The sequence below is a fragment of the Streptococcus suis YS161 genome (assembly GCF_002760245.1).
Classification (GTDB): Bacteria; Bacillota; Bacilli; order Lactobacillales; family Streptococcaceae; genus Streptococcus; species Streptococcus suis_I.
Genome location: NZ_ASCA01000043.1, coordinates 1 through 115,343 on the forward strand (window position 1 = coordinate 1; position 115,343 = coordinate 115,343).

Here is a 115,343-nt window from a genome sequence, read left to right on the forward strand (position 1 = left end):
ACTTTAACATAAAGAAAAAGTAGTGACTACTCTCTCCCGTCGGAGATTTCCTCACTACTAATCTTAGTATGTTTATCTTGGTCGAGTTCTTTCCCACTCCCCTTTTGGGGGTAAGTAAAAAATGCTAAGGGTGTACAGTTGTCGTATCTTCTATTCTAGCCCCTGCTTGACCGTACTTGGTATAACATATTACAATATATATAAGAACCTGTGTTCACAGTTCATCGCTTCCATTGGAGTGTTTGAAGGTGGAGATAAGGAAAGGAGATTCCTGACAAATTAGGTGGTAGGCGAAAACTGCCACAGGAGCTTTTTACTCGTCGAAGCAATAAAGTGAAACTAAATGATGATAGAGTCAAGTATTCCTTCAAAAAATTGCCTTGATGAGCAAAAACGATTTCTTGCATAAGAACACTTTGTTTATGAATATAGGTTCTAAGATTTGTCCAAGAGAGGTTATTATATGTTGAAATATATCCGTGCCCTTCCCCTTGTTATAGTAGCGGGAGCGGTTGTCTACTTTGCTATTTTTATCTGTATTGATAATGGTGATTGGACCTACGTTGTGACTAGAGCGCTAGGGCTTAAGGAAGAACATGCCAATAATGTTTCTTTGATTGTAATTGGTGCCCAATCACTTTTTCTAACTTCGGATTGGTTTTACAAGCGGATTCGTGCCTTTCTCAATCGTCGTTTGGAAAAGGCCAAAGGGCTTAATCGGCAGATTTATCTGGGCTATAAGGCAGGGATTGAGTTTTTGATGGCGTTACCCAAACGAACTATTTTATTCACATTCTATCTACTTTTAGTAGTTGCTGAAAGTGTTGGTCTGATTGAAAAAGCCAAGGACTATGCTGCGGTAATCATCTTCATAATTGCTGTTGACCGCGTAACCAAAATCTGGCCGGAGGAAAAGCGGAGGATGATTGAGTTTAGCCAGAAGATTAAGAAAGGGATTAAGAGTGTGGAGTAGGGAGATTTGTTTGGGTATATTTATTCTTTGAAAATCTAATGCAGGTCTTCTTCTATTGAGAGAATGAACGGAACAGTGTGCTGTCTGTGTCTTACGGAAGGAATTCTAAGCAGTGGTATCGCCCTTGAGACAAGCTACACTGAAAATAAAGTATGGTGGAATAACACTTAAGTTTAATAATAAGCGAAGATGGACATATTTTGTCCATCTATTTTTATATACTTCTTATTGAGAATATCAGAATAGAGGGGTAATGATGAACTATTATCACATAAAACTAATGGGAGATGTACAGCAACTAGAGCGACCGAGTGAATCTTTCGCACAAGAAAATAATTGGATGTATTTTTTGAAGGAAAAAGAAGATTTATTTATTGTAACGGGAGCTGCAAATACAAAACGAGAAATAGCAAAAAAGGTTCAGTCACTTTGGGAAGTGGATGTCTATTTAGATGGCTATTCTTCAATAACTGAGGATGATTTTATTGACAAAGTTGGCCGTGAACAGTTGGGAGAATTTGGTTATTTCTTATTGAAGCAATCAAAGGAAAATAAGCAAGGTCTTACTCCGAATGCAGATGTGTTGTCAGAAAATATGAGTGGACTCAGCGACTTTAAAAATAGCATTCAGCATCTTATAAACTATTTAGACTATCAATCAAACTATTTAGAATCGCATACGAAAGAGCCGTTTTTCTTAATTTTCAATGGTCAAAAAGGTAGTGGGCGAAAATATGCTCTCCAATATTTAGAACGCTTGTTCGACTTGCAAGCAGTTGATACTCATTGCAGTGAATACATTCTTCCCAAGACTGATGAAAAGCAATTTCCAGTGATTTATGACTATTTTAAAGCAAGAGCTCGTCCTAAATTAGAACTTTTCGCTAATATCAATACAAAGAAGGAGAATAATATTTGTATTCTAATTGCTCAATCGACTGAAGAAGCTAAAAAAATAGAAATGGAATTACAGGAGGAATACTATAATGTAAATAGAATCGAGTTTCCTCCTTATACAAATGACGAACTGGTTGAAATTGCTATTCAACTATTAGCAAAAAGACGAATTAGTATAGACAAGAAAATTGTTAGGGAGTATGTAGAAAAGACTTCAAATCTCAACAACGCAAAAGATATTCGACGAATGGTTCAGAGAATCCATGAATATGCGGTGGCAACTAATTATTGTCAAGAAAATGGATTGATTGATCTTGGCCACTTTAGTTTGCAAAAGGAACAATCTAAAAGCAAATGTGGCCAAGCTGAGAAGAGGCTGAATCAAATGATTGGTCTTCAATCTGTCAAAAAATTAATCAGACAACAAGTTGCTTTTGAACAACTATCGAAACTGAGGAAAGAAAGAGGCTATCATGTTGAAGAAAGTAACGGGCACTTGTTATTCACAGGAAATCCAGGGACGGGTAAGACAGAGATAGCTCGTCTTTATACAGAAATCCTGTATGAACATGGATTGATCGCAGAAAACAAGATAGTAGAGGTTGGAAGAGCAGATCTTATTGGGGAATTTGTTGGTCAAACAGCGCCAAAAATAAAAACGGTGTTTGATAGCGCAAGTGGCGGTGTATTGTTTATCGATGAAGCTTACAGTCTGATTCCACAGAGTGAAAGAGATTTTGCCAATGAAGCTATACCCACCATTATTCAAGAAATGGAAAATCGTCGCAATGAGGTAGTTGTTATTTTTGCCGGTTATAAAGATTTGATGCACAATTTTATAGATACGAATCCGGGATTACAATCTAGAATTTCAAAAATCATTCATTTTGAAGATTATTCCGTGGATGAACTCTATGAAATTTTTAGAATAATGTTGAGTAATAAGGGCTATTCCATTGAATCGAGCTGTGAGAGTGCATTGCGCTCGCACTTTTCGAGTCGTGTTAGAAATGAACATTTTGGTAATGGACGCTATGTTCGTAAATTAATAGAAGCTATCTTGTATCAACAGGCGACTCGGGTAATGGAAAGGCTAGGTAATAGGGATTTGGATGAAACAGAGATGAATGTCGTAATAGAAGCTGATATTAAAAACGCCATTCAAGAATTATCAGAGTTGGAATCAACTCAACGGTTAATAGGTTTTGGATTACAGGGATAGAAAAAAGGAAATGTATATGAATAACAATGGTTTGAACGAAAACGCTGTATTTAATGATATGGAAATTTTAGAAATATTTATCGATTTGCTATACAGAAATTTGGACTCAGATACTAAGGTGAGAAGTTCTTTTGACAGCATCAATCGGGAAGTGAGTGATTTTTTTGGAATCCCGCAAAAGAGCTATATCGGACAACTTTTATACATTATTTCAGATGTTGATCATATCAGAAGGAGCTTTGTTGACCACATAGAATTTTACTATCAAGAGATGAATAGGAAAGTGAAAAGAGTAGTCGGAGTCAGTCTGGCTATAGAAATAGTACAAAATGTTCATTTTCTAGAAGAATTTGATGTTGTGATGATTGAAAATATTGAAGAATTTTATAATAGTACCGATGCGATTCAGAAGAAGTTGGCAAGAATTTTGGAAAGTTATCTAGAAACAGGCGGAAAATTACTGGTAACTGGTTGCGAGTTTGATAATTCAAACGACTCATTAAGCAAGATTCTCTACCAAGGAAATTTATTGAATTTGACTTGTTAAGAGTGGTATAATCTTGTTAGAATTGAGGCTTATATGAACGACCAGGAAAGATTACTTACTATATTTTTACGTTTACAATCAGGAGCACATCTGAAAAAGTCACAGTTGGCAGATGAATTTGGAGTTAGTGAGAAGACTATTCAAAGAGATTTTGCTCTACTAGGAGGATTTATCGAAAGTCAGCCGATGATTGCAGCGGAGTTAGCCTATGATTCCAAGTACCATACTCGCTTCTTAAAAGGGAAGTCTCTTTTTAACAAAAAGGAAATTCTGACCATTTCTAAGATTTTACTAGAAAATCGTGCTTTGAATAAGGAAGAAAACAAGGCCGTTTTAGATAGCTTATTTGCTCTAGTATCGAAAGATGAGCAGAAAGAAATTTCTGCCATCATCGCTAGTGAACTATTAAACTATGCCCCGCTTTCAGATACTCAAAACAGAATCGATAAGATTTGGGAATGGTCAGAGGCCATTCGTAAGGAGTTGGTATTAGATATTCGCTACCAATCTCCCTACAATGTAGAAAAGAAACACACAGTTTTTCCTGTGTCACTCTACTACGATAGTCATTACTTTTACCTTGTAGCTTATAATCTAAAACATTCATCCTATATGACTTTAAAGTTAGATAGGATTTTAGACTGGAAACTTTCGACTGAGAAGAAGCCAGCTATTTCTTATGGCAAAAAGTTTCGAGATGGTGAGGTACGGAATAAGCGCGTGGATTCTTTTATGGGACGGGAATTAACCATAAGAGTCAGATTTTGCTACGATCCAACCATTGTCTTGGATCAATTTCCGACAGCAAAGATTATCGAAATCAACTCCGAAGGCAACATCATTGAATTTGTAAGTCAAGATACACCAGGCTTAAAACGTTGGTTGCTGAGTCAGGCAGATGCCCTAACTGTACTTTCTCCGAGTTCGCTTGTAGAAGATATGAAACATTTTCTCAAAAATATGCAAGAAAACTATAAAAATTAGATATAGGGGACACTATTTGTCCACCCTGTGTATTAGAATGGATGTATCAGTACTATAACTCTTGATTGAAAGGAGGGGAAGTATATGCAAGAATGGATTGTGGTAGATCAATTTGGAAATACGATTGCAGGACCGTTTTACGATAAAACAGCTGCGGAAATGCATGCGAAAATGATTCCGAATGCAACAGTTGTGTTGAAGAACAAATAGATTGTAAGGACAGGAATGGAGCTAGTAAGAATTTGGAATACGTAGCAAGAATTAATTTGAAAACAGGTACAGAATTTCGTAATGAGTTGATTGACTTTTGTCTAAAATCAGACGAGCAATTTCTTGCGATTGGCTGGAGTCGTATTTATGGAGAAAATAAATCGCTAACCTTTTATGAATACTATGATCGTATTCGTCAAGAGTCGAGTAAAGTGAATACTGTCCTGAATATTTTTAAGGACGCTGTCCTTGATGATTTATTCTGGACACGTGACTTAGATGGCAATTACTGGATTTGTCGGGTAACAGGTCCTGTGGTGATGAAGCGAGACCACCGTTTAGATTATGGGGCGTTGTTACCCGTCAAAGCCTTTAAAATTGGGACACAAGTTCCTGGACAGATAAAAGCTGCGTTCAACAGAGCTAACGCAGGAACGGCACAAAGAATTCGAGAATCAGTCATTCTCGAGTATTCTAAAGCCGTCTATAATGAATTCTCTAATGAAAACTATTATGAGATTTCACACTTAGAAGGAAATCTACTGGACAACTTACCTGATTTTGACTTGGAAGAATTAGTGATAGCTTTTATCCAAATCAAGTATAATTACTATGTTTTATCCAATTCAATCGCTCGAAAATCTACAACTATTAAGGTCGAGTGTGAATTCCTTTCTCGAAATACAGATCAACCTAAAAAAGCAATTGTTCAGGTAAAGGGGAAAAAAGCAACACCACTGGATGCCCTGCAATTTACTGACTTTTTACAGGATGGGTACGAGGTGTTTCTACATGCTCCGATAATTGTAAATTCAGAGAATTTGAACAATCTCATTGTTATTACACCAGGTGAGCTATTGGAGTTTTATCATCAGTATAAGGCAGTCTTGCCTGCTTCTATAACACAGTGGGAAAAATTGTATTAATGGATTTAACGGTATATGAGTACTGGAAATCAATCAGCTCATAAAAAGTACAGATAAGGGAGAGGGTATGAGGCTACTTTATAAAACAGAACGAAGAAAAAGTACCAAGTATGAAAGTTTCCAAAATGAATATTACCAAAACGGAAATATAGTTGAAAGATATACAACTACTTGGACAAAAATTCCTGGTCGTCTTGAAAGAGACGAAACAAGAACGAAGGAAATACGAAGTTTAAGTGGTTCATGGGAGATTGATGACCCACGTTTGCCACAATGGCTCAAAAAGTATATCGTTGTTGATTCGGATTCAGAATTGTCAACTGAAGAATATATTGTGGAACTTAAAGAAAAAGGATTTCGAGTTTATTTGTGGGGAGATGGTCATCTAATCGTTTTTAAAAATCGAATGGTCAAAATTTTACTTGAAACTATTTGGATGGATATGGTTCCGCTTATTAAGCTATACTATGGTAAGAAAAATACTACTGAAAGACTATTGACTACTTTTGAGAATGATTGGCTAAGTCAAAAAGTTACCTATCAGCAACTCATAGATAGAAAAGAGGAAATAAATCAGGAAAAGAAACAGAATGTATATGATAGAGCTTACCAAAGATTCTATGATATGGACTATGATTGTGAGACGTCAATAAGTCAACTCATCAAACTGTTGAAGAAGCTTGTTTCAATATCAAAAAAGAGCCATAAAGAATTCTATAGCAATCTACTCGAACAAGTTCAACAAACTGAACCGAGTCGCGAAAGTTATGCGAGATTCATGGCTACTATTTTCAAGTATAAATCACAATAAGTTCTTACAGAATAACATTGTATAAGACTACGCCCACTTTGACATCTACCGCCTCAAAGACGGAAAAATTGTCGAGCACTGGGACAACAAGGAAGTCATGCCAGACAAAAAAGACTTGACGAATTTAGGGAAGTTTTAAGAGAAAAAAGAGGAGCAGGCAGAAATTTTCTGTCTGTTTTCTTATTTTGAGAAACAAATTAAATAGATGGACATATTCTGTCCATCTATTTTTATATACTTCTTATTGAGAATATCAGAATAGAGGGGTAAAGATGAACTATTATCACATAAAACTAATTGGAGACGTACAGCAACTAGAGCGACCGAGTGAATCTTTCGCACAAGAAAATAATTGGATGTATTTTTTGAAGGAAAAAGAAGATTTATTTATTGTAACGGGAGCTGCAAATACAAAACGAGAAATAGCAAAAAAGGTTCAGTCACTTTGGGAAGTGGATGTCTATTTAGATGGCTATTCTTCAATAACTGAAGATGATTTTATTGACAAAGTTGGACGTGAACAGTTGGGAGAATTTGGTTATTTCTTATTGAAGCAATCAAACTCTTTTTGATGATTTTTAGTTCATATATATAAAAAATAAAAGCAATATATGAACTAAGGTTCATATATTGCTTGACAAGAAATTATAAATGAACTATAATTCATTTATATATAAGATTTAAAATTATTTTGAGGTAATAACTATGGCAAAAGATGATAATAAACAAAAATTAATAAAAGCTACAGATGCTCTCTTAAAAGATAGAAGCATAACTTCTATTACAACAAAAGAGATTACAAAGACAGCAGGAGTCTCTGTGGGAGTCTTTTATAATTATTTTAGTAGTAAAGAAGATGTTTTTAAAGAATTAATCAAGATATTTTTTAACTATTCTTTAAAGCAAATGGAAGTTTTGCGAAAAGAAGTTACAGGAAAAAATATTCGTTCAGAGATAAAATTCAAAGAATTTCTAATTAATGGAATTGATAATAATTGGGAAAATCATTTTTTAAATAGTGATATTCTATTACTTTCCAGAAAAGATGAAGAGTTTCAAAAATTAATGTTTTATTTCAATCAAGAGATGGTTGCCCTTGTTGTAGAGATACTTACAGTTATTAATCCAGAACTACAAGAAAATCCACCTTTACTAGAAGCGAAAATGATTATGAATTTGATTCAAAATTCTTACCCTAGCTTTTCAAAATTTGATAGTGAGGATGAAAAAGAGAGGTATATTGAAAAATTTGTAAATATTATTTTTGGTATTAGTTTTAATAAATAGGGGAGGTAAAATGTAATATTATAACTTAACAAATGCACAAAAACGAGGGTATGTTTAATATTAAATGGGAATTTGTGAAAATTGATGGATGCTTACAAGCCGTAATCGAATTTCGAAATGAATTGTTCACTGAATCAGAAATAACACATTTAAAGAAATATTCCCTTGAAACAATCAAAGGAATTATTAAAGAAAGAGGGAAGAAATAATGGAAAATCTTTTAGAAGTCAAAAAACTATCAAAAACGTATAAAAACGGAAGAAAAGCATTAGATAATTTAAATTTTAATGTTACAAAAGGTGAGATTCTTGGTTTCCTAGGACCAAATGGTGCGGGAAAAAGTACGACAATAAATATTTTATCTACCTTATTGCAATCTGATGAAGGCGAAATAATATATTTTAATAATGAAAATTTGTCCATCAAGGATGTAAAGAAACAACTCGGAATTGTTCCCCAAGAATTAGCGATTTATGAAGATATCTCAGCCTCACAGAATGTCAAATTCTTTGCTTCTTTATATGGAGTTAAAAAAAGTGAAATCAATGAAAAAGTTGAAAATGCATTAAAAAAAGTAGGACTTGAAGATAGAAAAGATGATAAACCGTCAACTTTTTCTGGTGGTATGAAAAGACGTTTGAATATTGCATGTGCAATAGCACATAGCCCTAAATTGATTATTTTTGATGAACCAACAGTGGGTATTGATCCACAATCTAGGAATCATATTCTAGATTCAATTAAGAATTTAAGGGATGAGGGAGCTACTATCATTTACACAACTCATTATATGGAAGAAGTACAACAAATTTGTGACCGTGTCATTATCATGGATGGAGGGGTAGTACTTTTGAATGATTCACTTGATGATATTTTAGAACACTATAGTAATTCTAATTATCAAGTTAGAGTAGATCAGCAGTTCTCTCCAGCAGTGTTAGATGAAATTCGTGAATTAACAAGTGTTGAAGAGGTGAACCAAAAAGATGAATTTGAAATAATCTTTAGTATGGGTGAGGAGTCCATGCCGATTAATGTTGTACTGGAGGTTTTAATCAAGTTCAATCTAAATATTACTAGTATTACAATGGTCAAGAAAAATTTAGAAGATGTTTTCTTGCTACTAACTGGGAAAAAATTAAGAGATTAATAGTGGGGTCTGTAATGTTAACAATAATGAAACAAGATACGATGAATCTTTTAAAGAATAAACCAATCATGATGTATCTACTAATTTATCCGGTTGTCCTGATTTTAGTAACAGGGTTTGTATTTGGTTCGATTTTTAGTGACGATATTTTAACATCATATGATTATTATGGTGTTACGATGATGATTTATTTATCAATGGCAACTGTAATTATATTACCCGAATTATTATTTGGAAGTAATGTGAAGTATGCAAATTACAGGATCGTATATTCGCCGATTCCACGTTACAAGATTTATTTATCCAAATTAATCGTTTCTATTTCTATTTCGTATTTTATCCTAGCAATTTATATGCTTATTTTTAATGGTATAGGGTTAGTAAACTATGGTAAAACTAATATTGCTTATAGTTTATTACTTGATTTAGCTTTAGTAACCTTTTCTATCACATTTGGAGGTGCTTTCTGTGTGTTACTAAAAAGCGAAGATATTGCAACAAAAATTTTAAATTTGGCTATTAATGTTTTAGCAATTTTATCTGGTTTATTTTTCCCGATGTATATATTTGGGAAAAAAGTTGCTAATTTGTCTACCTTATCTCCAATTTCAAAAGTGATGTCAACATTTTTTAGTACAATTTACGATACAAATTATAGTACTTATTTTAATACGTTAGGAATTTTGTTACTATGTTCAGTACTATTTTTAATTATCATTCACTTTAAATATCGGCCTGAAAATTTTGGAGAGTAAAATGAAATTTATAATCTTAAAAAATAACTTGAAACGTTTTTTGAAAGAAAAATCATATCTTCTTATATCTTTTTTACTAATTTTTGTAACTATTGCAGCAACATCATTTGTTGTAACAATGAAAAGTCAAAAAGAAAAAATCGGTGTAACAAAAAATGCAATTGAACTATTGGAGATGAGCAATAATAACATTTCTGTCAAAGAAGTAGAAAGGGATGAGGATTATTATGTTAATTTAATAACAGGTAAGTACGATGCATATATTAATAAAGAGGATGGAAAATATAAAGTAACTACAGTAAGAAATTCAACTTTAGGTAAGGAATTAAGTCAGTATTTAAATAAAGGAAAATCTTTAACTGCTCCTACTTCTAGCGGTCATAATCATTATAAAATTATTGTTACTGTTATGGCTATGAGCTCTATGATACTATCATTAATACTGTATAGATTCTATTTTGATGATAGAAATGGCCTAGATAAACGAATCTATCTAAGCGGAGTATCAAACTTTTCTTATGTTCTACAGCAGGTAATGTTTAATTTTTTAATTTTATCTGTTACGAATTTATTAAGCAGCTTAATTTTACTCCCATTGTTTAATCTTGATATATCGTGGAACTTAGTCCTATATATCCTCTTAATTGAGGTATTTTCAGCGAACTTTGGAATGGTTTTATCCACCTTGACTAAAAAAAATCAAGGGGCGCTGTTAATAGGAACAATGGTATCTGTTCTGACTATGCTTCTTTCGGGTGCATTATTCTCTGTAAAAAACGGTTCTATACAAGATAAGATACATTATATTTTTCCTCAGTATTATATTTCAAATTTAGGAAAAAATATTGATGGCAACTCAACTAATTTGACTCAATCGATTACAGTCATTGTAGGATATACACTTTTATTTTTTCTAATTGCAAATTATATGCAAAAACAAAAAGTAGATGAATGATATATTTATCTATGCTTTCAATTTTATTGATTATGTCTTATGGAAAAATCAAAATAATCTACAGGAGTACTTTTTTGATTCAAGGAATTTTAGATTTACTTATCGTCGTTCCGTTGAACATTGGTATCCTCAGAATCCAAATTTTGAAGATAGTGGGATGTTAAGAATGTCTGATAGTCTGCTTCATTCTTTCGGCAACCTTTGTATTATCACGGACAGTCAAAATTCGAAGTTTGGGAACTCTAGACCTCAGGCCAAGTATAGCCAATGGGAAAAGATATTTGGAAACCAAAGTCTAAAACTGCAATGGATGGCTAAACTTACTGGAAATTCGGATGACAATTGGAATAGTGAGGTAATCAGGGTGATTAATCTAAAAGATGAAGTGTTGCATGATCGTATGATGTCAATTATTTAAGTCGTAAAGCAAATAAGAATGGATGATAAGACTAAAACATCTTGTCGGTTCTACAGAGCATTTAATGGGCTTTAGTGAGGGTCAGTTTGCGGAGGTGGCTCTGGATTTACTTGGCATCATTAAGTATATCGGAGACGATGATAATGTTAAATAATTAATAAGGTACAGGTTTGGAGGACTAGCTTAATTTTTATCGGACAAATAAACTGGGAGTAACATGCTGTAGTCAGCTCCCCGCTCAGCCATTTTCCTAAAAAATAAAAATTTACAAAATTCCTTGCCAAAAGTAAGGGCTTATGTTACAATACCAAAAGCGTAGGTTTTTAAACTCATCCCGTGAGGTGAGAAAGACAACAGGATAATTCACTAAGGGCCTATGACTATGTATATTTAGAAAGTCTGGGTCTTTTTGTGTACCCAGAATGGGAGATTTATGAGTACAAAAGCCAATCTTTTGTTTGATGTCCATGAGAAACCAGCCCCGCTTCAAGGGATTTTGTTGAGTTTCCAGCACGTGTTCGCTATGTTTGGTGCGACGATTTTGGTGCCGCTGATTCTCGGTATGCCCGTGTCCGTCGCCCTCTTCGCATCAGGTGTCGGGACCTTGATTTACCAATTAGCGACACAGTTTAAGGTGCCGGTTTATCTAGGTTCTTCCTTTGCCTATATCTCAGCTATGGCCCTTGCTATCAAGGAAATGGGTGGTGATGTGTCGGCAGCTCAGACTGGTATTCTCTTCGTCGGCTTGATTTATGTACTGATCGCTGCACTTGTCAAAGTTATCGGTACTAAGTGGATTGACAGCCTCTTGCCACCGATTGTCATCGGACCGATGATTATCGTGATTGGACTTGGTCTTGCTAACTCTGCCGTGACTTCGGCAGGCTTTGTCGCAGACGGTGACTGGAAAAATGTTGTCGTAGCAATTGCAACCTTCTTGATTGCGGCTTTTGTCAATACCAAAGGGAAAGGCTTCGCCAAGATTGTTCCTTTCTTGATTGCCATTATCGGTGGTTATGTGATTGCCATCTTCCTCGGACTAGTTGACTTTACACCCGTTTTGGAAGCAGCTTGGTTTGAATTACCAGGTTTCTACCTACCATTTGAAACAGGTGTCTTCAAGGCCTACAATTTCTACTTCGGTCCAGAAATGATTGCTATCTTACCAATTGCTGTTGTAACAGTAGCTGAGCATATCGGTGACCACACCGTTCTCAGCCAAATCTGTGGCCGCCAGTTCTTGAAAGATCCAGGCCTCAGCCGTACCTTGATTGGAGATGGTGTAGCGACTGCTGTATCTGCCTTTATTGGTGGTCCTGCCAATACGACTTATGGTGAAAATACAGGGGTTATCGGTATGACTCGCATCGCATCAGTATCCGTTATCCGCAACGCAGCCCTGATTGCCATTGCCTTCTCATTCTTAGGTAAATTTACAGCACTTATCTCTACCATTCCAAGTGCCGTACTTGGTGGGATGTCGATCTTACTTTACGGAGTTATCGCCTCAAACGGTTTGAAAGTTTTGATTGAAAGCCGTGTTGACTTTGGTCAAGTCCGTAACCTGATTATTGCAAGCTCAATGCTGGTATTGGGTCTTGGTGGAGCAGTTCTCAACATCGGTGCCATCACCCTTTCAGGTACAGCCCTCTCAGCTATTGTCGGCATCGTCCTCAACCTCATCTTACCAAAAGCAGAAAAGACAGAATAAGATAAAGTGAAAGTCAGCCACGGCTGGCTTTTTTTATGTCGAAAAGAGGATTGTGATATAATAACAATGGCACCACGACACCGCATGTGAAAGGAGGTGGTTATCCGATGTGGAATGGATCATTCCTGAATACAGTATTCCGAAAAGAAGGTCTTATGAATACAAATTTTAAACATGTTGTGAATATGTCGAAGTTGTTTGATAGCATTAAATTATCTTGGTAAGATTATATAACTTTTAGAGGGAATTAAGATGAAAATAACAAGATTTACAATTAAAGCGTTACATGGTTTTTTTGATTATAATGTGGAATTAAATGAGGATATAACATTCCTTTTTGGTGAGAATGGGAGTGGAAAAACAACTGTTTTGAGCATGTTAGATCATGTTGTTTCAGGTGAAATATATAAACTATTTAATTATGAATTTAAAAATATAACTGTTTATTTCAAAGAGAAAGCCATATCTTACTCAGAAGACTCTGAAAATAGAGTGGAGGTTCGTTTAAAGAAAGCTAGAAGAAAATCGGGTAAACAACTGATTGTAGATTTTAAAGAAAAAAAGGAAACTATTTCATACGATAGGGATTATACAAGTGAAATTGATTTTTTAGAGAGTTCATTTGAAATAAAACGGAGATTTTTCGATTCCTATAAGTTGGTAGAAGAAATAAAAAATTGCTTTAACTATTTATTTTTGCCACTTAACAGGCTTAATTATCAAATGAAAGATTTTGATAATAGGGAATTCAGGTTGCTTAGAAATAAATTGGCGCACAATTCAGATCTCTCTTTTAATAATAGTGAGAGTATGCATTCTGTCGAGCAGTTGTTAGGGAGATCGGTTTCTCAAATTAATAGTGGAATAAATAAATTGAACGAAAATATGAGGCAAGATATCTTAAAATCAGCTTTGGAAATGAGTAAAGACGATCTTGACTTGAGTGAATTTTTTAAATATTTCGCAAAAGATGATTTAGTTTCCGAACTAGAAGATACTAAGAAGAGATATATTAAGCTTCTTGAGGATTTAAAGGCAATAACAACAATAAATCAAAAGGAAGAGTATAATCAATACTTCAGCAACTTGATTTCTCAAGTGGAAAAGAGTGTAGCTACAAATGAGACGGATACGAAGAGAACCCTACCAGCTCAATTGATTGGTACTTATGTTGAATTAATCAGAATTAAAAAGCTTATTAAAATTTATGAGGATATTGAAGAGAAAATTTTAGAATTAAAGACTCCAATCAATGATTTTTTGAAATATACGAATAAATTTTTAAAAGATGGAAAAGATGAGAAAGAGATTATAGTTAATTCTTTAGGTGAGGTATTTTTTGTAACAAATTATACTTCTGAGCCAGTGAGGCTAAAATATCTTTCATCTGGGGAGAAACAGATTGTTACTTTGATTTCAAACTTAATTTTTAAGGTTGATAAATCTAAATTTACAATTTTTATTGTTGATGAACCGGAGCTATCACTTCATCTAAGTTGGCAAAAAAAGATAGTAGCTAATATTCATGAAATTAATCGTAATATGCAACTTATCTTTGCCACACATTCTCCGGAAATTATAGGGAAATACGATTCAAAGGCGATAGAGTTAGAAAAACATTATAAGCCAGTGGAAAAATTCAAAGATAGTATTGATGAGGAAGAAATTGAAGAATTGGCTGACTTTATCTTTGGTATAGATAATAAATTGTGATTTAAGGAGAAGGGGATGAGCGCTGAATTATCATATAGTCAAGAAGGATTAAGAAATAGAAGTATTTTCTACAAGCAGGATATCAATATATTTGTTGAAGATACTGATAAAGAGTATTTATACGAAGAAATATTAAATAGACTATTAAATGACAAATATAAAATTGAAACAGTTTTTCCACTAGGAGGGAAAAATAAAGTGTTAAGCGAGTATATCAAGCAAGGTGAAGTAAGTAAAAGCGGGATTCCTAATTTATTCTTAGTGGACGGTGATTTTGATAGATATTTAGATTATAGTTCAGTAACCAGAAATGATTATCAGGGTTCCAGGGAATTTGCTCAGCAAGTATCCTTGTTTGTAAATGATAAAATTATTGAATCTGATTCAGTGCTATATTTGGAAGCTTATAATATAGAAAACTATTTTATAGATGAAAATGCTATTATTAAGTTTATCAAGGGAATAATGCAAAAGAAAGATTCTGAGTTGAAGTCTATTCTTGATTTTGGCTCTTGGCGTGATCGAATTGTAAGTGAATCTAAAGATTTATTTATTATTTATTGTTTCATAGCGAAATATCTCCATTTGTATGGAGGTGAAGTAGATGAACATATCTCTAAGTTATCAATTCCAACGGTTAGTAGATCTCCTTTTGAATTTTTAGATCCAAAAACTGGATTTAAGAGAAATACAAATGTGTATGAGGAATTTAAAGAAAAAATAAAACAAGATTTAGCTATGGAGAATCCAGATATAGACCTTGATGTGGAATTATCTAAAATAATAGAACAGTATCAAAACATTAATGGAGAGGACTACTACAATTTAATTTGTGGAAAATTTTTATTTAGTAGTATCGGAAAATATATAGAAACTATTTGTGAAAAGAGTATTGATTTTAAGCAATTTCAATGGCATATGATATTGAACTTTGATATAACTAAGCTAAGTTATGTAAAGGAACGTATTGATAGGTTATGTAGAGCAGATAGAGTTTGAGATATGGAATCTGATTAAGATATCCATGCATATCCGCTCTTTTTTCACAGAATAAGCAACACCCTCCACATCTGGTACCAGACAGATGTCACCACCGCACATGAATATGGAGAGATTTTCGACACCAGCTCAAGCAGTCTGGACAAGATTGCGACCAGAATGCAGGAAGATGTGGTCGCAAACCCAGACGTAGAGGCGGTCTATTGGTACATGGGTCAATGGCTGGATCAGCTGACTCTCATGGTCCGCTACCAGCAAGGCAGCTTGCAGGTCTACGTCAACCTCAAGGATTTTGATTTTGCTCTGCATCTCGATGCGGTGGAGGCTTGGAAAAACAATTTGATTTCAAAGGTTCAAGCTAGTCTTTTTGAAAATAGCAGAGCTACTCAGCTAGTTTTCAAATCAGTTGACAAAAAAGACAATCCTTGATAGAATAAATGAGGTCCAAAAGGACAAATCTAGCTTTTTCTTGGTTACAGGTCGCCAACCTGTCACTCGGATTAGGCTCAAAAACAAAGGAGAACATATCATGGCAATCTCAAAAGAGAAAAAAAATGAAATCATGGCACAATATGCTCGTCATGAAGGCGACACAGGTTCAGTTGAAGTACAAGTAGCAGTACTTACTTGGGAAATCAACCACCTTAACGACCACATCAAACAACACAAAAAAGACCACGCAACTTACCGTGGTTTGATGAAAAAAATCGGTCGCCGTCGTAACTTGTTGGCATACCTACGCCGCACAGACGTAAACCGTTACCGTGAATTGATTCACTCACTCGGACTCCGTCGTTAAGATAGGATACAAAAGCCGTCAAAAACGGCTGAAAAATAGGAAAGGCTTCTCATATGGAGGAGTCTTTTTATGTGCGAATGTCTTAATCAATTGTGACGAGGGAATCTCGAAATCATTCTATTCTTACTTTCCTACGGAACTATTATCACCCCAAATACAAGAAGTTCTTCGCGTTTGCGGAGAGTTTTTGTTTATCTCTTTTATTCATCCAAAGCTCAAGTGCTTCGATTAAGCAACTTTGCCCCCAAAAAGGAGAAGTTTTCCCGTTCCAAGGCGGTCTGTTCTATGTGAGATTGATTTTGTTGTGATAATCTCAAGTTTAACTGCACCTTGCTGTATTGTTTGGAAACCATTACTCGCTTAAAATTCGGGGTTAACTAGTTTTCTAGGGACTGTGATACAGTTGTAAAAATATATTTCTAATCAAGTTGTGATTTGTTTTTCAAAGTACATGAAATGATGTTGTTATTCGCGGAAAATTAGTAGAAGTGGTATAATTTTAGTACTGTTAAACTGGGTAGAAGGAGATAAGAATGAATCATTCAAATTTGATGAGTTTAGGCGAACTCTATAAAGAACTCCGTATTGCTAGGGGGCTCAAGTTAAAAGATGTTGCTAGGGATAATCTATCTGTTTCTCAATTATCCAAATTTGAAAATGGCCTCAGTATGCTAGCTGCTGATAAATTGTTGCTGGCAATTTCAGGTATCCATATGAGTTTTGCTGAATTTGGTTATGCTGCAAATGGTTACAAAACCAGTCATTTTTTAAAATTAGGTAGCAAAGTAGCAGAACTACAAACTGTAGCAGATAGAGATGGATTAAGAGAGTTATTAAGGGATTATGAGGGGGAAGAAGTTTACACTCTCTATAATCGATTGAATGAACTGATTATAAAGAGCGCCATTTATTCACTTGACCACAATCTTGAGGTTCAAGAATCGGAGAAGAAGTTGCTAACAGAGTATCTTTATGACGTTGAAGAATGGACTGAATATGAGTTATACCTATTTGGAAACTGTTTATCCATTTTATCTAATGAAGATTTAATATTTCTTGGTAAAACATTTGTTGAGAGATATAAAGTTTATCGTACCTTGTCACACCACAGAAAAGCTTCTCATGTTACTTTTTTAAATATTATTATGACTCTTTTAGAAAGAAGAGAACTCTATTATGTTCAATTCTTTATTGAAAAATTAGAAAAAACTCTCATATATCAGGATATGTTTGCGATTGTTAGTTTGAAATTCTTTAAAAAGATATATGCATATTTGGAAGAAAGAAGTAGTGATCGGAGTGATATTGAATCATTTATTGAGATGGTTGAACAACTCGATAATCCTCAATTTGCTCAAATCTTACGTCGAACCGTAATAGAAATTTTAGATATACATAAATAGGCAAGTCCAGGTTTGGACTTGCCTATTTTTAAGGCCAAAACCACCAAATGATTAGAGGGGGTGTAAAAAAGCGTGTAAATTTTTGCATCATCTAGCTCTCCTTAATATTGATATGATTATTATATAAGGAAAAGGCCTTAAAAAGAGAAATTCGCAAATATGAAAAAAGGAACCAATGTTTTTTCGAATTTGAGAATTTTCAGAAAAAAATAATCTACAATGTTATACTATTTATATCGATAGCTTAGCTAACTATTGATAAAGAATACAGATAATTGTTCCTTATACTAGTTTAGAAACGGATTATCTGAATACCAACAAATATAGGAGGAAAGCATATGTTTTTTCTGATTGAAGTAGCAGCTGCATTGGGTGTGCCAAGCGCGGTAGCCTCAACTGTTGTAAATGTTATCTTAGGTGCTGGAACTGCGGTGACTATTTTGGGGATTATTTCTTCGATTGCTTCAGGCGGAGCAACGACACTATTGACTGTTGGATGGGCTGGTTTCAAAGCAACTGTTCAACGTTTGGCAAAACAAAGTATGGCACGTGCCATCGCTTACTAATCAATAAACAGACCGTAGGACTTAGATTGTTAATGAATAAAGAGATGGATATTTCTAAAATTAGAGAGGCAACCATGGTTAATTATTTATATTTAGTTTATAAGATGAAACTGAAGAGTAAGATTAGGAGTATTCAAAATTTTTTGAAAATATTTCAACAACTTAATCCAAAATTCTTAATTGGGCTACTGCTGATTCATTCAATATTTAAATTTATGTGTTCCATAGTGACAATTCTCGTTTTAGAAGAAACCTTTCAGACATTCAATAATCGAAATCTAGTCACCTACGTTCTTCTGTTTTTCTTGTATGTTTTTAGTAGAGAAGATGTCGAAAAAACAAATTCATTTCTAAAAAAGATGCAATGGACCTACTTGGTATCACCTCTTTCGAAATATAAAGTTTCTTTTTATTTATGGGTGATACCTAGTATTTTAAATATTATTATGAAACTTGATGTCACCTTGCCTTTTATATCGTACGTCTTATATACAAACAAGTTTTTTGGATTCTTTTTGATGGTAAGTGTAGTATCCTTTGCTTTGATTCAAAATATCAGTAAATTGTCTGACTACTTAACGAGTAATGAAAAGAAAGAGCAGATTCTAATAACCATCATGTATAAGTTGTTAGGGTTGCTGATCTTACTTTATTTCATAAGAAAGGTAGTTGAGATTCTATGCTGGTTGGTCGATACTCTTAAAAGTTTGCTTGGCGGAATAGATTACAAGCATATAAATGAGCAATTTGAAGAGAATCTAAAGAATTTCTTTACAAGTATGTTTTTGAAATCAGAACCATATTTTAGCCAGTATTTAGTTATAGGTGCACTAATTTTACTTTGTGTAACAGTAGGGTATTGTATGAATATCAATAGTAATGTAAATACTTTATATTTCAAAAAAAGTAATAAAGTCAGGGATGAGAAAAAAGGAAAGTACCTAATAGAAAAGTTAAATTTATCTTTTATTCAGAAAATATATTTTAATCAATTAAAAACAACTGCCAACCTAGTGTTGTTTCTAATAGATAATTCTGAAATTTACCTTGTATATTATGTTATTTATTTAGTTGGTAAATCTATTTTGAATGATTTTGCGGCATTTTATATGTTAATAGTATTTTTTGTTATATTAAATTCAAATATCATTCACTCTTTTGTAATAAAGGACCAAGATATCTACAGAAATTATTGTGATATCAATCGAATCACTTATTGGAAACTATCAAATTACACGATAATAAATTTATGTGAAATTAAGGGGAATTTGTTATCAAAAGTTGCGATTCCTTTAGTGATTGAACAGATATTGATTTCATATATTGTTTCTCTCTTGATTGCTAAGAGTATTATGTTCATTTTCTGTACCACGATAATGCATATCGTCTTTTATTATTTGTCCGGACCTTTGATAAAACTGCATACACGCTTATCAATCTTCATGGTTCCCTATGTATTTTCTAAGTATTATAAAACGATTAAGTACGCAGGTACAAGTGAGTTTGAGTTTTTTATATATGATAAAATATATAATTTTTATAAATTACCGATTGTACTCTTGGCTCTTCTGCCATTAACGTTTCAATTGTTTTTTGATATTTTCAATCTGTTCACTATGGTAGTGCTGGGACTTTGTTTTGTCCTATATTATAATTATATTGTCAAAGAATCACATTTATTTATGGACAAAGGAAAAGTAGAATATGAGAAAATTTGTATTTAACTTAAATAGTACTGCTGAATATTTTAAGAAAAAGCTGCTCTTGAATACACTGGTTTTTATTGTTTCGATAGTGGTTGGTATGATTTTTTTCATAAAGAAAAGATAGTAATTAATCCAACTTCTCAAGATTTCAGTTCCTTACTAGTGAATAATACTATCGTTTGTTTGTTGATAATTGTAATGGGGGTATTATCCTTTGGTTTTCTTGGCAATTTTGTACTTATTGCAAATTCTGTAGTTTTAGGAAGAATCATCATTGGTGTTTTTAATCTATATGGAATAGTCCCTTTATTACATTATATTGCTCCGCATTTTATCTTTGAAATTTCTGCGTTATTGATTGCTACAGCAATATCGCAAGAAACGATTAAGTTTTTTTATAACTTTAGGCATCAGGATATAAAAATCATAAGAATAAAGTACAATTTAATTGCATCTATAACCATGTTTATTTTGTTAGTGATAGCTGCATTGATTGAATCCAATTTATAAGTGAGGTCAACCATGTTAACGATTAAGGCTTTAAACTTTAGTTATTCCAACGAGAGAAAGATTTTTAGTGATTTTTTCTTATCTATCGATAGGGGAGAATTTGTCTGTTTAGAAGGAGGCAATGGTGCAGGGAAAACAACCTTGCTTAATATAATTTCCGGCCTGAATTATTCTCCTGATATGGAGCTCCAGTTTCTTGGGGAAAATGTAACACAAGAGGAATTGAAAAAAGCAATCGTATATGTCCCAACCAAACCAGAATTCTATGAAGAATTAAATGTAGATGACTACATCCAATTAGTTTCTATTCTTTGGAAACTGGAAAAAGGTTTTAACGAAAAAGTTTATGAAAATTTGAAAAGCATCGGTTTGGAAATAAATGAGCAACAGGCAATAGGAGATTTTTCCCTCGGTATGCAATACAAATTATATCTATCAGTATTTTTGGCAATACCAAGGAAAATCCTATTGTTGGATGAACCTTTTAATGCTTTAGATATTAAAAGTAGAAAGATTGCTATTCAAATGGTCAAAGATTATGTAGAGTGCAACAATGGCCTCTGTATTTTTTCAAGTCATGTCAATGAAACAATTAGTCAGCTAAAAACTCGGATAATCTCATTAAATTAAGGAAGTGAAGCGTATGCCAAAGAAAAATAAACAGTTAATAATCGGTTTGATACTTGTTCTTGTTTATGTAGGTGTATTTTATTTATTCCGAAATAATAGGGCTATTCTTGTCTTAAGTGCCGTTGCAATTCCGGCTATTTCAGCTGTTTCGGCTGTCATATTGTCGCGGGGATCTCAACGAGACAACATGGATAAATAAAAAGCAGGCATTCTTGGTCCTCATTAGGTAACCATATTGTCCCCAAAATTAAATAAGGGGTACTCATTGCTGAAAGAAGCTAAAAGGCTACGATTTGGTAAGCCTTTTTATTAGGTAGTATAATTATAATCGGTATTTATTTACTGTGCGCTAGACACTCAGCAAAATACGAACTTCTAAGCAAGTGTCACGTTAATGTACTACTTGGAGGTTATTATTTTACAAAATTTCAGTCTACTGTCGAGGTATGTACTTGTCACTGCTAGGTTCAATACAGATATCCTCCTAAGCAATGCCATTAGCAAGGATGGTTTTTGAGAGGAAATATTTTAATCTGATGCCGGAATCAGAGCACGGACAATTCCCAATTTCTTGGCCTTCAGTAAAGTCAGTTCGAGCTATTCAGCTACATAACCTTTGGGCCGTTCTTTGGAGGGATAGAGTAGCCAATGTGACCAACATAATTTTGAAATGCTCGTGATTAAGATTTATATTGGATATTGCAAATACTGAGTCGCTCTGGAGGTATTTTAAAAATACAAGGTAAGTGTTCTGAATGATTTGTGTCACACGACGACTTTACATTGATATGTTGTAGCTATTCATCGATATTTTCAAATTACTGCAGGTTACCTCCACCATGAAGATGTTCTTTATCGAAAGTTCCTTTGACAAGGTAGAATTAGAATTCCCCACTTTAAGATAGGGATTGCTAGACGACAAGTTTCCATTTCCTACCTCCAACTATTTTGAATAGTTTATCATGAGTATGTTTTCTTGTCAAAAATAGTTTCAGGCCTTTATTTCTACCTAAAATATGATAAAATAAGAAGTATGCGTGGTTTTGTGCAAAAGAGAGTGAAACAAGCTTGTTTGATTGTCTTTTGTAGAAAACACGCAAGAAAAATTTCAGAAAAAATAGGAGATAATTCATGTCAAAACAAGTATTTGAAACGGTTTTTGCTGGCAAGAAATTGGTCGTTGAAACTGGCCAGGTTGCCAAACAAGCCAACGGTGCGGTTGTCGTTCGCTACGGCGACTCCACAGTCTTGACTGCGGCGGTTATGTCCAAAAAAATGGCGACGGGAGACTTCTTCCCCCTCCAAGTCAACTATGAAGAAAAAATGTACGCTGCTGGGAAATTCCCAGGTGGCTGGATGAAGCGTGAAGGTCGTCCGTCAACTGATGCAACTTTGACAGCTCGTTTGATTGACCGTCCTATTCGTCCAATGTTTGCGGAAGGCTTCCGAAATGAAGTCCAAGTCATCAACACAGTGCTTTCTTACGATCCAGATGCTTCTGCTCCAATGGCAGCCATGTTTGGTTCTTCATTGGCATTGGCAATCTCAGATATTCCATTCAACGGCCCAATCGCAGGTGTCCAGGTCGGCTATGTCAACGGTGAACTCATCATCAATCCTGACAAGGCTCAGATGGAAGAGTCCCTCCTTGACTTGACAGTGGCTGGTAACAAGGACGCCATCAACATGGTTGAGTCTGGTGCCAAAGAATTGTCAGAAGACATCATGTTGGAAGCCCTCTTGAAAGGTCATGCGGCTATTCAAGAACTCTTGGATTTTCAAAATCAAATCGTGGCAGCAGTCGGCAAGGAAAAAGCAGATGTGGAGCTTCTTCAAGTGGACCCAGAATTGCAGGCTGAGATTGTCGCAGCTTACAATGACGATTTGAAAAAAGCGGTGCAGGTTGAAGAAAAATTGGCTCGTGAAGATGCGACCAATGCGGTTCGTGAAACCGTCATCGCAGCCTACGAAGAAAAATACGCTGAACACGAAGAATTTGACCGCATCATGCGTGATGTCCATGAAATCTTGGAACTCATGGAGCACGCAGAAGTTCGTCGTTTGATTACAGAAGACAAGGTCCGCCCAGATGGACGCCGTGTGGATGAGATTCGTCCCTTGGATGCAGAAGTAGATTTCTTGCCAAATGTTCACGGTTCAGGTCTTTTCACTCGTGGTCAAACGCAAGCTCTTTCTGTCTTGACCTTGGCTCCAATGGGTGAAACTCAAATCATCGACGGTTTGGATGATGAGTACAAGAAACGTTTCTTGCACCACTATAACTTCCCACAATACTCAGTGGGATCAACAGGTCGTTACGGAGCACCTGGTCGTCGTGAGATTGGTCACGGAGCCCTTGGTGAGCGTGCTCTTGAGCAAGTTCTGCCTAGCTTGGAAGACTTCCCTTACGCAATCCGCTTGGTGGCAGAAGTCTTGGAGTCAAACGGTTCTTCATCACAGGCTTCTATCACAGCTGGTACCCTCGCCCTTATGGCAGGTGGTGTGCCAATCAAGGCACCAGTTGCAGGGATTGCCATGGGTCTGATTTCAGACGGCACCAACTACACCGTCTTGACCGATATTCAAGGTCTTGAGGACCACTTCGGTGACATGGACTTCAAGGTGGCTGGTACCCGTGACGGTATCACAGCCCTTCAAATGGACATCAAGATTGACGGTATCACACCGCAAATCTTGGAAGAAGCCTTGGCACAGGCTAAGAAAGCTCGCTTTGAAATCCTTGATGTGATTGAAGCAACTATCCCAGAAGTTCGTCCTGGCTTGGCACCAACTGCACCGAAGATTGACACTATCAAGATTGATGTGGATAAGATCAAGATTGTCATCGGTAAGGGTGGCGAAACCATCGATAAGATTATTGCAGAAACTGGCGTGAAAATTGATATTGACGAAGACGGTCTTGTGGCAATCTTCTCACCAGATCGCGATGCGATTGAACGAACCAAGGAAATCATTGCAGGTCTTGTTCGTGAAGCAAAAGTGGACGAAGTCTTCCAAGCAAAAGTGGTTCGTTTGGAGAAATTCGGTGCCTTTGTCAACCTCTTTGACAAGACAGATGCTCTGGTCCACGTTTCTGAAATGGCTTGGACTCGTGTCAATAAACCAGAAGACCTAGTTGAAATCGGCGATATTGTTGATGTCAAAGTTATCAAGATTGATGATAAAGGGCGTATTGACGCTTCTATGAAGGCTCTTCTTCCAAAACCAGAAGGCTATGTAGAGCCAGAAAAACGCGAGCGTTCCGACAGACCACGCCGTCATAAAGACAACAAAGAGAAAAAAGACAACAACTTTGGCGAATTCAAATTCCACAAGGTTGAAAAGAAATAAGCTGAGTAGACAAGTTCGGTAGCGGGCTTGTCTTTCGCTAGAAGGAGTGACTATGGGTTGGTGGAAGGACACCATTGAGATTGTAAAAGAAAAAGATCCGGCAGCACGGACGACCTTGGAAGTTCTTTTGACTTACCCAGGTGTCAAGGCCTTGGCTGCCCACCGCCTGTCCCACTGGATGTGGAAAAAAGGCTTTAAATTACTGGCTCGGATGCACAGCCAATTTTGGCGTTTTTGGACTAATATTGAAATTCATCCAGGCGCCGAGATTGCTTCGGGGGTTTTCATTGACCACGGAGCTGGTTTGGTTATTGGTGAGACGGCTATTATTGAGTCTGGTGTCATGCTTTACCACGGCGTAACGCTTGGTGGTACGGGTAAGGATACGGGCAAACGCCATCCGACCGTGCGAAAAGGGGCTCTGGTTTCTGCCCACGCCCAAGTCATTGGTCCTATTGAAATTGGAGAAAATGCTAAAGTGGGTGCAGCTGCCGTTGTCCTAGCCGATGTTCCAGCGGATGTGACAGTGGTCGGTATGCCAGCTAAAATTGTCCGTGTACACGGTCAAAAAGATGAAAAGGTCATTCATGACATGGAAGATGGTCGTGAGCACTACACGACTAAGCTTGCGGAATTACGAGAAGCCAGCCACCGTTCGTCGCATTTGTAGGAAAGCCACATATGGTAAGTCCTATGTGAGTTAGCTATAGAGAGGAAAAATAAGCATGATAATAGCCACTAATGTCCTAAATTCCCAGCAGTTATCTGCAGCAAAAACTCTGATAAGCACTGTACAATCCCATGACGGAACCTATCGTGACCCTTACCTGTCAAATATGCTCAACTTTGACCCTGAAATGCCAGCTTTTTTCTTGGCTTATCAAGGCGAACAGTTGGTGGGGCTCTTGACTGTGTATGCCGATGATGAGGATGTAGAACTTGCAATTCTCGTACACCCAGACTACCGCAGACAGGGTCTGGCACGCAAGCTCTATGATTGCTACCAGACGGAGACGGCAAACTATCCTATCGCTAGTGTGACCTTTCAGACCGAACGTGTCTTTCTTGACAAGCACCCAGACCTTGCGACAGCATGGAACTTGGTAGAAGATACGGATACTGAGACATGGCTGGGACGTGAGCGAGAGTCTTATCAGTTCTCACAACAGGCTGAACTCACAGTAAGTTTGGCACAGGCTCACCATGCAGACAGTATTGCACACTGTAAGGCTGCGGCATTCGGTAACGACTATGAGGTGGCGCTCCGCTACGTGCGTGAAGCCATTGCGGATGCGGATAGTTTACTTTATCTTTTGGAACATAGCGGAGCGGTTATCGGTTCTTGCACAGTAGATATCTCGACCGATGATAACTACCTTTACGGTTTAGCTATCGCACCAGACCAGCAACAAAAAGGTTACGGCACTTACTTAGTCAAAGCTGTCATTAATGACCTTATCAGGAAAAACGACAAACCTTTTCAAATCGCCGTCGAAGATGACAACCTCATCGCTAAGCGGCTGTATGAAACTATCGGTTTTACCAAGCAGACACAAGTGGTCTACTTGGACCCGAAAGAAGGTTGACATGCTATTAGAAGAATTTGAAAATACCTCTGCAGTCATTGAACCGACGGACAAGGCTATTCGTGGTGGCGGAGAGGTATGTGAGACCATGATTTTCTCCTTCAATGGAGAAATCGTAGATCGTGTCCATCAGCTACCTGAGAGTAGGGAAGGAGGTCATCTTCAGACGTTAAATGGTCGTCATCCTTGGTATATTTTGGAAAGAGATGGGGTGCGGGTTGCGGTCATGTTGGCTGTTATCGGTGCTCCCATGGCAGTTGGTCACTTGGAGGAACTGAAAGCCTGTGGGTTTGAGAACTTTATCGTTCTTGGTTCCTGCGGTGTTTTGGATAAGTCGCTTGCTGCGGATAAGATCATCCTTCCTAGCTCTGCTCTTCGGGACGAGGGAACTAGTTACCACTACGCCCCAGCTAGCGAGGAAATCAGCTATGACCCTGCTCTGCTATTAACCATGGAAAAGGCCTTGGACCAAGCGGGAATCGAACACGTGCGGGCCAAGACCTGGACCACGGATGCTTTCTTTCGGGAAACAGCTGCCAAGGTCAAGCGTCGCCTAGCCACTGGTGCCATGGTGGTCGATATGGAAGCTTCTGCTATCATGGCTTGGGCCAATTATCGTCAGGCCAAGGTCTATCAATTTTTCTACACGGCAGACTATGTGGACCACCACAAGAACGAGTGGGATACCCGTCGGGAAGAACGAACGGCTGACAGTATGACCTTCTTTGAGGTAGCCATGGCGATTGCAAGAACATTAGAAAGTACAACATGTTAAAAAAATTAGTAAGACAAAACTGGCCTTATGTGTTGACCGCCATTGCTGGGACAATCATGTTTATCCTTAAATTCTCCCAAGGAAGCTGGCAGGTAGGGATGATTTGGTTGGCCGCGACAGCTTATTGGCTAGTAAAATTATATCAAAAGTATCAAGTCCTAAAGAATACTCAGAAGTAATGGAGAAACTATGATTAAAATTTACGATACCATGACTCGCAGTTTGCGTGACTTTGTGCCCTTGGAAGAGGGTAAGGTCAAGATGTATGTTTGCGGTCCGACGGTTTACAACTATATTCATATCGGAAATGCTCGGAGTGTGGTGGCTTTTGATACTATCCGCCGCTACTTCGAATACCGTGGCTTTGATGTAGCCTACATTTCTAACTTTACGGATGTGGATGACAAGATTATCAAAGCTGCTAATGAAGCTGGCATGACAACCAAAGAACTGTCTGATAAGTTTATCGCAGCCTTCAAGGAAGATGTGGCAAAGTTAGGTGTCAAACCAGCTACCAAAAACCCTCGGGTTATCGACTATATGGCTGAGATTATTGATTTTGTGCAGGTCTTGATTGACAAGGGTTACGCCTATGAAGCTTCTGGTGATGTTTATTTCCGTGTGGAAAAGGCAGAAAACTATGCTCGTTTGGCCAACAAAACCCTGTCTGACTTAGAAGCTGGGGCTTCTGGTCGTGTTGAGGGAGAAGGTCAATTGAAGGAGCATCCTTTCGACTTTGCCCTGTGGAAAACTGCCAAGCCAGGCGAAGTTTCTTGGGACAGTCCTTGGGGAGCAGGTCGTCCAGGTTGGCATATCGAGTGTTCGGTTATGGCGACAGAGATTTTGGGAGATACCATTGATATTCACGGTGGTGGTGCGGACTTGGAATTCCCTCATCATACCAATGAAATCGCCCAGTCTGAGTGCAAAACAGATCAGACCTTTGCGAATTACTGGATGCACAATGCCATGCTCAATATCAATGATGAGAAGATGTCCAAGTCCTTGGGCAATTTCCTGACAGCCCATGATATGCTGGAGAAAATTGACGGTCAGGTCTTGCGATTCTTCCTATCTACCCAGCACTACCGCCGTCCACTCAACTACACTGAGAAGGCTATTTCGGATGCGGAAATCAATCTCAAATATCTGAAAAACACTTATACACAACCTGTGCAAAACTCTGTGGATAAGTCAGGTCTTGCAGTGCATTTGGCAGCCTTTGAAGCGGCAATGGATGATGATTTCAATGCGGCAAATGGGATTACGGCTATCTTTGACTTTGCCAAATGGATCAACTCAGGTAACTACGATGAAACTGTAAAAGAAGCCTTTGGCAACATGCTGCAAGTGTTCGGCATCGTCTTTGAAGAGGAAGTCTTGGACAGTGAGATTGAAGCCTTGATAGCAGAACGTCAAGCAGCTCGTGCCAACCGAGATTTTGCGACGGCTGACCGCATTCGTGATGAATTGGCAGCCCAAGGCATCAAGCTCTTGGATACCAAGGATGGTGTGAGGTGGACACGTGACTAAGGCAGTAGATGTCAATCTCATCAATGGAATTGCCCTGGCTTTTGAAGGGGATGCTGTTTATTCCATGTATATCAGACGGCACTTGATTTTCAAGGGGCTGACCAAGCCCAACAAACTGCACGGCGAGGCTAACAAATACGTCTCTGCCAAGGCTCAGGCAAGCCTAATCTCAGCCCTCTTAGAAGCTCAGCTATTGACCGAAAAAGAGGAAGAAATCTACAAGCGGGGAAGGAATAGCCATAGCCACACCAAGGCCAAGAATGCGGATGTGGTCACCTATCGAATGTCCACAGGCTTTGAGGCCGTCTTGGGCTATCTGCACATGACCGAGCAAATCGAACGCTTGGAGGAGCTGGTGGGCTGGTGTATTGACAAAATAGAAAGGGGATAAGATGAACGAGAAGGAACTTGCAGGTTGGTTTCCGCAGGCAAAGTTGTCACAAGTAGAGGGCGAATGCTCACTTCAATTGGGCGACGGATCTTATCTGGACTTGTCTGATGCAGACTTGACGGATCGGGAAGGCTACCTTTTGTCCTTGCTATCTCATCCTCGAAAGCAGGTCCAGTCAAGTCCCTGGCAGTCCTATCTACAAGGTCAGGGAAGGCTACCTCAGACAGTTGAAGCCATTCAATTTATCCATATCCACCTTTGGTCGCAAAAAGAAGCCCAGCTGGACGCTTGGCAGGCTATGATGACTGACCTCTTGTCCAGTCAACTGGCTCAGGTACAGCTGACGCCTCAAGATTATCTTATTGTATTGGAGCAGGGCACCTGGATGGATCATCAGACCGTTTTGCAGGACACCCTATCGGCCTTGGAGTTTGACTTTGGCTTGCGGTTGACCATCTTTGTTGGGCAGGTCTGGCCCAAACATATCTCAGCCCACTGGCCTCGACTCTATCAAGCAGAAGCCCAACTCTTTGCTCACTGGCGGGCACGCTACCAGCAGTCAACCGTCCTCTCCTTTGGTCAACTTTTTCTTTGGGGACAAGGCAGAGCAGGCTTGGAGCTCGGTCTAGTTAAAGCCAGTATGCTAGAGCTGATAGATCAGCAAGATATGCAGGCTATCATTCTAGCCCTATGGGCAGAAGGAGCTGTGGTTACCAAGGCAGCTCAAGTCCTCTATATCCACCGCAATACCCTCCAATACCGTTTGGAAAAGTGGCAGGATTTGACGGGACTCCAATTAAAAGACCTGACTGACCTGAGTTTTTGTTATCAGGTATTATTAGATAGACAATTTTGATATTTTGTGCAACCTGCACAGAATATCTTTTTTCTTTTGGTCAACTTGACATAGGAAAATAAAGCGTTTTCATTTACAATAAAACTATCAAAGAAAGTGAGGCTTGAACATGGTTCAACTTAATTTAAAAAATATTTATAAAAAATATCCAAATAGCGAGCATTATTCCGTTGAAAACTTTAATCTAGATATTAAAGATAAAGAGTTTATTGTTTTCGTAGGTCCTTCAGGATGCGGTAAATCAACTACTCTTCGTATGATTGCCGGATTGGAAGATATTACAGAAGGTGAAGCTTACATCGACGGCGTGTTGATGAACGATGTGGCACCAAAAGACCGTGACATTGCCATGGTATTCCAGAACTATGCCCTTTACCCACACATGACTGTATTTGACAACATGGCTTTCGGTTTGAAATTGCGTAAATACAGCAAGGATGAAATCAAAAAACGTGTAGAAGAAGCAGCACAAGTTCTAGGTTTGACTGAATTCTTGCAACGTAAACCTGCTGACCTTTCTGGTGGTCAACGCCAACGTGTTGCCATGGGTCGTGCCATTGTCCGTGATGCCAAAGTATTCCTGATGGATGAGCCTTTGTCAAACTTGGATGCCAAATTGCGTGTATCCATGCGTACAGAGATTGCTAAAATCCACCGTCGTATTGGTGCAACAACGATCTACGTAACGCACGACCAAACAGAAGCCATGACCTTGGCTGACCGTATTGTTATCATGTCTGCGACTAAGAATGAAGCAGGTACAGGTACAATCGGTCGTATAGAACAAATTGGTAGCCCAGAAGAGCTTTACAATAAACCTGTAAACAAATTTGTTGCCAGCTTCATCGGTAGCCCTGCAATGAACTTCTTTACAGTGACTCTTCAAGAGGGTGTGCTTGTTGGAGATGGTTTCAAAGTAGATCTTCCAGAAGGTCGTCGCAAGCATTTGGAAGAAAAAGGCTACAATGGCAAGAGCTTCACACTTGGTATCCGTCCAGAAGACATCAAAGCTTCTCAGTTGGAATTGGACACTTATCCAAGTTCAATTATCGAAGCGGAAGTAGTTGTGTCTGAACTTCTCGGTGCAGAAACTATGCTTTACTCTAAAGTGGGTAGCACAGAGTTTGTATCTCGTGTCGATGCACGTGACTACCACAACCCAGGTGATAAAGTTCGCTTGACCTTCAACCTCAATAAAGCTCATTTCTTCGATGATGAAACAAGCAAGGCGATTGTCTAACCTTTCTAAAATCGTTCATAAAACACCTGACCGCTAGATGAAAATCTGGCGGTTTTTTGGGGTTGAGAACGCATGAATACTTGATTTTTTTTATTAAATTCTATATAATAAATATAGAAAACGCTTACAGGAGGTTCCTATGAAGACACTATTGAAAAAAATTCGTATAACGGCTCTTTATATTTTGCTTTATAATCTCATTTTAATCCTCTCCATTTGGCTAGGAAAGGTATCTTCCAAGGAAGAATTTATGATTGCAGTTGCAGGGAATGCGGTCATGATGGGCCTATCTTTCGTGCACTTGCACAACCAAGTATCAGATGAATTTCATGGAAAAGTAGAAGAACCGTCGGCTTAAACTGACGGTTCTTGGTCTTTATAGACTTCATAAAAATCAACCTTGAGGCGAATAAAGGCCTCCATATCATGCAGGAGTTGGAAGAGGGTGGCCCGAGTTTCAAATTCTTCCCTGGTTTGCGGCAGAGGTCGCTCGCGGAAGGTGGCATGGAAGAGTTCGATGTCCAGGAGCAGTTCTTTGGCAGAATTTTCTCGGCTTAGTTGCTGGGCTGTTCGTTCGAAGAGGCTGGACAGGATGACATTTTCTCTGCCTTCCAGTAAACATTTGTTGATATTTCCTGCCATGGTCCGCAGGATTTTGTTTTGTGCGGCCCGCATTTCAAAGTAATGTACCTGGTAATTGGTCTGCTGGAAGAGCTGGTTGTGGCGGTCTAGGTAGACGACTTTCAGGGCCTCATCCAAGGTCTGATCCAACTGCGTAATCAATTCTGCCTCGTTTCGTCCGTCGCCGTTAAGCAGAAAGGCTTCAAAGCGAAGCAGAATCTGCTTGAGTAGGTCTTCGACTTGGTCGTGGTAGGCCTGTATTTTCTTTTCTTGCGAGGGCATATAGAGGTTAAAAAAGAGTGCCAGTCCTGCCCCAATCAGAAAAAGCGCCAGCTCATTTCCCAAAAAAATCAGCGAAATATCCTGCTCTAGCAAGAGATGGGTGACGAGGACAGTCGAGGGGGCGATGCCAGCCTCCCAGTTGAAACGGTAGGCCAGAGGGACGTAGAGTGCCAGGTAGATGCCCAGGGTCCAGATGCCAAAGCCGAAGAGGGCGAAGGTTAGGACAGCGATGGTCAGGGCCAGGAGGGTGGAAAAGAGGCGGTTGCGGGCCATTTTGAAGCTGGACATGCGGGTATCGAGGACGCTGAGAATGGCGATGATGCCGGCAGCTGTCGCATAGGACAAACCCAGGGCGGTCGCTAGGTAGATAGCTAGAACGGTGGCAAATATCAGTTTAATCGTTCGGAGGGAGAGGGACATGGGGGCTCCTTTGGTTTTAGTCTTCTTTTTATTGTACCATAAAACCCTCCTAAGGTTAGGAGGGTTGAATTTATGCAAACAAAGCAATAATACCGACTACCAAATAGCAGACTAGTTTGTAGCTTTCGTTGATGAGGATGAGGTTGATAGGACGTTGCTCAAAGACGTAGTTTTTCAATGAAGCAAGGACCGCAATTACGCCCATGCCACCAGCTGCGTGAAGTGGTGAAACACCGAGGGTCTTGATGAAGAAAATAGTAATGATAGCAGTCAGCACTTCAATGATAAGGGAAATCACCATTTCCTTCTGGCCATTTTTTCCAGCCTGACGATCTGCTTCTACCTTAGCCATGTCAATGCCTGAAGCCTTGATCCAAGCATCGCGGAAAATCATGCCATACCACAAACCACCAATAGCAAAGGCAATCAGCCCCGCCACAATTCCAAAAATAAGTGTCATACATTCTCCTTTTTGTGTCCGCTTATACGGACAAATAATAGGCATAAGAATAACATATATTGGTAAGGAGGTCAAGTTTTTCAGCTGTGATATAGTGAGTGCCTATTTTCAGTCAACCTATGCTATAATACTCTTATGGAACAAAATGATATTGTATATGGCGTACATGCTGTGGTGGAGAGTTTGGAGGCCAACACTGGCAACAAACTCTACATTCAGGACGATTTACGCGGAAAAAATGTAGAAAAAATCAAGGCACTGGCGGCAGAGAAGAAGGTATCGATTTCTTGGACGCCCAAAAAGACCCTGTCCGACATGACAGACGGTGCTGTTCACCAAGGATTTGTCCTGCGGGTCTCTGAGTTCGCCTATGCGGACCTATCGGTGATTTTGGAAAAGGCAGAGCAGGAAGATAATCCTCTCATTCTCATCTTGGACGGTCTGACAGACCCCCACAACTTCGGCTCGATTTTACGAACCGCAGATGCCACTCAGGTGGCGGGCATCATCATTCCCAAGCACCGAGCAGTTGGCGTGACGCCCGTTGTGGCTAAGACTTCCACAGGTGCGGTGGCCCATGTCCCAATCGCTCGAGTGACCAATCTCAGCCAGACCCTTGATAAGCTCAAGGAGGCAGGTTTCTGGGTATTTGGTACCGATATGAACGGAACCCCAAGCCACAAGTGGAATACGGCTGGCAAGCTAGCCCTTATTATCGGCAACGAAGGCAAGGGCATCTCCAGCAATATCAAAAAGCAGGTGGATGAGATGATTACCATTCCTATGAAGGGCCATGTCCAATCTCTCAACGCCAGCGTAGCAGCAGCTGTGCTGATGTACGAAGTATTTCGGAAGAAAATCTAAATGAAAGAAAAAGTTCTCATTGTAGATGGCTACAACATGATTGCCTTTTGGCAATCAACCAAGCAGGATTTTAAAAAGGGAGACTTGGATGCAGCCAGAACGACCTTGCTTCGAACCTTGTCTCACTACGCAGCCTTTGAACAGATCGAGGTGATTTGTGTCTTTGATGCCCACCATGTGCCAGGTCTTCGCCAGCAGTATGACGAGTACAAGGTATCGGTCATTTTTACAGAGGAAGAAGAGACGGCAGATAGTTATATTGAACGGCTCAGTGCCCAGCTCAATAGTGACCGTCGCAAGCAGGTTTCCGTCGCAACCAGCGACCTCAACGAACAATGGGTGGTCTTTTCACAAGGGGCCTTACGGGTTTCGGCGCGTGAGTTAGAGGAGAGAGCCAGGGTCATCAAAAAGGACTTGGACAAGTTTGTGGACCAGGTCGAACTTTACACCCCGCGGCTCAATCCCTAGTCAGATGGGAATTTTCAAGCCTTAAAAGAAATGATGGAGGAAATGAAAGAGTGACATTTACAATCGTAACCGATTCGACATCGGATTTGCCAACCAGCTGGGTCCAAGAAAATGATGTGATCGTGCTTGGTTTGACCATTAACCTAGACGGCGTGACTTATGAAACAGTCGGTGAAAACCGCTTGACCTCAGCAGATTTGCTGGAGAAAATGGCTTCTGGCAGTCAACCTACGACCAGTCAGGTCAATGTTGGTCAGTTTGAAGAAGTCTTTGAAGCGGCAGCCAAGGAAGGTCAAGATGTGCTCTACCTGGCCTTTTCATCGGCTCTTTCAGGGACCTATCAGAGTGGAACTATTGCACGTGATATGGTTTTGGACAACTATCCACAAGTCCATATCGAGCTTGTCGATACCAAGGCGGCTTCTATCGGTGAAGGCTACTTGGTCATGCAGGCGGCTCAAGCACGAGCTGCGGGCAAGTCTTTGGCTGAGACCAAGGCACTCATTGAAGAATTGGTGCCACGTTTGCGGACCTATCTCTTGGTTGACGACCTTAACCACTTGGTGCGTGGTGGCCGCTTGTCCAAGGCAGCAGCCCTAATCGGTGGTTTGGTCAATATTAAACCTCTCCTTGCACTCAATGCGGAAGGGAAGTTAGAAGCCATTGCCAAAATTCGTGGCCGTAAAAAAGGGATTAAGGAAATGCTGAACCTGACCTTGGACAACTTGGATCATTCTACGGTCATGGTGGCCTATACAGGTGATATTGAGGTGGCTGAAGCGATTAAGGCAACCTTGTTGGAAGATAGCCGTGTCAGCGATGTTCTTTTGACTGAGTTGGGCCCAATCATTGCCACCCATACAGGAACAGGGGCATTAGCCATTATTTCTATCAATAAAGAAGAGAGATAATCTCTTTTCTTTTTACAAAAACAGAAAGCGATTACAAACTAATATTGATGTGGAGGTTCATATGAAACGCTTGTTGTCTTGTTATGCCAGTGACTTGTTGGGAGCGACCAAGGAGGAGCTCAAGCAGTCTATTTTATCCAGCGAAGGCCGGATTATCATGGGAGAAACGGTGGTCACAGCGGCTCCCTTGATTGCCGGGGTGACCAATGCGGAGATGATGGCTGCTTTTGGTTGTGACCTCTTGGTGCTCAACGAATTGGATGTTTTTCATCCGGAGATTGTTGGTTTTTACGACTGCGACAATCCTATTGCGGAAATCAAGCGGTTGACAGGTCGATTGGTCGGGATTAACTTGGAGCCTGTGGATAATAGTCAGGAAGTCCAAGACCAGCAGGTCTTTCTCAAACCTGGTCGTCAGGTCAGTCCAGAAAGTTTGCGACAGGCCCAAGCCCTTGGCGTAGATTTTATCATGCTGACAGGCAATCCTGCTACGGGTGTGTCCATGGCTGCAATCCGCTCTGCTATTGGCCTTGCCAAAGAACACTTTGAGGGCCTCATCTTTGCGGGGAAAATGCACGGTGCAGGTCTGGGAGAGTCGGTCGTGGACAGCCAAGCCCTGCTGGATTTTGTGGACTTGGGGGCAGACGGTGTCCTCATTCCTGCGGTCGGCACGGTGCCGGGTGTGCGGGAAGAAATCGTGGCACCGATTGTCAGTCAGGTCAAGGCGCGTGGTGGTCTGGTTATTTCGACCATTGGGACCAGTCAGGAGAGTGCGGACAGCCAGACGGTGCGGGAGTTTGGGCTCAGCAACAAGCGGGTGGGCTCGGACATCCACCATATCGGAGACGGGGGTTACGGTCGGATGCCAGACCCTGAAAATATCTTGGCTCTGTCCTTGGCGGTTAGAGGCAAGCGGCACACCTATTTTAAAATGGGGCAGTCAGTGAGGAGATAAGGTTATGATAAGGTTTTCATTCTCGGCAGCTCTGCTATCTTTCAAAAAATAAAAAAAGTAAAGTAAAATAACTTGACGGAGAACAGTAGTTTTGATAGAATGGTAGACGGTATTGTTTACCCCATTTGAAAGGCCCCGGAACCTTCCAAATACCCGCGGACCGGAACATCCGCCCAGTAAACAAAAACGATTCGTATAGGAGAAATCATGAACAAAACAACATTTATGGCTAAACCAGGCCAAGTTGAACGTAAATGGTATGTAGTAGATGCTACTGATGTACCTCTTGGACGCCTTTCAGCAGTAGTTGCTAGCGTTCTTCGCGGTAAAAACAAACCAACTTTCACACCTCACACTGATACTGGTGACTTCGTTATTGTTATCAACGCTGAGAAAGTGAAATTGACTGGTAAAAAAGCAACTGATAAGATCTACTACACTCACTCAAACCACCCAGGCGGATTGAAATCAATCTCAGCTGGTGAATTGCGTTCTAAAAACGCTGTTCGTTTGATTGAAAAATCAGTTAAAGGTATGCTTCCACACAACACACTTGGTCGTGCACAAGGCATGAAGTTGAAAGTGTTTGTAGGTAGCGAGCACACTCACGCAGCACAACAACCAGAAGTACTTGATATTTCAGGTCTTATCTAAGGGAAAGGACGTAATCTAAATGGCACAAGCACAATACACAGGTACTGGTCGTCGTAAAAACGCGGTTGCACGCGTACGTTTGGTCCCAGGTACTGGTAAAATCACAGTTAACAAAAAAGATGTAGAAGAGTACATCCCACACGCTGACCTTCGTTTGGTTATCAACCAACCATTCGCAGTAACTTCAACACAAGGTTCATACGACGTTTTCGTTAACGTGAACGGTGGTGGTTACGGTGGTCAATCAGGTGCGATCCGTCACGGTATCGCGCGTGCATTGCTTCAAGTAGATCCAGACTTCCGCGATTCATTGAAACGCGCAGGCCTTCTTACTCGTGATGCTCGTATGGTTGAACGTAAGAAACCAGGTCTTAAGAAAGCACGTAAAGCTTCACAATTCAGTAAACGTTAATATACCGCGATATATCAACGTTTCAAAGCACTCAAGAGTTTACCTCATGGGTGCTTTTTTCGTGTTTTTTTGAAAAGTTCACCTCAAAATTTACCTTATTTTTACCTTATTGTTTCAGAGAGTTTAAGGCAAATTCTCCGACTGCCATAGGGACAACATTAGAAGTATTGACATAAATCTGAGTTGTCCCAGTATCACTATGTGTCAAAGCTTCTGAAATATCTTCTAAACTCATTCCTGCCTGTTTGGCAAGTGTTGCTCCTGTATGTCGGAGTTTATGAGGTGTAGCGTGTGTCAGTTCAGGATGTCGCTTTTTGATGCTCTTCATCTTGTTGTTGAGATAGTCAGCATGTAAGGGCTTGTTGATGTTTCCTTTTGTGTCTATATAAGTGAAGACGAACTGTTCAGGATTGGTTAGAATCCCAAATCGAGCAAGCTCATATTTTTGTTGCTCTTTCCATGAGGAAAGGAGTTGAATCAGGTCATTAGATATTAAAAAGATAGTCTTTTTGTTCCCTTTTGTGGATTTGACTTCTCCATATCTATCCAGAGCTTGAATTAGCTGGATTTGAGCTTTTGAAAAGTCGATATGTTTCCATTGCAGAGCGTAGCTCTCGGATTTTCGGTCTCCCAAAAAGAAGGTAAGATAAAATAGAACATAGTCTTTAAGCGAAATTTTTCCGATAGCCAAGTCATCTTGGAAAGCCGAGAACCACTCTTGTAGTTGCTCCTGTGTAAGGTAGAGGTCTTCATCTCTCTTTGCTTCTGCCAACTGGATTTTCTTGGTTGCTTTGATACGACGCAAGGTTTTAGCAACTTTATTTGATTCTATATATTCTAATTCCTCTGCCCAATCAAATATGGAAATTACATAACTTCTCAAGGTCTTGAAATTGGCGTATTCATTAGCTTTAGCAGTCATCAAGTTTAGAATAACTTGCTTGTTCTGATTGAGAAATTGAATAGTGTAATTACCTAACATAGGTAAAATATGTTTTCTGAAACAAGTTTTTGTATTGGCTATAGTTGACCTGCTTGGGGGCTTTGTAGTTGAAGTGGTCTGTCCTGCTTTATAATACTCCCACCAGACATTTTCGTAAAAATCTTTGAATAGAATTTCTTCCTTGCCTAGCCCTGTAAACTCGTTGTTCTCAATCTGACTGATTTTTGTTAAAAGGTCTATCTCTGCTTGTCGTGCCTCCTTTTTGCTTTTGAAACGCTTATCAAAGTATTTATTGTTCACGATTCCGAGTGGCATTCGCGCAACAATTGGGATATATACTTTTAAGCGATATGTTCCATTTTTTGTTTTAGTGATAGTCATGATATTCTCCTCTTTTCGAACCAGAAAATATCAAGACCATTATGAAATAAAAAGGAAGATATTTCTAGTTTTGCGAAAGTAGCCATGCGTCGATGGCTTGTTTATTGAAACGAACTGTTTTTCCGATTTTAATTGATGGAAGCCCTTTGCGAATCCATTCGTCTAAAGTGTTATTTGAAATCCCGAGATACTCGCATGCTTGTTTTTTGTTTAAATACGAATTGCCAATATTTCGATGATGAATTTGTTTTTCAATTTCTGATGTAATTAAACTTGAAATTAATATCTGAATTTGTTTGATTTGTTCATCAGGTAAGATAACTTGCATGTTTACACTCTTCCTATTGGTTAAATTTGACATTAGTCATTATGCCACAATGCGGACTCAAAACGGATGATTTTTAGAAATGTATAGATTAATCGTCTGTTTTGTCTTCCGTTTGGGAAGACAATTTTTTTAAGAAATGCTGTAATATCAACGTTTTGGAGGTTTTACAAAGTTGTAAAATCATATTAAAAAACGTTAAATAATTCTTCTAGACTCAATAATCGATTTAAAATTAATTCATATAAATCAATTTTATAATGATGTTTTCGACGTAATTTATTGTTCAATGAGTATATTTCATTTCTGAATTCTTTTGTAAACTTTGAGATTTGAACAATGTGTAATTCATTTGTGTTGTAATTTTTATGACAACCTAAACCATGTGCCTTTGCAAAATCAAGAGCATCAAACATCAATCGTAGAATAATTAATACATTCCACGTAATCATCTCAGATAAATAAAATGATTCAGGATTAATATTTAATTCTTTCTGACTTTTAGTAATCAAATTTTTTCTATAACGTGATCTATTTTCTTTCGAAACAAATTTAACATCAATCAAACTAAAAATTTCTTCATCTAGAACAAAAGGAGTGTTTGTTGAATGTGACACGTTAATCTGTTTTTTCAACAATTCTTCGAATGTAGCTCGTGGTTTTGCTCTGAAAATTGTGGATAATTCTCTATCAGTATTTATTACTGATTGTTCGATTTCCTTTATTAAATTGAAGACTCCAATTGAAACCAAGCTCTCTAAGTATTGAATGATTTTCAGATCATCAATTTCTTCAAGAACACATGTACAAAAAATGGATTTTATCTTATCTTTTTTCAAAACAGTTTCGAAACGATACACTTCAAATGCTTCTGTTTTCGTTTTGTCAAGTTGTCCTAATCTCTTTGCTTTCTTTGTTTTACTGTAAAGAACTTGCTGATTATTTTTATACGCATTGGTTGTTAAAATATCATAATCTTTATCTTGAATGCTTTTTGAAGAGGAAGCAAAATTCACTTTCTTCCTCGTTAAACAACGTAGAAGTAATGCTCTTGTTTGCAAATGGAAAGCAGATTGTATTGCCATTGTGAAAGCAAGTTCGATTTCTTGGAATTCGCAATGATGTATCCTACAAAATATACCTGTTTCGTTTTCCAAAATTGATAGTGCTCTATCTAATCTTGATTTTATTCCTTCAATTGAAGCAGTAGCAATGTTGAATCCACAATGTATCAATTCTATGCGGTAAAAATAACTGCCATCAAATGGATTTTTTCCCATGAGAAATGAACCGAAATCAGTAGAATTGATAACTAGCTCTGTCAGTAATCCAAATGAACTGTATTTTCTCTTAATAGAAAAATTGTTTTCATTAAAATTAACCGTATTTAAAATCTCTTCATCAATAAGTATGTTTCCTTTCAGGTTAAGAACTACTTTGTCAATGCCCCAAAAAGAATTTGTTACAGAAAAACATCGTTCCATCTCTTTTCTATTTTTATCATAGATTTTTTGTTTTTCCTCATCCGACATACCTCTTGTAACTTTTAGAAACATTTTTTCCTCTTTCATTTCTCGAAATGAATTATGCCATATATGGAACTTTGTCAGAGGAAAAAATATAAAAAATTGACAAAAAATAGAGATGAACTTCAAAAAATTCATCTCTATTTTTCTATTTTCGTTCTACCACTATATCTTCAAGTATATAATTCTCAAAAATAAACATTTCCTCATGAATTGTCTTTTGGATGGATATTGGCAATGCTGATAAGTACACATTGTCTCCGATTCTGAAACGTGTTTCATTGACACGCATTTTTGTGCTATATTGTACTTTGACTCTATTTTCACAGTAATCCTTGATAGTCATTTCAATCCAATTCGAATTGGGTTTTAAATGTTTATCAATAACCTTTCCAAAAACAAACATCTTTGCGAAATGGTTTGGATATGCAAAACCGAAGCTAGGCTTTTTATTGAAGAATACCGCCAGTTCAGTCTGCTCTTCTTGGATGGTATCTATAATAACTTCGTAGCAATTTTTTGTGTTAATGTTTTCGATATGACCTGATATCGATACCACCATTCCCTTTTTCAATTGAAATTTTTCACGATTAAAATAACATTTCAAATATATGTGCTTACGACCTGCACCATTTCTAATAAACAGAATGAACGATGGTTTATTATCATCATTATTTATTTCAATAATTTTTCCTCTTGCAAAAATTACATTCTGTTCTTTGTTTCGTAGATTATTTTGATTCCTCATTTTACTTTCCTCCATTACATCAATTTCTACAGAATTATTATGCCTGATAATACAAATCAAAAAATCACTACAGAATGTAATTCGTTACAGTAACAGATAACCGCCAATGAGACAAGTTTAAAACGGATACTGCCATGAGAGCAAGGCGGTTATAAGCAATTGGCATTCCTGCCGATAATGCTTTAACTTTATTTGAGCCACGTAAAATATATGCTTCATCTCTTAAATCAAAAATAAAATTTCTACGCTGTCTTTCGTATTGCTTAGTTGATTCGTTTTTCAATTTCTGATGTCCCTCCTCCCATTTTTTTATTAATAAATTTGAAAATGCTTGTCGCATTTGTGGATTTTCCTGAATTTTCTCAAGGTAATAGAAGTAGCTATCTCTTGAATGCTGTGCACGTAATGCATGTAAATTAATCTGATTGTTCATTTCTTTGTCAGAGAAGACAGGTTCATTTTCTCCTACCCCAGCAAAAGTCTGTTTCACCAACTCGATGTCATGCGGCAGAATATATTGCATTTGTTTTTTTCCGCCTTTGCCACGTTTGACGAAAATATAGCAGTTACCATACTCGTCTATTTTCAGGTCTCGGCCGGTTAGGTTTTTTAATTCGTTCCGACGAATTCCAACGACTTTCTGGAATTCGACTAGGCGAGAGAAGCGAGAGTTCAATTCTTGACTTTTCCCTTGTTCATTCGCTTCATGTTTTCGTCCTCTAACTATTTTATCGCTTGTTCGTTTTTGTTTTTTGATTCGGTTTAGATTGATTCCTGTTGCTTTACAAATTGGCGCAAGGTATGTATGAATTGTCGCAGGAGTGTATTGCTTTGGATCTTGTTGAAGATCATCATGATATTGTTGAATTACTTCTTCCGTAATATCAGCTATCCTTTTAATACTGTTTGCTTTTGCCCATTTTGCGAATCGTGTAGCTGATCTTTTGTATGAAGTCCGAGATGTATTGTTTGTAACATTTTTTGTTGCTGCGAGGAAGATATCGTGCTTTAATGAATTTCTCTTTCGTGGCATTTTCTTTCTCCTTTCTTTGTAAAATACTTATTAATGGTAAATTGCCTCCCACCCTTTTTATTGAATGAGCTGGGTATGCTCTTGAAAATATACGCTGAGGCTGCCTGATAGGACTAGCGTTTTAGAAGCAGATTCAGTATTCACCGTCTCTTTTCTTGATATTTTCAAATGTCATTGATCTGGTTATTTCTTAAAACTAAAAACTACTATTAACTTTTGCTAAACATCTTTTTCTGTACTAAATTTATTGCTAAATGGTTATTCTGTACGTCATTTCATGCCGCAGAATAACCATTTACTTTCTTCGTTTTCGACCTCTTTTCTCAAGTCAATGACACCTTTAAAAAAGAGAAGTCACAATCATTCGAATTAACAATTTTCACCGAGCCCAGTGCGAATTCAAACAATTGATAACCTATCACCTCCAATCTCTATTACATCAATTTTTTTCAATATTATTATGTCGCTTTTTCAATAAAATAAAAAACGGGAATACATTATTTGCATACAAAAATTAACAACGCGATTTTTTTGTTTTTGAAAAAGTGGCATACTGATTTTAGAAGCTAAAGGAGGTATATCATGTGATATTCAAAATACAAATACTTACTTCAATATGGATTCGAAAACAGTAAAGGAGGTTTGAAAATGTTAGAATCCCACAGAATTATTATCAAATTTTTAAAGCAGACGATTTTTGAAACAGACATTAAAGCTATTGATTGCCATCATGAAAAAGATTTTGCGATTTTTCCAGGATCTTTTGATGACGAATATTATGATTTGTTGCTTGAAAACGATGGTTGTGATATTCATATTAAAATCTTTTACGAAACGGAAGAATCGGATTGTTTTGTTACTATTGATTTAGAAGACGGATTGCACGAATCAATTCATGTGAAATTTAATTTTGAGGATTGGGAAAATGATTTTTATCAATTTTGTATTGCTATGAAAGTTATTTTGGGACATTACGTGATCGGAATCTGGACAGAAGCGATGGCAGAAATGCACGCGATGGGTCTTGTAGGATTTGTCCAAAAATATCAAAACAAAACTATTAATTGGAACGATGATTGCTTAATCTATGAGTAAATTAAAAAAGCTGCAGTTTCATTTTTGTAACTGCAGCTTTTTTAACGTATTTCTTGAACTGATACAGCAAATTTCAGACTTTTGCGCAATTTTTTGGTATAATGCAACAAATTAGTAAATAACTTGGTAAAAGACGTAGTAAAATAATTGGTATTTCAATATGGAAGATTATCAACCATTTCGGGTTGTGGATCGAACTATATTTTTTAAAGTGTAATTAGCTACTTGTTTTACTTTCGTTATTCGTACAAAAGAAGAATATTTCAGAAACGATCAATGACTGAAAACATCAATCTTCTAACTTTGCAGAATAGGCTGTAAAGCACAGAAGGTGGTAGCTATCAGGGAAATTGGTCGTTTTTTTGCGTCCAATAATTATTGTGAATTCTTTTGAAAGGATGATATTTTGTTGGATATTGAAGAATTAACAAAATTTTTATTAGACAAGACAGAGGAAGATTTAAGATTGATCTATCGTTTTGGTATGGAAGAAGAGCGTGTAGATAAAGAAAAAGTGGCCTTTCTGAGAGGGAGGATAAGAGGTTATTGTAGTGCCGTTTTTGCCTTGTTGCTGAAACTTCGTTCATCTCAGAATGCAATTGACATTTCAGATGCTATACATGACCTTATCAAACTACGTGAACATGCTGAAAAAAAGATAGAAAAATATCTATCTAACAAGTAGAGAGGTTTGAAGCAGACAAAAAGACCTATCTCTTAAATTAAGAATTAGGCCTATGAAAATTCATTGGTCAGTCTATTTCAATGTTTTGATAAGCTGGCTTACTGCCTGGATAACATCATCACGCTTAGTTTTTGGAAGTTCGGTTAACATCATAATTAATTCGTCCATATTTTCATCTTTACTGATTTGCATGTCGAAAAATGTTGGAACGTCAACTTCCAACGCATCGATGATTTTGTGCAACGTATTTATTGTGATGTTGCTTTCTTTAGTTTCAAGTTTATTGATGTAATTAAATCCCAAATCAGCTCTTGCTTCAAGTTCTGTCTGTGTCAATCCAGCCTGAAGTCGCAGTGTTTTGATTCTTTTTGCAATGAATTTTTGTAGATTGTTTGTCATAAGACTATCTTACAAATTATTAGTAGAAAAAAACTAATATATATCACTGATTGTTTATAATAACAGTTGTATATGACTGTTATTAATGATAAAATAGTAATAAATTTTGGGAGGAAATAAGTATAATATGAAAAAAGAAAATGTAATTCAATCACACGGTTCAATTCGCAAACTCAAGGCTTATGGTGCAGTTGGAGTTCTATCTATCGGAATGATGACCACTGTCGGAACAGTGAGCGCAAAAGCAGAAGAGGTTGCAGGAACAGCTATTGTCGCAACTGCTACAACTTCAACTGAAGTAACGCAAGGGCAGGTTGATCAAGCACAAGCTCAAGTGGATACAAGCAAGACAGCCCTTGACCAAGCAACAGCAAATGTTGCAACTGCAGAGCAAGCTGTTTCAGCAGCTGAAGCAACTTACACTACTGCAACAGATGCAGTGAACGATAAGCAAGCAGAGATTTCCACTGCCCAGGAGCAAGTGGCCAGCAACCCAACTGTTGCACAAGCGCAGGAGCAAGTGGATGCTGCAGCTCAAACCGTTACGAATACACAAAACGAAATTAATGAGACACAGGCGGATGTATCAAACCTCGAGAACCAAGTATCTGCCAACGAAACAGCTGTAGCCAACGCCGAAACTCAAGTAGCGAATGCTGAGACTGCTAAAGCACAAGCGGACAAGCAGTTGGCACAGGATGTGGCAGATGAGAAAACTGCGCAAGATGCAGTAGCAAGTGCACAGGCAGATGTTAACACTGCTAAAGCGGTTGTAGCAGAGAAAGAAACAGCTGTGACGACAACCACTCAAGAAGTGACTACAAAAGAAAATGAAGTAGCAACTGCCGAAACTAAACTTGCAGAAGCACAAGATGCTGATGCTAAACGACAAGCAGATATCAACACGGCTCAATCAGAAGTATACACTGCACAAACGAACGCGAGCAACGCTCAAAATCAATTAGACAGTGCCAACACCAATTTGACAACTGTTGAAAATAACATCTCAACAGCTCAAACTGAGTTGGATAAGGCGAACTTAGCACTTAATTCAATCTACACTGTCGAGCTCTCTGAAACATACAAGGACTTGCTTGACCAATTCTACAAAGCTCGCTATGTTACAAAAAACACAACAGAGATGAATCGTGTATGGACATTACTACAGGCTGAGTCAGATCGTTTATTTACTGCTTCTATTAACGCTAAAAATCTCCGCACTTTGCGTGATGGTTTGAACGCTATTGAAAGCAACAAACGAGTAGTTGTGGCTGCAAATAGCGGAGGGCTTAACCAGCTAACAAGAGAAGACCGATTGGAATTGACGCAGTTTGCCCAAACGATTATCAATGATCTCCGTTCTCAAATGGGGATTACATCAAAAGTTTTGGTTACTGAGGGTTCCCTTGACCTCGCCAATATGGTCGCAAAAGAGTATTTGGCAGATGATTGGGATATGAAAAAAGGTCATAACACTCAAGCTCTTCTTCGAGTGCAAAATGCTACAAACTCACGTATTGAAGAAGATGCTGATCCATGGAGTTACACATTTACTTCAGATGCCACAATGACAACTCTTAAAGTTCGTTTGGCAAATGCTATTGAAGCGATGATGCTTGATGATTATTCACCATCTCAACATTTTGGACACGCTATTTCATTGATTGGTTTAGATTCAAAATACCTAGCCAACGAAACTGGCGATCAGTATTTCGGTCTTTCTGGCTATACAGGGTCTAAAAACTCCGCTTTGTTGATGGAATTCAATGACCACGGAGTTGTCTCAAGTAAAATTGCAGGAACACCCATTGCTAACCCAATCTCTAAAGAGACTCTTCAAGCAGCAGTTACAAGCGCTGAGAACAAACTAGCAACTGCTCAAGCGAAATTAGTTCCTGCCCAGCAAGCTGTAACAACTGCAACAAGCAAGTTGCAAGCAGCACAAGGCACTTTGAAACTGGCACAGGATAAGCTAGCTAAAGCAAAAGCGGTGCCTATTCAGATACCTGCCGCGCAAAAAGCATTAGATACTGCTAAAGCTAACTTGGCAACTGCTCAGGCAAAACTTGCCACTGCAAAAACTGAACTCGCGAACGCTAAATCAGACCTAACTAAAAAAGAAGAAGTTTTGACATCAGCTCAAAACACCTTTCGCTTAGCACAAGCTGACGTAGCAACAAGTCGAGCAAATGCGGAAACAAAGGCACAAGATCTTGCAGCTGCTAAAACAAGCCTCACATCTGCACAAAGCACCTTGGCAACTTCACAAGAAGCTTTAGCAGATGAAAAAGCGACGTTGACAGGCTTGCAGACTGCATTGACTACTGCTCAAAATCAGCTTAAGACTGCTAAAACAACTTTGACAACAGTACAAGGTTATGCGAACAAGCTTAATCAATTACAAACTGAGTTGGAGCCATTGCTTGCAGAACAAACAGCCGCTAAATCTGTATTGGACAATGCTAAAAACAAACTAGCAACTGTAACACTTGAGAAGTCCGTTGCACAAGCTAACTACGAAAAAGCTCTTGCTGAATTAAAAACAGTTCAAGCTCAGTACGATGCTTACCAGGCTTATCTAGTGGCAAAAGCTGAGGCTGATCGTTTGGAAGCAGAACGCATTGAAGCAGAACGTAAAGCAGAAGAAGCTCGTATCAAAGCTGAACAAGATGCTAAAGCTAAAGCAGAAGCAGAAAGATTAGCGAATGAAGCTAAGGCTAAAGCAGAAGCAGAGCGCCTCGCAAAAGAAGCTGCAGAAAAGGCTCGCTTAGAAGCTGAGAAAAAAGCTCAAGAAGAAGCAGAGGCTAAGGCAAAAGCTGAGGCAGAACGTCTTGCGAAGGAAGCTGCTGAAAAAGCCCGTTTAGAAGCTGAGAAAAAAGCTCAAGAAGAAGTTGAAGCTAGGATAAAAGCTGAAGAAGAGGCGAAAGCAAAAGCAGAAGCGGAACGTTTGGCAAAAGAAGCTGCAGAGAAAGCTCGTCTAGAGGCTGAGAAAAAAGCTGAAGAAGAGGCTCGTTTAGAAGCAGAGCGCTTGGCTGCAGAAAAAGCAAAACAAGAAGCTTTAGCAAAAGCAGAAGCGGAGCGTCTTGCAAAAGAAAAGGCTGAAGCAGAACGTTTGGCTCAGGAAGCTAAAGTCCAAGCAGAAAAGGCTCGCTTGGAAGAAGAAGCTCGCATTAAGGCAGAAGAATTGCGTAAAGCTCAAGAAGAAGCTGCGCGTTTAGAAGCTGAACGTATTGCTAAAGAGAATGCCGAAGCTGAGAAAAAAACTCGTGAAGAAGAAGCTGAAACTATCAATGGTGATACAAAAGAATCTACTCAACACCCTAAAGATGATAAACCAGTGGAAGAACCAAAATCAGATGACGACTTGATCACTGTTAAAGGAGAGCCTACTTATCATGAATTGCCTGCGATTGACATCGATGAATTAGTCAGCGACTTCAATGTTGATAGAAAGCCAGCAAATACAATTTTAAATCCAACTATCCAAACCCAGTCTAAAAGTGTTGGAACTGCCAAGGATGCGCATTCTAATCAATCAGGTAAGATTGAAACTCTTCCTGAAACAGGGACAGCCGACAACTTATTGCTTTCAGTAATTGGCATGGGCTTGTCTTCGCTTGGACTAGTAATTAGCAGAAGAGAAAAGCATTCTAAGTAATAAGTTTTGCTTAGTTCTCTGGTATGGGGTTGCGTGAGGCATATAATGTGTTATTCGTATCTTTCAAGGAGTTGGGGGTTATTATGAAGAAAGAAGAATGGATTGAGGTATTTGAAGAGATTCATGGGCGAATACCCAGTGTTGAAGAGGTTTTAGCAGCAGAAAAAGCTGGAGAGATAATCGGTAATCTTGATGCAGAAGTTGTTTCTACAAATTATAATCAAGCAGGATCAGCACGAAATTCGAGTAATGGGTACGGATATAGGAAAAATTCTCTGTTTTCATACTTGAAGTTTTGTTATGAGAATAAGAAGTGGGCTATCTTAGCTTACTTCAGTACCTTGATAGGTCTGGGTTTATACCTAGGGGTTTTGCCTGGGATACTAGCCATATTGTTATCGATGTTTATGATTTCAGAAATAGGTCAAAACATGGTCTGTAAGATGATTAGTGCCAAGCCAATAGAACGCCAAGAATATCAGAGTACAATTGTTCAACCAATTGCAAAGATAATCCAAAAGGAGCGAGTGCAGGGGCTAATCTTACCAGAGAGTATCGAAATTAGGATAATACAAAATGAGTTGCCAGTTGCGTATGCTGTTGGGATGAATCGGATCTTAGTATCTGAAAGTTTACTAGATAGTCCTCATTTTTTAGAATCTAAAATTAAGTTCGAACTTCATCGTATTCATAATATGGCACCAAATTTGCTACTCGTTGTTGTTGGAGCTAATTTACTATTGGTGTTGGCTGGACTAATCGTCATGTTGTCTGGGAGTTTGGACAAAAACTACGGTGATCGTAGAAGTTCATTCTGGGCAGGTGGTAGGTCACAAGCCGCTAATGGAGCTATTTTATACTACGGAAGTTTAGCAGCCTTAGCTGCAATTCTCGGACTAACCTTTCTTTTTGTTAAATCTGTTGTAAGACGTGATGTCGAATTGTCTGATGGATTTATGGTAAGGCAGGGGTTGGGGCAGGTACATTGTTTATATCTTGATAAGGTTAATACTTTTGATCAAACGATGTCTAAGAAAGTCTTTGAACTAGGTTTTCCAGATATAGACACTCGAATTGCGGTGATGCAAAATCAGCATGGCGTCAATTACCAGGCTAATTAAAGAAAGGAGAAGTTATGGTGACTAAGGAAGAATGGATGGTATCCTTTGAACAAGAACATGGTCGCAAACCCGTACCTAAAGAATTTGTTGATGCCCGTCAGAATGGAGAATTTGAAGTTGCGGATACAGAAAGCGTTCTTGTTAGCAATGTTGATTCAGTGGTTGATGTAATAGACTTGACGACCGAAAAGGAAGCGACGATAGAATCCAATCTTGCTAATGATAATAAGGTAAGTGAGTCGAAACTGGAAGAGTACGCAATTGGTCCTAAAGTATTTTGTTTTAATTGCGGAAAAGCGAACCAGACAAGCGCTGAAACGTGTATTCAATGTGGGACAAAGTTATCGAAGGGGAGGGAGACTAGGTCTTTCTTTTCCGACTTTACCTCTAAATTGACGGAAGTAAGTGCCATTGCTAGTAAAAAAACGAAGGAACTCACTCATAATGCCCAAGCCAACGCTCAGATTTTCTCAGAAAAGAAAAAACGAGAGACTCTGATACAAGCATTGGGGAATGCCTACTATGAAAGGAACAAAGAGAAGTCAGGTGGCGAGTTCCAAGAGCTTTTTGATGAAATAAAAGGCATTGATAAACTGATTCAAGACCTTAATGAATCAATCAAACAGAATCATTAAGGTGTTAGCTTAATATTGTTGGGATAATGGAGGAGAGATGATTACGCTAAATAATTTTTTAAAGATAAGGTCGCGAGTTGAACTGGTTCATAGGATCTTGATTATTAGTCTGGTGCTTGTGATATGGTCAACATTTTTTAAAGTAATTGACAATGGCAATGGCGAACAGTTCAATATGTATGCAACAGTGAGTGGGCTCTTTGGACCGAGCTTATTCTTAGCGGTGTCGTTAATTGAATTAGGGGCGGTTTTTACAAAGAATGAAAAGGTATTTATTCCTTTGAGAGTAGTCAATACATTTTGGCTTTTTAACCTTCTAAATAATATTTCGACTATTGTGGCGAATGATCAATCAATGGCCAACCGTTCAAATAAACTTCGAACATTCGCTGAAATTACAGCAGGTCTTTTTACAGGATGGTCTCCCTCAATTACAAAAATACGGTCTTTTAACTTGTTAGGTGGCTACTCCGTGATACGCTATATTCTTTTCTTTAGTATTTTGGTGTTCCTTGGGTACCTATTTTTAAGGTTTGTGAAAAAACAAGAATTGGAAATGGGAATCTCTCAAAATTTCCTAACCATTCAGGATGTGCTGGTGGCCTTTAACAGGGATAAGCTAATCACGGTTGGCACACTATTGTTATTGATTTCACCATTTTTTAAATTTATTACCTTGCAGAATTCGCCTATTGGAAGAGTCTCAGTATTTGCTACAAATTATATTTTAGCAACAGCTATCGTTGTATTGGCTGGTCTTCTATTGTTGTCATTTGCACGTGGTAATGATAAAGCTTTCGCTTACTATAGTATTGCTATCGCACTTACTTTTATCCGACTTAATCCCTTTTATGTTTTTCAGAATGGGGAACTGAATATAGGATATTTTCTATATCTAGCAGGATTAGGCATTCTAATCTATTATTATTTGACAAAAAAAGTAATCAAACAGTAGATGGAAAATGGAGATAACAAATGAAAAAGACAATTATTGCACTGATTTTTAGTGGTTTGATTTTAACAGCATGTGATAGTAAAACAAATGAGACGACCACATCATCTAGTCAAACTAGTTCAACAGAGCAGATTGAGGAAAGCAGCACCAATTCAAGTAGCTCGAAAAATGAGGAATTTCAATTGGTTCCTTATGATGAAGTTCACGAATTTAAAAATGCAATAGCATCTCGAGGAACTTTGGATGAACAAGGTATCTATCGCTATGATTTTCTAAATGAAGATGATGCGGTATATGATGCTATGTCCTATGAAGAAGTTGAAGATATCTATCCTGTCCAGGAACAAGAGGAGATTGAGATAACTCTTGGAACAAACTTCACGATTGATGATTACAATTTCAATTTAGCTAATGTGACAGAAAATACACTCTATAAAAATATTCTCGAAGAGGAAGAAGCTGGAGGTTTGTTAGCACTTGAACTTGAAAATGGTGAAGCGGAAGATAGAAGTTTGCGATTGCCCTCTCAGATTGGAGAAGTGATAAAACCAATAGATATTAGCTATACTGTCATAAACACTGAAAAACGAGCTGTTTCTGTAGGAGATGCTCGTATAAAAAGAATTAATGTTGGTCACTATGGAAAAACGATAAGTAAGACAAAAGAGAATCTAGGGGCTAGAGTTGCTTATGAAGGGATTAACTTATTCATTACTCGTACACAATTTATTGAGAATGTAAAGATAAATAATCCAATATTTCATGATGAAAATTTTTACTACAATAAAGAGTATAATAAAGAATTCAAAAATATAAGCATTTCTTATATTTTGGATGCTGGTGCTGACGGAGATATTGCTACAGAGAATGATAACTCAATTGTAACATTCAAATTTGTAGACGAACAGCTTATGAGCATCGAACTAGATTGTACAGATTCTTATCTTAATCTAGAGGTGGAGTAATCTCGGATTGAACAACTATTGGTAATATTTATTAGGATAGCAAGTAGCTTGCTGTCCTATTTTTTTTATTATAGCATTTAGTAACTAGCTATTTAATCTACTTAGATGTGAGTATGTGTAAGGAGAAAGATATTAGCATTGCTGAGGAGATGGGATTATTTAACTCTACACACTTCGGTTGACTTTTTTAGTGGTTTTCTTGTTTTTGTCTCCTTGGTCTGTTATAATGAAGTTAAATAACAAACGAATTGAGGTGAATAAATGAAATATAGTTATGATATTGAAAGAGAAGTAATCATCAAGTGTTTGGAAGCGATGAGTTTTACAACTAGGCATCTGGAGCAGGATTATAAAGTTGCTATCTCAGAGACTAGTCAAAATGGAATTTATCAGGCTACTTGGGCACGAAGATCGAATATGCTTAAAGACTTATTTGATAATAGTGTTGTTTGGAAAGTTTTGCATATTAAGAGGGGGATTTGGCAATTTGACCCTATACTGAATATTGAGACAGGTGAATTAATAGCCTTCTTCTCCAAAAATAATTTTAGGACAATTCGTAATCGATATTTTAAAAAAGGAACCTCTACTCATTATACCTTAAGTTTACTCTTGAAAAATGAGGGACTTTACCCTGAACAAGAAGTAGAACAGCTTTCTCTTTTTGATGCTGATAGCTCTGAAGTGAAAAGAAGAGAAGTTGATTTGGTTAGGATGCTTGGTGAGTATTGTGAACATGTGACTAAGATTAGATTTTTGATTGTTGATTACGTAGGTCAAGAAGCTGTGAGTGCTTCGTTAGAAGACTACACTCCACAATTTTTATCTGTTAGTTCGGTGGATATTTCGCACTTACTTCCAAGTTCAGCTGGAATAATTAGAACTGAGGCCATACGTGATGAACAGGTGAATGATTTAGTAGATGAGCCTCAACTCGTTACATTAAAACCAAAAGTAAAAGGAATATAATAATGGCTCAAGAATTTAATGGAGATAGACTTAGGGAATCGAGATATTTTAGACATTATTCCATTAGCCAATTGGCGGAGAACGTTGGAGTTTCTAAACAGATGATTTCTAAATACGAAAAGAATTTATCAAAGCCGAGTTCCGAGGTATTGCAAAAAATAATTTTTGAACTGAAATTTCCGCTGTCCTTCTATCAAACAAAAGATAAATTTATAACTACTGATTTAGGCACTTTTTATAGGAGTAAGTTAACATCCTCACAAACTGAGAAGAAGTCTAGTGAGATGCTAAAAAAAGCACTGGCTCTCTTGGCGAATTTTTTTGAAGATTATGTTGATTTCCCGAAATTAGCAGAATTTGAAAGTCATGAAAATGCTTCACCAGAGGAAGTTGCAAATCAGATAAGAAAGAGTTGGGGATTAGGTGATAGCCCAATTTCCAGTGTTCTCAGGTTACTAGAAACAAATGGATTCCATATTGCTATAATTAATTCAAAGTCTGAGAAAGTGGATGCTTTTGGAAGTTTTGTTGAATTGAAAATGGAAACAGATTCTGAGAGATATTATTGTATTTTAATTGACCAAGATAATAATAATTTTTTCAGGCAACAATTTAGCTTGGCTCATGAGTTAGGGCATTGGGCTTTGCATGCAAGAACAGTATATCCACAGGAGCTTTCAAATATTGAATATAGACAAATGGAGCAAGAAGCTAATAGATTTGCTTCGAGTTTTTTATTACCAGCCTCTGCTTTTTCTGAAGATTTAAAAGGACATGAAGAAGACCTAGCATATTATTTGAAATTGAAGTCTAAGTGGAATGTATCTATAGCCAGTATGATTTATCGTGCAAAGGATTTGGGTTTGTTAAACTCGGAACAATATACTCGTCTACAAAAAAGAATGAGTGCCAGAGGATGGCGAAGAGAGGAACCAGAGGATGCAAGTATTCCAGTATCACGACCAATCCTTGCTAAACAGGCATATAAATTACTGACGGATGCGGGCCTATTTGAAAAACAATCCATAGTCCAGCGATTTAATCTCAAATACGGCTATCCTCTGCCAGTAGAGATACTTTCAGAGCTTATGGACATTCCAAAGGAGACGTTGTTACAAGAGAGAAATAATATTGTACATTTAAAATCTAGGACTTTGTAAATTATGAATTTTTAAGTATTTTTTATATGTTTAAGGAGAACTATATGAATCAAAACTTATCTCACTATCAATTTTCTCCAGAAAGCCAATACCTAGATCGAAAATCAGCCAGAAAGAAACCGTCTGAACTTCTCAAACACCTGATTGCTTTTGCCAATGCGGATGGCGGTCAATTGGTTATTGGTATTGAGGATGAGAAACAGGAAAATATTATCACTGGTTTCAAGGACGGCAGGGCTTATCCCATAGACGATTTCAAAAAGATTGATCGTGAGATGCGTGAGACTCCTTTGGATTTATCTTTTGAGGAAATCCCTGTAATCAATCATAAGGGTGAAGAAGATTTCATTTTAGTTATCTCAGTTGAATTGTCGTCAAACCGAGTGATTGCTGCGCCAAATGATGAGGTTTATCTTCGTCAGGGTGATGAAACAGTCAAGTTGAGCTACGAGCAACGCACTCAGCTCAGCTATGACAAGGGACAACGTTTCTTTGAAGATGAAGTGGTGCCAGACGCCAGTCTGGAAGATATTGATGAAACTATCGTACAGGATTTCAAAAGTCACTTTGATTTATCAGAGCGATCCACAGAGGAAATTCTCAAAGCTAGACGTTTTTGGGTTAATGGAAAATTGACTAAAGCCGCCATTTTACTTTTTGGAAAGTATCCGTCAGCTTTCTTTCCCCAAGCTCGTGTTCGTTTTCAGCGATTTGATGGTACGGATATGGGAACAGGTAGTAGTTTTAATGTTATTAAGGAAGTGACTTTTGATGATGCTCTCCCAATTTTGATTATTAAGGTTCGAGATTTTATTCGTACTCAGCTTCGTGAATTTCAGTATTTGGATGACAATGGGCAATTCCAAATTTTACCTGAGTATCCTGAATTTGCCTGGTTTGAAGGTGTTGTTAATGCTGTAACTCACCGTGATTATTCTGTCTATGGTGATCACATTCGTGTGCTTATGTTTGATGATCGACTGGAAATTCATAGCCCAGGGAAATTGCCAAATATCGTCACCGTTGACAATATTAAGCATGAACGGTTTTCAAGAAATCCTCGGATTGCCAGAACCCTGACAGAGTTTGGTTGGGTCCGTGAGATGAATGAAGGTGTTAAACGGATTTACTCAGAGATGGAATCAGCCTTTCTCCATGAACCAAAATACTCTGAACCTGGGAACAAGGTTGTTCTGACGCTTGAAAATAATATTGTCAGCCGACACCTACGGACCCGAGATAGTTTGGAGAAACAGTTTACTGATTTTGGAGACCTCAATGCCGACGAGCAATTACTGGTTCACTACATGTATAATTCAGGTGAGAAGATGACAACAGCAAAAGCCATTGAACTAACAGGAAGAAGTCGCTCGTTTGTCGTTAAAATGTTGCATCATCTTCGTGATTTAGAAATCATCACTTGGTTTGGTTCAAGTAAAAATGACCGCAATCAGTATTATCTTTTAGTTGATAAATGATTGCAGTCAGGATACTATTAGTAATAAGAATACAGTAGAATACAGTAGAATACAGTAGAATACAGTAGAATACAGTAGAATACAGTAGAATACAGTAGAATACAGAAAAAGCGGTTATCAACAATCAGGTTGATAACCACTTTTTTTTTCACTATAGACATTATTTCAAGAATCGGCTGCGAATATGTCAAATTCGTTTAGTGGGAACATTTCATCTATCTGCCAATTCTTTTAATAATTCATCGTATTGATTCATAGCACTTTTTAACTCTATGTCAAAGTCAAAAGTTGGCTCAGCTTTGAGAATGCTGGTTTCTTCATTAAGTCCCCCTTTAAAAACTTGCTTAGTACTGATATTCAGTCGAAAATTCATTAGCTACGCCTCCCAATTTTGCAACTATATTATACATGGTATGTATGAAAATTAAACGTGAATACTTCTAGCTGTTCTGATTTTCTAGAATCAAGAATAAGGTAAACTTTTGTATTTTCTGGTTCGATTTTGCTTATTTTACTTGAAAATTTACCTTATTTTGATGAAATTAGTTGAAATTGGATAAAATTTTGAGTTTTGAAAAACTGTGAAAACGTTGATATTAAAAGGTTTTGAAATTAGTTGAAATAAACAATGCTCCAACCAGGTCTTAAGAAAGCACGTAATGTTAGCCAATTCTCTAAACGTTTACATACCTCGATATATCAACGTTTCAAAGCACTCAAGAGTCGCTTTTTTATAATTAGGTAGTTTTTATAGTTACAACGGATTTTGATTGATGTCATAATCGGTTCAGAGTCAAATCCATACCAATTGGAAATCAAAAGGGTTGAGGAACCTTTGAAGGTTGAAAATGAAGCAAACATAGCTACCTTCTTTAATGGTTCTGTCAGTAGGGAGTTGTTCATGAAACACTTTCACCATTTCTATCAATATCCCACTTAACATTTTCGCTTGTTTTTGATATACTTTAGAAAATAGGTGTTTTCAAGGGGTGATACCATGGAACTAAAAGATATTATGCATATTTTGGAAGATATGAAGGTTGGAGTTTTTGCAACTCTGGATGAGTATGGAAATCCACATGCTCGTCATGCTCATATCACTGCAGCAAACGAAGAAGGGATTTTCTTTATGACAAGCCCAGAAACGCATTTCTATGATCAATTGATGGGGGATCAAAGAGTTGCGATGACTGCTATTTCTGAGGAAGGGTACCTTATCCAGGTAGTGCGTGTAGAAGGGACTGCCAGACCTGTGGAGAACGACTATCTAAAGACAGTTTTTGCGGATAATCCTTATTATCAACATATCTATAAAGATGAGTCTAGTGATACAATGCAAGTATTTCAGATTTATGCTGGTCATGGCTTCTATCATAGCTTGACTCAAGGTCATAAGTATATCTTTTCTATTGGTCAAGGTGAGAATTCAGAGGTTCGTACACTTTGAAAACTAGATGAAAACATCTGATAAGACAAGTATATTTCAAATAATTATGATACAATACTTTTTATAAATGTTTTAGGAGTGTTTGGATAAATGAGAGAAGATATTCAGATCAATGAGCGAGCCCTTGTTTTGTCAGAACAGTTGGTAGAGGTTTTGGAATCTATTTACGATCCGGAAATTGAATTGGATATTTATAATTTGGGCTTGGTCTACGATATAAATATTGATGAAGTTGGCTTTTGTAAGGTCATTATGACCTTTACAGACTCAGGTTGCTCTTGTGCCGATACTATGCCAGGAGAGCTTGTTACAGCCTTGAAGACCATTGATGGCATTGAAGATGCTCAAGTTGAAATTGTCTGGTCTCCTGCTTGGAAAATGACACGCATCAGCCGACTTGGACGCATTACACTTGGCATCAGTCCGAAATAAAAAGAAAATGAGTTGTACTGAGCAACTCATTTTTTATATGTTTCGTCATAATGTTTATCAAGTTTTTCCATGGTTTCATAAACAGGCTTGGGAATCATGATAACTTGTGGATCCAAATCAACCATACCATAGCTTGGATCGATGCATTCTTCCCAATATTCTAAATGTTTTTTGTCGATATAGGATTCTGAATCTTCGACTTCAATCCCTCCTTCGGCTTGGACAGAGTACCAATAGAGATATTCATGTCCGTCCGATACCTCGCGGAAGATGGTTTCGACATACATTTTCTCTCCTTCAAGAGTGAGAAGGGTGTCTTCCATGTGCTCGTTGAGAAAGGCCATCCACTGGTCAACGACAGTTGACTTCCCTTCCTTGACACGGAAACGGGATAGTTCGACAGTTAGTTTCATTTTTTCTCCTTTTGGAAACCCCTGCCGCGAGGACAGGGGCGTTGAGTTCCTTATTTTTTCCCCGTACGTTCCGGTCTCCAGAAGTCGGTAACGGCTCCTTTAGAGGCAGAGGATACAGTGTGGGCGTATTTTCCGAGAACACCACGAGAGTAGAGTGGTGGAATAACAGTTGTTTTCTTGCGTTCTTCGATTTCTTGGTCAGAAACGTGCATGGTGATTTCTTTGGTATCTTGATCAACGGTTACCAAATCTCCAGTACGAAGGTAGGCAATTGGTCCACCGTCCTGAGCTTCAGGTGCGATGTGTCCAACAACCAGTCCATAGGTACCACCAGAGAAACGACCGTCTGTTAGAAGGGCTACCTTGTCACCTTGGCCTTTTCCGACAATCATAGAAGAAAGTGACAGCATTTCAGGCATACCAGGACCACCTTTTGGTCCAACATAGCGAACAACGACTACATCTCCATCTACGATTTCGTCAGTCAAGACTGCTTCAATCGCCTCTTCTTCTGAGTCAAAGACCTTGGCTGGACCAGTGTGGTTACGAACTTTCACGCCAGAAACTTTTGCAACCGCACCTTCAGGTGCTAGGTTACCCTTGAGGATGATGAGTGGGCCATCTGCACGTTTTGGATTTTCAAGTGGCATGATGACATCTTGACCTGGAGTCAAGTCTGCAAAATTCTCTAGGTTCTCGGCAACGGTTTTCCCCGTACATGTGATGCGGTCGCCATGAAGGAAGCCGTTTTTGAGCAAGTATTTCATAACCGCAGGGACGCCGCCGACATTATAGAGGTCTTGGAATACGTATTTACCAGATGGTTTCAGGTCTGCCAAGTGAGGCACGCGTTCTTGGAAATCATTGAAATCTTCCAAGGTCAAGTCAACGTTGGCAGCATGGGCAATGGCCAGCAAGTGCAGAGTAGCGTTGGTGGAGCCACCGAGTGCCATGGTGACTGTAATGGCATCTTCAAAGGCTTCACGAGTCATAATGTCAGATGGTTTGATGCCCAGTTCTAGCATGCGTACAACAGCACGGCCAGCTTCTTCAATGTCAGCCTTCTTCTCAGGAGATTCAGCAGGGTGAGAAGAAGAGCCAGGAATGGACATACCCATTACCTCAATGGCAGTAGCCATGGTATTGGCCGTGTACATACCACCACAACCACCAGGTCCAGGGCAGGCATTGCATTCGATTTGACGAACTTCTTCAGCAGTTAAGTCGCCGTTGTTCCATTTTCCGATTCCTTCAAAGACAGAAACCAAGTCAATATCTTTACCATTGAGGTTACCTGGTGCGATGGTTCCCCCGTAGGCAAAGATAGCAGGAATATCCATATTGGCGATAGCAATCATAGAACCAGGCATATTTTTGTCACAGCCACCGATTGCGACAAAGGCATCGACGTTGTGACCGCCCATGGCCGCTTCAATAGAGTCAGCGATAATATCACGTGAAGTCAAGGAGAAACGCATGCCAGGAGTTCCCATGGCAATCCCATCTGCAACGGTAATAGTACCGTATTGAACAGGCCAGGCACCTGCATCCTTAACACCTTCTTTGGCTAATTTTCCAAAGTCATGAAGGTGGATGTTACAGGGGGTATTTTCAGCCCATGTCGAAATAACCCCAACAATTGGTTTTTCAAAACTATCGTCGGTCATTCCTGTTGCTCTTAACATAGCACGGTTAGGTGATTTGACCATCGAATCGTAGACAGAACTACGATGACGGAGGTTTTTTAGTGTATCTTTTTCGGTCATTACTCTTCTCCCTATCTTATTTTACCCATTATATCATAGATATGAAAGAAACGATAAAAGATTTGATAACTAATTGGAAATTTCCGAATTTTTCAATAATTCATTCTACAGTAAAAGGCACCTAAGAATGTTAAGTGCCCTTACAATTTATTTGTAGATTAAGTGGTCGTTTTTCGATGATTGTTTGCGGATGGATTGATGAAAAGACCGACTAACGATAGAACTAAGAATCCTGCGCCGATGTACCAATAAGGTTGATCTAAGGTGGTTGAACGTCCAGATAGGTTGATAATGCCTCGGAGAAGACAACCAGCTGTAATAGTTGCAACGCCAGAATTCCACAAATTATAAGAGAGACGTGAAAGAGTAGGTATAAGTTGCAGCAAACCGAGTAGCACAGTTCCGCCAATCAGGGTCACACAGAACATATAATGCATAAAGACAGAGACTTCGCCATAGCTGAGACTTTCATAGATTCGACTGAAAATAAACAGGAAAGCTGTTATTGCTAAGTAGGAGATAAACGTTCTTGAAACTCTTGTAGTTGAATTAGTAACCGATGTAGACAATGTCACTCACCGCCCTTTCTGAGATAGTATTTCCATTTGTTGTTGGATTGTTGATGACTTGGCCGTTGAAGTAGAGGGTTGACGAACCACCACCGTCAAGGTTATAGGCTGTTTGGGTACCATATTGCTTCATAACCTCGGCCATTTGATAGAGAGAAAGTCCTTGACTTTCAGATGTTCGCCCATCGGCCACGACGATGATATAGTGGTTTTCATCTATAATTCCGATAGCAGAACGAGGATTGGATGACTTGGCACGACCAACTTCTGTTGATGTATCAACGACAATTTCACCATTCTCTACCAATGATGGACCGAATGCTAAGAGGTTGACAACGCCCTCGTCAATCAATTCTTGGGCGGTAATCTCATTTTCATAAATGACCTCAAATGAGCCATCTGTGTAGATTGCCAAGTCGCCGTAAGCTGCATTGTCCCGAACGGTGTCTCGATACAGAACTCCATTCTTAATAACATAACCAGTCGAGTTGGCTCCGTAGTAGTCACCGTTAACAGCTAAGATAGCATTGTTTGCTGCCACTGTCTCTGAGGTTTTAGCTGTTACGTTTGTACCGTAAGTGTTTTGTGCAAGTGCTGTTTTTAAATACTCGGGTGAGCTGACTTGAATATCTGCGACGTAAACAGTTGTGTTGTTGGTAGTGATAGTCTCTAAGTTGATTTGGATATTGTCATCAGTGTAACTAGTATCCGTTGTAGAGACATTCGTTGCAGTGGTTGCGGCAGTTGACGACGATGAAGTAGCTGTGTTCTGGCTATTGGCTGTGGCATTACTTGCAGCAACCGTTGTGATAGCCTCGGAAAGCACGAAGGTTTTTAACATGGAGTAAGTAAAGCCTCCTGTCAAAAGCATTCCGAAGATGGATGCGTAGGCAAAGGGTTTTTTAAGCAATTTCATGGGAAAATGATTTCCTTTCTTTAAAAATAATATTCTTTTGAACAAACCAAGAGGCTAGGAAAAGGAAGATACCAACTGCAAGTTTGACAATGTAGAGGTTGAGTCCTAGAATTTGGTGGAAGAGATAGAGGAGGGCTGTATCGCAAAGGAAGAGGACAAGGGCTAGTGTAAAGTAGCCTGCGCCTGTTCGTGCGATGCTCTCTTCACTGTTAAAGACTAATTTCTTATTAAGTGCAAAATTACAGATAGCACTACAAATGCGAGCAATCGTGTTTGCGACCAATAAGCGTAGAGCAGTTGGTAAGCTAGTGAGTAGTAATAAGGCAAGTGCATACACTCCGTAGTCAACTAGAAATCCACCAAAAGATGCCAGGGCAAATTTGAAGAGATTTTTGTAAATGAGCAGTCCATCTTTTATGGGACGAAAATGCGAACTGGCATTATCATCGATATAAATAGTTTGAATTGGAACTTCCGTAATTTTATAGCGTTGACTTGCCTGAGTTAACATGTTCATCTCGTACTCATAGCGGTCGCCTTCAATATCTAACATGAATGGAATTAAGTCAGTATGGAATCCACGCAAGCCTGTTTGGGTATCGGACACATTGACACCCGTTTGTAGTCTAAACAATACTCTGGTTAGTTTGTTACCAAAACGACTCCGAAAGGGAATGTCTTTGGTAAATTGACGGACGCCAAGGATGAGGCGACTGGGTAGGTTCATGGCAGCGCGTGCGACACGGTCTATATCATTCACAGCATGTTGACCATCTGCATCAGCGGTAACAACGACACCAGGCTTTCTCAAATCTTGGATAAAGCTAAAGGCAGTCCGTAAGGCTTGGCCTTTTCCTTTATTGACATCGTGGTGGAGAACAGTGGCATAGGTTTTGGCGATTTCAAGAATATTTTTGGATGCGCCAGTACTACCATCATCTACAACGATGACCTGACAATTTAGCCTGTTTGTCATTATTTCTAATAGTTGGATTAATTTTTCATCTGGCTGGTAAGTCGGTATCACTACATAATACATATCCTAAACCTCATTTATTTTTCTTGTTGGGACTACTATACTGAAGTTTTCTAAAAGCAAGCTGAAACCAAGCCAGTCAAGGGATTTACTTAAGTTTTACTTAAGTAAATGTTAGGAAATCGTTAAGAAAACGAACAAATGTAGGAATTTTCAGAAAATTTCTTGACATTCTACTTCCTTGTGATAATATAGTAGATAACAAATTTGCAGAGAGGAGGAATATTCGTGCAAGAAATTCAACTAGACCAACCGTGTTCGGGGTCCTATCTCATTTTGGACACCCTGCATCAGCTAGGAGTAGACCTTGTTTTTGGTTATCCTGGTGGGGCAGTTTTGCCTCTATATGATGCTATCTATCAATATGAGGGAATCCAGCATATTTTGGCTCGTCATGAACAAGGAGCGGTCCACGAGGCCGAAGGATACGCTAAATCATCAGGAAAGGTGGGCGTAGCCATTGTAACCTCTGGTCCAGGAGCAACAAATGCCATCACAGGTATTGCGGATGCTATGGGAGATAGCGTACCCTTGTTGGTCTTTACAGGTCAAGTAGCTACACGGGGAATCGGTAAGGATGCCTTTCAAGAGGCCGATGTCTTGGGGATGACTATGCCGATTACTAAATATAATTATCAGATTCGAGATACCGCAGATATTCCTCGTGTGATTACAGAGGCGCTTCATATTGCAACAACTGGTCGTCCAGGTCCGGTTGTCATTGATGTTCCAAAAGATATTCAAGAGAGAGTAGTTGATTTTTATCACGATCCAACTGTTCAACTTCCAAGTTATCAACCGACAGTTGAACCAAATGGTTTGCAGGTTAAGAAAATTTTGAAACAGCTTAGCCAAGCTCAAAAACCAGTTATATTGGCTGGTGGTGGTGTCAATTATGCAGATGCCAATAAAGAATTAGTTGCCTTTGCAGAGCGCTACCGTATTCCAGTAGTTTCAACCCTCCTTGGATTAGGTGCAATGCCCATTGAGCATGAATTATCCTTGGCTATGGGTGGTATGCACGGTTCATACGCTGCTAATATGGCTATGGATCAGGCTGATTACATTATCAATATTGGAGCGCGATTCGATGACCGCCTAACAGGAAATCCAATAACCTATGCGCAAAATGCGACGGTAGCACATATTGATATTGATCCCGCAGAAATTGGTAAAGTTGTCAAAACGGCTATTCCAGTAGTTGGTGATGCTAAAGCAACCTTGAAAGCTCTGCTTGCTTTAGAAACAGTCGAAACAGGCTATGCTGATTGGACGGCACAAGTATTGGAAAACAAACGTCGGGCGCCATTTTGGTATGATGAAGATGAAAAGGTTATTAAGCCACAGGCGGCAATTGAATTAATTGGTCAGTTGACGCAAGGGGATGCCATTGTCGTAACAGACGTTGGTCAGCATCAAATGTGGGCCGCTCAATTCTACCCCTACAAACATGCACGTCAACTTGTAACATCTGGTGGCATGGGAACCATGGGCTTTGGTATTCCTGCAGCTATCGGCGCCAAATTAGCCAATCCAGATAAAGAAGTAATCATCTTTGTTGGTGATGGCGGCTTCCAAATGACCAACCAAGAATTGGCTATTTTGAATGGCTATGGTGTACCGATTAAGGTTGTGTTGATCAATAACCACTCTCTTGGAATGGTTCGTCAATGGCAGGAATCCTTCTATGAAAAGCGTCGTAGCCAATCTGTATTTGACGATGAACCGAATTTCCAATTGTTGGCGGAGGCCTATGGAATTAGTCATTATAGTTTTGACAATCCAGCGACTCTCAGTGAAGACATGAAAGTTATCTTGGAAGATAAACCAATGCTCATAGAGGTTCATATTTCTAATCGTGAACATGTTCAACCGATGGTGCCAGCAGGTAAGAGCAATGCAGAAATGTTGGGGGTGAAGTTCAATGCGTAGAATGTTAACAGCTAAATTGCGAAATTCATCTGGTGTTTTGAATCGTTTTACAGGTGTCCTATCTCGTCGCCAAATCAATATTGAGTCCATCTCCGTCGGCCCAACAGAAGTAGATGGCATCTCACGTGTGACGGTGATTGTAGACGTGACCAGTCACGATGAGGTCGAACAAATCATCAAACAGCTGAACCGCTTGATTGATGTGGTCCGTGTCCGTGATTTGACGGACATTCCCCACTTAGAGCGTGAGGTGATTCTTGTTAAAATTTCAGCTCCGCCAACAAAACGAGCAGAAATTTTAGCGATTATCCAACCCTTTAGAGCAAATGTTGTCGATGTGGCACCGCACTCCATTACCATTCAAATGACAGGTGATGGAGATAAGATTGACGCCCTCCTGCGGGTGATTCAGCCTTATGGCATTAAGAATATCGCAAGAACGGGTGCGACTGGCTTTAGTAGAGACTAATCCTTTTCGATAATAAAACCTATCCTGCGTTGATTTGGCTTAATGAACTTTAGTTCTATCTTCGTCTGCATCGCCTAGTCTAGCCTTCATTTTCTTTGAACATCCAAAACTACAAATAAAAATAGAAAAGAGAATCTTATGACAGTAACAATGCAATATGAAAAAGATGTAACAGTAGCAGCACTTGACGGTAAACGTATCGCCGTTATCGGTTATGGTTCACAAGGTCATGCCCATGCTCAAAACTTGCGTGATACAGGGCACGATGTCATCATCGGTGTGCGTGCAGGTAAGTCATTTGACAAGGCAAAAGAAGACGGTTTTGAAACTTTTGAAGTAGCAGAAGCAGCAAAACAAGCAGATGTCATCATGATCCTGGCTCCAGACGAAATCCAAGCAGACCTTTACAATGACGAAATCGCTCCAAACTTGGAAGCGGGCAATGCCCTTGGTTTTGCTCATGGTTTCAACGTTCACTTTGAATTTATCAAGGTACCAGCAGATGTGGATGTCTTCATGTGTGCACCAAAAGGTCCAGGTCACTTGGTCCGCCGTACCTTTGAAGAAGGTTTTGGAGTACCAGCCCTCTATGCTGTTTACCAAGATGCAACTGGCAATGCAAAACATATTGCGATGGACTGGGCAAAAGGTGTTGGTTCAGCCCGTGTTGGTCTTTTGGAAACAACTTTCAAAGAAGAGACAGAAGAAGATTTGTTTGGTGAGCAAGCTGTTCTCTGCGGTGGTTTGACAGCTCTTATGCAAGCTGGTTTTGAAGTCTTGACAGAAGCAGGTTATGCACCAGAATTGGCTTATTTCGAAGTTCTCCACGAGATGAAACTTATCGTTGACCTTGTCTACGAAGGTGGCTTCAAGAAAATGCGCCAATCTATCTCAAACACTGCTGAATTTGGTGACTATGTATCAGGTCCACGCGTGATTACAGACCAAGTCAAAGAAAACATGAAAGCAGTCCTTGCAGATATTCAATCTGGTAAATTTGCAAATGACTTTGTAAATGACTATAAAGCAGGCCGTCCACGTATGGAAGCTTATCGTAAAGAAGCAGAGAATCTTGAAATCGAAAAAGTAGGTGCAGAACTCCGAAAAGCAATGCCATTTGTCGGACGCAATGATGACGACGCATTCAAAATCTATAATTAAACACTAACATGGTAGATAGGGGGGATGGTCAGCTTTACTTTGAGTGATGGCAATACATTTAAGGTTTGAGTTGGCGGATGAGGGGATGTCATTCCCTTTTTCCCTTATCTCCGAAAATGAATAAAAGAGCTGGTTTTTCCAGCTCTTTTGCCCATTTTGTTCATAAATAGATCTTTACAAAATTAAACATTCGTTTTCTGTTGAATAACATGCTAGTAGCTTGAATATAAGTATAAATACTAGGATTTTCTAGGGAATAATGATACAATAAATATAGAAAGAAATTAATGGAACTATGATTACAGCAAAAAATGTAGAACAAGCATACTCCGTTCTTAAGCGCGTGGTAGTGCGTACCCCCTTGGATTATAGTCGATACTTGTCGGAAAAATATGGTGCAACTATTTATTTAAAAAGAGAAAATGAACAGCGTGTTCGCTCTTTTAAAATTCGAGGAGCCTATTATGCTATTTCACAATTGACAGATGATGAGAAGTCACGCGGAGTGGTCTGTGCTTCGGCTGGGAACCATGCTCAAGGTGTGGCCTACACCTGTCAGGAAATGCAAATTCCTGCTACGATTTTTATGCCCATTACAACTCCGCAACAAAAAATAGGGCAGGTTAAATTTTTCGGAGGGGACTACGTAGAGATTCGGCTCGTAGGTGATACCTTTGATGAGTCAGCCAAGGCGGCACAAGATTATACTCAGGAAAGTGGGAAAACCTTTATAGACCCATTCGATGATGAAAATGTGCAGGCTGGTCAAGGAACAGTAGCCTATGAAATCTTGGAAGAAGCGGAAGAGCAAACCATTAGTTTTGACCAAATTTTAGTTCCCATAGGAGGAGGTGGTCTGGTTGCAGGCGTTTCGACCTATCTGAAAGAACATGCACCTGAAATTAAGATTGTTGGTGTTGAAGCAAGTGGGGCACGGTCAATGAAAGCGGCTTTTGATAAAGGTCGTCCGGTTAAATTAGACCAAATTGATAAATTTGCTGACGGTATTGCGGTACAGAAAGTCGGTAAGTCGACCTACGAAGTGGCTCGGAAATACGTAGATCGCCTGATTGGTGTGGATGAAGGATGGATTTCCGGGACTATTTTAGACCTCTATTCTAAGCTGGGTATTGTTGCTGAGCCAGCTGGAGCAGCAACAATTGCAGCTCTTGAGGTAGTCAAGGACCAAATCAAGGGGCAAACCATTTGTTGTATCATTTCTGGTGGTAATAACGACATCAACAGGATGCCGGAAATGGAGGAACGTGCGCTTATCTACGAGGGAATTAAACACTACTTTGTTGTTAATTTTCCACAACGTCCAGGGGCTCTTCGTGAATTTGTAAATGAAATTCTAGGGCCAAATGATGATATTACTCGTTTTGAATATATCAAACGTGCCAATAAGGGAACAGGACCGGTTCTAATCGGTATTGCCCTAGGAGATAAAACAGATTATACGCAGTTTATTTCTCGCTTGGAAGAGTTTGATCCCCAGTATATCAATCTTCATGAAAATGATTCGCTTTACAAAATGCTTGTTTAGGAGGTCGTTATGGTACTAGGTCCATTTATTTTTATCGGCAGTTTCTTGTTCTTTCTATTTATTGCTTTGATTTTGGTTGTTTCAGGGCTTTATGTTGTCAAGCAACAAACGGTTGCTATCGTAGAGCGGTTTGGGAAGTACCAAAAAACATCTACCTCAGGTATTAACTTTAAAATCCCCTTTGGAGTTGATGTCATTGCAGCCCGTATTCAATTGCGGATGTTGCAGAGTGAAATCGTGGTAGAAACCAAAACTCAGGACAATGTCTTTGTGACTATGAATGTTGCCACTCAATATCGTGTTAATGAACATAATGTGACGGATGCCTATTATAAACTTATGCATCCAGAGGCTCAGATCAAGTCATATATTGAGGATGCCCTTCGGTCATCTGTTCCTAAATTGACCTTGGACGAGCTTTTTGAGAAAAAAGATGAAATTGCTCTAGAAGTTCAAAAACAAGTGGCCGAAGAAATGTCAACCTACGGTTATGTTATCGTCAAGACCTTGATTACCAAGGTGGAGCCGGATGCCGAGGTCAAGCAATCAATGAATGAAATTAACGCAGCTCAGCGGAAACGGGTTGCGGCCCAAGAATTGGCGGAAGCAGACAAGATAAAAATTGTCACAGCAGCAGAAGCAGAGGCTGAAAAGGACCGTCTACATGGTGTGGGGATTGCCCAACAACGGAAGGCAATTGTAGATGGCTTGGCAGATTCGATTAGAGAATTGAAAGATTCAAATGTCAGTCTGTCTGAGGAGCAAATTATGTCTATCCTGTTGACCAACCAATACTTGGATACATTAAACAATTTTGCACAAGGAGGTAATCAAACCATTTTCCTTCCTGCAAATCCGGAAGGAGTAGAAGATATCAGAACACAACTATTGTCATCTCTCAAAGTAAAATCATAGTAAAAACCGAACATTTTGCTTGACAAAATAGGTTTATCTGTATTATACTTAATTGCACGAATAAAAAGGAAAGGGGTTTCTCATGACTAGTTACGAAAAAGTTGCCGCAGTTGTTGGCTGGGTTCGTGAAAAGAAAATCACTGGTTACCGTATCAGCAAGGAAACGAATGCTCGTGAAATGTCAGTTATCGCTCTTGCACAAGGACGCGCTAAAATTGACAACATTTCATTTGCTACTGCCTTGGGTTTGATTGACTTTTACGATAAAAACCACAAGAAATTTGAAAACTAATCTAAATAATAGTTTTATTTAGAACCTTTATTGAGAAGACCATTTGGTCTTCTTTTTTTGGTACAAAAAAACTTACCAGCCTAGAAAACTGGTAAGTGTGGGATTTAGCATAGAATGAAAGATTATCCAAGGAAACGTTGGAGAAATTCGCGAGTCCGTTCTTCCTGGGGATTTTCAAATATTTGTTGAGGAGTGCCTTCTTCGGCAATGACACCCTTATCCATAAAGATGACACGGTCTGAAACATCGCGGGCAAATTCCATTTCGTGAGTTACGATAAGCATCGTCAATCCTGATTTTGCCAAATCTTGCATGGTTTTGAGAACTTCCCCAACCATCTCTGGATCGAGAGCAGAAGTCGGCTCATCAAAGAGGATAACTTCTGGGTCAACAGACAGGGCGCGTGCAATGGCCACACGTTGTTTCTGTCCACCAGAGAGTTGACTTGGTTTGGCTTGCCAGTACTGTTCGGTCATGCCAACCTTGTTGAGGTTTTCCTTGGCGATTTTTTCTGCCTCAGCTCGATCTCGTTTCAGTACCGTAGTTTGTGCTACAATGGCATTTTCCAATACATTTAGATTGTTGAAAAGGTTGAAGGATTGGAATACCATACCTAGTTTTTCACGGTAAGTCGTCAAATCATATCCTTTAGCCAAAACATCTTGTCCGTGGTATAGAATCTGTCCTTCTGTTGGTGTTTCCAAAAGGTTGATAGATCGGAGGAAGGTTGATTTTCCCGAACCAGATGAACCGATGATTGAGATAACCTCGCCCTTTTCAACGCTAATAGAGATGTCTTTGAGGACTTGATTTTGTCCGTATGATTTCTTTAGATTTTTGATTTCAAGAATTACATTTTTAGTCATGTGGCACCTCGACTTGCATTTGATTTGCACCTGTTGTGTATGTATCTGTATCAAAATGCTTTTCAACTGCGCGTAAGATACGTGTCACAGTAAAGGTTAGAATGAAGTAGATAATAGCAATAACCGTAAAGGTTTGGAAATATTGATAGGTTTGGGTTGCGACAGTATTTCCTGAGAAATAGAGTTCAACAACTGAGATAACGTTCAATACAGAAGTATCTTTGATATTGATGACAAATTCATTACCAGTCGCTGGTAAGATGTTACGAATAACCTGTGGAAGGACAATCTTACGCATGGTCTGATTATGGGTAAAACCGAGAGCAGTCGCAGCTTCAAATTGGCCCTTATCGACGGCAAAGATACCACCGCGGACAATCTCACTCATGTAGGCACCTGTGTTGATGGATACAATGAAGATGGCGGCAAGTGTGCGGTCAAGATTGAGTCCGAATGCTTGGGCGGTACCATAGTAAATAACCATAGATTGTACAATCATCGGCGTACCACGGAAAATTTCGATGTAGATATTGATAATCCAACCGAGCACTTTTTGACCAATAGCAAGTGCCTTGTTTGCTGCTTTTGGAGCTGTACGGAAGACACCGATGAGGAGACCAATAGCAGTACCGATAATTGTACCGAGGATGGAAATGAGTAATGTCATCCCAGTTCCGCGCAGAAGTTGTTGCCAGTTGTTAACAACAATATTCCAAACTTGGGCGAAGAAACTAGGTGTTTCACCCTCGCTGGCTTCTTCAACAGGCTGGTTTTCAATCATATCATCCATAAGTGCGATTTGCTCTTCTTCTGAAATAGTTGCTAAGACTTCGTTGACCTGAGCGATACGCTCGTCATCTTTGCGCATACCGACAGCAATGGTCACGTCTTCGGCATTGGTTTCAAAACTGTCTGCCAATTCAACCATTTTGAAAGCTTTATTTGCAGCTTCTGCTGTACGACCTTCTGGACGTTCAGAAACATAAGCGTCTATAATGCCAGATTCTAAAGCTTGACGGATTTGGGAGAAATCTCCCATGGCAGTTTGTTTGTTAGCCCCTTCAATTTGGTCAATCAAATCATAGAGGTAAACCCCTTGCTGGGCAGTGATTTTTGCGCCAGCAAAATCTTCCAAGCTGGTTGCATTTGCGTACTGACTATCAGAACGAACAACCAGGGCAGGAATTGAAGTGTAGTAGCTATCTGAGAAGGCGATTTCTTTCTTGCGCTCTTCTGTAGGGCTCATACCGGCGATAATCATATCGATTTTACCAGATGTAAGAGCAGGGACCAAGCCTTCCCACTTGGTTTTAACAACCAAGAGTTCTTTGTCCATGGAAGCAGCGATTTTTTTTGCAACCTGAACATCATATCCGTTGGCAAATTGATTGGTTCCCTCAATAGGAACGGCACCGTTGCTATCATCTTCTTGGGTCCAGTTAAATGGTGCATAGGCAGCTTCCATACCGACCCGCAGGTATTCGTCTGCCCGAACCCCTGTTGTTACAGAAAAAACAGCGATTAGGGTCAGCAGAAATATACTGAGTTTACGTTTCATAATGTCTCCTTTAAAATGCTATTACACCATTCTATTAAAAATTCTGACAAATTTCAATATCCTTGAACTATCATTGTGTTATTTTTTATGGTATAATAATTAGGATTGAAAAAAAGGAGTTTATTATGATTTTGGAATTGTTGAAAGCCATTTTTTTAGGAATCATTGAAGGGGTGACGGAATGGTTGCCAGTTTCTTCAACAGGGCATTTAATTTTGGTTCAAGAGTTCGTGAAATTAAACCAAAGTAAGAACTTCCTAGAAATGTTTAATATTGTCATTCAGCTAGGAGCAATTCTAGCAGTTATGACCATTTACTTTAAAAAATTGAATCCATTTCAGCCTGGAAAAACCAAGCGTGATATTCAATTGACTTGGCAATTATGGGCCAAGGTTGTCATTGCCTGTATTCCGTCCATCCTAATTGCAGTTCCGTTGGATAATTGGTTTGAAGCGCACTTCAATTTTATGGTACCGATTGCGATTGCTTTGATTGTCTACGGTATTGCTTTCATTTGGATTGAGAACCGTAACAGTGGTGTAGAGCCACAGGTGACGGACTTAGCGAAAATGTCTTATAAAACTGCCTTGTTGATTGGGTGTTTCCAGGTCTTAAGCATCGTTCCGGGGACTAGTCGATCAGGTGCGACCATTCTGGGAGCGATTATTTTGGGGACCAGCCGATCTGTGGCGGCAGATTTTACCTTCTTCCTTGGGATTCCAACCATGTTTGGTTATAGTGGCTTGAAGGCTGTTAAATATTTCTTAGATGGCAATAGCCTGAATATGGAGCAGGTATGGATCTTGCTAGTCGCTAGTGTGACGGCTTACTTGGTATCCTTAGTTGTTATTCGTTTCTTGACAGACTTTGTTAAAAAACATGATTTCAAGGTTTTTGGTTACTACCGCATCATTTTAGGAGCGATTTTATTGGTTTATGCCTTTATCACATTTTTATTTTAAGAGCAGGGAGACCTGCTTTTCTTTTGTCTTTCGAGCTTGGTTTTAGTATAATGGTGGAAGATATGTATGAGTATTGAAAATGATCAATCAATTTTAAGAAATTGATGAATCAATGAATGAGGTAGTTATGAAAGTAAAGCAAATTAGTGATTCAACCTTGAAAATCACTATAAAATTAGATGATTTGGAAGAGAGAGGAATGGAACTTTCGGACTTTCTCATTCCGCAAGAAAAGACAGAGGAGTTCTTCTATACTGTTTTGGATGAATTGGATTTACCAATGACTTTCCGAGAAAGCGGTATGTTGAGTTTTCGTGTGACTCCGAAGCCAGATCGGGTGGACATCTTTGTTACCAAATCTGATTTGGATCAGAGCTTGAATTTTGATGAATTTACAGATTTGTCGGAACTTGGTGATGTCGCAAGTATGACTCCAGATGAGTTTTTCAAGAGTTTGGAGCAAACCGTTCGTGAGAAAAGCGCACCGGATGCAACAGCCGTTCGTCATTTGGAAGAGGTAGAGCAAGAGGAAGAAGCAGATGAAGAGGAGCAGGAGCGCTATATTTACTATATTTTGGAATTTCCAACGATAGAGGATCTGTTTACTTTTGTTGGTACGGTTGATTATCCAGTAGAAGAATCGGAATTATATAAAATGGATGGTCACTACTACTTGACCGTTCTTATCAATGTAGAAAATCGTTCCAAGCAGTATCCAGGCTACATTCTTTCAAGAATGTTGGAATTTACCAATGATACTAAGTTGACCAGACCTGCTTTACAAGAACACGGAACTTTGATGCTTCCACTTGCGGCAATCGAGGAGCTTAGGAAGGTTCCGACAGTATGATTCCTTTTGCTCTAAAATACATAATGGTCATTATTACAACCATGGTCATATCAGCCATTGCGACCCCCTTGGTTCGTTTTATGTCCCTGAAGGTTGGAGCAGTCGATAATCCCAATGCGCGGCGGATAAATAAGGTGCCCATGCCTTCAGCGGGAGGGCTGGCTATCTTTGTGGCATTTACCATTTCTGTTTTATGTTTTTTACCAGGAATTGTTACCCGTGTCAATTACCATGGCACTTACTTGCATTATATCTGGCCCCTGGTCCTAGCATCCAGCATTATCGTTCTTACGGGATTCATTGATGATGTCAAGGAGCTAAAGCCTGCTCCTAAAATGTTTGGTATTCTAGCTGCAGCGACGATCATTTGGATTTTTACGGAATTTCGTTTTGATAGCTTTAAGATTCCTTTTGGAGGACCTTTCCTTCAATTTCCTGTCTGGCTCTCTTTTCTATTAACGGTCCTTTGGATTGTTTCCATTACGAATGCAGTCAACTTGATTGATGGTCTGGATGGTCTGGTTTCGGGAGTATCGATTATTTCCCTGACAACGATGGGAATTGTGTCTTATTTCTTTTTGCATGATAGCAATATTTTTTTGACCTTAACCATCTTTGTTTTGGTTGCGGCGATTGTTGGATTTTTACCTTATAACTATAATCCCGCCATCATTTATCTTGGCGATACAGGAGCCCTTTTCATCGGGTTTATGATTGGAGTCTTGTCCCTTCAAGGACTGAAAAATTCGACAGCTGTTGCAGTGGTTACTCCGATGATTATTCTTGGAGTGCCTATTACGGATACTGTAGTAGCCATCATTCGTCGAAAATTGTCTGGGCAAAAAATCTATGAAGCAGATAAGATGCATCTGCATCATCGCCTGCTCTCTCTGGGACTTACTCATCGTGGCACAGTATTAGTGATTTACGCCATCTCTTTCTTATTCTCCCTGACCTCTCTTTTGCTCAATGTTTCGAGTCGAATAGGGGGGATTCTCCTATTGGTGACCATGGGACTGGGGATTGAGATTCTCTGTGAATTGATTGGCATCTTTGGTGAAAATCGCATGCCCCTGCTCAATCTGCTTCGTTTCATTGGAAATAGTAGCTATCGTCAGGAACGGATAGAGGCCTATAAAAAACGACAGGAAGAAAAGAAAAGAAAATAAGAATCTTTCTAAACAAGATAAGAGCCGTCAGGCTCTTTTTTTGATATAATATAGTGGATATGGTTAATTAATACTCAATGAAAATCAAAAGTAGCCTAGGAAACGAAGCCGAAGATAGAACTCTGTTACTATCTTATTTCAAGGTAACAGGCTGAAAACCTCCACTGGAGCTTTTCACTCATCAAGGTAAGTTGACAACGGATAATTTTGATTTTCGAAGAGTATAAAATTGTCAGAAAAGACTATTTTATAGATTAACACTCTCTGAAAATCATCATTAACAAGAAAAGAGGCTGGGCTCAAGCCCCGCACCACTTCTCAAAGTTAGCGTCAACATCTCAGCGCAGTAGTGGTTGATTGAGTTTAACAGTCCAGTGGAGTGAGGCTGGGCTCAAGCCCCGTACCGCTTCTCAACGTTAGTGTCAACATCTCAGCGCAGTGGTTGATTGTCAGATTTGTTCGTGTTTTACACTCCAAATCTGACAATTACGACTGTTGCGAACAAAGTTCGCTCTATTTCCAACCTCAAAAGGTTCACTGAACCTTTTGAGCTGTGCGGGGGCGGGAGTGAAACAGTCTGGGAATAGACTGTTTCAGCTCAACAACTTAAAACGAAAAATTGTTGACGAACTCTTCTATGAATGGTCGAGTTCTTTCCCCACTGCCAAAGTTGAGTCTTATCGGTGTATCTAGTTAGCTTGGTCAATTAATGTGGTTTTTGAAGAGGACAAAAATGAAAAGGAGCACAGCATGTCAGTATTAGAAATCAAAGACCTTCATGTGGAAATTGAAGGCAAAGAAATCTTGAAGGGTGTGAATTTGACCCTTAAAACAGGTGAAATTGCAGCCATCATGGGACCGAACGGAACAGGGAAATCCACCCTTTCAGCAGCCATCATGGGTAATCCAAGTTATGAAGTTACCCAAGGCGAGATTCTGTTTGACGGTGTCAATATTTTAGAATTAGAAGTCGATGAACGTGCCCGTATGGGACTCTTCTTGGCTATGCAATACCCGTCAGAAATTCCAGGGATTACTAATGCGGAATTTCTTCGTGCCGCAATGAACGCTGGTAAGGAAGATGAAGACAAAATTTCTGTCCGTGATTTCATCACCAAGTTGGATGAAAAGATGGAGCTCCTCAACATGAAAGAGGAAATGGCAGAGCGTTACCTCAACGAAGGTTTCTCAGGTGGTGAGAAAAAACGCAATGAAATCCTACAATTGCTCATGTTAGAGCCAACTTTCGCCCTTCTTGATGAGATTGACTCAGGTTTGGATATTGATGCCCTCAAAGTCGTGTCAAAGGGGATCAATGCTATGCGTGGTGAAGGCTTTGGTGCTATGATTATCACTCACTACCAACGCTTGCTCAACTACATCACGCCTGATGTAGTCCATGTCATGATGGAAGGCCGTGTCGTGCTTTCAGGCGGACCAGAATTGGCGCAACGCTTGGAAAAAGAAGGATATGTCCAAGTCGCAGCTGAGCTTGGCATCGACTACAAAGAAGATGACATTTAAGTCTTTGGAGGAAGTTATGACCAAAGAAAAGATTCAAGAATTTTCAGCCTTGCAGGCAGAACCAAGCTGGTTGACAGACCTGCGTCTTAAGGCTTTTGACAAAATAGCAGAGCTGGACTTGCCGGTTATCGAGCGGGTCAAATTTCACCGTTGGAACCTTGGTGACGGAAGCCTAGCCACAAATGATGAAATCGGTGCTGTGCCGGATTTTACAGCTATCGGTGACAATCCTATGTTGGTTCAAGTTGGCAGCCAAACGGTTCTAGAACAGTTGCCGGTTGACCTTGTAGAGAAAGGTGTAGTCTTTACAGACTTTGCCTCAGCCATGGATGTCATTCCTGATGTCATTGAAAAGTACCTCGGCGCTGCCGTAGCCTACGATGAGCACAAATTAGCGGCCTACAACACAGCCTATTTTAACGCAACTGCGGTACTTTACGTGCCAGACAATGTAGAAATTGACCAGCCAGTTGAAGCTCTTTTCTACCAAGACAGCACCAGTCCAGTTGCCTTTAACAAACGTGTCCTTATCATCGCAGGAAAAAACGCCAAGCTTAATTATCTAGAACGCTTTGAAAGTCTGGGCGACGGCGCAGCAGCGACTTCAGCCAATATTGTCGTGGAAGTAATCGCCCTTGCTGGTAGCCAAATCAAGTTTGCGGCTATTGACCGCCTTGGTAAGCATTTGGATACCTACCTCAACCGTCGCGGCTATCTTGGAAATGATGCAACGATTGACTGGGCGATTGGTCTGCTCAACGAAGGAAATGTCATTGCGGACTTAGACAGCGAATTAAAAGGAAACGGCAGCCATGCCAACCTTAAGGTTGTTGGACTATCTTCCGGTCGTCAGGTACAAGGTGTGGATACGCGCGTGACCAACTACGGTCATAATTCGGTCGGTCACATCCTGCAACATGGGGTAATCTTAGAAAGTGGAACCTTGACTTTTAATGGTATCGGACACATTGTTCGTGGTGCTAAAGGTGCGGATGCCCAGCAGGAAAGCCGTGTCCTCATGCTGTCTGACAAGGCTCGCTCCGATGCCAACCCAATTCTCCTCATTGATGAGAATGAGGTCACAGCTGGACACGCAGCTTCAATCGGGCAGGTGGATCCAGAAGATATGTACTACCTTATGAGTCGTGGCCTGGACCGAGCAACAGCTGAACGCTTGGTTGTTCGCGGTTTCCTTGGTGCAGTCATTACAGAAATTCCTGTCAAGGAAGTTCGTGACCAACTGATTGCCGTCATTGAAGAAAAACTAACAAAGAGATAAGATATGGATTTGGAACGCATTCGCAAGGATTTTTCAATCCTAGACCAAGTTGTTAACGATGAGCCGCTGGTCTATTTGGACAATGCGGCGACCACTCAAAAACCGCAGCAGGTACTAGATGTGCTGGCGGATTATTACCAGAAGGACAATGCCAATGTCCACCGTGGCGTTCACACCTTGTCGGAACGGGCAACTGCTCGCTACGAGGCGGCTCGGCAGAAGGTGGCTGATTTTATCCAGGCCAAGTCTAGCAAGGAAATTCTCTTTACCAGAGGAACGACCACCGGTCTCAACTGGGTAGCTCAGTTTGCAAAGGAAATTCTCCAGCCAGACCAGGAAGTGATTATCTCGGTCCAAGAGCACCACTCCAATATCATCCCTTGGCAGCAAGCCTGTCAGCAAACAGGTGCTAAGCTCCGCTATGTGACCCTAAAAGACGGCGAGCTAGACATGGACCACCTGCGGTCGCTACTGTCTTCCAAGACCAAGTTCGTCTCCCTGGTCCATGTATCCAATGTCCTAGGCAGCGTAGCTCCTATTGGGGAAATAGCAGAGCTGGTGCATCAAGTCGATGCCTACTTGGTGGTGGACGGAGCCCAGTCAGTTCCCCACATGGCCATCAACGTGCAAGAATTAGACGTGGATTTCTATGCCTTTTCAGGTCATAAAATGTTGGGCCCGACAGGAATTGGCGTTCTCTACGGAAAGGAAGAGTTGCTCAATCGCATGTCGCCAGTCGAATTCGGCGGCGAGATGATTGACTTCGTCTATGAGCAGACAGCCACTTGGAAGGAATTGCCTTGGAAGTTTGAGGCAGGAACGCCCAATATTGCAGGTGCGATTGGGCTGGGAGCGGCCATTGATTACCTGACTGAAATTGGCATGGACGCTATTCAGGCCCACGAGGCAGAACTGGTTGATTATGTCTTTCCAAAATTGCAGGCTATTCCAGGCTTGACCATTTATGGTAGTCAGGACCTGTCCAAGCGGACGGGAGTTATTGCCTTTAACCTAGATGACTTGCATCCACACGATGTGGCAACTGCTCTGGACTATGAAGGTGTTGCTGTGCGGGCGGGCCACCATTGTGCTCAACCGCTTCTCAGATATTTGCAGGTGCCTGCTACTGTACGAGCAAGTTTTTACATCTACAATACCAAGGCTGACTGTGATAAGTTGGTCGAGGCAATTATCAAGACAAAGGAGTTTTTCAATGGCCCTATCTAGCTTAGATTCTCTTTATATGGCAGTTGTGTCTGAGCACTCCAAGTCGCCTCGTCACCGCGGGAGCTTGGACGGAGTGGAAAAGTTGGAACTCCACAACCCGACCTGTGGCGATGTGATTGAATTGTCAGTCAAGATTGAAAATGGTCGGATTGCCGACATCGCTTTTGACGGAGTTGGGTGTACCATTTCAACCGCATCGGCGTCCATGATGACCGAAGCAGTCCTTGGAAAAGAAATCAGTCAGATTCAAGAACTAGCAGAAATCTTCTCACAAATGGTCCAAGGTCAAGAAGACGCACGTCAGAAGGAACTGGGAGACGCCTCCCTTCTCGCAGGCGTTGCCAAATTCCCCCAACGCATCAAGTGTGCCACACTTCCATGGAATGCCCTGAAGAAAGCAATCGAACGAAGTGAAGGTGCTGAATGAGCATCAATATAGTCATTTAGTTTTTCTTTTATTACTTCGTTAACTCGCTTTGCCGTACTCCAGTACTGTCTGCAGCTCGTTGCCTAGTACTAAAAGTAAACTAAAAGACTATAAATAAACAAAAAATGAAAATCATACAGAAAGGATTGTTCAGTTTCTGATTGGAAATGAAATTGAACTCGCCCTAGAAGCTTTTGAAAAAGATAAATCTCCGCGTGTGTTTGCACACGAGGTCGATTCCCTATTTTTCATTTGCTTTCTTAAGGGGCCATGTATCTTATATTATGTCAGAAGAAAGAATTGAACCAACCCCGATTGACCTTGGGGAATACAAATTCGGTTTCCATGATGAGAACGTGGAACTGGTGGCTTCGACTGGTAAGGGCTTGAGTGAAGAAGTCATTCGTGAAATGTCCCGTATCAAAGGCGAGCCTGAATGGATGTTGGAATTCCGTTTAAAATCCTACGAAACCTTCAAGAAAATGCCGATGCAGACTTGGGGAGCCGACTTGTCTGAACTGGATTTTGACGATATTGTTTACTATCAAAAACCGTCGGATAAGCCAGCACGCAGCTGGGATGATGTGCCAGACAAAATCAAGGAAACATTTGAACGCATCGGTATCCCAGAAGCTGAGCGTGCTTACCTGGCAGGAGCTTCTGCCCAGTACGAATCAGAAGTGGTCTACCATAACATGAAGGAAGAGTACGACAAGCACGGTATTATCTTTACAGATACTGACACGGCTCTCAAGGAACACCCAGAGCTCTTCAAAAAATACTTTGGAAAACTCGTTCCGCCGTCAGATAATAAACTAGCTGCCCTCAACTCAGCGGTTTGGTCAGGTGGTACCTTCATCTATGTACCAAAAGGCGTTAAATTGGATATTCCACTCCAAACCTATTTCCGTATCAACAACGAAGGAACAGGTCAGTTTGAACGCACCCTCATCATCGTAGATGAAGGGGCAAGTGTTCACTACGTAGAAGGTTGTACTGCTCCGACTTACTCGACGGCTAGCCTCCACGCTGCTATTGTGGAAATCATTGCCCACGAGGGTGCCTACATGCGTTACACGACCATTCAAAACTGGTCAGACAACGTTTATAACTTGGTAACCAAGCGTGCTCGTGCTGAGAAAAATGCTACAGTTGAGTGGATTGACGGAAACCTTGGTGCCAAAACGACCATGAAATACCCTGCGGTTTACTTGGAAGGCGAAGGAGCACGCGGAACCATGTTGTCCATTGCCTTTGCCAACAAGGGTCAGGTTCAAGATACCGGTGCCAAGATGATCCACAATGCACCGCGGACTTCATCTTCTATCGTATCCAAATCCATTGCTCGTGGCGGTGGAGAAGTCAACTACCGTGGTCAAGTCACTTTTGCTAAAAACTCAGCCAAGTCTATCAGCCACATCGAGTGTGACACTATTATCATGGATGATATTTCCAAATCAGACACCATTCCATTTAATGAAATCCACAACTCACAAGTGGCCCTCGAACACGAAGCCAAAGTATCAAAAATCTCAGAAGAACAGCTCTACTACCTCATGAGCCGAGGCCTATCCGAGTCAGAAGCCACAGAGATGATTGTTATGGGCTTTGTCGAACCATTCACCAAAGAACTCCCAATGGAATACGCAGTCGAACTCAATAGACTGATTGCCTATGAAATGGAGGGGTCGGTTGGTTAGATTTTTGGCAATTTAGCAAACATGAGTTTGCTAAAAGCCACAAAATCTCCAACCGACGTTGGAGATGAGGAGCGACGGCAGTCGCTCCTCTTTGTAATTCGGCCAACCTTGTGACTCAAACAGCCTTAAAGCTGTTCAAGCCTGTCAAACTCCCCACTGAAGTTGGAGATAAGGAGTAGCGGATGTCACTCTGCGATAAAAAAATAGTATGTCGAAAATCGTTCGACATACTATTTTTTATAATTTTTCATTGACATAGCGGACAAATTGATTCCACCAAGAGAAAGGCCAGGATGCTTCTTTCATATCGCTAGGGATAATCATATCGACACTAGCTTGCTCGGAAATATAACCTTTTCCAATGAGATCTTGATCTTTCAGTTGCAGTTTGCCAACCAAGGTCCCTGCTTTGAGGGGAGCATCAATTTCTTTTATATCCGTTGTGAAAGTTGCGGTGGGGACATTATCAGTTTGATTTCGTTGAACAACAGTTAAATCTGCTGCTGCAACAACAGGACTTGTTTCTTTTTCACCATTGAAAACCTTTATCTTACTACCTTCAAAAGCTTCCCCTTTTTTTACTAGCGTAACAAGCGAAAAGTTAGAATAAACATAGTTCATCAAATCATTTGTCGCGACAAATCGATTTTCAGGGTAAGTCAACCCATCTGTAGCATTTAGCACCACAGTAATAATTCTCATGCCGGCTTGATTGGTTGTCGCAACAAAACTTGAACCTGCTGAGTTTGAGGTCCCTGTTTTTAAGCCGTCAACCCCTCCACGAGCGTGAGTACCATCGCTTAGCATTTGGTTGGTGCTATAGTAAGTGTAGCCACCAAAATCGTAGGCGTTTAGTGAGGTAATGTCGAGTACCTGAGGATAGTCGAGTATTAATCGTCTTGCAATGGTAGCAACATCTAAGGCTGAAAACATATTTACATCTTCGGGACTGGAACCTGGATAAATATTTTCACCCAAGTCGGTATTGTCTAGTCCGGATACATTTACAATCTTTGCGTCAGTAATTCCCCATTCTTGGACTTTTGCTTTCATTCGATCCACGAATGCAGCTTCGCTACCGGCTATTTTTTCTGCCAGAGCAATAATAGCACTATTGGATGATGTTATCAAAGAAGCGTTTAATAGGTCTCTTACTGAATAGGAACGTTCATCTAGGTTGACATTGCTTAATTCTGTATTAGAAGTGAGGCTATAGGGATAATCAGAAATATCTACCATAGTATCTAAAGTAATCTCACCCTTTGCCAGTGCTTCGTAGACCAGGTAAATGCTCAATATCTTACTGATAGAAGCAATGCTTGCTTTGGTTTCGGCATCTTGCTCATACAAGATTTTGCCGCTACTTACTTCAACTGCGATAGCATGCTTGGCTGCAACAGAAAAATCTTCTGCCATAATCGGTGTGGAAGTCAAAAAAAATGCAAGAATCGTAGTGAGTGTTATTAGAAGTTTACGCATAATCGTTCCTTTATCTGTTATTTGTTTCTATTATATCACAAGAAATGTGAGAAAAACTTGGGAAAAACATGTAAAAAATGAGAAAATGCTGAAAAATTATGTTTTTACAAAATTTTCTGACAAAAAGGCTTTATTTAAGAAAAATTTATGATATAATGATTTCTATAAGACATGTAATAAGTGTCAAACAAAAAGAAAACAGAGGTGTTTTATGAAAAAGACAACGAAACTTTTTGCACTTGCAGGTGTGACTCTCCTTTCAGCATCTGTTCTTGCAGCATGTGGTTCTAAACAATCAGGTGCAGCAAAACAGGAATTGTCATTCCCATCTGAAGTAAAACAAGATGGGACAGCTGTTTCTGACGCTCAGTTGAAATATGCATGGGTATCACCAACAACTTCATCAGGTCTTTTGATTGATGAATTGACTGAAAACACAACTGACTCAACCTTTGGTGGTTTTGTTGATATTCCACTTTTTGGTTGGGATGGTGATCGTAAGTTAGATGATTCTGGTCTTGCTAAAGCTGAATTTGATGTGAAAGGTAAGAAAATTACGGTTAGCTTGACTGGTAAGGACTACAAGTGGTCAGATGGTCAACCATTCACTATCAACGACTATATCTTTACGATTAAGTCAATGGCAAGCAAAGACTATACAGGTGTTCGTTTTGATGATAAATTCTTGAACATTGAAGGTATGAAAGAATTCGTTGCTGGAACAGCTTCTGACATCTCTGGTCTTAAGAAAATTGATGACTATACAGTAGAATTGACTGTGAAAGAAATGTCACCTTCTATGATGTATGCCGGTGGTGATGTTCCATCCTATATCCAACCAGAGCACATCTATAAAGATATTCCTGTAGCAGATTGGGAAAAGAGCGAGTACTCACGTACTGCTAAGCTTGTAGGTATGGGTCCATGGAAGATTAAGGAAATCGTAAACGGTGAGTCTATCACTTACGTACCAAACGAATACTACTTTAAAGGAAAAGTTCAAAAAACAAGTTCATTGAAGGTTGATATTGTATCTCCTGATACTATTGTTTCTGAAATGAAGGCTGGTAACTATGACATCGCTGAGATGCCTGTTGACCAGTTGGATTCATACAAAGAAGCATCCAACTTGAATATTGTTGGTTCATTGGATTCAGCTTACGAGTACATTTCATTCAACTTTGGTAAATATGACGAGGCTGCAGGTAAAAACGTCATGGATGAAAATGCTAAAATGAATGATGTAAAACTTCGTCAAGCGATTGCCTATGCAATTGATACCAAGACAGCTGGTGAGTCATTGTACAATGGTCTTTACCACCCAGCAAAATCATTGATTATCTCATTCTTCGGCGATATTCATGATTCAGAGTTGGAAGGTTATTCATACGATCCTGAAAAAGCTAAGAAACTCTTAGACGAAGCTGGCTATAAAGATGTAGATGGCGACGGAATCCGTGAAGGTAAAGATGGTAAAGAATTCAAGATTACCTTTGCAGCTCGTAAACGTACTGAAGCTAACGAAGCACTTGTACAACAGTACATTGCTTGGTGGAAAGAAGTCGGCTTGAACGTTGAATTGTACACAGGTCGTACAGTTGAAATCAACTCATTCTACGATGCAATTCAAGCAAATGATCCTGCTATCGATATGTATGCTGGTGGCTGGTCTACAGGTTATGATCCAAACCCAACAGGTACTTGGGGACCTATCGCAGCCTTCAACATGTCACGCTTCGTGTCTGATGAAAACACTAAATTGTTGAATGCAATCAGCTCAACAGAATCATTTGATGATAAGAAAAATGTTGAGAACTATAAGGCTTGGCAAAAATATGCTTACGAACAAGCATTTGCTATTCCAACATTTGAATCTGAAAGGGTTACAGCACTTAACAAACGTGTGAAAAACTATGATTCTAACTATGGTTCAGCTTCAGGAAATGGTATTGCTTATGAAGGTATTGAACTAACTGCTGACAAAGGTGTAGCTGCAGAATAGTTTTATAAAGAAGATAATAAAATCTGAAAAGCCAACTTGGTTGGCTTTTTTCAGATTGCTATTGGAATTTTCTGATAATTATGGTATAGTAGACTCAGTACACAAAAAATGAGTCACTACTAACAAAAACTCAAGATAGATCACATTAACCTACTCAATTTCTAATTGAGTCAGTAATAGGGATGGTCTTGATTTATGATTGGATATAGTACATGTTTTACTTCTGGGTAACCGCTATCAAACGATAATTGATAGAAATATGTTATTCTAGAGTAGTTATATAAAGTCAGTTAATCAAACATTATATGAACTTGATAATCGTAAGGATATTGAATTGATTGAGCTTGATTAGCTGGCACATAAAGGAGGAAAAAGCGTGGCTACCGAAAAACCGCTTTTAGACATTAAAGATTTACACGTCGGTTTCCGTATTGGAGATGATTATTTTGACGCTGTTGACGGCGTTGACATCTCATTGCAAAAAAATGAAATTTTGGCAATTGTAGGGGAATCTGGTTGTGGTAAATCAACTTTGGCAACGACCATTATGGGCTTGCATAACCCTTTGAATACCAAAATCACAGGAAGCATCCAGTACAATGATATGGAATTGATTGGTATGGATGAAGCTAAGTACAATACGGTACGTGGTAATGATATTGGTATGATTTTCCAAGATCCCTTGGCTTCTCTAAATCCATTGATGACGATTGGTGCACAGATTGATGAGGCGCTGTTCTATCACACTGATTTGGATGCCAATGCTCGTACAGAGCGAGTTTTGGAACTCTTGGCTCAGGTAGGTATTCCGAATCCTAAGCGGACATTTAAACAGTATCCACATGAGCTTTCAGGTGGTATGCGTCAGCGTATCATTATTGCGATGGCCTTGTCTTGTAAACCGCCAATTATTATTGCGGACGAACCGACAACAGCCTTGGATGTTACAATTCAAGCACAAATCTTGGATCTCTTAAATGATATTCAAGCGGAGACAGGTTCGGGTATTATTTTAATTACCCATGACTTGGGAGTAGTTGCAGAGACTGCTGATCGTGTGGCTGTCATGTACGGTGGTCAGTTTGTCGAAGTAGCGCCAGTAGAAGAACTCTTTACCAATCCAAAACATCCATATACACGTTCGCTCTTGAAGTCAAATCCTCAATCAGGTAGCGAAGGAGGCAATCTTCATGTTATTGAAGGTATTGTGCCGCCGATTACAAAAATGGTTCGTAAGGGTTGCCGCTTTGCTCCACGTATTCCGTGGATTGGAGCAGAGGCTCATGAAGAGAATCCGAGCATGCACGAGGTAGGTCCAAATCACTTTGTTCGTTGTACCTGCCATGAGACATTCTATTTTGAAGGGGAGGCCTAATAGTGGGATTTATTGAAGTAAAAGATTTAAAAGTCCATTATCCAATTCGTAGTGGCTTCTTTAACCGTGTGACGGATCATGTCTATGCTGTCGATGGCGTTAATATTGAGTTTGAAGAAGGAAAAACCTATGGTTTGGTAGGTGAGTCAGGTTCTGGGAAATCGACCATTGGTAAGGCAATTATCGGTTTAGAGCGTGCCACTTCTGGTCAGATTATCTATGAAGGACAAAATGTAACCAACAAATCACGTGGTAAAAAAGGAAACTTTAATCGTGATGTTCAAATGATTTTCCAAGATTCTCTTTCAAGTTTTAACCCGAAAAAACGTATTTTGGACATCATTGCAGAACCAATTCGTAACTTTGACCGCTTATCTCCAGATGAAGAAAAGAAAAAGGTTCTTCATCTCTTGGATACAATCGGTCTAAATGAAGAAGCCCTGATTAAATATCCTCATGAATTCTCAGGTGGTCAGCGTCAACGTATCGGTGTTGCTCGTGCCTTGGCTAGTAACCCTCGTTTGATTATTGCTGACGAGCCGGTTTCTGCCTTGGATTTGTCTGTTCAGGCACAGGTCTTGAACTATATGAAACGTATCCAAGATGAGTTCAAGCTTAGCTATCTCTTTATTTCCCATGACCTCGGTGTTGTACAACACATGTGTGATGAATTGTTCATCATGTATCGCGGACGTTTCGTAGAGACAGGAAATAAGAACGATATTTATAATAATCCACAACATATTTACACTAAACGTTTGTTGTCTGCGATTCCATCAATTGATCCAGTAAATCGTTTGAAAAATAAGGAAAAACGTTTGGCTGCAGAGAAAGAGTACCAAGAAAAACAAGGTCAGTACTATGATGAAAACGGTCGTGTATACGATTTGAAAGCTTTTTCAGCAACTCATCAAGTAGCCCTTCCAGAAGGAGGTAAGAACTAAGATGTGGAAAACAGTATTACGACGTTTACTCATGATGGTTCCTCAGATTATCATTCTGAGTGTCATTGCATTCTTTGTTGCAAAAATGATGCCTGGTGATCCATTTACCGGTATGATTGACCCTAATATTGACCCTGCTATTATTGAACAAAAACGGATTGCAGCAGGGTACTATGACCCAATTCATATTCAATACTTCCGCTGGGTTGGTAATCTATTGCAGGGTGATTTTGGACAAAGTTTCCTCTTTAAACAACCGGTTATCGATGTGATTATGCAGCGTTTGAATAACACAATTTGGTTATCATTGCTTACTATGATTTTGACCTATGCTATTGCCCTTCCTTTAGGTATGATTGCGGGTCGTTATCAAAATTCACTTGCTGATAAAGTCATTGGTGTTTACAATTTCTTGACTTTCTCAACACCAACTTTCGTATTTGCAATTTTGATGCTCTGGTTATTTGGTTTTAGTTTAGGTTGGTTTCCAACACGTGGTTCTATCGGTGGCGGTGTAGAAGGATTTGCAGCCATTCTCAGTCGCTTACACCACATGATTCTTCCAGCGATTACAATGGCAATTTTGTCAACAACAGTAACTATTCAATATCTTCGTACGGGGATTATCGATGCGAAGAGCCAGGACTATGTTCGTACAGCTCGTGCCAAAGGTGTTCCTGAGAGAGTTGTTTATAACCGTCATATCTTCCGTAATTCTATCTTGCCAATTGCATCTTTCTTGGGCTATGAATTGACAGGATTGATTGGTGGTTCTATCTTCATTGAAAATATTTTCACTTATCCAGGTATCGGTCAGTTATTCTATAACTCTATTTCTAGTCGTGACTATAGTGTCATCTTGGCTTTGTTGTTGATATTTGGTATGGGTACCTTGTTGGGGACATTGATTTCAGATATTATCATGAGTATCGTGGATCCACGTATCCGTGTGAAATAGAAGGAGGAGTAAGGTGAGTAAAGAAAATAAAAAACAAGTACAATCTGCTTCAACTCCTCCAGGTGGCTTCCGTGTCATCGCGCGGGAGTTTATGAAGGATCGACTTGCATTGACCTCATTAATTATCTTAGTGACGGTTCTCTTGGCAGTCTTTATCGGAGCGCTTCTGTTGGATCAAGAACAAGTTATGAAAGTCAACCTTTTGGGACGTTACTTGGAACCAGGTGTTAACGGCTATATCTTGGGGACAGATGAAGGTGGTAAAGATATCTTTGGTCAGCTGATTATCGGTGCTCGTAACTCGATCATTATCGGTTTTACAATTACGATTATTACTAGTATTGTTGGTATCTCTATCGGTCTGATTTCTGGTTATTACGGTGGTCGTTTGGACGGATTCTTGATGCGTATTGTCGATTTCATCATGATTTTGCCAGTGACTATGTTGATCATTGTATTCGTGACAGTTATCAAGAACTATACGATCTATCACTTCATTCTCATCATGAGTGCCTTTTATTGGACGGCCAAGGCTCGTCTATTCCGTACAAGGACTTTGTCAGAGGCAAGCTTGGATTATGTCAATGCATCAAAAACATTGGGAACAAGCGACTTCATGATTATGTTCCGTGAAATTTTACCAAACTTAAGTTCATTGATTATCGTCAACTTGACCTTGAACTTTGCGGGAAATATCGGTATTGAGACTTCGTTGACTTATCTTGGTTTCGGTCTACCATCGACAGTACCAAGTTTGGGTACCTTGATTGCCAATGCCCGCAATGCAGATATTTTGGAAAACAAGACATGGATTTGGTTGCCAGCAGCTATCTTCATCCTTGTGATGATGCTCTGTATCAACTATGTCGGACAAGCTTTCCAACGTGCAGCAGATGCCAAACAACGTTTGGGTTAAACAAATATATAAGAGTTCTTTCTGGAACTCTTTTTCTGTACATTTCAGCTGTCACAAGCTTGTTTTTTACAGAATTTGGAAAATATGGTAAAATGGAGTGATAAAACTATTTGAGGTAACGAATTATGACTGTTAAAATCAATACTAAAGACGGCCAAATCGAATTGACTGACGACGTGATTGCCACAGTTGTTGGCGGTGCTACGACTGAGATTTTCGGTGTTGTTGGGATGGCTAGTAAGTCTGCGATCAAGGATAATTTTCAAGCACTTTTGAGAAAAGAAAATTATTCTAAAGGTGTTGTGATTAAGACCTTGGAAGATGGTCGCATTGCAGTCGATGTTTATACTGTGATGAGCTACGGTGTAAAAATCAGTGAAGTATCTCGCAACATCCAAGAACGCGTTAAGTTCAACTTGGAAAATCAACTAGGTATCTCTGTAGATGCCGTCAATGTCTTTATCCAAAATATCAAAGTCGTAGGAGAATAATTGTGTCTAAAATTACAACTAGTTTATTTCAAGAAATGGTGCAGGCAGCATCAACTCGTCTGAATAAACAAGCCGAATATGTGAACTCACTCAATGTTTTCCCAGTTCCAGATGGGGATACTGGTACCAACATGGGGATGACTATTACCAATGGTGCTAAAGAAGTAGCAGATAAGTCTGCTTCTACTGTTGGAGAAGTTGCGCAAATTCTTTCTAAGGGCTTGTTGATGGGAGCTCGTGGAAACTCAGGTGTTATTACGTCGCAATTGTTCCGTGGTTTTGGTCAATCTGTTAAAGGCAAGGTTGAATTGGACGGTAAGGATTTGGCGCAAGCCTTTCAACATGGTGTAGAAGTGGCTTATAAAGCCGTTATGAAGCCAGTTGAAGGTACAATTCTTACTGTTTCGCGTGGGGCAGCCACTGCCGCTTTGAAAAAGGCAGAAGAGACTGATGATGCGGTTGAGGTCATGCGTGCCACTCTTGATGGTGCTAACCGTGCTCTTAAGAAAACGCCAGAGATGCTTCCAGTCTTGAAGGAAGTTGGCGTTGTCGATTCAGGTGGACAAGGTCTTGTTTACATTTATGAAGGCTTCTTGTCAGCTTTGACGGGTGAGTATATTGCTTCGGAAGATTTTGAGGCGACACCTGCTGTTATGTCTGAAATGATTAATGCTGAGCACCACAAGTCAGTTGCAGGTCATGTAGCGACTGAAGATATTACCTTTGGTTACTGTACAGAAATCATGGTAGCTCTTCGCCAGGGTCCTACTTATGTCAAGGACTTTGATTATGAAGAATTCCGTGACTACCTTAACGACCTTGGGGATTCTCTCCTTGTGGTCAACGATGATGAAATCGTTAAAGTCCACGTCCATACAGAAGATCCAGGCTTGGTCATGCAGGCAGGTCTTCAATACGGTAGCTTGGTCAAGGTAAAAGTGGACAATATGCGTGAGCAACATGAAGCTCAGGTTGAGAAAGAAGAAAGTTTCCAAAAACCGGCTGAACAAAAAGAGTATGCTATTATTGCGGTAGCTGCTGGGGAAGGTTTGACAGAAATCTTCAAATCACAAGGTGTTGACTATGTGATTTCAGGTGGTCAGACCATGAACCCATCAACAGAAGATTTTGTCAATGCTATTGAATTGGTCAATGCCCGCAATGTCATCTTGTTGCCAAACAACAAAAATATCTTGATGGCTGCTCAGACGGCTGCTGAGGTTGCAGAAGTTGCGGTTAAGGTTGTGGAAACTAAGACCCTACCACAAGGTTTTACTAGCTTGCTTGCTTTTGATCCAAGTCGTGATTTGGAAAGCAACTTTGACGCGATGACGGCATCTCTCGCAGAGGTGAAAAGTGGTAGCGTGACAACTGCGGTCCGCGATACAACCATCGATGGTCTTGAAATCCATGAGAATGACAACCTTGGTATGGTTGATGGCAAGATTGTGGTTTCTAATCCTGATATAATGGAAACACTTGTCGCTACATTTGAGAAAATGCTGGACGAAGACAGCGAAATCGTGACGATCTATATCGGTGAAGATGGTAATGAAGAAGTGGCTCAAACTCTTGCTGAACAGCTAGAAGAACAATTTGAAGATGTTGAGTTTGAAATCCATCAAGGAAATCAACCAGTCTATCCATATCTTTTCAGCGTAGAATAAACAAAATCGCAGGCTCTGGCTTGCGATTTTTTCTGTCGACTTGTCTACAATTTCCAGTAGACCTATGACAAACTACTGGGGCTATGGTATAATTAAAGACATGTATAGTCAGAATGAAAATGAATTGATTGCCATTGGTGAGAGAATTGGAAAAGCCTGTAAGCCAAATCAAGTTCTAGTATTATCAGGGGATTTGGGTGCTGGGAAAACAACTCTGACCAAGGGTTTGGCCAAGGGTTTAAAAATTGAACAGATGATTAAGAGTCCTACTTATACGATCGTTCGAGAGTATGAGGGGACCATGCCACTCTATCACTTAGATGTTTATCGAATTGGAGATGACCCTGACTCGATTGATTTGGATGATTTTCTCTATGGAGGAGGTCTAACGGTTATCGAGTGGGGAGAATTACTGGATGTCAGTCTATTTGATGACTATTTGCTCATTCGTATAGAGAAAGAGGGAGATGGTCGACGATTGACAGTCGAATCTCATGGGGCTCAAAGTAGCGATTTAGCGAAGGAGTTCCAAAATGTCTGAAAAAGAAGTGTATTTTAGTGAAGCTGAACCAGCTGATGCAGCAGCTTTTATTGATTTTATGAATCAAGTTGCTAGAGAAACGGATTATCTGGTCATGGATGAGACTGGTTTTCGATTTAGTGTTGATGAAATGGAGACCATCTTCGAAGCAGGAATCGAAAATCCTCGTGAATTGTGCCTATTGGCTAAGGTTGGTTCGGAAGTCGTCGGCGCAATTTCTGTTAAGTCCTCTAAGCAGTTTCGCATTAGCCATATCGGAAATATTTTTATTGCAGTAAAAAAAGCCTACTGGGGTCACGGTCTAGGGACGATTTTACTGGAGGAAGTATTGCATTGGGCAGAGGAAATGGATGTATTGAAGCGTTTGGAATTGACGGTTCAGGTTCGCAATGAGGCGGCAGTACATTTATACCAAAAACTAGGATTCAACATTGAAGGAACCCAGATACGTGGGGCTAGAACAGATGAAGGAGAATGGCTTGATCTTTATTATATGGGCAAGTTAATTGGTGAAGTATGACAATTGGAAAAAAAATATTCTTAATGTCTTTGGCTATTGTTGGTTTAACACTAGGTGCCGGCTTAATATATGGGGCCAGCTTGTTAAATTTTTCTACAGGTACTATTTCAAAAACCTATAAGCAGCTAGATGGAGAGGAAGAAATCACTCCTATTGATGCGACAGAGCCCCTAACTATCCTACTGATGGGGGTGGATATGGACCAAGCGACCCGCGGGGGAGATTGGGAGGGTGGCCGTAGTGATTCGATGATTTTAGTAACTGTTAATCCCAAGACTAAGGAAACCAATATGATGAGCTTGACTCGTGATATTATGGTTGAGATTGCAGAAGCGAACGGGGAGTCTTCAGGAACGGTTGAAAAACTAAATCATTCTTATAGCTACGGACAGGCACCGATGGCCATTGCCACGATCGAAAAGATGATGGATATTAACATTGACCGCTATATCGAAATAAATATGGATGGTCTGGTTGAGCTTGTTGATGCGGTTGGAGGTATTGAGGTAAACAATACTCTTGGCTTCCCTATATCCATTTCAGAACATGAGCCTGCCTATACCTCTATTGTCCAGCCGGGGCAACAGTTGGTAAATGGGGATCAGGCGCTGGTTTATGCTCGGATGCGCTATGATGATCCTGAGGGGGATATCGGACGTCAGAGACGCCAACGAGAAGTTATCACGGCTATTATAAAAAAACTCCTCCAGTTAGATGGTTTGACCCAGTATAAGAAGATTCTGACCGCCATCTCCAATAATATGCGAACCAACATTGAGATTAGTCCTGCGACAATTCCAAGCCTCCTGGGTTATAAAGACTCGGTCTCTAAGTTGAATTCCTATCAGTTGCGCGGTGTGGACCAAATGGTTGATGAAATCTATTATCAATTACCAACCAGTGAACATCTATTGGAAATGCAAAATATTCTGAAAAAATCTATCGGCTTAGAAGAAAAGACCGACTTAGTCACAAACGTGAAGGTCTACGAAGGACAGATGGGATTGCCAAGTCCAATAAACGTTTATGATGTATATACAAATCTCTTGCTGTTAGAAGCAAGTCCATGGGCAGAAAGCTTGGCTCCAGAAATAGGGAGTCCATCGGCTACTACGACTGTAACAACAGAAGAGCTGGTAACCGATTTTTCAACAGAGCCAGTACTTGGTGATGAAAGCGGGTCACAATAATGTAGTCATCTAGTTCTTCTTTTATTACTTTGACGAGCGAGTACAAAAAGCCTATAAAAATAGAGGTCGTTTGCAACCTCTCAGATTGAAGAAAAAGTCCATTTTGGACAATTTTCTTCAATCTTTTTTCTTTATGTTGAAAATAAAAAACTCTCAGAAACGCCGAAATATCAATGTTTCTAAGAGTTTAATGACTTGCTATCTTTCGCAAACTTCTTCAACTTTTTATATTTTTATAGGCTTTTAGTTTACTTTTAGTACTCGCTCCAACTATCTGGGAGATAGTTGGAGACTGGGGATAAAGTGAACGATGTTCACATCAAAAGCCGCAGGCATAACTGAAGTTAGGCAAGGCGAGTTCAAACAATCCAGTGAAGTGTTTGAAGTTGGAAATAAGGAAACGGAGTTTCTTCTTATGTCGAAGTAATAAAAGAAAAACTAAATGACGATATTTGGAAATTCCCTATGTTAGGGAGTGTTATTCTCATTCTGGTATTTTTTGAGAATCTGTTGGATTTCTTCCAAGTTTCCTGCAATGCTTTGCTGATAGACTCGAGTCTTATATTGTAAGTCAGAAGCCATTTCCTGCAAGGGTTCTTGAAAACTTTGGATAATGGCAAGTTGTTCCTGAATATTGTTCTTGCTCAGTTGAATATCTGATAGAAGTTGTTTGGTTTCCTGTACTTCTTTAGCGATTTTATCCCGATGCGTGACTGCAAGGAAGCTGGCGGTAGCGGCGCTTGCGGCTAAAATGATATTACGAAGTTTCATATTATTCTCCTAGATAGAGCTCTTGTGCCAGTTGAGCCAGGGCTGGGAAGTCAGGGTCGTTGGCTTTAAATTGAATGCTCAATCCATCTTGATTGTTAAAGCGTGGTAAGAGATGGATGTGTGTATGAAAGACGGTTTGCCCAGCGGCCTCCTCGTTATTATTAACGATGTTTAGACCACTAGCTCCAAGTTTTTCTTTTAACTGACGAGCGATGGTTGGCACAACAGAAAAGAGTGTGGATGCAGCGTCTTTATCCATATCAAGCACGTTTCGGTAGTGTTTTTTAGGGACAACCAATGTGTGTCCTTTTGTGACCTGAGTGATGTCTAAAAAGGCTAATACTTGGTCATCTTCGTAGACTTTTGAAGCTGGTATTTCTCCAGAGATAATTTTGCAAAAAATACAATCCGACATAATGGCAACCTCTTTCTAGGATTTTTGTTATAATAATTATATCAAATTGTAGGAAGAAATGTATGTTAGAAGTAAAAAATGTAACTGGAGGATATGTCAATATCCCAGTTTTGAAAGATGTATCTTTTACCGTTGAGGATGGTCAATTAGTTGGTCTAATTGGTTTAAATGGTGCAGGGAAATCAACGACTATTAAGGAAATTATCGGTCTTTTGACCCCCTATCAGGGACAGATTGCAATTGACGGCCTAACTTTGCTACAAGGGGCTGAAAATTATCGGAAGAAGATTGGATTTATCCCTGAAACACCAAGTTTGTATGAAGAACTAACTCTCAAAGAGCACTTGGAAGTGGTAGCAATGGCCTATGATTTATCCTGGGAGCAAGCTTGGGGACGTGTTGAGCACTTGTTAAAACTGTTTCGCTTGGATGAGAAATTGGACTGGTTTCCTGTCAATTTTTCAAAGGGAATGAAGCAGAAGGTCATGATTATTTGTGCTTTTATGGTGGAGCCGAGTCTGTTGATTGTTGATGAGCCTTTTCTGGGATTAGACCCTGTGGCTATCTCTGATTTAATCGCTCTTTTGGAGGAAGAAAAATCTAAGGGCACTTCAATCCTCATGTCCACTCACGTTCTTGACTCAGCTGAGAAAATGTGCGACTCTTTTGTGATTTTACATCAGGGACAGGTTCGTGCAACTGGAAATTTGGAGGAGCTACAAAGCGCATTTGGTATGGATGGTGCAAGTCTGAATGAAATTTATCTGGCCTTGACGCAAGAAGGAGTGGCTGGATGAAAGAATTGTTTCAACAACGCCGACTAGATTTTTTAAATCGTTGTTCCAAGTATCTGCGCTATGTTCTGAATGACCATTTTGTTTTGGTTCTCATGGTTTTATTAGGCTTTTTGAGTTTGCAATACCGTCAATTATTGTTGTCATTCCCTGAGAATCCGTTGCCGATTGTTTTTGTGGTTATTGCAATCAGTCTACTGGTACTAGTGTCCGGAAAAATTGCGACTTATCTAGAAGAAGCTGATCAAATCTTCCTATTGACCAAGGAAAAAGACATTCTGCAAGGACTCGAGGTTGCAGCCAGACGCACGGTCTTGTTTTGGTCCTCTATACAGGTGATGGTTCAGCTTGTTTTGTTACCAATCTATTTGAAACTGGGTTTACCGGTGTGGATGATTGTAGCTGGTCTTCTTACTTTGTTGGTTTTAAAATGTCTTTTTGTCAAGCGCCAATTAGTGGCTTATCAGTCACAGGGAGTATTGGACTGGTCTAAGGCTATTCCAGATGAACAAAAAAGGAAACAGTCTATTTTACGTTTCTTTGCCTTATTTACGACGGTTAAAGGAATCAGTACGACTGTTAAACCGAGAGACTATCTCAATGGAATCTTGCGTCTTGTCAAGTCGAGACAGACTTGGTTTTATCTCTACTTACGGGCTTTCTTGCGTTCAGGAGACTACTTGGGCTTGACGATACGTCTACTGTTGTTGGCGATTTTGTCCTTATTTGCCATTGAAGAATCGTGGTTATCCATCGGCTTAGTTTTAGTCTTTCATTATTTGCTTGTCTTCCAGTTGTTGGGGCTTTACAAGCATTATGATTATCAATATATAACACAACTGTATCCTCTGGAGAAAGATTCCAAGAAAATCGGTCTTCAGAATTTGCTTAGAGTGATTTTATATAGTCTATTAGTAGTGGAATTGGGCTTTGCTCTGCTATTTTCTAAAGAGAATGCGATGGTAGTCGTCTTACTTCTCGTGGGGATTTTCTTGCATGAAATATATTTGCCTCTAAAATTAAAAAAATTGATTGACTAAATAGACGAAAATTAGTAAAATAGTAAGGAATTTTTAAAGGAGGAAAGGCATGCAGTTTGATACCAGTGGGCTACAATTACAGTCTATTGCAGGAAATAGTGGCAAAGCGTTTAAAGGCCTACGGTCAGACGGAACGCCAGTCTTTGTGAAGTATGAGATGCCTCCGATAGTGTCTGCTCTTGCGCGTGAGCAAATTACACCACCCGTTTTGTCAGCAAATCGTGAAGTAGGAATGGGGCATCGTGTAGAGCAGGAGTGGTTGAATGGTCGTACCTTGGAGCGTCAAGATATGACTAGTAAACAGATTCGTCAAATACTGGTGAGAATGCACTATTCTCGCATTTTGCTCAATCAGGCTTTGCAGATGAATTATACCTATATGGAACCTCAGGATTTGGTTTATCGTTGGCAAAAAGAGGCGCCAACTAGATTGGGACAGAATTCTTATCTGCAATCTATCTGTCAAGATTTATTGAATAATCTACCAAGATTCCGTCAAGAGGTAGCAACATTTGTTCACGGAGATTTGCATCATAGTAACTGGGTAGAAACGACGTCTGGTTTGGTGTATTTGACAGATTGGGAGACCGCTTGTGTAACGGATCGGATGTTGGATGTTGCCTATATTTTGACGCATTATATTCCTCGTCAGTCCTGGGAAGAGTGGCTTCGGGCTTATGGCTACAAATATAACAGCACAGTATTAAATAAGGTTTATTGGTATGGCCAGCTTGGCTATCTAAACCAAATAGCTAAGCATGTAGAAAGCTACAATGTTTTGGCTGCAAATAAAGAAATTTATGCTCTACGGCAATTCCGTCAGAGTTTCTATAAGGAAGTATGAGAGTTAGAAATCGTAAGGGAGCGAGTGAGCTTCTAGCAAACAATCCCCAGTATGTTATCTCCAATCCAGAGGAGTGTAAGGGGAAATGGGCAGAGATTTTTGGAAACAATAATCCTATCCACATAGAAGTTGGTTCTGGTAAAGGTCGCTTTGTCACTGGTATGGCTACGCAAAATCCAGATATTAACTATATTGGTATTGATATTCAAATGACCGTGTTAAGCTATGCCTTGGACCGTGTGCTTGAAGCTGGCTTACCAAATATAAAATTATTGCAGGTGGATGGTTCGAGTTTGACCAACTATTTTGCACCGGTAGAAATAGATCAGCTTTATCTGAATTTTTCTGATCCATGGCCTAAGAAACGTCATGAGAAACGCCGTTTGACCTACAAGTCATTCTTAGATACCTACAAGGAAATCCTACCTGAGAAGGGAGAAATCCACTTCAAAACAGATAATCGTGGTCTGTTTGAGTATAGCCTGGCTAGTTTTTCTCAATATGGCATGGTCTTGAAGCAAGTTTGGCTAGATTTGCATGCGGATGGTTTGGAAGGCAACGTTATGACAGAGTATGAGGAGAAATTCTCCAAAAAAGGCCAGGTTATCTACCGTGTGGAAGCACAGTTTCAATAATTCCCTTAGTGGAAAATGAGGAGAGGTCTAACAGAGACCTTTTTCCTTTACAAATAGGGATAGATATGATAGAATAGTGTAAGTGAATAATGAGAAAAGGGGTTGGCGTCAGTCAACCCTTTCCCTGTACACGGATTTCTGTATATAGAATGAAGGATAGTACAAGGGAGTTTATTGTCAAAGGAAATAGAGAGTCCTGGATAGTGCGAACTATTTGAGTAATGTATTTCTAGCGACTATAAAAATAGGAGGTGTTTATGTCATCAATTATTGAATTGGTCACAGCAGCAATTACCCCCGCTATTCAAACTCCTTACGAGTTGGTGGATGTGGAATATGGTAAAATGGGCGGTGACTATGTCCTATCGATTTTTGTCGATAAGGAGGGTGGAATTTCCCTTCAAGATACGGCAGATTTATCCGAAAAGATCAGTCCGATTTTGGACACTATCAAGCCAGACCCATTTCCAGACCAATACATGCTGGAGGTAACAAGTCCAGGTTTGGAGCGTCCTTTAAAAACGGCAGATGCTGTTGAGAAGGCGGTTGGAAAGTACATCCATGTCAAGCTCTATCAGGCAATTGATAAAATCAAGGTTTTTGAAGGAACGTTGCTCTCCTTTGATGGAACAGACCTGATTATGGAGTATATGGATAAAACTCGTAAGAAGGAAGTGACTATTCCTTACCAGACGGTGGCTAAGGCCCGTTTGGCTGTTAAGTTATAATGCTCTTTCATGAGTATTTTATAAAGATATTAGACTTTAAGAAAGGACCTTTTGAGCGCAAAAGGAAAACAACATGAGTAAAGAAATGCTAGAAGCCTTCCGTATTTTAGAGGAAGACATGGGTATTAACAAAGCGGATATCATTGATGCAGTTACAGAGTCGCTTCGTTCAGCTTATAAACGCCGTTATGGTCAATCAGAATCAGCAGTGATCGAATTTGACGAGAAAAAAGGCGATTTCCATGTATTTACTGTTCGTGAAGTAGTAGATGAAGTATTTGATAGCCGACTAGAAATTAGTCTAAAAGATGCCTTGGCTATTTCATCAGCTTATGAAATGGGTGACAAAATTAAATTCCCAGAAGATCCAGCGGAATTTGGTCGTGTAGCAGCCCAATCAGCTAAGCAGACCATCATGGAAAAAATGCGCAAACAAAAGCGTGCCATTACCTTCAATACCTACAAGCAACATGAAAATGAGATTATGTCAGGTACGGTAGAGCGTTTTGATAATCGCTTTATCTATGTCAACCTTGGTACGATTGAAGCACAATTGTCAAAACAAGACCAAATTCCTGGTGAGGTTTTCCAATCTCATGATCGTATTGAAGTCTATGTCTACAAGGTAGAAGACAATGGTCGTGGTGTTAACGTATTTGTCAGCCGTAGCCATCCAGAAATGATCAAACGTCTCATGGAACAGGAAATTCCAGAAGTATACGATGGAACAGTTGAAATCATGAGTGTTGCCCGTGAAGCTGGAGACCGTACGAAAGTGGCTGTTCGTAGCCACAATCCAAACGTAGATGCCATCGGTACGATCGTTGGTCGTGGTGGTTCAAATATCAAGAAAATCACTAGTAAGTTCCACCCAGCTCGTTATGATGCTAAGAATGACCGTATGATTCCTACTGAGGAAAATATTGATGTCATCGAGTGGGTCGCAGATGAAGCGGAATTTATCTACAATGCGCTTGCACCTGCTGAAGTTGACCAAGTATTGTTTGATACAGAAGATGGTAAGCATGCTACTGTTGTTGTGCCAGATGATAAATTGTCACTAGCAATCGGTCGTCGTGGTCAGAATGTTCGTTTGGCAGCCCATTTGACAGGCTTCCGTATCGACATTAAGTCTGCTTCCGAATATGAGGCATTTGAGGCGGCTCAGTATGCAACAGAAGAGCTTGTAGAAGAAGTCGCGGAAGAATTTACAGAAGAACAAGAATAGAACAAAAGGAGCAGCCATGGCAAAAGCTAGAAAAATACCCTTGCGCAAGTCTGTGGTGTCCGGTGAAATCATCGACAAACGGGATTTGCTCCGTATTGTAAAAAACAAAGAAGGTCAAGTATTTATCGATCCAACAGGCAAGGCAAATGGTCGTGGAGCTTATATCAAGCTTGACAATGATGAGGCAAGCCAAGCTAAGAAACGTCGTGTCTTCGATCGTTCCTTTAGTATGGAAGTGGCCGAAGAATTTTACGATGAATTAATTGCCTATGTTGATCATAAGATCAAGAGGAGAGAACTTGGACTCGAATAAGAGACAGAAAATCTTAAATTTATTAGGTTTAGCCCAGCGAGCTGGTCGCCTGGTTTCGGGTGAGGACCTGGTTGTTGAAGCTATTCAAAAAGGGCAGGCAAAGTTGGTGTTTTTAGCCGAAGATGCTGCTGGAAATTTAAGTAAAAAAGTAACAGATAAAAGTCATACCTATCAAGTAGAAGTTGTAACAGTGTTTTCAACACTGGAATTGAGTGCAGCTGTCGGCAAGGCTAGAAAAGTTCTTGCAGTGACAGACGCTGGATTTACAAAGAAGATGAGGTCTATTATGGAATAGAACAGGAGGACAAGGCATTGTCTAAGAAGAGATTGAATGAAATAGCCCGTGAATTAGGCGTAAGCAGTAAGGAAGTTGTTGCTAAGGCTCAAGAATTGGGTTTTGAAGTCAAAAGTCATGCTTCAAGCGTAGATGAAGCAAGTGCTAAACGCCTTGCAGAAAGCTTTGGGGGACAAAAATCAGAGGCAACTAAAGTTGCGGCAAAAGTTAGCCAGCCTGAAAAGGTTGATGAAACTCCAAAAGTGGAAACAGCTAAGGTAGAAAAAGCTAAGGAAACACAGCCAGTAGTAAAAGAAGAAGTTGCGGCAAGTACAGTACAATCAGCTCCACATCGTCCACAAAGTCGAAACTTTAAGGCAGAACGTGAGGCGCGTGCCAAAGAGCAGGCTGCTAAGCGAGCTCAGGGTCAAGGAAAAGGTGGTCAAGCTAAATCTGGTCAGGACCGTCGTGACAACCGTCAACAAGGTCAGGGACGTTCAAACAATGAGCGAAATGATCGCCGCGATAATAGACGCGAACAGGGTTCAGATAAACGAAAGGACAATCGTTTTGGGGACCGTCGCGATAATCGTGATAACCGTTCAGGTCAGTCAGCTCGCTTTGAACAAAGAGAGGCTGCAAAACCAGCAGGACCTAAAATTGACTTCAAAGCGCGTGCTGCTGCTTTGAAAGCAGAACAAAATGCGGAGTATGCTCGTACCAGTGAAGAACGTTTTCGTCAGGCTCAGGAAGCTAAAAAGCAACCTAAGAAGCCAAAAGAAATTAAGTTTGAAGAACCGGTTGTGGAAAGCAAACCATTTGTGAAGCCTGCACCTGTTGCATCGGTACCAGAGCAAGTTGCAGAAACTACTGTAGATACCCGTCGTAAGAAACAAGCTCGACCAGATAAAAAACGTGACTTTAATAGTGATGAAGAAGATGGTCCACGGAAACAACAAAGAAATCGAAATAGTCAAAATCAAGTGAGAAATCAAAGAACAAGTAACTGGAATAACAATAAGAAAAATAAAAAAGGCAAGGCAAACCAACCTGCCAAACCTGTCACAGAACGCAAGTTCCACGAATTGCCAACTGAATTTGAATATACTGCTGGCATGACCGTCGCAGAAATTGCAAAACGAATCAAACGTGAACCTGCTGAGATTGTGAAAAAACTCTTCCTTATGGGAGTTATGGCGACTCAAAACCAATCTTTGGATGGAGATACTATCGAACTCCTTATGGTTGATTATGGTATTGAAGCGAAAGAAAAGGTAGAGGTCGATAACGCAGATATTGAGCGTTTCTTCGTAGAAGAGGGTTACCTCAATGAAGAAGAGATGACAGAACGCCCACCTGTTGTGACTATCATGGGACACGTTGACCATGGTAAAACAACCTTGTTGGATACCCTACGTAATTCTCGTGTTGCTACTGGGGAAGCTGGTGGTATCACACAGCATATCGGTGCCTACCAAATTGAGGAAGCTGGTAAGAAAATTACCTTCTTGGATACTCCAGGACACGCGGCCTTTACTTCTATGCGTGCACGTGGTGCATCTGTTACCGACTTGACCATCCTAGTCGTTGCTGCAGATGATGGTGTCATGCCGCAAACGATTGAGGCTATCAACCACTCAAAAGCAGCTAATGTGCCAATCATTGTAGCTATCAACAAGATTGACAAGCCAGGTGCAAACCCAGAACGTGTCATCGGTGAATTGGCTGAACATGGTGTTATTTCAACTGCCTGGGGCGGTGAATCTGAGTTCGTAGAAATTTCTGCTAAATTCAACCAGAATATTGATGAATTGTTGGAAACTGTTCTTTTGGTCGCTGAAATCCAAGAACTGAAGGCAGACCCAACTGTTCGTGCGATTGGTACAGTTATCGAAGCGCATTTGGATAAAGGGAAAGGTGCGGTTGCAACCCTCCTCGTTCAACAAGGGACACTTAATGTTCAAGACCCAATCGTTGTCGGAAATACCTTCGGACGTGTTCGTGCCATGACAAACGACCTTGGTCGTCGTGTTAAGGTGGCTGGACCATCTACACCAGTTTCGATCACTGGTTTGAACGAAACACCGATGGCTGGTGATCATTTTGCGGTCTATGAAGATGAAAAATCTGCGCGTGCTGCCGGTGAAGAACGTGCTAAACGTGCTCTTCTTAAACAGCGTCAAGCAACGCAACGAGTTAGTCTTGAAAACCTCTTTGATACCCTTAAAGCAGGTGAGGTTAAGTCAGTTAATGTGATTATCAAGGCTGACGTACAAGGTTCAGTTGAAGCTCTTGCATCATCGCTTCAAAAGATTGAAGTCGAGGGAGTACGTGTCAATATCGTCCACTCTGCAGTTGGTGCTATCAATGAATCAGATATTACTCTTGCGGAAGCTTCAAATGCTCTTGTGATTGGTTTCAACGTTCGTCCAACAGCTGAAGCGCGTAGCCAAGCTGAAGCAGATGATGTTGAAGTACGTCTTCACAGCATCATTTACAAGGTTATCGAAGAGATGGAAGATGCCATGAAAGGTATGCTTGATCCAGAATATGAAGAAAAAATCATTGGTGAGGCAATCATTCGTGAAACCTTCAAGGTATCCAAAGTTGGAACGATCGGTGGATTTATGGTCGTACGTGGTAAGGTTACCCGTGATTCAAGTGTTCGAGTTATCCGTGATGGTGTTGTAGTATTTGATGGTAAACTAGCTAGTTTGAAACGCTATAAAGATGACGTGAAAGAAGTTGGTAATGCCCAAGAGGGTGGTTTGATGATTGAGAACTACAACGACTTGAAAGTTGATGATACCATTGAAGCTTACATCATGGAAGAAATCAAAAAATAATATTTTCTCATTGTCAAAGTCATAGACAAGTGATTTTGTCGAGGAAGTGATAATTTAATAGACTTTAGTAGGTTTTAAAGCAATAGTTTTTAATCTACTTGGATTATTCAAGCTGGGGAAACTCAGCTTTTCTATCATCTAAGAAAGGAAATAATATGGCGAATCATTTTCGTACAGACCGTGTCGGGATGGAGATCAAGCGCGAAGTCAATGAGATTTTACAAAAGAAAGTTCGTGATCCACGTGTGCAGGGAGTGACCATTACAGATGTTCAGATGGTCGGCGATTTGTCAATGGCCAAGGTTTACTACACAATCATGAGTAATTTGGCATCCGATAATCAAAAAGCACAAACGGGTCTTGAAAAAGCGACGGGAACCATTAAGAGAGAACTTGGTCGTAAGTTAACTCTTTATAAAATTCCGGATTTGGTCTTTGAAAAAGACCAATCAATTGAGTACGGCAATAAAATTGACCAAATGTTGCGTGCTCTTGATCAGAAAGATTAACAACAAAAGTCGGATGGAAACATTCGGCTTTTTCTGGATCGGATGCTTTGTCCAAATATGGTGGCGTTTACAAGCCCTCGGAAAGATGTTATACTAAGACCAAAGATAGAGCACAGGAGGAAGTTATGAAAACATTTATTAGTAAACTGATGTTAGTGTCCACGGTTGTACTATTAGCTGCTTGTCAGTCTAATCAGGTAAAAGGTGGTGAGAGTTCTAGTTCTAGTGCTTCAAGCCAAGTTTCAGATGGTTCTAGTTTGCAGCAAGCGTCAACAATAGCATCTAGCTCCGAGACGCAAGCATCCTCAGTGACCACTCCTGAGCTAAGTGAAGTATACCAATCAGTTATTGATCGTTATCAAGCGAATATGGGGCAGCCTGCTGAGGCTATCAATCAGGATGAGGTCAGTAGCTATCTGAGCTTATTAACTAGCCAGGGGCAAGAATACAGTGGAATATTTTATAGTTTGTATGATGTCAACCATGATGGTACAGAGGAGCTGCTTCTAGCTTTGGACAAGTCGGGAGAATATGTCTTAATTGACCTCTATACTCAGCTTGCCGAAGAGAGTCTACGTTTGGTGGATAATTTCCGCAATCTTGGATTTGAAATTGGACCGAACGCCCTACTTCGTCCTTTACAGGATGGAACATACTTATTTGAAGGAGCTGGTATTTTTCGCATTTATCAATACAATGCGATGATTCCAGGCTTAAAACGGATTTCTGAATCAGATACCAATCCTGAAACTTCTCCCTTGCTTGAGTTGAAAAGCTTGCATTGGGTTAAGCTATAGATTTTATCAATGATTATTCCTCGGCTGGGTTTCCCGGCCTTTTGTAGTTTCTAAGAACTTTAAGTTTTCTTTTGGTAATCTTTAATCTTTCTTTTAGGAAGGAAAGGTAAACTAGGAGCATATCAGGAAGGGATACGACTTCCTAAAGAAAGAAAAGGAATCTACATTATGAAAACAAATCTTAAAAAATTACTTTACTCTGGTGTTACTCTTATGAGCCTTGGTGTCTTAGCAGCATGTTCATCTACTTCAAGTTCAACGACTACTTCAAGCTCAGCAGCAACTAGTCAGACAAGTGTAGCGACAACTTCAAATAATAGCACTTCATCAGATTCAAGTTCGTCAACTATTGACTGGTCAGCCCTTCCAACAACAGAAGTAACCTTGTCAAATGATGGCTTGAAAATTACTGAGGGTGGAACCTATATTTTGACTGGTTCAACAACAGCTGGTGTAACGGTTGAAACAGATGCCAATGTTCGCATCATTCTAGCAGGTGCTGAGATTTCAAGTTCTGATAACGCGGCTATCAATGTGATTAAGGCAGACAATGTTGAATTGGAAATCAAAGATGGTACGACGAATACAGTGAAAGATAGCAGCAATCATACAGACACCAATATTGAAGGGGCTATCCATGTTGAAGCTGATTTGACCATTACAGGAAATGGTAGCCTGACCGTTGAAGGCAACTTCCAAGACGGCATCGTATCGACGGACGACCTTGTCGTGAATTCAGGAAACATTACCGTCACTGCAGTGGATGATGGTATCCGTGGTAAGGATTCATTGACAATCAATGGTGGTACAATCAATGTAACAGCAGGTGGTGACGGTATCAAGTCAACCAACGATACAGATACGACCAAAGGTTATACAACTATCACAGGTGGTGAAATTAATGTAAAAGCAGGTGATGATGGTATTAAAGCGGAGACGGCTTTGACAATTGACGGAGGTACCATTACAGTATCAGAATCAGTAGAAGCCTTGGAAGGAACTAATATCACTATCAATGGTGGTACGTTAGATGTTTACGGTTCAGATGATGCCATCAACGCGTCAAGTACAACTTCATCTGATATCTATATCAAGGTAACTGGTGGTGACTTGAAAGTTGCGGTTGGTAGTGGGGATACAGATGCCTTTGATGCTAATGGTAATCTCTACATTTCAGGTGGTACAATCGATGTCACAGCGCCAACATCAGCCTTTGACTTTGACGGTACAGTTGAATTCACTGGTGGCACAGTAACTGTAAATGGAGAACAAATTACAGAAATTACTCATACAGGTCCAGGCGGTCGCGGTGGCTGGTAATCAATAATAATAATACAAAAAGGTCTGAGTTGACGAACTCAGACCTTTCGTTTGCTTTCCATGTTGGGAAGATTGATTTTGTATTTAATTACCAATAGTCGAATGATTAAAGAAATGGTAAAAATAGTGATGAAGGTTGGAATTTGTGGTAATTTCCAATTTACAACGCAAAGATGATAGAGGACTCCTGAGAAAAATGCAAGGACAGCATAGACATCTTCTTTAAGAACAATGGGTGTTTCATTGACGAGTAAATCACGGGCGATTCCGCCTCCGACACCTGTTAAAGCTGCCAGAATACCACTGGTTAGAGCGTTTAGCTGGAGAGAGATGCCAGTACTGGCTCCAATGAGGGCGAAGATGGCTAGACCGATTGCATCAAAGATAAGGTTTGTCTGGGAAAGGAAATGAATCATCTTCTTATCAAGTGGTTTGTCCTGCTTTAGATTGATAACAATCAAGTACATGCTAATCGCTACTCCGAGAGATAAATAGATGGCTGTAGGATCAGTCAAAGCAGTAGGAATGCGATTGGCCATCGTATCTCGAATAATTCCCCCACCAACGGCGGTAATGATGCCGAGCAAGCTAATTCCAAAAATATCTAACTTTTTCTTAAATCCTTTTACGGCCCCCGAAACAGCAAATGCGATAGTGCCTATGTAGTTACAAATCATAAGAAATAAATCGAATTCCATAAGAACCTCCGTACCTATATTAACAGAAAGAAAGACGGCGTGCAAGCTTATTTTAAAGTTTGTGAAAAAAGTTTCAAACAAGTAAAGTGAATCTTTTGAGGATTTGTGAAAAAACGCACTAAATCAAGGTTTTCACGAAAATTTCTGTAAAAAGAAAACGGTTCAATTACTTGCCATTTGTGAAATATTGGTCTATCATAGTACAGAAAGAGAAAAAACTTTGGAGGAAATTATGGTATCTATCACAAAAGAACAACATTTGGACATGTTCTTGAAAATGCAACAAATCCGTGATGTTGATATGAAATTAAACAAATTAGTGCGTCGCGGTTTCGTACAAGGTATGACTCACTTCTCAGTCGGTGAAGAAGCGGCAGCTGTTGGACCTATTGCTGGATTGACAGATGAGGACATCATCTTCTCACACCACCGTGGTCACGGTCACGTTATTGCAAAAGGTATTGACATCAATGGCATGATGGCTGAGCTTGCTGGTAAGGCAACAGGTACATCTAAAGGCCGTGGTGGTTCTATGCACTTGGCCAACGTTGAAAAAGGAAACTTTGGTTCAAACGGTATCGTAGGTGGTGGTTATGCCCTTGCAGTGGGTGCGGCCCTTACGCAACAATACCTCGGTACAGATAACATTGTTATTGCCTTCTCAGGTGATTCGGCTACTAACGAAGGTTCCTTCCACGAATCAATGAACTTGGCAGCTGTTTGGAATTTGCCAGTTATCTTCTTCATTACCAACAACCGTTACGGTATTTCAACTGACATTTCTTATTCGACTAAGATTCCTCACCTCTACCAACGTGCAGCAGCATACGGTATGCCAGGTCACTATGTTGAAGATGGAAATGACGTGATTGCCGTTTATGAGAAAATGCAAGAAGTTATCGAATATGTTCGCGCAGGTAACGGCCCAGCAATGGTTGAGGTTGAATCATACCGCTGGTTTGGTCACTCAACTGCCGATGCAGGTGTGTATCGTACAAAAGAAGAAGTAAACGAGTGGAAAGCAAAAGACCCACTTAAGAAATACCGCAAATACTTGACAGAGAACAAGATTGCGACTGACGAAGAATTGGATGCCATTGAAGCACAAGTGGCAGAACAAGTAGAAGCATCTGTGAAATTCGCACAAGAAAGCCCAGATCCAGACATCTCAGTAGCTTATGAGGATGTGTTTGTAGACTAGGGTGTGAAGACGTTAAAGAGGCACAGAAAAATTAGGGAGTCAGCTAGTGATGCGGACATCACTAATGGCTCATCTATTTTTCCAAGCCTCTAGTCTGAACCCAACTACTAACGTAAGAAGTTTGACTAAGCTCTAAAGAGCAAGTCAAACTACGGTAGTTCACCAAGGTAGACTACCTACTTAAGTTCGAGTACAATTCTAAGGTGTCTTAAGCTGGGACAATAAACAATTACATCGTAGTAATTGTTTGATTTTCCTTAGTACAGTAAAGATAAATTGATATAAATTAGGAGTAAAAAATGGCTGAAACAAAAGTAATGGCCTTGCGTGAAGCGATTAACTTGGCTCAAAGCGAAGAAATGCGTAAGGATGAAAAAGTATTCTTGATGGGTGAAGACGTCGGTATCTACGGCGGTGACTTCGGTACATCTGTTGGTATGTTGGACGAATTCGGTCCAAAACGCGTTCGCGACACGCCTATCTCTGAGGCTGCAATCGCTGGTTCTGCGGTTGGTGCGGCTCAAACAGGTCTTCGTCCAATCGTTGACTTGACTTTCATGGACTTCATCACAATTGCCCTTGATGCGATTGTTAACCAAGCAGCCAAAACCAACTATATGTTTGGTGGCGGTTTGAAAACACCTGTAACCTTCCGTGTGGCATCTGGTTCAGGTATCGGTTCAGCTGCACAGCACTCACAATCACTTGAAGCTTGGTTGACCCACATCCCAGGTATTAAGGTTGTCGCACCTGGTACAGCTAACGATGCAAAAGGTCTTTTGAAATCATCTATCCTTGACAACAACCCAGTTATCTTCTTGGAGCCAAAAGCTCTTTACGGTAAAAAAGAAGAAGTGAACTTGGACCCAGATTTCTACATTCCACTTGGTAAGGGTGAAATCAAACGTGAAGGTACTGATGTAACCATTATTTCATACGGTCGTATGTTGGAGCGTGCCTTGAAAGCAGCTGAAGAAGTAGCTGCAGAAGGCATCAGCGTAGAAGTAGTTGACCCACGTACCCTTATCCCATTGGATAAAGAATTGATCATCGAATCTGTGAAGAAAACTGGTAAGGTTATCTTGGTTAACGATGCTTATAAAACAGGTGGTTTCATCGGTGAAATCGCATCAATCATCACAGAAAGCGAAGCCTTTGACTACTTGGATGCACCAATCATCCGTATCGCTTCAGACGATGTACCAGTTCCTTACGCAAACATTCTTGAAAACGCAGTATTGCCAAACGTAGAGAAAATCAAAGAGGCAATCTACAAGCAAGTAAACAGAGGTTAATCTTATCGTCATCCGCTTATCTTTTCTGGCTGTGTTGATTTGGCCTGCCTAACGTCAGTTATGCCTGCACCAAATCGCCTTGTCAGAAAAGCAATCGGAAAGATGATAACCCTAAAATGCTAGAAATAAAATATTCTAGCATGACTAAGAATGCTTGGAAAAGAATTAAGCCACTTCGATTATCGAAGTCTGGTTTGGTTCTTGACAAGGTAAGAAACTGAAAGAAAGGAATTGAACCCGTCCGGAAAACTCGGAAAAAAGATAAATCGTTACGAAAATCAGGATTTTCGACGATTTCCTATTTTTCATTCGTTTTCTGTTCGGACTTGGTATCTTAATAATGGCTATTGAAATCATTATGCCTAAGCTCGGTGTGGACATGCAAGAAGGTGAAATCATCGAGTGGAAAAAACAAGAGGGCGATTTTGTCAACGAAGGCGACGTCATCTTGGAAATGATGTCTGACAAGACTAGCATGGAGCTGGAAGCAGAAGAGTCAGGCGTCCTATTAAAAATTGTTCACGGAAACGGTGCTACCGTTCCTGTAACAGAAGTCATTGCCTACATCGGTGCAGAAGGTGAAACGGTTGAGGCTGGAGCGTCAGCTACTCCAGTTGCTCCTGCAGCAGCTATCGAAGAAGTGCCTGCAGGTCGTACACCAGTCATCGTTGCTCCGGCAGCTGCTGCCAAACCACAAGGTGGTGGCAAGGTTCGTGCTACTCCAGCTGCGCGTAAGTTGGCGCGTGAGCTTGGTATTGACTTGGGTCTTGTTCCAGGAACAGGTGCTAACGGTCGTGTCCACAAGGTTGACGTCGAAGACTTCAAGGGAGCAGCTCCAAAAGCAACTCCGCTTGCAGCCCGTATTGCAGCAGACCAAGGTGTTGACTTGTCAACCCTTACAGGTTCAGGTGTCAACGGTAAGATTGTCAAGAACGACGTTCTTGCAGTACTTGCTCCGGCTGCTGTAGAAACTGCTGCTCCAGCACCGAAAGCAGAAGAAAAACCAGCTAAAGTATTGCCAGAAGGCGTTGAAATCATCAAGATGAGCCCAATGCGTAAGGCGATTTCAAAAGGTATGGTCAACTCTTACTTGACTGCTCCGACATTTACACTTAACTATGATATTGACATGACCAACCTCATGGCACTGCGTAAGCAAGTCCTTGAGCCAATCATGAACAAGACTGGTTTGAAAGTAACCTTTACAGACTTGATCGGTCTTGCGGTTGTTCGTACTTTGATGAAAGAAGAACACCGTTACATGAACGCATCTTTGATTAACGATGCACAAGAAATCGAATTACACAAGTTCGTCAACCTTGGTATCGCAGTAGGTCTAGATGATGGCTTGGTGGTGCCAGTTGTTCATGGCGCAGATAAGATGAGCTTGTCTGAATTTGTTGTGGCATCAAAAGATGTTATCAAGAAAGCTCAATCTGGTAAGTTGAAGGGGGCTGAAATGTCAGGTTCTACCTTCTCTATCACCAACTTGGGTATGTTTGGTACTAAAACCTTTAACCCAATCATCAACCAACCAAACTCAGCAATCCTTGGTGTAGCATCAACAGTTCAAACACCAGTTGTTATCGACGGCGAAATCAAGATCCGTCCAATCATGGCACTCTGCTTGACCATCGACCACCGTATCATTGATGGTATGAATGGTGCCAAGTTCATGGTTGACTTGAAGAACTTGCTGGAAAAACCATTGGAATTGTTGATTTAAGATAAGATGCAAAAGGCGTTAAGAAAACCGTATGAAAATAGGAAATCAACGACGTGCCTTGAGGCACGAGGCGATTTATCTTTTTCAATAGGTTTTTAGCCTGTGCTCAATTTGGTAAAGAGAAAAAATAAAGAAAGGATGTAGAACGAGTTCGTGACATTTGAACACGAACTAAATGCTTCGGAATTTAGATAGTCCGCCTAGGATGCAAGCATCCTACGTTGGACTCCTAAAATTCTGTCGCATTTGACGTTCTTTGTATCATAATTATGGCAATCGAAATTATTATGCCTAAACTTGGTGTAGATATGCAGGAAGGCGAAATCATCGAGTGGAAAAAACAAGAGGGTGATTTTGTCAACGAAGGCGATGTTATCTTGGAGATGATGTCAGACAAGACAAGCATGGAATTGGAAGCTGAAGAATCAGGTGTTCTTTTGAAAATCGTTCACGGTAACGGTGCAACTGTTCCTGTAACTGAAGTCATTGCTTACCTTGGTGCAGAAGGTGAAACAGTTGAAGTGGGTGCTGCACCTGCTCCAGCTGAGGTTGCACAAGCAACTGCTGACTTGCAAGCAGCTGGTTTGGAAGTGCCTGCAGCTCCTACAGCAGCTCCACAAGCTCCTAAGGCTGAATTGGCAGCTGACGAGTACGACATGGTTGTTGTCGGTGGTGGTCCTGCTGGTTACTACGCCGCTATCCGCGGTGCTCAATTAGGTGGTAAAATCGCTATCGTTGAGAAATCAGAATTTGGCGGTACCTGCTTGAACAAGGGTTGTATCCCAACTAAGACCTACCTTAAAAACGCTGAAATCCTTGACGGCTTGAAGATTGCGGCTGAGCGTGGTATCAACCTTGCTTCAACCAACTACACCGTTGATATGGACAAGACAGTTGACTTTAAGAACAAGGTTGTGAAGACATTGACTGGTGGCGTTCAAGGTCTCTTGAAAGCTAACAAGGTAACAATCTTCAACGGTCTTGGTCAAGTAAATCCTGACAAGACTGTTGTCATCGGCGACAAGGTCATCAAAGGTCGTAGCATCATCCTTGCCACAGGTTCTAAAGTATCACGCATCAACATCCCAGGTATTGATTCTAAGTTGGTATTGACTTCTGATGATATCCTTGACTTGCGTGAAATTCCTAAGTCACTCACTGTTATGGGTGGTGGCGTAGTCGGTGTAGAACTTGGTTTGGTTTACGCATCATACGGCACAGAAGTAACAGTTGTTGAAATGGCTGACCGTATCATTCCAGGTATGGACCGCGAAGTATCTGTTGAATTGCAAAAAGTCCTTTCTAAGAAAGGTATGAAATTCTTGACATCTGTTGGTGTATCTGAAATCGTTGAAGCCAACAACCAGTTGACCATCAAATTGAATGACGGATCAGAAATCGTTTCTGAAAAAGCCCTTCTTTCAATCGGTCGTGTACCACAATTGGCTGGTCTTGAAAATCTTAACCTTGAATTGGATCGCGGTCGTATCAAGGTCAACGAGTACCAAGAAACATCAATCCCAGGTATCTACGCCCCAGGTGATGTCAACGGTACTAAGATGTTGGCTCACGCTGCTTACCGTATGGGTGAAGTGGCAGCTGAAAATGCTATTCACGGTAACCACCACAAAGCGAAGTTGGACTTCACACCAGCAGCGGTTTACACACACCCAGAAATTGCTATGGTTGGTTTGACAGAAGACCAGGCTATCGAGAAATACGGTAAAGAAAACATCCTTATCGGTCGCAACAGCTTTACTGGTAACGGTCGTGCCATTGCTTCTAACGAAGCTCACGGTTTCGTAAAAGTTATTGCTGATAAGAAATACCATGAAATCCTTGGTGTTCACATTATCGGTCCAGTTGCAGCTGAAATGATCAACGAAGCAGCAACTATCATGGAATCTGAGTTGACAGTTGATGACGTGGCAGCATCAATCCACGGTCACCCAACCTTCTCTGAAGTTATGTACGAAGCCTTCCTTGATGTTCTTGGTGTTGCGATCCACAACCCACCAAAACGCAAATAATAAGAGCGTCTAAAATACAATAGAAAGACAAGTCTTGGGGCTTGTCTTTTGTTATCGTTTCCACTATAATAAAAATTAGTTAACAATAAAGGAGTTTCGCATGAAATACATCGTAAACAACAGCAACGACCCAGCTTACAACATCGCCCTCGAAGCCTATGCCTTCAAGGAATTAACAGATATTGACGAAATTTTTATTCTCTGGATTAATGAGCCTGCCATCATTATCGGTAAGCACCAGAATGCTATTGAAGAAATCAACAAGGAATTCACAGACGAAAAGGGCATCCATGTTGTTCGCCGTCTGTCAGGTGGTGGCGCAGTTTATCACGACCTCAATAACCTCAACTACACCATTATTTCAAACAAGGCAGACGAGGGAGCCTTTGATTTCAAAACCTTCTCCAAGCCTGTCATTGATACCCTTGCGACACTGGGTGTTGAGGCCAATTTCACAGGCCGTAATGACCTGGAAATCGACGGAAAGAAAATCTGTGGTAACGCCCAAGCCTATGCCAAAGGTCGCATGATGCACCACGGTTGCTTGCTCTTTGATGTGGATATGTCAGTCCTCGCAAGTGCCCTCAAGGTCAGCAAGGACAAGATTGAATCCAAGGGTGTCAAGTCAGTCCGTGCCCGTGTGACCAATATCAACAACGAATTGCCAGAGAAGATGACCGTTCTGGAGTTCAAGGATGCCATCCTCAACCAAATGAAGCAAGAATATCCAGACATGGACGAGTATGTCTTGTCAGAAGACGACTTGGCCCGTATCCAAGAAATCCGTGATACCCAATTTGCGACATGGGATTGGACTTATGGTCAAACACCAGAATACACTGTGGAGCGTAGCGTGCGTTATCCAGCTGGTAAAATCACAACCTACATCAAGGCTGAGAAATCGGTTATCGAATCTATCAAGATTTACGGAGATTTCTTCGGAATTGGTGATGTATCGGACATCGAAGACTTGTTGGTCGGTACTCGCTATGAATACGCGGATGTTCTTACCAAATTGCAAGAAATCGACACCACGCACTATTTCTCACGCATGACAACAGAAGAAGTAGCAAAAGCGATTGTAGCTTAATCCATAGGGCTGCCCTTTGTTTGGGCAGTCTTTATTTTTTGTGAAAATGTTTTCGGCAAACTGTTTTCACTTGCACATTTTCTATATTATGGTATAATTATTTTCTGTGAGTATCCCTCACTTACTCGTGGCTAGACCATGAGTCATTAGACCAAAAGGAGGAACATATCAATGGCTAAATACGAAATTCTTTATATTATTCGTCCAAACATTGAAGAAGAAGCTAAAAACGCTTTGGTAGCACGCTTTGACTCTATCTTGACTGACAACGGTGCAACTATCGTTGAATCAAAAGCATGGGAAAAACGTCGCCTTGCATACGAAATCAAAGATTTCCGCGAAGGTTTGTACCACATCGTTAACGTTGAAGCTAGCAACGATGAAGCTCTTAAAGAGTTTGACCGTTTGTCAAAAATCAACGGCGACATTCTTCGTCACATGATTGTGAAACTTGACGCGTAAGAAGGTAGATTATGATAAATAATGTAGTATTGGTTGGTCGTATGACCCGTGATGCAGAACTTCGTTATACTCCGTCTAATCAAGCTGTTGCGACTTTTACTTTGGCGGTTAACCGCAATTTTAAAAATCAAAACGGTGAGCGTGAAGCGGACTTTATCAACGTAGTCATTTGGCGTCAACAAGCTGAGAATTTGGCGAATTGGGCTAAGAAAGGTGCTCTGATTGGTGTTACAGGTCGTATCCAGACTCGTAGCTATGACAATCAGCAAGGGCAACGTGTCTACGTTACCGAGGTAGTTGCAGAAAGTTTCCAACTCTTGGAAAGCCGTACTGCCCGTGAAGGTCAAGGTGGAGGCTATTCAGCTGGTAACTCGTTTGCTGGAGGAAATGACTACAACTCACCTTATCAAGCACCTGCACAATCTACACCAAACTTCGCTCGAGAAGAAAGTCCATTTGGAGCAAGCAATCCAATGGATATATCAGACGATGACCTACCATTCTAGGTCTGAAAATAATAATATAAAGGAGAACACACATGGCTCAACAACGTCGTGGCGGTTTCAAACGCCGTAAAAAAGTTGACTATATCGCAGCTAACAAAATTGAATATGTTGATTACAAAGATACTGAGCTTCTTAGCCGTTTCATTTCTGAACGTGGAAAAATTCTTCCACGCCGTGTAACTGGAACTTCAGCTAAAAACCAACGTAAAGTAACAACAGCTATCAAACGTGCTCGCGTTATGGCTCTTTTACCATTCGTAAACGAAGATTAAAAAAATGACCCCAACGGGTCATTTTTTCTTGCGCTCTAGAAATGCGAAAAGCGCAATAACAGTATGGACTGTTTTTTCACGAGCATGAAAATAAGAAAGCGAGTAATGGTCCAGTGGACCATTTTTGCATGAACTCGAAATTAAGAAAGCGAATTAAGCCCTTGAATGGACTATTTCAACCCGAGCCAAGAAGTTAGAAAGCGAGGCACAGTCTGGGGATAGACTGTTTCAGTCACTTACGCAGATGTGTAAAACTCCCAGGTGAACTGTATAGATAAACAAAAGCGACTGGAATATTCCAATCGCTTTGTTTTATTATTGAACTGGGGACATGGCATTGCGAATGTTATATTTCTTTTTCAAGAGGTAGCGTGCACCGAAAGCAGCAGCTCCGATAAGAATAGTAACAAGCGGAGGGAGAACTGGGTTAAATGCGGCCGGAATCAGTGCTGCCAGAATGAAAACGACTGACCAAGCCAGAGTAGCAAGTCCGAGAAAAGCGATAGCTTTCAGCAATTTAGGACGTTGCCCAGTTTTAATTTGTTCTCTGTAAACAAAGTGATACATAAAGTACATACCAGCACCAACACCGAAACCGATGACAAATAAGGTTAATAGCCCATACTGTGCACCTTGACCAAAAAGATTCATCAAACCATTGATACCAGCAATAATTGCAAGCATGAAAAGACTAGAATCTAGCCACATCAACCATGGATTTTCATTGTATTCCACTTGGTCTTTCTTTTCCTGTTCAGAAATTGTCTTACTAGCAGCCCACTCACTTGGTGCTCCATAGAGATTGCGGGCAGTCACGCCAGTTTTTTGCTTTTCAATGATAGTTGGTAAAATTTCTTCCAAGAGTTCTTTGATTTCGCTATCAGACTTTCCATCTTTAATCAGTTGGTTGGTCGCAATATGGATAAATTCTTGGTTCTTTTTTGTTAATCCGTTGATTTCTGTAAATGACATGTTAATCTCCTTAGGTTAAAACCATCTCTTACGGATGAAGTAGAAGGTGAGTGATAGGCTGATTGCAAAGGCGAAAAGAATAATCCACCAAAAAGCATAGGGAATATCGTTAAAAGGAATGATGTTGTCCTTAAAGTTCATACCGTATGCAGAGAAGACCATGGTTGGGATAGAGAGAACGATTGTCACTAATGCCAAGGTTTTCATGATGGTATTCTGGTTGTTGGAAATGATAGAAGCAAAGGCATGGGTCATAGAGTTCAGGATGGAACCATAGATGTCTGCCATCTCAATGGCCTGTTGGGTTTCGACCAAGGTATCTTCAAGCAAATCCTCATCCTCTTCATACTTACGGAGTAGACGTGAGGAACTAGCAAGTTTTTTGACCAAACGCTCATTGGTTTTGAGGGAAGCCTTGAAGTAGACGATGGTTTTTTCCAATTCCATGAGTACAATTAATTCTTCATTTCGAGTGGCCTCATGGAGTTGCTTCTCAATCTCTTCGCTCTTTCTGTCAATGGTCCGTAGGGCTGACAAGTAGAGTTGAGCATTGCGGTAGAGAATTTGGAAAACGAAACGAGACTTCATGAAAGTGAAGAAATTCCGTAGACGACGATGGATAAACTGCTCAAACAGTGGCAATGGTTCCAAACAAGTCGTGATAATCGCATCATCTGTTAGAATAATTCCCAAAGGAATAGTAATATAATATGTCTTGTTGTTTCGTTCTTCAAGAATTGGGACGTCGACCAGGATGAGCGTATAATCATCTTCGACGGTGATACGAGAGGATTCTTCCGCATCGAGCGGTGCTCGCAGGTCAGCGATGTCAATTTTATAGTGCTCAGCAACTTCCATAGACTCGCTCTGGGAGGGGTTGACCAAATTAATCCAAGCCCCTGGTTCAAAGGTTTGAATTTCTTCTAAATCAGTCATGGTTGATAGAAAAATTTGTTTCATATCTTTGCCCTCCTTTTATCTTTGTTGCGTTAACGCAACCTCTATTATACC

At 40.0% G+C, this 115,343-nt stretch carries 119 protein-coding genes and 1 pseudogene; 98 read left to right on the forward strand and 22 right to left on the reverse strand.

The genetic code is table 11. The annotated features are described in order from the left end of the window. The first annotated feature begins 463 nt into the window (after window positions 1–463). The 36 genes and pseudogenes from SST111_RS05745 (at window position 464) to SST111_RS05920 (ending at window position 31,262) form a co-directional block, all read left to right on the forward strand. Window positions 464–973 carry a hypothetical protein gene (locus SST111_RS05745; protein ID WP_099810330.1) on the forward strand — a complete coding sequence of 170 codons (510 nt, stop codon included), beginning with the start codon at window positions 464–466 and terminating at the stop codon, window positions 971–973. Window positions 974–1,226: 253 nt separating this feature from the next. Further along, entirely contained in the window at window positions 1,227–3,092 is a 1,866-nt protein-coding gene (locus SST111_RS05750; protein ID WP_099810331.1) for an AAA family ATPase, read from the forward strand. Window positions 3,093–3,108: 16 nt separating this feature from the next. Continuing rightward, window positions 3,109–3,639 (forward strand): hypothetical protein, encoded by a 531-nt coding sequence (locus SST111_RS05755; protein WP_099810332.1) that lies wholly within the window; start codon window positions 3,109–3,111, stop codon window positions 3,637–3,639. Between the two features lie 33 nt (window positions 3,640–3,672). Continuing rightward, window positions 3,673–4,623, forward strand: coding sequence for a helix-turn-helix transcriptional regulator (locus SST111_RS05760; RefSeq protein ID WP_099810333.1), 951 nt, complete (start codon window positions 3,673–3,675; stop codon window positions 4,621–4,623). Window positions 4,624–4,707: 84 nt separating this feature from the next. Beyond that, window positions 4,708–4,833, forward strand: coding sequence for a hypothetical protein (locus SST111_RS12400; RefSeq protein WP_257211786.1), 126 nt, complete (start codon window positions 4,708–4,710; stop codon window positions 4,831–4,833). Between the two features lie 56 nt (window positions 4,834–4,889). Then, window positions 4,890–5,759, forward strand: coding sequence for a ribonuclease D (locus SST111_RS05765; protein ID WP_257211787.1), 870 nt, complete (start codon window positions 4,890–4,892; stop codon window positions 5,757–5,759). A 67-nt stretch (window positions 5,760–5,826) separates the two neighbouring features. Beyond that, a complete protein-coding gene (locus SST111_RS05770) occupies window positions 5,827–6,570 on the forward strand; it encodes a hypothetical protein (RefSeq protein ID WP_099810335.1) in 744 nt (247 codons plus the stop codon). Between the two features lie 28 nt (window positions 6,571–6,598). After that, a pseudogene (locus SST111_RS05775) lies at window positions 6,599–6,709 on the forward strand (nuclear transport factor 2 family protein); the annotation flags it as partial. Between the two features lie 133 nt (window positions 6,710–6,842). Further along, the gene (locus tag SST111_RS05780) at window positions 6,843–7,142 is read left to right on the forward strand and encodes a hypothetical protein (protein WP_257211788.1); all 300 of its coding nucleotides are present in this window, start codon (window positions 6,843–6,845) and stop codon (window positions 7,140–7,142) included. A 133-nt stretch (window positions 7,143–7,275) separates the two neighbouring features. After that, on the forward strand, window positions 7,276–7,857 hold the full coding sequence (locus SST111_RS05785; RefSeq protein WP_099810336.1) for a TetR/AcrR family transcriptional regulator: 582 nt from the start codon (window positions 7,276–7,278) through the stop codon (window positions 7,855–7,857). A 50-nt stretch (window positions 7,858–7,907) separates the two neighbouring features. Continuing rightward, window positions 7,908–8,066, forward strand: a complete 159-nt coding sequence (locus SST111_RS12195) for a hypothetical protein (RefSeq protein WP_180274031.1) — start codon at window positions 7,908–7,910, stop codon at window positions 8,064–8,066. Further along, the gene (locus SST111_RS05790) at window positions 8,066–9,007 is read left to right on the forward strand and encodes an ABC transporter ATP-binding protein (protein ID WP_099810337.1); all 942 of its coding nucleotides are present in this window, start codon (window positions 8,066–8,068) and stop codon (window positions 9,005–9,007) included. The genes SST111_RS12195 and SST111_RS05790 overlap by 1 nt, the downstream gene beginning before the upstream one ends. A 14-nt stretch (window positions 9,008–9,021) precedes the next feature. Further along, on the forward strand, window positions 9,022–9,762 hold the full coding sequence (locus tag SST111_RS05795; protein ID WP_099810408.1) for an ABC transporter permease: 741 nt from the start codon (window positions 9,022–9,024) through the stop codon (window positions 9,760–9,762). A 1-nt stretch (window position 9,763) separates the two neighbouring features. Next, entirely contained in the window at window positions 9,764–10,717 is a 954-nt protein-coding gene (locus SST111_RS05800; RefSeq protein ID WP_099810338.1) for an ABC transporter permease, read from the forward strand. Continuing rightward, complete coding sequence (locus SST111_RS05805; RefSeq protein WP_373560739.1) at window positions 10,710–11,135, forward strand: GmrSD restriction endonuclease domain-containing protein; 426 nt, start codon at window positions 10,710–10,712, stop codon at window positions 11,133–11,135. The genes SST111_RS05800 and SST111_RS05805 overlap by 8 nt, the downstream gene beginning before the upstream one ends. A 22-nt stretch (window positions 11,136–11,157) precedes the next feature. After that, window positions 11,158–11,289: a hypothetical protein gene (locus tag SST111_RS12405; protein WP_257211789.1), complete on the forward strand. Its 132-nt coding sequence runs from the start codon at window positions 11,158–11,160 to the stop codon at window positions 11,287–11,289. A gap of 279 nt (window positions 11,290–11,568) precedes the next feature. Next, window positions 11,569–12,846, forward strand: a complete 1,278-nt coding sequence (locus tag SST111_RS05815; protein WP_099810339.1) for a uracil-xanthine permease family protein — start codon at window positions 11,569–11,571, stop codon at window positions 12,844–12,846. A gap of 252 nt (window positions 12,847–13,098) precedes the next feature. Beyond that, window positions 13,099–14,559 (forward strand): AAA family ATPase, encoded by a 1,461-nt coding sequence (locus SST111_RS05820; protein WP_099810340.1) that lies wholly within the window; start codon window positions 13,099–13,101, stop codon window positions 14,557–14,559. Window positions 14,560–14,574: 15 nt separating this feature from the next. Next, a complete protein-coding gene (locus SST111_RS05825) occupies window positions 14,575–15,558 on the forward strand; it encodes a DUF4435 domain-containing protein (protein WP_099810341.1) in 984 nt (327 codons plus the stop codon). A 159-nt stretch (window positions 15,559–15,717) separates the two neighbouring features. Further along, window positions 15,718–15,987, forward strand: coding sequence for a hypothetical protein (locus SST111_RS05830; protein WP_099810342.1), 270 nt, complete (start codon window positions 15,718–15,720; stop codon window positions 15,985–15,987). A 100-nt stretch (window positions 15,988–16,087) separates the two neighbouring features. Continuing rightward, a complete protein-coding gene (rpsO, locus tag SST111_RS05835) occupies window positions 16,088–16,357 on the forward strand; it encodes a 30S ribosomal protein S15 (protein WP_002938849.1) in 270 nt (89 codons plus the stop codon). A gap of 533 nt (window positions 16,358–16,890) precedes the next feature. After that, entirely contained in the window at window positions 16,891–17,760 is an 870-nt protein-coding gene (locus SST111_RS05840) for an Rgg/GadR/MutR family transcriptional regulator (RefSeq protein WP_099778675.1), read from the forward strand. Between the two features lie 338 nt (window positions 17,761–18,098). Next, window positions 18,099–18,326 (forward strand): uberolysin/carnocyclin family circular bacteriocin, encoded by a 228-nt coding sequence (locus tag SST111_RS05845; RefSeq protein ID WP_029175572.1) that lies wholly within the window; start codon window positions 18,099–18,101, stop codon window positions 18,324–18,326. Between the two features lie 446 nt (window positions 18,327–18,772). After that, complete coding sequence (locus tag SST111_RS05850) at window positions 18,773–20,050, forward strand: hypothetical protein (RefSeq protein WP_142350748.1); 1,278 nt, start codon at window positions 18,773–18,775, stop codon at window positions 20,048–20,050. Window positions 20,051–20,158: 108 nt separating this feature from the next. Then, on the forward strand, window positions 20,159–20,542 hold the full coding sequence (locus SST111_RS05855; protein WP_257211794.1) for a stage II sporulation protein M: 384 nt from the start codon (window positions 20,159–20,161) through the stop codon (window positions 20,540–20,542). Between the two features lie 12 nt (window positions 20,543–20,554). Further along, complete coding sequence (locus tag SST111_RS05860; protein ID WP_029175569.1) at window positions 20,555–21,172, forward strand: ABC transporter ATP-binding protein; 618 nt, start codon at window positions 20,555–20,557, stop codon at window positions 21,170–21,172. A 13-nt stretch (window positions 21,173–21,185) separates the two neighbouring features. Beyond that, window positions 21,186–21,371 carry a hypothetical protein gene (locus SST111_RS05865; protein WP_029175568.1) on the forward strand — a complete coding sequence of 62 codons (186 nt, stop codon included), beginning with the start codon at window positions 21,186–21,188 and terminating at the stop codon, window positions 21,369–21,371. 932 nt (window positions 21,372–22,303) lie between these two features. Next, window positions 22,304–24,523, forward strand: coding sequence for a polyribonucleotide nucleotidyltransferase (pnp, locus tag SST111_RS05875; RefSeq protein WP_099810345.1), 2,220 nt, complete (start codon window positions 22,304–22,306; stop codon window positions 24,521–24,523). Window positions 24,524–24,575: 52 nt separating this feature from the next. Further along, window positions 24,576–25,193: a serine O-acetyltransferase gene (gene cysE / locus SST111_RS05880; RefSeq protein ID WP_029175160.1), complete on the forward strand. Its 618-nt coding sequence runs from the start codon at window positions 24,576–24,578 to the stop codon at window positions 25,191–25,193. Window positions 25,194–25,248: 55 nt separating this feature from the next. Beyond that, complete coding sequence (locus SST111_RS05885) at window positions 25,249–26,109, forward strand: GNAT family N-acetyltransferase (protein ID WP_099810346.1); 861 nt, start codon at window positions 25,249–25,251, stop codon at window positions 26,107–26,109. Window position 26,110: 1 nt separating this feature from the next. After that, window positions 26,111–26,884 (forward strand): nucleoside phosphorylase, encoded by a 774-nt coding sequence (locus SST111_RS05890; protein ID WP_099810347.1) that lies wholly within the window; start codon window positions 26,111–26,113, stop codon window positions 26,882–26,884. Window positions 26,885–27,073: 189 nt separating this feature from the next. Further along, window positions 27,074–28,417, forward strand: a complete 1,344-nt coding sequence (cysS, locus tag SST111_RS05900) for a cysteine--tRNA ligase (RefSeq protein WP_099810348.1) — start codon at window positions 27,074–27,076, stop codon at window positions 28,415–28,417. After that, the gene (locus SST111_RS05905; protein WP_099810349.1) at window positions 28,410–28,808 is read left to right on the forward strand and encodes a Mini-ribonuclease 3; all 399 of its coding nucleotides are present in this window, start codon (window positions 28,410–28,412) and stop codon (window positions 28,806–28,808) included. The genes cysS and SST111_RS05905 overlap by 8 nt, the downstream gene beginning before the upstream one ends. A gap of 1 nt (window position 28,809) precedes the next feature. Beyond that, window positions 28,810–29,664 (forward strand): helix-turn-helix domain-containing protein, encoded by an 855-nt coding sequence (locus SST111_RS05910; RefSeq protein WP_099810350.1) that lies wholly within the window; start codon window positions 28,810–28,812, stop codon window positions 29,662–29,664. Between the two features lie 109 nt (window positions 29,665–29,773). Then, window positions 29,774–30,904 (forward strand): ABC transporter ATP-binding protein, encoded by a 1,131-nt coding sequence (locus SST111_RS05915; RefSeq protein ID WP_024398690.1) that lies wholly within the window; start codon window positions 29,774–29,776, stop codon window positions 30,902–30,904. A 139-nt stretch (window positions 30,905–31,043) separates the two neighbouring features. Further along, the gene (locus SST111_RS05920; RefSeq protein WP_024375727.1) at window positions 31,044–31,262 is read left to right on the forward strand and encodes a hypothetical protein; all 219 of its coding nucleotides are present in this window, start codon (window positions 31,044–31,046) and stop codon (window positions 31,260–31,262) included. Here SST111_RS05920 and SST111_RS05925 read toward each other — a convergent pair. Together SST111_RS05925 and SST111_RS05930 are read right to left on the reverse strand one after the other, a co-directional pair. Beyond that, a complete protein-coding gene (locus SST111_RS05925; RefSeq protein WP_099810351.1) occupies window positions 31,259–32,227 on the reverse strand; it encodes an aromatic acid exporter family protein in 969 nt (322 codons plus the stop codon). The two genes, SST111_RS05920 and SST111_RS05925, sit on opposite strands and share 4 nt — an antisense overlap. A 70-nt stretch (window positions 32,228–32,297) precedes the next feature. Next, window positions 32,298–32,687 carry a DUF1761 domain-containing protein gene (locus SST111_RS05930; protein ID WP_099810352.1) on the reverse strand — a complete coding sequence of 130 codons (390 nt, stop codon included), beginning with the start codon at window positions 32,685–32,687 and terminating at the stop codon, window positions 32,298–32,300. 135 nt (window positions 32,688–32,822) lie between these two features. Here SST111_RS05930 and rlmB point away from each other — a divergent pair, with 135 nt between their 5' ends. The 6 genes from rlmB (at window position 32,823) to rpsI (ending at window position 36,951) form a co-directional block, all read left to right on the forward strand. Then, entirely contained in the window at window positions 32,823–33,551 is a 729-nt protein-coding gene (gene rlmB / locus SST111_RS05935; RefSeq protein WP_099810353.1) for a 23S rRNA (guanosine(2251)-2'-O)-methyltransferase RlmB, read from the forward strand. Continuing rightward, complete coding sequence (locus SST111_RS05940; protein ID WP_099810354.1) at window positions 33,552–34,019, forward strand: NYN domain-containing protein; 468 nt, start codon at window positions 33,552–33,554, stop codon at window positions 34,017–34,019. 50 nt (window positions 34,020–34,069) lie between these two features. After that, entirely contained in the window at window positions 34,070–34,930 is an 861-nt protein-coding gene (locus SST111_RS05945; RefSeq protein WP_099810355.1) for a DegV family protein, read from the forward strand. Window positions 34,931–34,991: 61 nt separating this feature from the next. Further along, window positions 34,992–35,885 carry a DUF7916 family protein gene (locus SST111_RS05950; protein WP_099810356.1) on the forward strand — a complete coding sequence of 298 codons (894 nt, stop codon included), beginning with the start codon at window positions 34,992–34,994 and terminating at the stop codon, window positions 35,883–35,885. Window positions 35,886–36,092: 207 nt separating this feature from the next. Beyond that, window positions 36,093–36,539 (forward strand): 50S ribosomal protein L13, encoded by a 447-nt coding sequence (rplM, locus tag SST111_RS05955; RefSeq protein WP_024418516.1) that lies wholly within the window; start codon window positions 36,093–36,095, stop codon window positions 36,537–36,539. Window positions 36,540–36,558: 19 nt separating this feature from the next. Then, entirely contained in the window at window positions 36,559–36,951 is a 393-nt protein-coding gene (rpsI, locus tag SST111_RS05960; protein ID WP_002942223.1) for a 30S ribosomal protein S9, read from the forward strand. A 106-nt stretch (window positions 36,952–37,057) separates the two neighbouring features. Here the strand turns inward: rpsI and SST111_RS05965 are convergent, their stop codons facing one another. From SST111_RS05965 to SST111_RS05985, 5 genes are all read right to left on the reverse strand, one after another. Next, window positions 37,058–38,275: a site-specific integrase gene (locus tag SST111_RS05965; protein ID WP_099810357.1), complete on the reverse strand. Its 1,218-nt coding sequence runs from the start codon at window positions 38,273–38,275 to the stop codon at window positions 37,058–37,060. A 64-nt stretch (window positions 38,276–38,339) separates the two neighbouring features. After that, entirely contained in the window at window positions 38,340–38,603 is a 264-nt protein-coding gene (locus SST111_RS05970; RefSeq protein ID WP_099810358.1) for a helix-turn-helix domain-containing protein, read from the reverse strand. Window positions 38,604–38,788: 185 nt separating this feature from the next. Then, a complete protein-coding gene (locus SST111_RS05975; protein ID WP_099810359.1) occupies window positions 38,789–40,156 on the reverse strand; it encodes a hypothetical protein in 1,368 nt (455 codons plus the stop codon). Window positions 40,157–40,274: 118 nt separating this feature from the next. Beyond that, a complete protein-coding gene (locus tag SST111_RS05980) occupies window positions 40,275–40,874 on the reverse strand; it encodes a hypothetical protein (RefSeq protein WP_099810360.1) in 600 nt (199 codons plus the stop codon). A 67-nt stretch (window positions 40,875–40,941) separates the two neighbouring features. Continuing rightward, complete coding sequence (locus tag SST111_RS05985) at window positions 40,942–41,907, reverse strand: site-specific integrase (RefSeq protein ID WP_099810361.1); 966 nt, start codon at window positions 41,905–41,907, stop codon at window positions 40,942–40,944. A 648-nt stretch (window positions 41,908–42,555) separates the two neighbouring features. Here SST111_RS05985 and SST111_RS05990 point away from each other — a divergent pair. Together SST111_RS05990 and SST111_RS05995 are read left to right on the forward strand one after the other, a co-directional pair. Continuing rightward, window positions 42,556–43,002, forward strand: coding sequence for a hypothetical protein (locus SST111_RS05990; RefSeq protein ID WP_099810362.1), 447 nt, complete (start codon window positions 42,556–42,558; stop codon window positions 43,000–43,002). Between the two features lie 409 nt (window positions 43,003–43,411). After that, the gene (locus tag SST111_RS05995; protein WP_142350750.1) at window positions 43,412–43,687 is read left to right on the forward strand and encodes a hypothetical protein; all 276 of its coding nucleotides are present in this window, start codon (window positions 43,412–43,414) and stop codon (window positions 43,685–43,687) included. 72 nt (window positions 43,688–43,759) lie between these two features. Here the strand turns inward: SST111_RS05995 and SST111_RS06000 are convergent, their stop codons facing one another. Next, window positions 43,760–44,086, reverse strand: a complete 327-nt coding sequence (locus tag SST111_RS06000) for a helix-turn-helix domain-containing protein (RefSeq protein ID WP_099810364.1) — start codon at window positions 44,084–44,086, stop codon at window positions 43,760–43,762. Between the two features lie 127 nt (window positions 44,087–44,213). On the opposite strand from SST111_RS06000, the gene SST111_RS06005 reads away from it, so the two are divergent. The 8 genes from SST111_RS06005 to SST111_RS06040 all read left to right on the forward strand — a co-directional run bounded on the left by SST111_RS06005 (window position 44,214) and on the right by SST111_RS06040 (window position 55,027). Beyond that, window positions 44,214–47,744: an SEC10/PgrA surface exclusion domain-containing protein gene (locus tag SST111_RS06005; protein ID WP_099810365.1), complete on the forward strand. Its 3,531-nt coding sequence runs from the start codon at window positions 44,214–44,216 to the stop codon at window positions 47,742–47,744. 83 nt (window positions 47,745–47,827) lie between these two features. After that, the gene (locus tag SST111_RS06010) at window positions 47,828–48,865 is read left to right on the forward strand and encodes a hypothetical protein (RefSeq protein ID WP_099810366.1); all 1,038 of its coding nucleotides are present in this window, start codon (window positions 47,828–47,830) and stop codon (window positions 48,863–48,865) included. Between the two features lie 14 nt (window positions 48,866–48,879). Beyond that, window positions 48,880–49,500 carry a zinc ribbon domain-containing protein gene (locus SST111_RS06015; protein WP_099810367.1) on the forward strand — a complete coding sequence of 207 codons (621 nt, stop codon included), beginning with the start codon at window positions 48,880–48,882 and terminating at the stop codon, window positions 49,498–49,500. A 37-nt stretch (window positions 49,501–49,537) separates the two neighbouring features. Further along, entirely contained in the window at window positions 49,538–50,455 is a 918-nt protein-coding gene (locus SST111_RS06020) for a hypothetical protein (RefSeq protein WP_099810368.1), read from the forward strand. Between the two features lie 20 nt (window positions 50,456–50,475). Next, complete coding sequence (locus tag SST111_RS06025) at window positions 50,476–51,420, forward strand: hypothetical protein (protein ID WP_099810369.1); 945 nt, start codon at window positions 50,476–50,478, stop codon at window positions 51,418–51,420. Between the two features lie 261 nt (window positions 51,421–51,681). After that, window positions 51,682–52,389: a DUF5986 family protein gene (locus tag SST111_RS06030; protein ID WP_099810370.1), complete on the forward strand. Its 708-nt coding sequence runs from the start codon at window positions 51,682–51,684 to the stop codon at window positions 52,387–52,389. 2 nt (window positions 52,390–52,391) lie between these two features. Beyond that, window positions 52,392–53,549, forward strand: a complete 1,158-nt coding sequence (locus tag SST111_RS06035; protein ID WP_024379200.1) for a helix-turn-helix domain-containing protein — start codon at window positions 52,392–52,394, stop codon at window positions 53,547–53,549. Window positions 53,550–53,593: 44 nt separating this feature from the next. After that, window positions 53,594–55,027, forward strand: coding sequence for an ATP-binding protein (locus SST111_RS06040; protein WP_099810371.1), 1,434 nt, complete (start codon window positions 53,594–53,596; stop codon window positions 55,025–55,027). Window positions 55,028–55,238: 211 nt separating this feature from the next. Here SST111_RS06040 and SST111_RS12410 read toward each other — a convergent pair whose 3' ends face one another. Further along, window positions 55,239–55,400 (reverse strand): hypothetical protein, encoded by a 162-nt coding sequence (locus SST111_RS12410; protein WP_257211792.1) that lies wholly within the window; start codon window positions 55,398–55,400, stop codon window positions 55,239–55,241. Window positions 55,401–56,024: 624 nt separating this feature from the next. On the opposite strand from SST111_RS12410, the gene SST111_RS06055 reads away from it, so the two are divergent. After that, window positions 56,025–56,474: a pyridoxamine 5'-phosphate oxidase family protein gene (locus tag SST111_RS06055; RefSeq protein ID WP_002942240.1), complete on the forward strand. Its 450-nt coding sequence runs from the start codon at window positions 56,025–56,027 to the stop codon at window positions 56,472–56,474. A gap of 90 nt (window positions 56,475–56,564) precedes the next feature. Beyond that, window positions 56,565–56,906: a metal-sulfur cluster assembly factor gene (locus SST111_RS06060; protein ID WP_099810372.1), complete on the forward strand. Its 342-nt coding sequence runs from the start codon at window positions 56,565–56,567 to the stop codon at window positions 56,904–56,906. Between the two features lie 26 nt (window positions 56,907–56,932). Here the strand turns inward: SST111_RS06060 and SST111_RS06065 are convergent, their stop codons facing one another. The 5 genes from SST111_RS06065 to SST111_RS06085 form a co-directional block, all read right to left on the reverse strand. Continuing rightward, on the reverse strand, window positions 56,933–57,319 hold the full coding sequence (locus SST111_RS06065; RefSeq protein WP_099810373.1) for a DUF6176 family protein: 387 nt from the start codon (window positions 57,317–57,319) through the stop codon (window positions 56,933–56,935). A gap of 50 nt (window positions 57,320–57,369) precedes the next feature. After that, window positions 57,370–59,085, reverse strand: a complete 1,716-nt coding sequence (gene ilvD, locus SST111_RS06070; RefSeq protein WP_002942244.1) for a dihydroxy-acid dehydratase — start codon at window positions 59,083–59,085, stop codon at window positions 57,370–57,372. 158 nt (window positions 59,086–59,243) lie between these two features. After that, window positions 59,244–59,660 carry a hypothetical protein gene (locus SST111_RS06075; protein ID WP_099810374.1) on the reverse strand — a complete coding sequence of 139 codons (417 nt, stop codon included), beginning with the start codon at window positions 59,658–59,660 and terminating at the stop codon, window positions 59,244–59,246. After that, a complete protein-coding gene (locus SST111_RS06080) occupies window positions 59,635–60,570 on the reverse strand; it encodes a phosphodiester glycosidase family protein (protein ID WP_099810375.1) in 936 nt (311 codons plus the stop codon). Before SST111_RS06080 ends, SST111_RS06075 begins: the two co-directional genes overlap by 26 nt. Further along, window positions 60,557–61,609, reverse strand: coding sequence for a bifunctional glycosyltransferase family 2/GtrA family protein (locus SST111_RS06085; protein ID WP_024418509.1), 1,053 nt, complete (start codon window positions 61,607–61,609; stop codon window positions 60,557–60,559). Before SST111_RS06085 ends, SST111_RS06080 begins: the two co-directional genes overlap by 14 nt. Window positions 61,610–61,834: 225 nt before the next feature. Here SST111_RS06085 and SST111_RS06090 point away from each other — a divergent pair, with 225 nt between their 5' ends. The 6 genes from SST111_RS06090 (at window position 61,835) to SST111_RS06115 (ending at window position 67,921) form a co-directional block, all read left to right on the forward strand. After that, entirely contained in the window at window positions 61,835–63,538 is a 1,704-nt protein-coding gene (locus tag SST111_RS06090; RefSeq protein WP_099810376.1) for an acetolactate synthase large subunit, read from the forward strand. Further along, on the forward strand, window positions 63,531–64,007 hold the full coding sequence (gene ilvN, locus SST111_RS06095; RefSeq protein WP_024418507.1) for an acetolactate synthase small subunit: 477 nt from the start codon (window positions 63,531–63,533) through the stop codon (window positions 64,005–64,007). The genes SST111_RS06090 and ilvN overlap by 8 nt, the downstream gene beginning before the upstream one ends. A gap of 138 nt (window positions 64,008–64,145) precedes the next feature. Beyond that, on the forward strand, window positions 64,146–65,168 hold the full coding sequence (gene ilvC / locus SST111_RS06100) for a ketol-acid reductoisomerase (protein ID WP_002942259.1): 1,023 nt from the start codon (window positions 64,146–64,148) through the stop codon (window positions 65,166–65,168). 295 nt (window positions 65,169–65,463) lie between these two features. Next, complete coding sequence (gene ilvA, locus SST111_RS06105) at window positions 65,464–66,714, forward strand: threonine ammonia-lyase IlvA (protein WP_099810377.1); 1,251 nt, start codon at window positions 65,464–65,466, stop codon at window positions 66,712–66,714. Window positions 66,715–66,723: 9 nt separating this feature from the next. Beyond that, window positions 66,724–67,629: an SPFH domain-containing protein gene (locus SST111_RS06110; RefSeq protein ID WP_099810378.1), complete on the forward strand. Its 906-nt coding sequence runs from the start codon at window positions 66,724–66,726 to the stop codon at window positions 67,627–67,629. 82 nt (window positions 67,630–67,711) lie between these two features. Continuing rightward, entirely contained in the window at window positions 67,712–67,921 is a 210-nt protein-coding gene (locus SST111_RS06115) for a capsule biosynthesis transcriptional regulator (RefSeq protein WP_009910800.1), read from the forward strand. Between the two features lie 122 nt (window positions 67,922–68,043). Here SST111_RS06115 and SST111_RS06120 read toward each other — a convergent pair whose 3' ends face one another. Continuing rightward, window positions 68,044–68,787, reverse strand: a complete 744-nt coding sequence (locus tag SST111_RS06120) for an amino acid ABC transporter ATP-binding protein (RefSeq protein WP_099810379.1) — start codon at window positions 68,785–68,787, stop codon at window positions 68,044–68,046. Continuing rightward, on the reverse strand, window positions 68,780–70,345 hold the full coding sequence (locus SST111_RS06125) for an ABC transporter substrate-binding protein/permease (protein ID WP_099810380.1): 1,566 nt from the start codon (window positions 70,343–70,345) through the stop codon (window positions 68,780–68,782). Before SST111_RS06125 ends, SST111_RS06120 begins: the two co-directional genes overlap by 8 nt. A gap of 122 nt (window positions 70,346–70,467) precedes the next feature. Between SST111_RS06125 and SST111_RS06130 the strand changes: the two genes are divergently transcribed. The 8 genes from SST111_RS06130 to sufB all read left to right on the forward strand — a co-directional run bounded on the left by SST111_RS06130 (window position 70,468) and on the right by sufB (window position 79,483). After that, window positions 70,468–71,307, forward strand: a complete 840-nt coding sequence (locus tag SST111_RS06130) for an undecaprenyl-diphosphate phosphatase (RefSeq protein WP_024376586.1) — start codon at window positions 70,468–70,470, stop codon at window positions 71,305–71,307. A gap of 127 nt (window positions 71,308–71,434) precedes the next feature. Further along, on the forward strand, window positions 71,435–72,157 hold the full coding sequence (mecA, locus tag SST111_RS06135; RefSeq protein WP_002938171.1) for an adaptor protein MecA: 723 nt from the start codon (window positions 71,435–71,437) through the stop codon (window positions 72,155–72,157). Continuing rightward, window positions 72,154–73,326, forward strand: coding sequence for a glycosyltransferase family 4 protein (locus SST111_RS06140; RefSeq protein WP_099810381.1), 1,173 nt, complete (start codon window positions 72,154–72,156; stop codon window positions 73,324–73,326). The genes mecA and SST111_RS06140 overlap by 4 nt, the downstream gene beginning before the upstream one ends. A 750-nt stretch (window positions 73,327–74,076) precedes the next feature. After that, window positions 74,077–74,850, forward strand: coding sequence for a Fe-S cluster assembly ATPase SufC (sufC, locus tag SST111_RS06145; RefSeq protein WP_002938165.1), 774 nt, complete (start codon window positions 74,077–74,079; stop codon window positions 74,848–74,850). Between the two features lie 16 nt (window positions 74,851–74,866). Further along, entirely contained in the window at window positions 74,867–76,129 is a 1,263-nt protein-coding gene (gene sufD, locus SST111_RS06150; protein ID WP_099810382.1) for a Fe-S cluster assembly protein SufD, read from the forward strand. Between the two features lie 3 nt (window positions 76,130–76,132). Then, window positions 76,133–77,356 (forward strand): cysteine desulfurase, encoded by a 1,224-nt coding sequence (locus SST111_RS06155; protein ID WP_044755189.1) that lies wholly within the window; start codon window positions 76,133–76,135, stop codon window positions 77,354–77,356. Further along, a complete protein-coding gene (sufU, locus tag SST111_RS06160; RefSeq protein ID WP_099810383.1) occupies window positions 77,343–77,783 on the forward strand; it encodes a Fe-S cluster assembly sulfur transfer protein SufU in 441 nt (146 codons plus the stop codon). Before SST111_RS06155 ends, sufU begins: the two co-directional genes overlap by 14 nt. Window positions 77,784–78,067: 284 nt before the next feature. Next, complete coding sequence (gene sufB, locus SST111_RS06165; protein WP_024379508.1) at window positions 78,068–79,483, forward strand: Fe-S cluster assembly protein SufB; 1,416 nt, start codon at window positions 78,068–78,070, stop codon at window positions 79,481–79,483. Window positions 79,484–79,720: 237 nt separating this feature from the next. Here sufB and pbp3 read toward each other — a convergent pair whose 3' ends face one another. Next, window positions 79,721–80,962, reverse strand: a complete 1,242-nt coding sequence (gene pbp3, locus SST111_RS06170) for a D-alanyl-D-alanine carboxypeptidase PBP3 (protein ID WP_099810384.1) — start codon at window positions 80,960–80,962, stop codon at window positions 79,721–79,723. Window positions 80,963–81,173: 211 nt separating this feature from the next. On the opposite strand from pbp3, the gene SST111_RS06175 reads away from it, so the two are divergent. The 10 genes from SST111_RS06175 to SST111_RS06220 all read left to right on the forward strand — a co-directional run bounded on the left by SST111_RS06175 (window position 81,174) and on the right by SST111_RS06220 (window position 91,566). Continuing rightward, window positions 81,174–82,964: an oligopeptide ABC transporter substrate-binding protein gene (locus SST111_RS06175; RefSeq protein WP_099810385.1), complete on the forward strand. Its 1,791-nt coding sequence runs from the start codon at window positions 81,174–81,176 to the stop codon at window positions 82,962–82,964. A 376-nt stretch (window positions 82,965–83,340) separates the two neighbouring features. Beyond that, window positions 83,341–84,339 carry an ABC transporter ATP-binding protein gene (locus SST111_RS06180; protein WP_024379505.1) on the forward strand — a complete coding sequence of 333 codons (999 nt, stop codon included), beginning with the start codon at window positions 83,341–83,343 and terminating at the stop codon, window positions 84,337–84,339. 2 nt (window positions 84,340–84,341) lie between these two features. Then, a complete protein-coding gene (locus SST111_RS06185) occupies window positions 84,342–85,283 on the forward strand; it encodes an ATP-binding cassette domain-containing protein (protein ID WP_029750608.1) in 942 nt (313 codons plus the stop codon). A gap of 1 nt (window position 85,284) precedes the next feature. Next, the gene (gene opp4B, locus SST111_RS06190; protein ID WP_024397663.1) at window positions 85,285–86,241 is read left to right on the forward strand and encodes an oligopeptide ABC transporter permease; all 957 of its coding nucleotides are present in this window, start codon (window positions 85,285–85,287) and stop codon (window positions 86,239–86,241) included. A 13-nt stretch (window positions 86,242–86,254) separates the two neighbouring features. Next, entirely contained in the window at window positions 86,255–87,157 is a 903-nt protein-coding gene (locus SST111_RS06195) for an ABC transporter permease (RefSeq protein WP_002942329.1), read from the forward strand. Between the two features lie 125 nt (window positions 87,158–87,282). Beyond that, window positions 87,283–87,648, forward strand: coding sequence for an Asp23/Gls24 family envelope stress response protein (locus tag SST111_RS06200; protein ID WP_002939192.1), 366 nt, complete (start codon window positions 87,283–87,285; stop codon window positions 87,646–87,648). 2 nt (window positions 87,649–87,650) lie between these two features. Further along, the gene (locus tag SST111_RS06205; protein ID WP_099810386.1) at window positions 87,651–89,315 is read left to right on the forward strand and encodes a DAK2 domain-containing protein; all 1,665 of its coding nucleotides are present in this window, start codon (window positions 87,651–87,653) and stop codon (window positions 89,313–89,315) included. Window positions 89,316–89,415: 100 nt separating this feature from the next. Then, window positions 89,416–89,856, forward strand: coding sequence for a tRNA (adenosine(37)-N6)-threonylcarbamoyltransferase complex ATPase subunit type 1 TsaE (gene tsaE, locus SST111_RS06210; protein ID WP_024376437.1), 441 nt, complete (start codon window positions 89,416–89,418; stop codon window positions 89,854–89,856). Further along, a complete protein-coding gene (locus tag SST111_RS06215; RefSeq protein ID WP_024376436.1) occupies window positions 89,849–90,376 on the forward strand; it encodes a GNAT family N-acetyltransferase in 528 nt (175 codons plus the stop codon). The genes tsaE and SST111_RS06215 overlap by 8 nt, the downstream gene beginning before the upstream one ends. Continuing rightward, window positions 90,373–91,566, forward strand: coding sequence for an LCP family protein (locus SST111_RS06220; protein ID WP_099810387.1), 1,194 nt, complete (start codon window positions 90,373–90,375; stop codon window positions 91,564–91,566). The genes SST111_RS06215 and SST111_RS06220 overlap by 4 nt, the downstream gene beginning before the upstream one ends. 468 nt (window positions 91,567–92,034) lie before the next feature. On the opposite strand, the gene SST111_RS06225 is transcribed toward SST111_RS06220, so the two are convergent. Beyond that, complete coding sequence (locus SST111_RS06225) at window positions 92,035–92,337, reverse strand: chemotaxis protein (RefSeq protein ID WP_099810388.1); 303 nt, start codon at window positions 92,335–92,337, stop codon at window positions 92,035–92,037. A 1-nt stretch (window position 92,338) separates the two neighbouring features. After that, the gene (locus SST111_RS06230; protein WP_029188404.1) at window positions 92,339–92,752 is read right to left on the reverse strand and encodes an HIT family protein; all 414 of its coding nucleotides are present in this window, start codon (window positions 92,750–92,752) and stop codon (window positions 92,339–92,341) included. Between the two features lie 62 nt (window positions 92,753–92,814). On the opposite strand from SST111_RS06230, the gene SST111_RS06235 reads away from it, so the two are divergent. The 12 genes from SST111_RS06235 (at window position 92,815) to SST111_RS06290 (ending at window position 104,080) form a co-directional block, all read left to right on the forward strand. Beyond that, on the forward strand, window positions 92,815–93,549 hold the full coding sequence (locus SST111_RS06235; protein WP_002942356.1) for an ABC transporter ATP-binding protein: 735 nt from the start codon (window positions 92,815–92,817) through the stop codon (window positions 93,547–93,549). Then, window positions 93,546–94,586 carry an ABC transporter permease gene (locus tag SST111_RS06240; protein ID WP_099810389.1) on the forward strand — a complete coding sequence of 347 codons (1,041 nt, stop codon included), beginning with the start codon at window positions 93,546–93,548 and terminating at the stop codon, window positions 94,584–94,586. Before SST111_RS06235 ends, SST111_RS06240 begins: the two co-directional genes overlap by 4 nt. Window positions 94,587–94,635: 49 nt before the next feature. Next, window positions 94,636–95,430 (forward strand): cell cycle regulator CcrZ, encoded by a 795-nt coding sequence (ccrZ, locus tag SST111_RS06245; RefSeq protein ID WP_002942360.1) that lies wholly within the window; start codon window positions 94,636–94,638, stop codon window positions 95,428–95,430. Next, window positions 95,427–96,065, forward strand: a complete 639-nt coding sequence (gene trmB / locus SST111_RS06250; RefSeq protein WP_099810390.1) for a tRNA (guanosine(46)-N7)-methyltransferase TrmB — start codon at window positions 95,427–95,429, stop codon at window positions 96,063–96,065. Before ccrZ ends, trmB begins: the two co-directional genes overlap by 4 nt. A gap of 257 nt (window positions 96,066–96,322) precedes the next feature. Next, complete coding sequence (gene rimP, locus SST111_RS06255) at window positions 96,323–96,793, forward strand: ribosome maturation factor RimP (RefSeq protein WP_002942369.1); 471 nt, start codon at window positions 96,323–96,325, stop codon at window positions 96,791–96,793. Between the two features lie 73 nt (window positions 96,794–96,866). Then, on the forward strand, window positions 96,867–98,021 hold the full coding sequence (nusA, locus tag SST111_RS06260) for a transcription termination factor NusA (RefSeq protein WP_024377936.1): 1,155 nt from the start codon (window positions 96,867–96,869) through the stop codon (window positions 98,019–98,021). 16 nt (window positions 98,022–98,037) lie between these two features. Continuing rightward, window positions 98,038–98,334 carry an RNase P modulator RnpM gene (gene rnpM / locus SST111_RS06265; protein WP_002942375.1) on the forward strand — a complete coding sequence of 99 codons (297 nt, stop codon included), beginning with the start codon at window positions 98,038–98,040 and terminating at the stop codon, window positions 98,332–98,334. Then, window positions 98,291–98,629: a YlxQ-related RNA-binding protein gene (locus SST111_RS06270; RefSeq protein ID WP_043028741.1), complete on the forward strand. Its 339-nt coding sequence runs from the start codon at window positions 98,291–98,293 to the stop codon at window positions 98,627–98,629. The genes rnpM and SST111_RS06270 overlap by 44 nt, the downstream gene beginning before the upstream one ends. A gap of 17 nt (window positions 98,630–98,646) precedes the next feature. Next, entirely contained in the window at window positions 98,647–101,454 is a 2,808-nt protein-coding gene (infB, locus tag SST111_RS06275) for a translation initiation factor IF-2 (RefSeq protein ID WP_099810391.1), read from the forward strand. Between the two features lie 155 nt (window positions 101,455–101,609). Beyond that, window positions 101,610–101,963, forward strand: coding sequence for a 30S ribosome-binding factor RbfA (gene rbfA, locus SST111_RS06280; protein ID WP_002942382.1), 354 nt, complete (start codon window positions 101,610–101,612; stop codon window positions 101,961–101,963). 125 nt (window positions 101,964–102,088) lie between these two features. Beyond that, window positions 102,089–102,760, forward strand: a complete 672-nt coding sequence (locus SST111_RS06285; protein ID WP_099810392.1) for a colicin lysis protein — start codon at window positions 102,089–102,091, stop codon at window positions 102,758–102,760. Window positions 102,761–102,928: 168 nt separating this feature from the next. Then, entirely contained in the window at window positions 102,929–104,080 is a 1,152-nt protein-coding gene (locus SST111_RS06290; RefSeq protein WP_099810393.1) for a carbohydrate-binding domain-containing protein, read from the forward strand. A 38-nt stretch (window positions 104,081–104,118) separates the two neighbouring features. Here the strand turns inward: SST111_RS06290 and SST111_RS06295 are convergent, their stop codons facing one another. Continuing rightward, window positions 104,119–104,778 (reverse strand): trimeric intracellular cation channel family protein, encoded by a 660-nt coding sequence (locus SST111_RS06295; protein ID WP_029944204.1) that lies wholly within the window; start codon window positions 104,776–104,778, stop codon window positions 104,119–104,121. Window positions 104,779–105,010: 232 nt separating this feature from the next. Between SST111_RS06295 and SST111_RS06300 the strand changes: the two genes are divergently transcribed. The 8 genes from SST111_RS06300 (at window position 105,011) to rpsR (ending at window position 113,360) form a co-directional block, all read left to right on the forward strand. Continuing rightward, window positions 105,011–105,979 carry a thiamine pyrophosphate-dependent dehydrogenase E1 component subunit alpha gene (locus SST111_RS06300; RefSeq protein WP_024385177.1) on the forward strand — a complete coding sequence of 323 codons (969 nt, stop codon included), beginning with the start codon at window positions 105,011–105,013 and terminating at the stop codon, window positions 105,977–105,979. Window positions 105,980–106,278: 299 nt separating this feature from the next. Beyond that, window positions 106,279–107,274, forward strand: a complete 996-nt coding sequence (locus tag SST111_RS06305) for an alpha-ketoacid dehydrogenase subunit beta (protein WP_044691623.1) — start codon at window positions 106,279–106,281, stop codon at window positions 107,272–107,274. A gap of 340 nt (window positions 107,275–107,614) precedes the next feature. Further along, on the forward strand, window positions 107,615–109,000 hold the full coding sequence (locus SST111_RS06310; RefSeq protein ID WP_099810409.1) for a dihydrolipoamide acetyltransferase: 1,386 nt from the start codon (window positions 107,615–107,617) through the stop codon (window positions 108,998–109,000). A gap of 269 nt (window positions 109,001–109,269) precedes the next feature. Beyond that, the gene (lpdA, locus tag SST111_RS06315) at window positions 109,270–111,030 is read left to right on the forward strand and encodes a dihydrolipoyl dehydrogenase (RefSeq protein WP_024376417.1); all 1,761 of its coding nucleotides are present in this window, start codon (window positions 109,270–109,272) and stop codon (window positions 111,028–111,030) included. 100 nt (window positions 111,031–111,130) lie between these two features. Then, entirely contained in the window at window positions 111,131–112,120 is a 990-nt protein-coding gene (locus SST111_RS06320) for a lipoate--protein ligase (RefSeq protein WP_044764880.1), read from the forward strand. Between the two features lie 171 nt (window positions 112,121–112,291). Further along, window positions 112,292–112,582 (forward strand): 30S ribosomal protein S6, encoded by a 291-nt coding sequence (gene rpsF, locus SST111_RS06325; protein WP_024418487.1) that lies wholly within the window; start codon window positions 112,292–112,294, stop codon window positions 112,580–112,582. Between the two features lie 11 nt (window positions 112,583–112,593). Next, window positions 112,594–113,088 (forward strand): single-stranded DNA-binding protein, encoded by a 495-nt coding sequence (locus SST111_RS06330; RefSeq protein WP_002942409.1) that lies wholly within the window; start codon window positions 112,594–112,596, stop codon window positions 113,086–113,088. Between the two features lie 32 nt (window positions 113,089–113,120). Further along, the gene (gene rpsR / locus SST111_RS06335; RefSeq protein WP_002939250.1) at window positions 113,121–113,360 is read left to right on the forward strand and encodes a 30S ribosomal protein S18; all 240 of its coding nucleotides are present in this window, start codon (window positions 113,121–113,123) and stop codon (window positions 113,358–113,360) included. A gap of 315 nt (window positions 113,361–113,675) precedes the next feature. On the opposite strand, the gene SST111_RS06340 is transcribed toward rpsR, so the two are convergent. Continuing rightward, on the reverse strand, window positions 113,676–114,332 hold the full coding sequence (locus SST111_RS06340; RefSeq protein WP_099810394.1) for a DUF1129 domain-containing protein: 657 nt from the start codon (window positions 114,330–114,332) through the stop codon (window positions 113,676–113,678). Between the two features lie 15 nt (window positions 114,333–114,347). Next, window positions 114,348–115,292 carry a magnesium transporter CorA family protein gene (locus SST111_RS06345; RefSeq protein WP_002939248.1) on the reverse strand — a complete coding sequence of 315 codons (945 nt, stop codon included), beginning with the start codon at window positions 115,290–115,292 and terminating at the stop codon, window positions 114,348–114,350. Between the last annotated feature and the right edge of the window lie 51 nt (window positions 115,293–115,343).

Coding starts and splice junctions, on each gene's coding strand:
- SST111_RS05840 (WP_099778675.1), top strand. CDS start 16,891: ATGAATCATTCAAATTTGATGAGTTTAGGCGAACTCTATAAAGAACTC.
- SST111_RS06345 (WP_002939248.1), bottom strand. CDS start 115,292: ATGAAACAAATTTTTCTATCAACCATGACTGATTTAGAAGAAATTCAA.
- SST111_RS05990 (WP_099810362.1), top strand. CDS start 42,556: ATGTTAGAATCCCACAGAATTATTATCAAATTTTTAAAGCAGACGATT.
- SST111_RS06230 (WP_029188404.1), bottom strand. CDS start 92,752: ATGTCGGATTGTATTTTTTGCAAAATTATCTCTGGAGAAATACCAGCT.
- rpsR (WP_002939250.1), top strand. CDS start 113,121: ATGGCTCAACAACGTCGTGGCGGTTTCAAACGCCGTAAAAAAGTTGAC.
- trmB (WP_099810390.1), top strand. CDS start 95,427: ATGAGAGTTAGAAATCGTAAGGGAGCGAGTGAGCTTCTAGCAAACAAT.
- SST111_RS06110 (WP_099810378.1), top strand. CDS start 66,724: ATGGTACTAGGTCCATTTATTTTTATCGGCAGTTTCTTGTTCTTTCTA.
- SST111_RS05770 (WP_099810335.1), top strand. CDS start 5,827: ATGAGGCTACTTTATAAAACAGAACGAAGAAAAAGTACCAAGTATGAA.
- SST111_RS12400 (WP_257211786.1), top strand. CDS start 4,708: ATGCAAGAATGGATTGTGGTAGATCAATTTGGAAATACGATTGCAGGA.
- SST111_RS06040 (WP_099810371.1), top strand. CDS start 53,594: ATGAATCAAAACTTATCTCACTATCAATTTTCTCCAGAAAGCCAATAC.
- SST111_RS05800 (WP_099810338.1), top strand. CDS start 9,764: ATGAAATTTATAATCTTAAAAAATAACTTGAAACGTTTTTTGAAAGAA.
- rbfA (WP_002942382.1), top strand. CDS start 101,610: ATGGCGAATCATTTTCGTACAGACCGTGTCGGGATGGAGATCAAGCGC.
- SST111_RS05815 (WP_099810339.1), top strand. CDS start 11,569: ATGAGTACAAAAGCCAATCTTTTGTTTGATGTCCATGAGAAACCAGCC.
- SST111_RS06065 (WP_099810373.1), bottom strand. CDS start 57,319: ATGAAACTAACTGTCGAACTATCCCGTTTCCGTGTCAAGGAAGGGAAG.
- SST111_RS06030 (WP_099810370.1), top strand. CDS start 51,682: ATGAAATATAGTTATGATATTGAAAGAGAAGTAATCATCAAGTGTTTG.
- SST111_RS06305 (WP_044691623.1), top strand. CDS start 106,279: ATGGCTGAAACAAAAGTAATGGCCTTGCGTGAAGCGATTAACTTGGCT.
- SST111_RS05885 (WP_099810346.1), top strand. CDS start 25,249: ATGATAATAGCCACTAATGTCCTAAATTCCCAGCAGTTATCTGCAGCA.
- SST111_RS05985 (WP_099810361.1), bottom strand. CDS start 41,907: ATGCCACGAAAGAGAAATTCATTAAAGCACGATATCTTCCTCGCAGCA.
- pnp (WP_099810345.1), top strand. CDS start 22,304: ATGTCAAAACAAGTATTTGAAACGGTTTTTGCTGGCAAGAAATTGGTC.
- SST111_RS06010 (WP_099810366.1), top strand. CDS start 47,828: ATGAAGAAAGAAGAATGGATTGAGGTATTTGAAGAGATTCATGGGCGA.
- SST111_RS06080 (WP_099810375.1), bottom strand. CDS start 60,570: ATGAAATTGCTTAAAAAACCCTTTGCCTACGCATCCATCTTCGGAATG.
- SST111_RS05845 (WP_029175572.1), top strand. CDS start 18,099: ATGTTTTTTCTGATTGAAGTAGCAGCTGCATTGGGTGTGCCAAGCGCG.
- SST111_RS05805 (WP_373560739.1), top strand. CDS start 10,710: ATGAATGATATATTTATCTATGCTTTCAATTTTATTGATTATGTCTTA.
- rlmB (WP_099810353.1), top strand. CDS start 32,823: ATGGAACAAAATGATATTGTATATGGCGTACATGCTGTGGTGGAGAGT.
- SST111_RS05975 (WP_099810359.1), bottom strand. CDS start 40,156: ATGTTTCTAAAAGTTACAAGAGGTATGTCGGATGAGGAAAAACAAAAA.
- SST111_RS05830 (WP_099810342.1), top strand. CDS start 15,718: ATGCAGGAAGATGTGGTCGCAAACCCAGACGTAGAGGCGGTCTATTGG.
- SST111_RS06220 (WP_099810387.1), top strand. CDS start 90,373: ATGACAATTGGAAAAAAAATATTCTTAATGTCTTTGGCTATTGTTGGT.
- SST111_RS05865 (WP_029175568.1), top strand. CDS start 21,186: ATGCCAAAGAAAAATAAACAGTTAATAATCGGTTTGATACTTGTTCTT.
- SST111_RS05920 (WP_024375727.1), top strand. CDS start 31,044: ATGAAGACACTATTGAAAAAAATTCGTATAACGGCTCTTTATATTTTG.
- SST111_RS06175 (WP_099810385.1), top strand. CDS start 81,174: ATGAAAAAGACAACGAAACTTTTTGCACTTGCAGGTGTGACTCTCCTT.
- opp4B (WP_024397663.1), top strand. CDS start 85,285: ATGTGGAAAACAGTATTACGACGTTTACTCATGATGGTTCCTCAGATT.
- SST111_RS12410 (WP_257211792.1), bottom strand. CDS start 55,400: ATGAATTTTCGACTGAATATCAGTACTAAGCAAGTTTTTAAAGGGGGA.
- SST111_RS06120 (WP_099810379.1), bottom strand. CDS start 68,787: ATGACTAAAAATGTAATTCTTGAAATCAAAAATCTAAAGAAATCATAC.
- SST111_RS06140 (WP_099810381.1), top strand. CDS start 72,154: ATGATTCCTTTTGCTCTAAAATACATAATGGTCATTATTACAACCATG.
- rpsO (WP_002938849.1), top strand. CDS start 16,088: ATGGCAATCTCAAAAGAGAAAAAAAATGAAATCATGGCACAATATGCT.
- sufD (WP_099810382.1), top strand. CDS start 74,867: ATGACCAAAGAAAAGATTCAAGAATTTTCAGCCTTGCAGGCAGAACCA.
- rpsI (WP_002942223.1), top strand. CDS start 36,559: ATGGCACAAGCACAATACACAGGTACTGGTCGTCGTAAAAACGCGGTT.
- SST111_RS05760 (WP_099810333.1), top strand. CDS start 3,673: ATGAACGACCAGGAAAGATTACTTACTATATTTTTACGTTTACAATCA.
- rimP (WP_002942369.1), top strand. CDS start 96,323: ATGTCATCAATTATTGAATTGGTCACAGCAGCAATTACCCCCGCTATT.
- tsaE (WP_024376437.1), top strand. CDS start 89,416: ATGTATAGTCAGAATGAAAATGAATTGATTGCCATTGGTGAGAGAATT.
- SST111_RS05980 (WP_099810360.1), bottom strand. CDS start 40,874: ATGAGGAATCAAAATAATCTACGAAACAAAGAACAGAATGTAATTTTT.
- SST111_RS06330 (WP_002942409.1), top strand. CDS start 112,594: ATGATAAATAATGTAGTATTGGTTGGTCGTATGACCCGTGATGCAGAA.
- rnpM (WP_002942375.1), top strand. CDS start 98,038: ATGGCAAAAGCTAGAAAAATACCCTTGCGCAAGTCTGTGGTGTCCGGT.
- SST111_RS06060 (WP_099810372.1), top strand. CDS start 56,565: ATGAGAGAAGATATTCAGATCAATGAGCGAGCCCTTGTTTTGTCAGAA.
- SST111_RS05795 (WP_099810408.1), top strand. CDS start 9,022: ATGTTAACAATAATGAAACAAGATACGATGAATCTTTTAAAGAATAAA.
- SST111_RS06085 (WP_024418509.1), bottom strand. CDS start 61,609: ATGTATTATGTAGTGATACCGACTTACCAGCCAGATGAAAAATTAATC.
- SST111_RS05950 (WP_099810356.1), top strand. CDS start 34,992: ATGAAACGCTTGTTGTCTTGTTATGCCAGTGACTTGTTGGGAGCGACC.
- SST111_RS05970 (WP_099810358.1), bottom strand. CDS start 38,603: ATGCAAGTTATCTTACCTGATGAACAAATCAAACAAATTCAGATATTA.
- SST111_RS06155 (WP_044755189.1), top strand. CDS start 76,133: ATGGATTTGGAACGCATTCGCAAGGATTTTTCAATCCTAGACCAAGTT.
- SST111_RS06025 (WP_099810369.1), top strand. CDS start 50,476: ATGAAAAAGACAATTATTGCACTGATTTTTAGTGGTTTGATTTTAACA.
- SST111_RS05860 (WP_029175569.1), top strand. CDS start 20,555: ATGTTAACGATTAAGGCTTTAAACTTTAGTTATTCCAACGAGAGAAAG.
- ilvC (WP_002942259.1), top strand. CDS start 64,146: ATGACAGTAACAATGCAATATGAAAAAGATGTAACAGTAGCAGCACTT.
- SST111_RS05910 (WP_099810350.1), top strand. CDS start 28,810: ATGAACGAGAAGGAACTTGCAGGTTGGTTTCCGCAGGCAAAGTTGTCA.
- SST111_RS05915 (WP_024398690.1), top strand. CDS start 29,774: ATGGTTCAACTTAATTTAAAAAATATTTATAAAAAATATCCAAATAGC.
- SST111_RS05785 (WP_099810336.1), top strand. CDS start 7,276: ATGGCAAAAGATGATAATAAACAAAAATTAATAAAAGCTACAGATGCT.
- SST111_RS05965 (WP_099810357.1), bottom strand. CDS start 38,275: ATGACTATCACTAAAACAAAAAATGGAACATATCGCTTAAAAGTATAT.
- mecA (WP_002938171.1), top strand. CDS start 71,435: ATGAAAGTAAAGCAAATTAGTGATTCAACCTTGAAAATCACTATAAAA.
- SST111_RS06340 (WP_099810394.1), bottom strand. CDS start 114,332: ATGTCATTTACAGAAATCAACGGATTAACAAAAAAGAACCAAGAATTT.
- lpdA (WP_024376417.1), top strand. CDS start 109,270: ATGGCAATCGAAATTATTATGCCTAAACTTGGTGTAGATATGCAGGAA.
- SST111_RS06240 (WP_099810389.1), top strand. CDS start 93,546: ATGAAAGAATTGTTTCAACAACGCCGACTAGATTTTTTAAATCGTTGT.
- SST111_RS06320 (WP_044764880.1), top strand. CDS start 111,131: ATGAAATACATCGTAAACAACAGCAACGACCCAGCTTACAACATCGCC.
- rplM (WP_024418516.1), top strand. CDS start 36,093: ATGAACAAAACAACATTTATGGCTAAACCAGGCCAAGTTGAACGTAAA.
- SST111_RS12405 (WP_257211789.1), top strand. CDS start 11,158: ATGATAAGACTAAAACATCTTGTCGGTTCTACAGAGCATTTAATGGGC.
- SST111_RS06235 (WP_002942356.1), top strand. CDS start 92,815: ATGTTAGAAGTAAAAAATGTAACTGGAGGATATGTCAATATCCCAGTT.
- SST111_RS06300 (WP_024385177.1), top strand. CDS start 105,011: ATGGTATCTATCACAAAAGAACAACATTTGGACATGTTCTTGAAAATG.
- SST111_RS05825 (WP_099810341.1), top strand. CDS start 14,575: ATGAGCGCTGAATTATCATATAGTCAAGAAGGATTAAGAAATAGAAGT.
- SST111_RS06020 (WP_099810368.1), top strand. CDS start 49,538: ATGATTACGCTAAATAATTTTTTAAAGATAAGGTCGCGAGTTGAACTG.
- sufC (WP_002938165.1), top strand. CDS start 74,077: ATGTCAGTATTAGAAATCAAAGACCTTCATGTGGAAATTGAAGGCAAA.
- SST111_RS05930 (WP_099810352.1), bottom strand. CDS start 32,687: ATGACACTTATTTTTGGAATTGTGGCGGGGCTGATTGCCTTTGCTATT.
- SST111_RS05940 (WP_099810354.1), top strand. CDS start 33,552: ATGAAAGAAAAAGTTCTCATTGTAGATGGCTACAACATGATTGCCTTT.
- SST111_RS06270 (WP_043028741.1), top strand. CDS start 98,291: ATGTTGATCATAAGATCAAGAGGAGAGAACTTGGACTCGAATAAGAGA.
- SST111_RS06310 (WP_099810409.1), top strand. CDS start 107,615: ATGGCTATTGAAATCATTATGCCTAAGCTCGGTGTGGACATGCAAGAA.
- cysS (WP_099810348.1), top strand. CDS start 27,074: ATGATTAAAATTTACGATACCATGACTCGCAGTTTGCGTGACTTTGTG.
- SST111_RS06035 (WP_024379200.1), top strand. CDS start 52,392: ATGGCTCAAGAATTTAATGGAGATAGACTTAGGGAATCGAGATATTTT.
- SST111_RS05820 (WP_099810340.1), top strand. CDS start 13,099: ATGAAAATAACAAGATTTACAATTAAAGCGTTACATGGTTTTTTTGAT.
- SST111_RS05755 (WP_099810332.1), top strand. CDS start 3,109: ATGAATAACAATGGTTTGAACGAAAACGCTGTATTTAATGATATGGAA.
- sufU (WP_099810383.1), top strand. CDS start 77,343: ATGGCCCTATCTAGCTTAGATTCTCTTTATATGGCAGTTGTGTCTGAG.
- sufB (WP_024379508.1), top strand. CDS start 78,068: ATGTCAGAAGAAAGAATTGAACCAACCCCGATTGACCTTGGGGAATAC.
- SST111_RS05925 (WP_099810351.1), bottom strand. CDS start 32,227: ATGTCCCTCTCCCTCCGAACGATTAAACTGATATTTGCCACCGTTCTA.
- SST111_RS05750 (WP_099810331.1), top strand. CDS start 1,227: ATGATGAACTATTATCACATAAAACTAATGGGAGATGTACAGCAACTA.
- SST111_RS12195 (WP_180274031.1), top strand. CDS start 7,908: ATGTTTAATATTAAATGGGAATTTGTGAAAATTGATGGATGCTTACAA.
- SST111_RS06225 (WP_099810388.1), bottom strand. CDS start 92,337: ATGAAACTTCGTAATATCATTTTAGCCGCAAGCGCCGCTACCGCCAGC.
- ccrZ (WP_002942360.1), top strand. CDS start 94,636: ATGCAGTTTGATACCAGTGGGCTACAATTACAGTCTATTGCAGGAAAT.
- cysE (WP_029175160.1), top strand. CDS start 24,576: ATGGGTTGGTGGAAGGACACCATTGAGATTGTAAAAGAAAAAGATCCG.
- SST111_RS06115 (WP_009910800.1), top strand. CDS start 67,712: ATGACTAGTTACGAAAAAGTTGCCGCAGTTGTTGGCTGGGTTCGTGAA.
- SST111_RS06125 (WP_099810380.1), bottom strand. CDS start 70,345: ATGAAACGTAAACTCAGTATATTTCTGCTGACCCTAATCGCTGTTTTT.
- SST111_RS05745 (WP_099810330.1), top strand. CDS start 464: ATGTTGAAATATATCCGTGCCCTTCCCCTTGTTATAGTAGCGGGAGCG.
- rpsF (WP_024418487.1), top strand. CDS start 112,292: ATGGCTAAATACGAAATTCTTTATATTATTCGTCCAAACATTGAAGAA.
- SST111_RS05780 (WP_257211788.1), top strand. CDS start 6,843: ATGAACTATTATCACATAAAACTAATTGGAGACGTACAGCAACTAGAG.
- SST111_RS06295 (WP_029944204.1), bottom strand. CDS start 104,778: ATGGAATTCGATTTATTTCTTATGATTTGTAACTACATAGGCACTATC.
- SST111_RS06215 (WP_024376436.1), top strand. CDS start 89,849: ATGTCTGAAAAAGAAGTGTATTTTAGTGAAGCTGAACCAGCTGATGCA.
- nusA (WP_024377936.1), top strand. CDS start 96,867: ATGAGTAAAGAAATGCTAGAAGCCTTCCGTATTTTAGAGGAAGACATG.
- SST111_RS06285 (WP_099810392.1), top strand. CDS start 102,089: ATGAAAACATTTATTAGTAAACTGATGTTAGTGTCCACGGTTGTACTA.
- pbp3 (WP_099810384.1), bottom strand. CDS start 80,962: ATGCGTAAACTTCTAATAACACTCACTACGATTCTTGCATTTTTTTTG.
- ilvN (WP_024418507.1), top strand. CDS start 63,531: ATGCGTAGAATGTTAACAGCTAAATTGCGAAATTCATCTGGTGTTTTG.
- SST111_RS06000 (WP_099810364.1), bottom strand. CDS start 44,086: ATGACAAACAATCTACAAAAATTCATTGCAAAAAGAATCAAAACACTG.
- SST111_RS06290 (WP_099810393.1), top strand. CDS start 102,929: ATGAAAACAAATCTTAAAAAATTACTTTACTCTGGTGTTACTCTTATG.
- SST111_RS05850 (WP_142350748.1), top strand. CDS start 18,773: ATGAAACTTGATGTCACCTTGCCTTTTATATCGTACGTCTTATATACA.
- SST111_RS06200 (WP_002939192.1), top strand. CDS start 87,283: ATGACTGTTAAAATCAATACTAAAGACGGCCAAATCGAATTGACTGAC.
- ilvD (WP_002942244.1), bottom strand. CDS start 59,085: ATGACCGAAAAAGATACACTAAAAAACCTCCGTCATCGTAGTTCTGTC.
- SST111_RS06055 (WP_002942240.1), top strand. CDS start 56,025: ATGGAACTAAAAGATATTATGCATATTTTGGAAGATATGAAGGTTGGA.
- ilvA (WP_099810377.1), top strand. CDS start 65,464: ATGATTACAGCAAAAAATGTAGAACAAGCATACTCCGTTCTTAAGCGC.
- SST111_RS05790 (WP_099810337.1), top strand. CDS start 8,066: ATGGAAAATCTTTTAGAAGTCAAAAAACTATCAAAAACGTATAAAAAC.
- SST111_RS05890 (WP_099810347.1), top strand. CDS start 26,111: ATGCTATTAGAAGAATTTGAAAATACCTCTGCAGTCATTGAACCGACG.
- SST111_RS06015 (WP_099810367.1), top strand. CDS start 48,880: ATGGTGACTAAGGAAGAATGGATGGTATCCTTTGAACAAGAACATGGT.
- SST111_RS06005 (WP_099810365.1), top strand. CDS start 44,214: ATGAAAAAAGAAAATGTAATTCAATCACACGGTTCAATTCGCAAACTC.